83 protein-coding genes, 1 tRNA gene and 1 pseudogene are annotated in these 87717 nt (G+C 44.0%); 40 read left to right on the plus strand and 45 right to left on the minus strand.

Going from position 1 to position 87717, the window contains the following annotated elements:
* The first annotated feature begins 194 nt into the window (after positions 1-194).
* From IQP38_RS12320 to IQP38_RS12330, 3 genes are all read left to right on the plus strand, one after another.
* Positions 195-1982: a terminase large subunit domain-containing protein gene (locus tag IQP38_RS12320; RefSeq protein WP_017821169.1), complete on the plus strand. Its 1788-nt coding sequence runs from the start codon at positions 195-197 to the stop codon at positions 1980-1982.
* Positions 1979-3010: a phage portal protein gene (locus IQP38_RS12325; RefSeq protein ID WP_017821168.1), complete on the plus strand. Its 1032-nt coding sequence runs from the start codon at positions 1979-1981 to the stop codon at positions 3008-3010. The genes IQP38_RS12320 and IQP38_RS12325 overlap by 4 nt, the downstream gene beginning before the upstream one ends.
* Positions 3011-3075: 65 nt before the next feature.
* Positions 3076-3327 (plus strand): ogr/Delta-like zinc finger family protein, encoded by a 252-nt coding sequence (locus IQP38_RS12330; RefSeq protein WP_017821167.1) that lies wholly within the window; start codon positions 3076-3078, stop codon positions 3325-3327.
* On the opposite strand, the gene IQP38_RS12335 is transcribed toward IQP38_RS12330, so the two are convergent.
* Positions 3322-3600: a hypothetical protein gene (locus tag IQP38_RS12335; protein ID WP_017821166.1), complete on the minus strand. Its 279-nt coding sequence runs from the start codon at positions 3598-3600 to the stop codon at positions 3322-3324. The genes IQP38_RS12330 and IQP38_RS12335 overlap by 6 nt on opposite strands.
* 323 nt (positions 3601-3923) lie before the next feature.
* On the opposite strand from IQP38_RS12335, the gene IQP38_RS12340 reads away from it, so the two are divergent.
* Together IQP38_RS12340 and IQP38_RS12345 are read left to right on the plus strand one after the other, a co-directional pair.
* Positions 3924-4388 (plus strand): hypothetical protein, encoded by a 465-nt coding sequence (locus IQP38_RS12340; protein ID WP_193837618.1) that lies wholly within the window; start codon positions 3924-3926, stop codon positions 4386-4388.
* Between the two features lie 74 nt (positions 4389-4462).
* Entirely contained in the window at positions 4463-4900 is a 438-nt protein-coding gene (locus tag IQP38_RS12345; protein ID WP_017821164.1) for a hypothetical protein, read from the plus strand.
* 110 nt (positions 4901-5010) lie between these two features.
* On the opposite strand, the gene IQP38_RS12350 is transcribed toward IQP38_RS12345, so the two are convergent.
* The 9 genes from IQP38_RS12350 to IQP38_RS12390 form a co-directional block, all read right to left on the minus strand.
* Positions 5011-5586 carry a hypothetical protein gene (locus IQP38_RS12350; RefSeq protein ID WP_017821163.1) on the minus strand — a complete coding sequence of 192 codons (576 nt, stop codon included), beginning with the start codon at positions 5584-5586 and terminating at the stop codon, positions 5011-5013.
* Positions 5586-6317: an AHH domain-containing protein gene (locus tag IQP38_RS12355; protein WP_017635458.1), complete on the minus strand. Its 732-nt coding sequence runs from the start codon at positions 6315-6317 to the stop codon at positions 5586-5588. Before IQP38_RS12355 ends, IQP38_RS12350 begins: the two co-directional genes overlap by 1 nt.
* A gap of 184 nt (positions 6318-6501) precedes the next feature.
* Positions 6502-8589: a hypothetical protein gene (locus IQP38_RS12360; RefSeq protein ID WP_193837619.1), complete on the minus strand. Its 2088-nt coding sequence runs from the start codon at positions 8587-8589 to the stop codon at positions 6502-6504.
* The gene (locus tag IQP38_RS12365; protein ID WP_054576242.1) at positions 8576-8815 is read right to left on the minus strand and encodes a hypothetical protein; all 240 of its coding nucleotides are present in this window, start codon (positions 8813-8815) and stop codon (positions 8576-8578) included. The genes IQP38_RS12360 and IQP38_RS12365 overlap by 14 nt, the downstream gene beginning before the upstream one ends.
* Positions 8812-9039, minus strand: coding sequence for a hypothetical protein (locus IQP38_RS12370; protein WP_042522490.1), 228 nt, complete (start codon positions 9037-9039; stop codon positions 8812-8814). The genes IQP38_RS12365 and IQP38_RS12370 overlap by 4 nt, the downstream gene beginning before the upstream one ends.
* A complete protein-coding gene (locus IQP38_RS12375; protein WP_065645124.1) occupies positions 9021-9323 on the minus strand; it encodes a hypothetical protein in 303 nt (100 codons plus the stop codon). The genes IQP38_RS12370 and IQP38_RS12375 overlap by 19 nt, the downstream gene beginning before the upstream one ends.
* A 63-nt stretch (positions 9324-9386) precedes the next feature.
* Positions 9387-9722, minus strand: coding sequence for a hypothetical protein (locus tag IQP38_RS12380; RefSeq protein WP_042522492.1), 336 nt, complete (start codon positions 9720-9722; stop codon positions 9387-9389).
* Positions 9723-9731: 9 nt separating this feature from the next.
* Positions 9732-10271 carry a phage regulatory CII family protein gene (locus IQP38_RS12385; RefSeq protein WP_193837620.1) on the minus strand — a complete coding sequence of 180 codons (540 nt, stop codon included), beginning with the start codon at positions 10269-10271 and terminating at the stop codon, positions 9732-9734.
* Between the two features lie 110 nt (positions 10272-10381).
* Complete coding sequence (locus IQP38_RS12390) at positions 10382-10594, minus strand: hypothetical protein (protein ID WP_017821157.1); 213 nt, start codon at positions 10592-10594, stop codon at positions 10382-10384.
* Between the two features lie 153 nt (positions 10595-10747).
* Here IQP38_RS12390 and IQP38_RS12395 point away from each other — a divergent pair, with 153 nt between their 5' ends.
* From IQP38_RS12395 to IQP38_RS12410, 4 genes are all read left to right on the plus strand, one after another.
* Entirely contained in the window at positions 10748-11410 is a 663-nt protein-coding gene (locus IQP38_RS12395) for a helix-turn-helix domain-containing protein (RefSeq protein ID WP_193837621.1), read from the plus strand.
* 210 nt (positions 11411-11620) lie between these two features.
* On the plus strand, positions 11621-13027 hold the full coding sequence (locus IQP38_RS12400) for a DUF4041 domain-containing protein (protein WP_228010052.1): 1407 nt from the start codon (positions 11621-11623) through the stop codon (positions 13025-13027).
* 14 nt (positions 13028-13041) lie between these two features.
* Positions 13042-13809, plus strand: a complete 768-nt coding sequence (locus IQP38_RS12405) for a hypothetical protein (RefSeq protein ID WP_193837623.1) — start codon at positions 13042-13044, stop codon at positions 13807-13809.
* A gap of 90 nt (positions 13810-13899) precedes the next feature.
* The gene (locus IQP38_RS12410; RefSeq protein WP_193837624.1) at positions 13900-15318 is read left to right on the plus strand and encodes a KAP family P-loop NTPase fold protein; all 1419 of its coding nucleotides are present in this window, start codon (positions 13900-13902) and stop codon (positions 15316-15318) included.
* Positions 15319-15375: 57 nt separating this feature from the next.
* On the opposite strand, the gene IQP38_RS12415 is transcribed toward IQP38_RS12410, so the two are convergent.
* A complete protein-coding gene (locus IQP38_RS12415; RefSeq protein WP_228010053.1) occupies positions 15376-16218 on the minus strand; it encodes a hypothetical protein in 843 nt (280 codons plus the stop codon).
* A gap of 234 nt (positions 16219-16452) precedes the next feature.
* Between IQP38_RS12415 and IQP38_RS12420 the strand changes: the two genes are divergently transcribed.
* Positions 16453-17475, plus strand: a complete 1023-nt coding sequence (locus IQP38_RS12420) for a tyrosine-type recombinase/integrase (RefSeq protein WP_193837625.1) — start codon at positions 16453-16455, stop codon at positions 17473-17475.
* 252 nt (positions 17476-17727) lie between these two features.
* Here the strand turns inward: IQP38_RS12420 and IQP38_RS12425 are convergent, their stop codons facing one another.
* Positions 17728-18045, minus strand: coding sequence for a Grx4 family monothiol glutaredoxin (locus tag IQP38_RS12425; protein ID WP_193837626.1), 318 nt, complete (start codon positions 18043-18045; stop codon positions 17728-17730).
* A gap of 285 nt (positions 18046-18330) precedes the next feature.
* On the opposite strand from IQP38_RS12425, the gene sodB reads away from it, so the two are divergent.
* The 3 genes from sodB (at position 18331) to IQP38_RS12440 (ending at position 20451) form a co-directional block, all read left to right on the plus strand.
* Positions 18331-18915, plus strand: coding sequence for a superoxide dismutase [Fe] (gene sodB, locus IQP38_RS12430; protein ID WP_005396533.1), 585 nt, complete (start codon positions 18331-18333; stop codon positions 18913-18915).
* A 154-nt stretch (positions 18916-19069) separates the two neighbouring features.
* Positions 19070-19573: a VC2046/SO_2500 family protein gene (locus IQP38_RS12435; RefSeq protein ID WP_033907342.1), complete on the plus strand. Its 504-nt coding sequence runs from the start codon at positions 19070-19072 to the stop codon at positions 19571-19573.
* 134 nt (positions 19574-19707) lie between these two features.
* On the plus strand, positions 19708-20451 hold the full coding sequence (locus tag IQP38_RS12440) for an SDR family oxidoreductase (protein WP_005380732.1): 744 nt from the start codon (positions 19708-19710) through the stop codon (positions 20449-20451).
* 143 nt (positions 20452-20594) lie between these two features.
* Here the strand turns inward: IQP38_RS12440 and adhE are convergent, their stop codons facing one another.
* A complete protein-coding gene (adhE, locus tag IQP38_RS12445) occupies positions 20595-23297 on the minus strand; it encodes a bifunctional acetaldehyde-CoA/alcohol dehydrogenase (protein ID WP_005380731.1) in 2703 nt (900 codons plus the stop codon).
* Positions 23298-23947: 650 nt separating this feature from the next.
* On the opposite strand from adhE, the gene IQP38_RS12450 reads away from it, so the two are divergent.
* Both IQP38_RS12450 and IQP38_RS12455 read left to right on the plus strand, forming a co-directional pair.
* Complete coding sequence (locus tag IQP38_RS12450) at positions 23948-24586, plus strand: YchE family NAAT transporter (RefSeq protein WP_005380729.1); 639 nt, start codon at positions 23948-23950, stop codon at positions 24584-24586.
* Between the two features lie 35 nt (positions 24587-24621).
* Complete coding sequence (locus tag IQP38_RS12455) at positions 24622-25485, plus strand: ion transporter (RefSeq protein ID WP_005380728.1); 864 nt, start codon at positions 24622-24624, stop codon at positions 25483-25485.
* A 57-nt stretch (positions 25486-25542) separates the two neighbouring features.
* On the opposite strand, the gene asd is transcribed toward IQP38_RS12455, so the two are convergent.
* Positions 25543-26658: an aspartate-semialdehyde dehydrogenase gene (gene asd, locus IQP38_RS12460; RefSeq protein ID WP_005380727.1), complete on the minus strand. Its 1116-nt coding sequence runs from the start codon at positions 26656-26658 to the stop codon at positions 25543-25545.
* Positions 26659-27089: 431 nt separating this feature from the next.
* On the opposite strand from asd, the gene nhaC reads away from it, so the two are divergent.
* On the plus strand, positions 27090-28523 hold the full coding sequence (gene nhaC / locus IQP38_RS12465; protein ID WP_193837627.1) for a Na+/H+ antiporter NhaC: 1434 nt from the start codon (positions 27090-27092) through the stop codon (positions 28521-28523).
* Between the two features lie 90 nt (positions 28524-28613).
* Here nhaC and IQP38_RS12470 read toward each other — a convergent pair whose 3' ends face one another.
* The 3 genes from IQP38_RS12470 to yejK form a co-directional block, all read right to left on the minus strand.
* Complete coding sequence (locus IQP38_RS12470) at positions 28614-29777, minus strand: chemotaxis protein (protein ID WP_193837628.1); 1164 nt, start codon at positions 29775-29777, stop codon at positions 28614-28616.
* Between the two features lie 104 nt (positions 29778-29881).
* Entirely contained in the window at positions 29882-31210 is a 1329-nt protein-coding gene (locus IQP38_RS12475; protein WP_053349606.1) for an Hpt domain-containing protein, read from the minus strand.
* Between the two features lie 82 nt (positions 31211-31292).
* A complete protein-coding gene (gene yejK, locus IQP38_RS12480) occupies positions 31293-32291 on the minus strand; it encodes a nucleoid-associated protein YejK (protein ID WP_005380723.1) in 999 nt (332 codons plus the stop codon).
* Between the two features lie 85 nt (positions 32292-32376).
* Here yejK and IQP38_RS12485 point away from each other — a divergent pair, with 85 nt between their 5' ends.
* The 3 genes from IQP38_RS12485 to IQP38_RS12495 all read left to right on the plus strand — a co-directional run bounded on the left by IQP38_RS12485 (position 32377) and on the right by IQP38_RS12495 (position 34680).
* Positions 32377-32604 (plus strand): YejL family protein, encoded by a 228-nt coding sequence (locus tag IQP38_RS12485; protein WP_005380722.1) that lies wholly within the window; start codon positions 32377-32379, stop codon positions 32602-32604.
* Between the two features lie 22 nt (positions 32605-32626).
* Positions 32627-34435 carry a DUF3413 domain-containing protein gene (locus IQP38_RS12490; RefSeq protein WP_005380721.1) on the plus strand — a complete coding sequence of 603 codons (1809 nt, stop codon included), beginning with the start codon at positions 32627-32629 and terminating at the stop codon, positions 34433-34435.
* Positions 34436-34589: 154 nt separating this feature from the next.
* Positions 34590-34680 (plus strand) — tRNA-Ser (locus tag IQP38_RS12495).
* A 194-nt stretch (positions 34681-34874) separates the two neighbouring features.
* Here the strand turns inward: IQP38_RS12495 and IQP38_RS12500 are convergent.
* Entirely contained in the window at positions 34875-35798 is a 924-nt protein-coding gene (locus tag IQP38_RS12500; protein ID WP_025767197.1) for a histone deacetylase, read from the minus strand.
* 271 nt (positions 35799-36069) lie between these two features.
* Here IQP38_RS12500 and IQP38_RS12505 point away from each other — a divergent pair, with 271 nt between their 5' ends.
* A complete protein-coding gene (locus IQP38_RS12505; protein ID WP_025767196.1) occupies positions 36070-36759 on the plus strand; it encodes an SDR family oxidoreductase in 690 nt (229 codons plus the stop codon).
* A 183-nt stretch (positions 36760-36942) separates the two neighbouring features.
* Positions 36943-37149, plus strand: a complete 207-nt coding sequence (locus IQP38_RS12510; protein WP_005380717.1) for a hypothetical protein — start codon at positions 36943-36945, stop codon at positions 37147-37149.
* Positions 37150-37193: 44 nt separating this feature from the next.
* Here IQP38_RS12510 and IQP38_RS12515 read toward each other — a convergent pair whose 3' ends face one another.
* Positions 37194-39161 (minus strand): DNA topoisomerase III, encoded by a 1968-nt coding sequence (locus tag IQP38_RS12515; RefSeq protein ID WP_017821143.1) that lies wholly within the window; start codon positions 39159-39161, stop codon positions 37194-37196.
* Between the two features lie 103 nt (positions 39162-39264).
* Positions 39265-39813 carry an NAD(P)H nitroreductase gene (locus IQP38_RS12520; protein WP_005380711.1) on the minus strand — a complete coding sequence of 183 codons (549 nt, stop codon included), beginning with the start codon at positions 39811-39813 and terminating at the stop codon, positions 39265-39267.
* Between the two features lie 173 nt (positions 39814-39986).
* Between IQP38_RS12520 and IQP38_RS12525 the strand changes: the two genes are divergently transcribed.
* On the plus strand, positions 39987-41303 hold the full coding sequence (locus IQP38_RS12525; protein ID WP_053306673.1) for an MFS transporter: 1317 nt from the start codon (positions 39987-39989) through the stop codon (positions 41301-41303).
* Positions 41304-41362: 59 nt separating this feature from the next.
* Here IQP38_RS12525 and IQP38_RS12530 read toward each other — a convergent pair whose 3' ends face one another.
* A complete protein-coding gene (locus IQP38_RS12530) occupies positions 41363-43375 on the minus strand; it encodes an NADPH-dependent 2,4-dienoyl-CoA reductase (RefSeq protein ID WP_053306674.1) in 2013 nt (670 codons plus the stop codon).
* A gap of 224 nt (positions 43376-43599) precedes the next feature.
* Between IQP38_RS12530 and sppA the strand changes: the two genes are divergently transcribed.
* On the plus strand, positions 43600-45450 hold the full coding sequence (gene sppA / locus IQP38_RS12535) for a signal peptide peptidase SppA (protein ID WP_005380705.1): 1851 nt from the start codon (positions 43600-43602) through the stop codon (positions 45448-45450).
* A gap of 164 nt (positions 45451-45614) precedes the next feature.
* Positions 45615-46628, plus strand: coding sequence for an asparaginase (ansA, locus tag IQP38_RS12540; RefSeq protein ID WP_017635822.1), 1014 nt, complete (start codon positions 45615-45617; stop codon positions 46626-46628).
* Between the two features lie 95 nt (positions 46629-46723).
* Here the strand turns inward: ansA and IQP38_RS12545 are convergent, their stop codons facing one another.
* The gene (locus IQP38_RS12545) at positions 46724-47008 is read right to left on the minus strand and encodes a YeaC family protein (RefSeq protein WP_005380700.1); all 285 of its coding nucleotides are present in this window, start codon (positions 47006-47008) and stop codon (positions 46724-46726) included.
* Positions 47009-47109: 101 nt separating this feature from the next.
* On the opposite strand from IQP38_RS12545, the gene IQP38_RS12550 reads away from it, so the two are divergent.
* A complete protein-coding gene (locus tag IQP38_RS12550) occupies positions 47110-47931 on the plus strand; it encodes a DUF2989 domain-containing protein (RefSeq protein WP_017821139.1) in 822 nt (273 codons plus the stop codon).
* A 117-nt stretch (positions 47932-48048) separates the two neighbouring features.
* On the opposite strand, the gene msrB is transcribed toward IQP38_RS12550, so the two are convergent.
* A complete protein-coding gene (gene msrB, locus IQP38_RS12555) occupies positions 48049-48456 on the minus strand; it encodes a peptide-methionine (R)-S-oxide reductase MsrB (protein ID WP_005380698.1) in 408 nt (135 codons plus the stop codon).
* A 337-nt stretch (positions 48457-48793) separates the two neighbouring features.
* Here msrB and gap point away from each other — a divergent pair, with 337 nt between their 5' ends.
* The 10 genes from gap (at position 48794) to IQP38_RS12605 (ending at position 58893) form a co-directional block, all read left to right on the plus strand.
* Positions 48794-49789 (plus strand): type I glyceraldehyde-3-phosphate dehydrogenase, encoded by a 996-nt coding sequence (gap, locus tag IQP38_RS12560; protein ID WP_005380697.1) that lies wholly within the window; start codon positions 48794-48796, stop codon positions 49787-49789.
* A gap of 155 nt (positions 49790-49944) precedes the next feature.
* Positions 49945-50829: a D-hexose-6-phosphate mutarotase gene (locus IQP38_RS12565; RefSeq protein ID WP_005384929.1), complete on the plus strand. Its 885-nt coding sequence runs from the start codon at positions 49945-49947 to the stop codon at positions 50827-50829.
* A gap of 197 nt (positions 50830-51026) precedes the next feature.
* Positions 51027-53063 (plus strand): methyl-accepting chemotaxis protein, encoded by a 2037-nt coding sequence (locus IQP38_RS12570; protein WP_193837629.1) that lies wholly within the window; start codon positions 51027-51029, stop codon positions 53061-53063.
* Positions 53064-53159: 96 nt separating this feature from the next.
* Positions 53160-53987 carry a 23S rRNA (guanine(745)-N(1))-methyltransferase gene (gene rlmA, locus IQP38_RS12575; RefSeq protein ID WP_005380691.1) on the plus strand — a complete coding sequence of 276 codons (828 nt, stop codon included), beginning with the start codon at positions 53160-53162 and terminating at the stop codon, positions 53985-53987.
* A 97-nt stretch (positions 53988-54084) separates the two neighbouring features.
* Positions 54085-55032: a ChaN family lipoprotein gene (locus IQP38_RS12580; protein WP_193837630.1), complete on the plus strand. Its 948-nt coding sequence runs from the start codon at positions 54085-54087 to the stop codon at positions 55030-55032.
* 251 nt (positions 55033-55283) lie between these two features.
* A complete protein-coding gene (locus tag IQP38_RS12585) occupies positions 55284-55643 on the plus strand; it encodes a hypothetical protein (RefSeq protein ID WP_053349598.1) in 360 nt (119 codons plus the stop codon).
* 398 nt (positions 55644-56041) lie between these two features.
* A complete protein-coding gene (locus IQP38_RS12590) occupies positions 56042-57619 on the plus strand; it encodes an alkaline phosphatase (protein ID WP_025767190.1) in 1578 nt (525 codons plus the stop codon).
* 136 nt (positions 57620-57755) lie between these two features.
* Positions 57756-58055, plus strand: coding sequence for a ribbon-helix-helix domain-containing protein (locus IQP38_RS12595; protein WP_005384938.1), 300 nt, complete (start codon positions 57756-57758; stop codon positions 58053-58055).
* Positions 58056-58195: 140 nt separating this feature from the next.
* Positions 58196-58591: a VOC family protein gene (locus IQP38_RS12600; RefSeq protein WP_193837631.1), complete on the plus strand. Its 396-nt coding sequence runs from the start codon at positions 58196-58198 to the stop codon at positions 58589-58591.
* A 17-nt stretch (positions 58592-58608) separates the two neighbouring features.
* Positions 58609-58893 carry a putative quinol monooxygenase gene (locus IQP38_RS12605; protein ID WP_005384942.1) on the plus strand — a complete coding sequence of 95 codons (285 nt, stop codon included), beginning with the start codon at positions 58609-58611 and terminating at the stop codon, positions 58891-58893.
* Positions 58894-58962: 69 nt separating this feature from the next.
* On the opposite strand, the gene IQP38_RS12610 is transcribed toward IQP38_RS12605, so the two are convergent.
* Positions 58963-60642: a mechanosensitive ion channel family protein gene (locus IQP38_RS12610; RefSeq protein WP_005380681.1), complete on the minus strand. Its 1680-nt coding sequence runs from the start codon at positions 60640-60642 to the stop codon at positions 58963-58965.
* A gap of 191 nt (positions 60643-60833) precedes the next feature.
* Positions 60834-61274: a YcgN family cysteine cluster protein gene (locus tag IQP38_RS12615; protein WP_005384948.1), complete on the minus strand. Its 441-nt coding sequence runs from the start codon at positions 61272-61274 to the stop codon at positions 60834-60836.
* 188 nt (positions 61275-61462) lie between these two features.
* Between IQP38_RS12615 and IQP38_RS12620 the strand changes: the two genes are divergently transcribed.
* The 3 genes and pseudogenes from IQP38_RS12620 to aqpZ all read left to right on the plus strand — a co-directional run bounded on the left by IQP38_RS12620 (position 61463) and on the right by aqpZ (position 63026).
* Complete coding sequence (locus IQP38_RS12620; protein ID WP_005380625.1) at positions 61463-61711, plus strand: GlsB/YeaQ/YmgE family stress response membrane protein; 249 nt, start codon at positions 61463-61465, stop codon at positions 61709-61711.
* A 137-nt stretch (positions 61712-61848) separates the two neighbouring features.
* Positions 61849-62097, plus strand: coding sequence for a YkgJ family cysteine cluster protein (locus IQP38_RS12625; protein ID WP_065767476.1), 249 nt, complete (start codon positions 61849-61851; stop codon positions 62095-62097).
* 231 nt (positions 62098-62328) lie between these two features.
* Positions 62329-63026: pseudogene (aqpZ, locus tag IQP38_RS12630) on the plus strand (aquaporin Z).
* 51 nt (positions 63027-63077) lie between these two features.
* On the opposite strand, the gene recR reads toward aqpZ, so the two are convergent.
* From recR to IQP38_RS12660, 7 genes are all read right to left on the minus strand, one after another.
* Positions 63078-63677, minus strand: coding sequence for a recombination mediator RecR (gene recR / locus IQP38_RS12635; protein ID WP_005380619.1), 600 nt, complete (start codon positions 63675-63677; stop codon positions 63078-63080).
* A 30-nt stretch (positions 63678-63707) separates the two neighbouring features.
* Entirely contained in the window at positions 63708-64037 is a 330-nt protein-coding gene (locus tag IQP38_RS12640; RefSeq protein ID WP_005380618.1) for a YbaB/EbfC family nucleoid-associated protein, read from the minus strand.
* Between the two features lie 82 nt (positions 64038-64119).
* Positions 64120-66225 carry a DNA polymerase III subunit gamma/tau gene (gene dnaX / locus IQP38_RS12645; RefSeq protein WP_193837632.1) on the minus strand — a complete coding sequence of 702 codons (2106 nt, stop codon included), beginning with the start codon at positions 66223-66225 and terminating at the stop codon, positions 64120-64122.
* Positions 66226-66233: 8 nt separating this feature from the next.
* Positions 66234-66779 carry an adenine phosphoribosyltransferase gene (apt, locus tag IQP38_RS12650; RefSeq protein ID WP_005380615.1) on the minus strand — a complete coding sequence of 182 codons (546 nt, stop codon included), beginning with the start codon at positions 66777-66779 and terminating at the stop codon, positions 66234-66236.
* Positions 66780-66941: 162 nt separating this feature from the next.
* Positions 66942-67328 (minus strand): YbaN family protein, encoded by a 387-nt coding sequence (locus IQP38_RS12655; protein ID WP_373920817.1) that lies wholly within the window; start codon positions 67326-67328, stop codon positions 66942-66944.
* Positions 67329-67361: 33 nt separating this feature from the next.
* On the minus strand, positions 67362-67493 hold the full coding sequence (locus IQP38_RS26910; protein ID WP_005380608.1) for a hypothetical protein: 132 nt from the start codon (positions 67491-67493) through the stop codon (positions 67362-67364).
* Between the two features lie 223 nt (positions 67494-67716).
* Positions 67717-68823: a response regulator gene (locus tag IQP38_RS12660; RefSeq protein ID WP_005380606.1), complete on the minus strand. Its 1107-nt coding sequence runs from the start codon at positions 68821-68823 to the stop codon at positions 67717-67719.
* A 289-nt stretch (positions 68824-69112) separates the two neighbouring features.
* On the opposite strand from IQP38_RS12660, the gene IQP38_RS12665 reads away from it, so the two are divergent.
* Positions 69113-69988, plus strand: a complete 876-nt coding sequence (locus IQP38_RS12665) for a LysR family transcriptional regulator (RefSeq protein WP_005384959.1) — start codon at positions 69113-69115, stop codon at positions 69986-69988.
* A gap of 66 nt (positions 69989-70054) precedes the next feature.
* On the opposite strand, the gene purF is transcribed toward IQP38_RS12665, so the two are convergent.
* From purF to fabB, 10 genes are all read right to left on the minus strand, one after another.
* Entirely contained in the window at positions 70055-71569 is a 1515-nt protein-coding gene (purF, locus tag IQP38_RS12670) for an amidophosphoribosyltransferase (protein ID WP_005380592.1), read from the minus strand.
* A 36-nt stretch (positions 71570-71605) separates the two neighbouring features.
* Positions 71606-72097, minus strand: a complete 492-nt coding sequence (locus IQP38_RS12675) for a CvpA family protein (protein WP_005380590.1) — start codon at positions 72095-72097, stop codon at positions 71606-71608.
* 61 nt (positions 72098-72158) lie between these two features.
* Positions 72159-72752 carry an SPOR domain-containing protein gene (locus IQP38_RS12680; RefSeq protein ID WP_005380588.1) on the minus strand — a complete coding sequence of 198 codons (594 nt, stop codon included), beginning with the start codon at positions 72750-72752 and terminating at the stop codon, positions 72159-72161.
* Between the two features lie 14 nt (positions 72753-72766).
* A complete protein-coding gene (folC, locus tag IQP38_RS12685; RefSeq protein ID WP_017820798.1) occupies positions 72767-74029 on the minus strand; it encodes a bifunctional tetrahydrofolate synthase/dihydrofolate synthase in 1263 nt (420 codons plus the stop codon).
* A gap of 46 nt (positions 74030-74075) precedes the next feature.
* Positions 74076-75002 carry an acetyl-CoA carboxylase, carboxyltransferase subunit beta gene (gene accD / locus IQP38_RS12690; RefSeq protein ID WP_005380583.1) on the minus strand — a complete coding sequence of 309 codons (927 nt, stop codon included), beginning with the start codon at positions 75000-75002 and terminating at the stop codon, positions 74076-74078.
* A 197-nt stretch (positions 75003-75199) separates the two neighbouring features.
* Positions 75200-75994, minus strand: coding sequence for a tRNA pseudouridine(38-40) synthase TruA (gene truA, locus IQP38_RS12695; RefSeq protein ID WP_054730670.1), 795 nt, complete (start codon positions 75992-75994; stop codon positions 75200-75202).
* Between the two features lie 142 nt (positions 75995-76136).
* On the minus strand, positions 76137-80285 hold the full coding sequence (locus IQP38_RS12700) for a FimV/HubP family polar landmark protein (RefSeq protein ID WP_193837633.1): 4149 nt from the start codon (positions 80283-80285) through the stop codon (positions 76137-76139).
* A gap of 197 nt (positions 80286-80482) precedes the next feature.
* Positions 80483-81496, minus strand: coding sequence for an aspartate-semialdehyde dehydrogenase (locus IQP38_RS12705; RefSeq protein WP_005380562.1), 1014 nt, complete (start codon positions 81494-81496; stop codon positions 80483-80485).
* Positions 81493-82626 (minus strand): 4-phosphoerythronate dehydrogenase, encoded by a 1134-nt coding sequence (locus tag IQP38_RS12710; RefSeq protein ID WP_005380560.1) that lies wholly within the window; start codon positions 82624-82626, stop codon positions 81493-81495. The genes IQP38_RS12705 and IQP38_RS12710 overlap by 4 nt, the downstream gene beginning before the upstream one ends.
* 340 nt (positions 82627-82966) lie before the next feature.
* Positions 82967-84178 carry a beta-ketoacyl-ACP synthase I gene (gene fabB / locus IQP38_RS12715; RefSeq protein WP_193837634.1) on the minus strand — a complete coding sequence of 404 codons (1212 nt, stop codon included), beginning with the start codon at positions 84176-84178 and terminating at the stop codon, positions 82967-82969.
* Positions 84179-84306: 128 nt separating this feature from the next.
* On the opposite strand from fabB, the gene mnmC reads away from it, so the two are divergent.
* Complete coding sequence (gene mnmC / locus IQP38_RS12720; protein WP_193837635.1) at positions 84307-86325, plus strand: bifunctional tRNA (5-methylaminomethyl-2-thiouridine)(34)-methyltransferase MnmD/FAD-dependent 5-carboxymethylaminomethyl-2-thiouridine(34) oxidoreductase MnmC; 2019 nt, start codon at positions 84307-84309, stop codon at positions 86323-86325.
* 76 nt (positions 86326-86401) lie between these two features.
* On the opposite strand, the gene IQP38_RS12725 is transcribed toward mnmC, so the two are convergent.
* The 3 genes from IQP38_RS12725 to IQP38_RS26400 all read right to left on the minus strand — a co-directional run.
* Positions 86402-86926 carry an NADPH-dependent FMN reductase gene (locus IQP38_RS12725; RefSeq protein WP_138939541.1) on the minus strand — a complete coding sequence of 175 codons (525 nt, stop codon included), beginning with the start codon at positions 86924-86926 and terminating at the stop codon, positions 86402-86404.
* Positions 86927-87072: 146 nt separating this feature from the next.
* Positions 87073-87336, minus strand: coding sequence for a YfcL family protein (locus tag IQP38_RS12730; RefSeq protein ID WP_005380548.1), 264 nt, complete (start codon positions 87334-87336; stop codon positions 87073-87075).
* 25 nt (positions 87337-87361) lie between these two features.
* On the minus strand, positions 87362-87717 hold a 356-nt coding region (locus IQP38_RS26400), incomplete at its 5' end, for an elongation factor P hydroxylase (RefSeq protein ID WP_228010054.1).

The raw sequence follows: 87717 nt of genomic DNA on the forward strand, positions 1-87717 counted from the left end.
ATGATTTTCCACTCACTAATCTTTGGCATTTTTGTACTCAAACTTGTCAATCACATACGGTTCGAGCAAACAATACGCCTTTGAATGTGTCGTTTCAGCTACTTCAATTCCTTGTAATTCGGATACATTTACTATCCGAATTCATCCGAACTTTGCTTAGTCATCTGCAAGTTTTCGGCGCGTATGATGCGCTTATGGCATATTCTCCCGAAATACGACAAGCCGCCCGAGCACTCTATTTGAAAGCTTGGACGCCACGTGAAATCGCTACCGAACTGAACCTGAATAATGAGCGCATCATTTATTACTGGGCAGATAAATTCGGTTGGCGCGATATGTTGCGTGAACAAACCATTGATGAAGCGATAGCAAATCGAATTCAAACACTGCTTGAACTTGTTGACCCCAGTAAAAACCAACTAGACATGCTCGATCGGCTTATCAAGCATCACGCTGCATTAAAGAAACAAAGGGCACAAGAAAAGCAGCAAGGTGAGCAACCTTTAAATACAGGGAATAAAAAGCACGACGGTACGAATAGCCGTAACAGCCAGAAATCTAGCAGTAATTCAAAATCTACCAAGAAACGTAAAAGTAAAAAGAATGACATCAGCGAACTGAGTGAAGATGACTTTGTCACATGGCATGACTCCCTGTTTGCCTATCAGCATGTAATGCGCAACAACATAAAACAGCGTATTCGAAACATTCTTAAGTCCCGCCAGATTGGCGCAACTTACTACTTCAGTGGTGAAGCGTTAGAAGATGCGATTCTGACCGGCGATAACCAGATCTTTTTGTCAGCATCACGAGCTCAAGCGGAAGTTTTCCGCAGCTACATCATTGCTATTGCAAAAGAGTTCTTAGACATAGAGCTAACTGGAAACCCGATCATTCTCTCCAATGGTGCTGAACTTCGTTTTTTATCTACCAATAGCAAAACCGCGCAAAGTTACCACGGCCATGTTTATGTAGATGAGTATTTCTGGATACCGAAGTTTGACGAACTAAACAAACTCGCTTCGGCAATGGCTACCCATAAAAAATGGCGTAAAACCTACTTTTCGACACCATCATCGAAAATGCACCAGGCATATCCGTTTTGGACGGGCGACCAATGGCGAAAAGGCAGAGACTCACGCGCCAAAATTGAGTTTCCAACGTTCGATGAATATCGCGATGGGGGTGTACTTTGCCCTGATAAGCAGTGGCGATACGTCGTCACGATTGAAGACGCTGCTGCAGGCGGCTGTGAACTATTTGATATTGAAGAACTGAAGGACGAATACAGTAAAGACGATTTCGATAACCTGTTTATGTGTATCTTCGTCGACGGCTCTTTGTCTGTATTCAAATTCTCTGACCTCGAAAAAGGCATGGTTGACTCTGCCCACTGGCAGGACTTCAAGCCGAAAACAAAATCACCGTTTGCCGGGCGTGAAGTATGGTTGGGTTATGACCCTAGCCGAACGCGAGACAATGCTTGTTTGGTAGTAATAGCTCCACCGGCAGTTGCAGGTGAAAAGTTTCGTGTCTTAGAGAAGCACTACTGGAAAGGGCTTAACTTCCAGTACCACGTGAGTGAAATTGAAAAGGTATTTCAACGCTACAAAGTCACTTACATAGGCGTTGATACTACAGGCATTGGTGGCGGTGTTTGGGACTTAATTAAGAAAAAGCACCCTCGTGAGGCCCACGCCATACATTACAGCAACGAAAACAAGAATCGCTTAGTAATGAAGATGATCGATATCGTAGAAGCAAAACGACTGCAGTTTGATGCCGAACACAAAGACATTGCTATGGCATTTATGGCGATTAAACGAGTGCCGACCAATAGCGGTAACGCTATGACCTTTAAAGCAGAGCGAAGTGAAACAACAGGCCACGCTGATGCGTTTTGGGCCATTTCACACGCCATTATCAATGAGCCGCTAGACCACAACACACCAACGAAATCAACCTGGGCGACTGCAGCATGAACAATCAAAAAGACAAACTAGTACAACAGGAGCAACATGTGGAATCGGTTTATCACCTTGACTCCACACCTGAGGCAATTGACTCAACGAGTTGGATGACTTCATATTCTGAGCTTTTCTATAACGACACTGATGGTTACTGGGAACCTCCAATCTCACGCCAGGGCTTAGCAGAAACTTCACGTGCAAACGCCTATCACGGGTCTTTACTTAAAGCTCGAGCAAATTATGTTGCTGCCCGTTTTATTTCAGGTGGCGGTTCAAGACGTCGGCAGATTCAATCTTTTTGTAATAACTACTTCACGTTTGGTGATGCCGCATTTTTAAAAATCCGCGACCACTTCAAGCGTGTTGTGCGCTTGTTTCCTCTACCGACCATGTATCTACGTAGACGTAAAAATGGGGACTTCGTTTTGCTAGAGCGAGACAACAAGCAACGAGTATACAAAGAGAATGACATCATTTTTTTGCCTCAAGAAGATCTGCAGCAACAAGTTTATGGATTACCTGACTATCTAGGTAGTTTACAAAGTAGCTTACTAAACCGTGATGCAACGCTATTTCGTCGTCGCTATTACAAGAACGGTGCACACATGGGATTCATTTTTTACGCCACGGATCCAAACCTTAGTGATGACGACGAACAAATGCTGAAGGAAAAAATCGCGAGCTCCAAAGGGGTGGGTAACTTTAGAAGTATGTTTGTTAATATTCCAGGCGGTGCAGAAAAAGGGATTCAGCTAATCCCGGTGGGCGATATCGCGACAAAAGATGAATTTGAGCGAATCAAAAACATCACTGCGCAAGATATTCTCGTAGGCCATCGCTTCCCTATAGGAAAAGCAGGAATAATTCCCCAGGGAACGACTAATCTGGGTGACCCCGTCAAAATTGGCAGTGAGTATGCCAAAGACGAAATCATACCTGTATGCGAATTAATTATGGATGAAGTTAACAACGATCCAGAGATAAGAAATATCAAAAATCTACATTTAAAATTTGATACTACGTTTGGAGAATGCTCATAAACCTGTACAAAAACACAGCCCTTTGACGTATCATTATTTGGTCAGTCAATAAGTTAGGTGCTTGTATGAGAGTATTGTGTCCGGAGTGTGGTTGTAAAAGCCGAATTCAAAAATCCAATCGACTATCCAATAGTCATGCCGATTTATATTGCAGTTGTAGTGACCCAGAATGCGGGCATAGTTTTGTGATGAACTTGTCTTATAGTCACACTTTAAGCCCATCGGCAAAAACAACTAGTCAAATAGCTTTTGATTTATGTAAGGCGTTGCCGCCAGAGGCACGACAACAGCTCAAACATCAACTCTCGATACTATAGTGAATCTTGTATAAACGCCGTGCTATCTACTTCAGAAGCCATCTCGACAATGCTCAAGATGGCTTTTTGTTTTTCGGAGTCCAACTGCCCTTTTGTATCAGCCAGTATTAAGCCAGCAATATATGCACCTGCCGCTCTAGTCCTCTCTGTTGCCTCACTATTAGCCACACCATCAATGACGATTTCTAAAGCAGACAACAAGATATCGTTTTGATTTTTATTCGACATATCAACACCCTTACCAATCATTAGTGAAATATACTGTATATCCATACAGTTTTCCACAGTGGTTTTTAGATACCAGTCACTAGTTTGTTATGACGACACATAAAGTAGCTAAAACGTATCTCTGCTGGAGAATGTTAGTTGATTAGCAGTGAGGAGATTTCATTTTGTAATTACTCATTTGAAGCATTTCAATTTTAAAGCAGTATTGCTGCATGACCTTCAGTTTGAAGGTTACTTTTCAATCAAACAAGAAAGCTGAACACTGATTAATATCACTAATTAAACATCTGCTAATTGAAGAGAATTATTAAAGGTTGCAATATCAGTATTGAAAATTATGTTTTAATACAAGCAACAATCTGACTTTTATGAGAACTATAACAACAGAAATTCTATTATCATTATTACTTGGAGCTGTGCCGATAATATTGCTCAGCAATCAACCTGATTTTTCAGCGGCAAAAAGCTTATCGTCTTTGAACCCTGGTGACATTGTACTCAACTACTTCTTATACTTATTATGTATTCATTTAGTTATTTGGTTTTTAAATAGTCAAGTTTTAAAAACAAACCAGTCTATTTCAGCAACGCTACAAAGGGCACACGAGTTCACTCACAAGCTCGGGTTTGCCATTCATGGTGTTTATCGTGTTATAGCAGGTGCTGTTCCAGCGGCAATTTGGTTTGAAATTGATAAGCATGGATTTGTTCAAGGTTGGCAAGCGATAACTATTTTCAGTGTGGTTTTATCAATATCTAGCTTTATCGCTAGTGTAGCTTTAGCCAAAGCTACTAACTATACAGCACCAAGAGCACTTCTTTTCGGTAAATAACATCAAAATTATAGTAGGCATAAATATCAAGTTGCTTACATTGCAAACAAATGTAACTTTTAGAGAGACTATTAATGAACAAATCAATCATTCTGGCCAGTGTTTTCATTGCATTAACTGGCTGTGCTTCACAACCTAATAATGAAAAATTCAATGTACATACAGCAGACTTTACAAAATCTAGTGACTTAAACCTATGTGCTGTCTATGGGGCCAGAGCGAATCGCTCTATTGAAGCTAAGAACGAACTAGTTAAGAGAGGTGTTTTCTCTGATGCTGAGTGGGAAAGCATTGCAGATAACAAAGTATCTGTCGGAATGACAGAGTGTGCTGTTAAAGCGGCCTACTCTGTTAATTTTATAAAACAGAAAACCACAAAATTCAAAAATGGTGATAAGGGTATGACTTTCTTTTATGATTGTAAGTCAAGCAATGCTACGTATTGTCCATTCACAAAAGTAGACTTTGTAAATGGAAAAGTCTCTGCAGTGTCTAAAGTTCAAAAAATATAACACCAAAAGCTAAAAAATCTTGATCTAATTTAAGTGTACCAAACCAGTAGGATGAGAATCACTAGCTTGGTACATTTATTACCAGAATCTGAGTAATGACTACAATCTCATCAATCAAATGGATCTGTCAGATTAGAAGAAAATACGAGTCCATTAAGCTGATTTTGTTCACACATAGCCTTGAACCTCTCTGTACAGTATAAGTTGCTGGCCCCTTCTAATCTTGATTTAAAGATCACTTTATCTTTCACATCATCATCAATGAATGCAAGAACCTCTAACCCATCAGGGCTTCCATATGAGATCTTCTCTACACACTTTTGTCTATCTTCTTTTCCAAAAGTCAGCGATGTATATAAATACCATTGTTCACTTTGATAATTGACAGGTAAAAAATCCCCGCTTTCAGATAAGAAACTATTTAAAGCTTCATATGCTCTCGGCGATAAAACAAGATATGTTCGTAACCATAAGCTAATATCAGGCAATACGGAGTTATCGGTTAATACATCTTCAAACTCGACCTCCGCAGACTTCCAAATATCTTTCAGAGATTTATTTTCAACAGCCTGCAATAAGATTCTCTCAAAATAGTCGAAATCCCCCAACTGGGTAGCGATTTCATCTGGGCCAGAACATACCGACTGAAACTTAGTTAAATCATCTGTAATTTTATAAACCGTCATCATCCTTTCCAAACTTCATTCTTAGCTTCCAAGACCTCTTTAGGGTAGGTGCCACTCTTTAACTCCATTTTGACCCGAAGTAAGTTAGCCTCAAAGTGCTGTTTACTCGGAATACCCTTCGAAAATTTGGAACTAATCCAAGTTTCATAATTAAATGTATGGATCGAACGGTGAGCCGGAGACTTAGGTGCTTCCCAGTTAAAGTCCGTATGCTTCGCATAATTTGTTAACCAAACACCATTTACGGGCGCATTTATGCCAATTTTATGCATGTGCAAATTTAACCTTGCGGCTCTCATTTCTGCTTTTCTAAACCTTCCCGAGCCAGGAATGATATGGTGAGGCTCATGGTTTTTAGTCGGTTTAGGCTCTCCTGCAGCGGTTAGATTATTAGCTAGTTTCGTCGTCGGATGATGCTTTTCAACGAACAACTCTTTCGCATTTTTTTTTAAGTTTTCTGCAGAGTACGATTGTAACTTAGCTTGCATATCTTCAACTCGAGCATGAGCAATGAGTTCAATCCTCATTTTTTTCAAAAACCTCAAGTCTTGTGCTTCAAACTGCAGTCGTTTTGCTCTTTGCTGTTCAGTTTCACCCGCAGGTGGAGCCACACGATACTTGCTATAGAAATCGTCGACTAACGCATCAAAACGATCTAAGGCCAACTCAGCTGCAGTTGGATTACTAGGACGATTCGTTTTTCGTCCAACTATACTCAAATTATGCTTCATACTCGTATCCCTCGAACAAACAAAGCCGTTGGATAACATTCACATAACTGACGAGCAAATAATCAATAGCCTTTATGTGGCCTACAGCTCAGATTTTTATGCAAGCAATAGCATTTTAAATCAACTTTAAGAAATAGCGGTTCACTACTCTAACCTTTAAGTTCTTATGACGACACAAACCGGACTAACTCAATATTGGAAAAAGCCGCCCCTCAAGATAATCTGCCGTAATGCTATACCAATAAGAAAGCTCACTTTCATCAACTTCCATGTGTGGTATAGATTCATGTAATAGTGATTGCCAATAGGACTGATTCTCCTTAAATCGCTGATATTCAGATTGATAGAAGTGGCTCGCGTCTTGTTTTATATCGCTCAGGTCCAAATCTCTGCAATTCAATGACCACCCTCTTGCACCAGCAGCCCAAACCATAAACTTGTCTACTTTATCTTTAGCCAGTTCTCCTTCAAACGTAATGCAGAAGCGATTGTTCGTATTCACGTGCACTCCCCTGCTATGCAAGTTCTGCCTCAGCTTTTCGGCCTGCTTTTCCAAACGGATGATTCTCTGATAAAGCTTGTTCTGATATTCCTCAGGTTTCTGCTGCTTTTTGGCGATCGCTTTGGCCTTAATGGTTTGCTCTTTGGCATTTCGTAGCTTGCGAATTTGCCGCTTAATTGGCTTTTTCCATTGCTCAAGTTTGTAGCCCAACTCCTTAATTATTGCGGTCATATTGCCAGCTTCAAACGAAGCAAGAGTTTCCCAGGCAGGAGCTCTTGAGCACTTCGCGATATTGTATCGATTTCCCTTGATTAGCCCTTGGTCAGCATTTTCACCTTTAGCGGCATAACCGACTGCTTTGATAATGTAAGAACCGGCGGCTTTTGGCTTTTTGATTCGCTCTAATTTCGCAAACCCGTGCCCCCATATCTTTTCAAGTCGCTTAGCCCAAGGACTAAAGAGATGCTCTGGTACTGTCCAACGTAGCAAAATATGAACGTGTGGATTAGGCTCTCCATCTTCATTAGCTGGACACTCGGCTACCCATATGTAATGGAAATCAGCAGGCAAGTTAGTTGGGCCAACATCGCTGGGGTGAACATGTTTAGCAACTTTCTCCTGGGATAAATCACAGTACTTTCGTCCACTATCTTTATCAACTTGGATGGTATGATCCGCAACCCAGCCACGTTGATACATTTTCTTTGCGCCATCAAGAAAACGAGAGACTTCTTTACCTATCGTTGTCTCTAAGGTTTTTTCCATCGAGAACTCTTGCTTGGGCTTTTGTTTAAGATCGCAATACGGCCCGGCTATGACACTGCCCTGGTTCATAGCTTTAACACGCTTACTATCTGAGGTTGGAAACAGCCAGTATTCTCCACCAATATCCGTGATTGGTTGGTCAACTTTCTTTTCGCCGCGCTTGGGATGTATTGTCACCATGTTGCGCTTATAGATTATTGGGTGATGCGATCCCATACTGACACACTCACTTCCATCCAACATTCCGCCGAATATGGCCATCCGTTGTGCCTTGGTGAAAGTCAGCGTCAGAAAAGTAGAGAAACCACCATGGCAAGCTGCAGTGTAAGCCCCTGCCTCAAAGATTTTAGAAACAGAACGGGACGTCAGCTTTTCCGAAAACCTCTCACCACTGTTTTCCGCAGGCGCAGCACTAGATGGCGTTTCGGTTACCGCCTGAAACTTATAAGTTTCATTCCAAGACCGGTGCATTAGCTGCATTGAAATAGGAATCTTTTTAGGTTCGCCTTGTCCTCGTTTTCCATTCTGATTGAGAATGGCAGGTTTGGAGCGCTCGTTCGTTTCATACAAAGCATCATGGCTGAAGTTGGCGTCGGCATTACTGATGATACTTTTAGGGCGTAGAGACTTGCTCAGACTCATCAATTGCTTAATTTGCTTGTCTTTTCTGTGGCGAAATTTCTCTGTCGGACTTTTGCGCCCTTTGACTAGCCTATACTCTTCGGCGATTCTCGCCGCCGCTTCGCGGTCATGTTCCGAGAGGTAATTTACAGATTTATAGAAGTCAGTTCGCTCTTGAAGATCTCGCTCACGCTTAGACTTTCGATTGGGAACGCGGTCATATATCGCTATTTTTTTGACCATTCCGCTATCCAGAAGCGCTTGTTCTTGGTCTGAGTAAATTTTGGAACCTAAAAAACCAGCATTATAGCTGGCGTCATTATTTTTGATTCGGTCCAGGGGCATCACTGCCCCGCCGATATAGAGAAGGTCAGACTGGTTCATACTCTATCCCTAATTTTTCTTTCGAAAACTTAACGAATAGTCTCTGTGTATCAGGAGACTTCAGAAAACCTTCGACCTCTTCGAGTCGAATAGTCATGGTTATGCCCCATCCTTCCGGCCCAGCAAAATATGCAATAGCACACTTTTCATATGTCTTTGTTCGTCCTTCCAAAATTTGAATGACATCATCACCGACACTAACTGAAGTGATCCTTTTATTTTTCATACCGCCTCCAGTTCTTGGGTCGTTACCAACATAAAGCCGCCTTTACCATTGCCTTTGCTCAAAACGCCTTTGGTTAAATGAGTGCAACTGAGGGATACACACGCTTGTTCGATCGCTTGGTCTAGCGAGTCGAAGTCGCCAACCATTAAATTGGCAACTTCTTGAGTGTCTTCATGGCGGATAACACCGCCAGCTGGACAAAGCATTATTGCGGCATATTGCATAAATCAGGCTCCAGTTCTTTCTCATCGCGACGAACGGCAATGCGTTCGATCAAGTAATCTTCAATGTTCAGTAGTTCTTCAAGCGCACGCTCTTTATCAATTAACACAACGTTGTGAGCATGATTCGTTGTGTTTTCATCAAACACAATCACGTTGAGAAGGCTCATTTTTGATGAGTACTCGATACGAATACTGATGACATCTGAGCTATCCAACGCCAAAGCGAACAGACTATTAATAGTTGTTTGGATCGCGAGTTTGTTTGCGACTTCATTTAGATTCATCTTTTATGCTCCTACGCTAAGACGAAAAAAAGCCCCCTGTTACAGGGACAAAGGCTTGGAGAATTAATGCGTACCACTGAATTGGTAATGCTTGAGGCGTCGAACGTCACCAAGATTGCGATCGAACAACGTTGCGATTTCTTTAATCTGTTGCATGCCGTTACGGATTTTTTGAAGCTCCAAATCATTAAAGCTTTCAAACTCTCGCACATGCTCCGAGGCTTTCAGATCACTGGCGACTAAAACCATACCGCGAAAGCGTGGTGGCATCGCGTTCCACAACTGCTTCAACTTGCCGCGTGTAGCGGAACCATTGAACAAAGCTTTACAAGCGGCAATGCTCTCGTTGGCGTTGGGTATTTGCTTTTGTTGTTCCTGTTGAATAGCGAACTGACTCATTGGCTCTCCTTAGGCTAAGCCCGGAAGTGGCGCACCGTTGGCGAGGAAATCTGTGCCCATTTGCATGAGTGGCTGAAAGCCGGTGGTGCGATTTTCTAAATCGTTGACGAACAAAACTAAGTTGCCGATGGCCGCTTGAACCTTGGCAATGGTTTTGCGTTTTTGACTGCGAGGTAAACGGTCTGCACTGCACATGTGCATTGCATCGCTAGACAGCTCACCTGAATATTGGTTGTTAAGTAGCGTGCGCTCTAAAAGGTTCTTCTCTTTCCCGTCTTGAGGTAACTGAACCGTAACCACACCTAGGTCAGCAAAGAGTGTATTCACAATGGTGTAATCGCCGGATTCTTTGCTCAGCAATGCCAAATCCACGGGGTCCAGCTTGTGCGGCTGTTCTGGGTTGAGCTTGTTACGCAACATTCTCCCAGTCAGGCCAATGCGTGGTGCCAGCTTTTCCATATTATGATTGATCGCGAAGTCGCAGCATGCAGCGTTAAAAGATTGCTGTTTGCGTTCGCGGAATCCGCACATAGCGATATTTGCGTCCATGATCCACACTCTTACATGAAAGGCGGTACGAGAATGACAGCCAACGCGAACACATTTAGCCACATCGAGCAGTGCGTTCTAGTTGGAATAAGAGAGGAAAAGCCCATTATTTACCCAAGTGCAGCAATGGCTTCACGTGCCGCCATTTCGTGCATAGCAACCATGTTAATCAATGGCTTATCGCGGCGTTTATCTTTAGGCTTGATGATGACGCGACCTTCTGTTACGTATTGTTTGATGGTGCCCATCGGCAAACCAGTAAGGCGAGAGTATTCTTCGTAAGTCACATACGGACTTAGTGGAGGTATCTTGTACGTTAACATGGTGATATCCTTGTATTTATATCTATCTTCTTCGGTTGTCTCTTGCTTTGGTCGGCGTGACATCCGAAAACAAGTTTAGTATTGATCCGATTTTTCGTACGGTCAACGCATTTTCGTACAAAATTGAAATCAATCACATAATGGTGAACGATTATGAGTGCAGAATTAGCTATTTTTGATTACATCAAAGGCGAGGCATTCACTGATAAACTAAAAGAAATCAATGGCGTAAATTCTCTTGGAGAACTGGCGCAGATATATGGTGTACCTAAAACCACTTTTAGTACTTGGAACTCACACAACAGAAACTCACACGAACTGGTTGTAAGAACTCATTTACGTACGGGCATCCCGGTTAAAGAGCTGATTCTTCCCAACGACTATCCTGAGACCGAACTACACCACTCTTTTTGGGGCAATCAAAAAGCACCTGAAGCTGAGGTGACTTCATCTAGTCCAGAGTTACAGAACCTTCAGTTAGCCATCGTCGCGATTAATAGTTTCTGCCTCACGAACGGTCAACTTGTGCCAACTGGAGAAATCCCATATGCACAACGTATGTTTAACTCTTGGGATTTAGAAGCCAGCAACATCATTGAAATCGAGACGAACGACGGCCGCTTTCTGGTAGATAAAAAGCAGAACGATGCAGTGAGTGGCGAGTATTTGATTGATATGAATGGGCGCCTGTCCATCAACCATATTCAACGATTGCCAAACAAACTAGCAGTCGTGTTTGGCAACGCGACGGTTGAAGTATCTGAGGAAGATATCAAAGTAATTGGCCGCGTGGCGGTGACATTAAGAAAAGAATAATTATTAACTGGTTGTCTAGGAGTAAAACTTATGGATGAAGGAATCTTAATAATCCTCTCTCTTGTCATTCTACCTCTACTTTTACTCATCTTTAACATGAGACGGAGTAGGAAGGCTAGGTTAGCTTTCGAAGAGAAGCTTGCCGATACAAATAGGCAACTCGAATATGCATATGGCAAAGTTGCCCGCCTCGAAGAAGAGCGAAGAGACTTGAAAACTAAGTATGGGCCGATCATAGATATAGAAGGTCATGCAGCCAAATTACTCGATGAAGCAGAAGAAGATGCAGCATCTAAACGAGATCAATCTTTAAAGTTGCTAGCTGAAGCCGAAGCAAACGCGGACGAAATTCGCCAGGAAGCGAAGTCTATCAGGTCAGAAGCGACTCAACGATTGAAAGATTCGAAAGAAAAAGCCGAAGTAATTAAGAGTGAGGCTAGAGTTGAAGCTGAGAAAGTTATTAGCTTTGCTGAGGCTCAAGCGAAGGAAATTGCAGGCGATGCATACGAAGCTAAAGCGAAAGCAGACTCGTATGATAAAGCTATTCGTGCGATGCGAAACACCATTGAAGGCTACAAGGATGACTACATTATCCCTAACCACTCTGTGTTAGACGATTTAGCTGATGAGTTTGGTCATAAAGAAGCAGGTGAAGAACTCAAAGCGGCAAGGAAGAGAGTTCGAGATATGGTTAAGGATGGTTATGCTGGCGCCTGTGATTATGCAGAAATTCACCGCAAAACCTATGCCATTCATTTTGCTGTCGATGCATTTAACGGAAAAGTAGACAGCGCACTAGCGAAAGTTAAACATGATAATTACGGGAAAATTAAACAAGAAATCATCGACGCTTTTGCTCTCGTTAATCACAATGGCGCCCCTTTCAGAAATGCACGCATCAATCCTGAGTACCTAGATGCAAGACTCAATGAACTTAAATGGGCAGTAGCCACTTTTGAACTCAAGAAAATCGAAAGAGAAGAACAAGCCGAAATCAAAGCGCAAATTCGAGAAGAAGAACGAGCTATTAGAGAAATGGAAAAAGCGCGTAAAGAAGCAGAGAGAGAAGAACGTATGCTTCAAAAAGCGCTTGAGAAAGCTCGAGCTGAACTTGCCGCCGCGAATGATGAGCAAAGAGCTCAATACGAATCACAGCTTGCTGAACTCGAGGACAAACTTAAAGAAGCAGAAGAGAAAGGCCAACGCGCCCTTTCTATGGCTCAACAAACTCGCAGAGGCCATGTTTACGTTATTAGTAACATCGGCAGCTTTGGTGAAGAAGTCTTTAAAATTGGTATGACTCGAAGATTAGAGCCAATGGATCGAGTCAAAGAGCTAGGAGATGCCTCAGTTCCTTTCTCATTCGATGTCCACGCTATGATTTACAGTGAAGACGCCCCAGCTCTAGAAAAAGAACTTCACAGAAGATTTGATTTGGACTCTGTGAACAAAGTGAACCCACGCAAAGAGTTCTTTAGAACATCGGTTGCGGAAATCAAACAAGCGGTAGAACAAAATGGTGTTACAGACGTTCATTGGACTCTAAAAGCAGAAGCGGCAGAGTACCGAGAAAGCCTTGCTATCGCTAAAGAGCAGCTAGCGGAAGCCATCGCATAAACTAAGAGGTGACCATGAACCCAATAGATAAGGTTACAGATCCATCATTTACCGAGTCAGCAAAAGGTCTGATGGTGATATTTTGTATTGGAGCAATACACTTGGTAATAGGCGTAGAACTAACTAACGCAAAAATAGCTATACCTTGGTTTCCTACCGTAAACTTTAAACATCCTGAGTATTTGGTTTATCTATATTGGGCTTTGAGTTTTTATGCGATGTATCGCTACTCTTTACACAATGCAATTCTTATTAGAAAAGAGTTTTTTCAAGCTTTGTACGAAAGTTTACGAGGACCAACAGGTAAGAAATTTATATCCGAGGCAATACTCCTTCAAGGCGCTCCTTATTTAGTGGAAAGAAAGAACTCTAAGAATAACGAGATTAGTATTTTAGGCTATATACCGGAGCAAGATCCTAAAACAGGTGAAGAAGTTCAAAATAATGTATTTTACTTCACTTTTAAGTTCAATAAAGACTATCAATTTGAGGAAATATTAGCTTCTTCCGATCCCGGCTGGGATGTAAGTGAAGCTTGCTTTAATCATGAAGAAATACGACAGAAGTGGGGGTTGGATCTATTTATAGATGAAGATCGTCACGAAGAATACCGTTCCACTTTTATCAGAAGTAAAACTTACAACTTGAAACTTGTGTGTATACGAATCAAACCATTCCTCGGAACATTACTAAGCCAAAAAGAAATATTTGACCTTTGTATACCATTGATATTAAACACTTCTCTGTTTTTCGCTTGGGTAATCAAAGCAAGCTTTACTTAGCGACGAGCCTTTTTAAAAATGCGTTGTGATTTTCTGACCGATCCTTATTTACCGTAGAGTTTATAAGAATCAAATTAATCGGGAGACTCTATGAGCACAGTTGTACCTAAAAAAGAAACATTCGAAAATTATGAGCTGATTGATAGAAAGCCGTTTGCAAACCACCTTACTGCTTTCCTGAACACCAAAGCTGAAGAAGGTTATGTGATTAACCTTAATGCTGAATGGGGAGCTGGTAAAACAACTTTCTTACAATGCTGGTACAACGAACTTTCCAAAGGTCACCCAACCATTTACTTTGATGCCTGGCGTTCGGACTTTTCCAAAGATGCTATGTTGGCTTTTATCGACTGCTTTCACGCTCAGTTAACCAGCCCGATTAGCGAAAATAAAGAACTTATTGAATCTCTACTCGCCAAAGGCAGTTACTTTATTCGAAAATCTCTTCCTTCATTATTAGTAGGATATTTGAAGCACAAAACTGGCGCACCTGAAGACGAATCAATATTTGAAACAGCGGAATCGGAGTTTGGAATAGAGATAGATGAAGGCGAAGCCGGTAATGCACTCAAAGACGTATTAAAAGAGATCGTAGAGCAACGCCAAAAAGTTAAAGGAATCAGTGATTTTCAAAATGTACTTGTTGATCTTGCGGATGCGGTCATAATTGCTAATCAACAAGCGGACAATCCCAAGCAATACCCTGTGTACGTTTTGATAGACGAACTCGACCGCTGTAGGCCAAGCTATGCCATCGAGATAATCGAGACTGTTAAGCATTTCTTTAATACTAAACATTTCGTATTTGTCATCGCGACAGATACCGAACAGCTCCAGCATTCTGTCAAGGCAGTTTACGGTGAAGGCTTCGATGCGTACTCATATCTAAGCCGATTTTTTCATCAGACCGTAACGTTACCGGCTCCAAGCATGACAGAATACTTGGTCTCTCGACTATCACCAATAGTCGAGTCTGACTTTGAATTTGATGCACCTTTCTTACTCGATTTCCTCGTGGGGATATTCGAGTGGCACAATATGACTTCACTTCGTGAAATCGACAAAGTGATACAAGATATAGAGGTAGCAAAATCAACCGGAAACAAAAGCTTTAAAATCATCCCATTGGTTTTACTCTCTGTTCTAAAGAGACTGCATCCGCAAAGCTTCAACAAGTTTATAAAAAGTGCCGTTTTACCTTATCGACATGAAAATCAAAATAATGCTGAGGATAAAGACTATCTGTTACCAAAAAATAATAATGTTAAACCTTTGAAAATCAATACAACGTTAATAATACAATTTGAAAATGCGTTACGATACATGTTGCTATCTCTAAACCAGAACGCAGATACGTTAAGTATAGACAACCTTTCTACTTTACCGTCTCACAACCAAAACAACGGTATTTACATCGTTTGTGATGCATACCGCCTCAACCCAATGGGAACTCCCGCAAATAAAGAAGGTTACAGTAAAATACTAAATTTGGCTGGGCATTTTGAGTAAAAACAAAAAACCCATTAACGAGGGGCTCATTTATTCAGAATGGAGAGATACTTCGATCTAAGAAGCGCCTGAATTGCTATGCTCTTCTTTTGCGGCCTCATCTTCAGCTACCACATTCATTTTACGGAAGGATAGATACTTGGTAAAACCTGTAGAGATGATGGCTTTGTTATTGGGAGATATGCCAACATGACCAACGACGATCACGTCTGAGCCATCAAGATCACTGACCTCTTTAATTTTAAAATTCCTAAGGATCTGCTCTTTTAACTCTGGTCGCAACTTTATGCTAGGCTCAGTCCTATAGTCGCCATAATTCAGCCAAAGAACTCCATTACTATCTACGTTCAAGTTGTTTATTGGGCCCCAGAATATGTATTCTTTTCCTGTGTGCTTGTCACTTGCTTCTGATATGGGAACTAAGAAGTCTGCAAGTTGACCTTTAATAATTTCTCTTCCGCCGTCAGTCACAATGTTAATCGTCTGTCCCTTATCCGCATAATTGGGGTTGCGACATAAGTTTGTTAACAGCGCTCTCAAAGATTTATTTAGTGGGAAACCTGAGCCAGACCCAACACCAGATGCGGGCCTTGCCGTTACTCGTGTTGATTCCTCTTCACCGTGCTTGCCATTGTCTTGAGACACGTACAATGAGTTATTGTTGACTTTATCTAGATCTACACGAATATCAGCAGATAAATCTCCTTCTCCCGCTGATTCATCTTCCCCATCAGGTTTCATCAATACCGTCGAAGCATCGCAATCAGGTTTATGACGAGCACCAAAACATGCCATACGGTCGATTTTTGCTGTCTTATACCCCTTAACAAACCAAGCTTTTTCTCCACAAACTTTGCAGTCAATTAATCCTCGAAATTTACCCGGATCGTCCTCATACATTTCCGTTGTACAATCCGACCCATCTTCCCTGTAGGTACAAACAAGCATACTCACCTCAACACATAAACTACCGTACTAATCCCGATTTATCAGCAATTTGTGTATCGGTCAAACCGTAGTCTTCTCTTTGCGATATAGAGCATACTCATTCTTGTTCGTTCATTCTCAACTTAAACATTGCAAAAACTACCACATAGAAATACTGTATATAAAAACAGTTAAATTTATCTCATTATGACAATCCGAAACCTCAAAGACAGCAGCAAAAAACCTTGGCTTTGTGAATGCTATCCACAAGGTCGAGCTGGTAAACGCGTTCGTAAACGCTTTGCAACTAAAGGTGAAGCTGCTGCTTTTGAAATCCACTTAATGAAAGAGGTAGATGACAAGCCGTGGCTGGGAAGTAAGCCCGATCATCGCAGGCTATCTGATTTAGTGGAGTTGTGGTTTAAGCTGCATGGTAAGAATCTCAAGTCCGGTGATCATACTCGCCTGCGCTTAGAAAGTATGGTTTTAGACTTGGGCAACCCTATTGCTTCACACCTTAACGCGAAACAGCTCGCCACTTATCGCTCTAGCCGTTCAAACAAAGGTAGAGGGCAAGAACACAAAGAACTTTCCATCGCTTCGAATAACGTGGATTTTGGGTTGCTAAAAGCGATGTTCAATAAGTTGATAAAACTTGGAGAATGGAAACTACCTAACCCAGTTGATGGTATTGAGGCAATCAAAAAGCCGGAATCCGAACTGACGTTCTTGACCGAACAGGAAATTCGTCACCTGTTCGACGTGGCACAGCACAGCCCGGTTGGTGATGAGTTAACAAAGATATATAAAGTTTGCTTAACGACTGGTGCACGTATCAGGGAAGCGATTTATCTGAAGGGTTCTAACCTGACGAAATACCGCATTACCTACAACAATACCAAAGGAAAACGAAACAGAACGGTACCTATTTCTGAAGAGTTGTATAACCAAATCTATAAGCCAACCAATGACCGGCTTTTCACTTGCGGTTACGGCGTGGCGTACAAATGGCTGACTAAAGCCCTTCCCCATTTACCCAAAGGCCAAGCCACTCACGTTTTACGTCATACCTTCGCGAGTCACTTTATGACTAATGGCGGCAACATTCTCGTGTTGAAGGAAATCCTCGGCCATCAGCATATCGATCACACGATGATTTACGCTCATTTTTCGCCAAATCACCTGAGTGATGCCGTACGTTTCAACCCACTAACAAATCTTAGTATCTAGTCGCCAATTATGGCGACAAAATGGCGACAAAGGTCAGCTTTTGTCGTTATTTATAGGTCACAGTCAGATTGATGAATTACTTATACTCTATGTATAGCAAGGGATAGCAACGATTAAGAAGGTTAGGCAAGGTGGCGACACATAATAAAGCTTTATGTTCATTCCACTAACCTAAAAAGAAAAAGGAGCCAGTACGGCTCCTTCGTATTCTATCGCTAAATGTGAGTATTTACGAATTACTCAGCTTGATCTTCAGCGCGCTGCTGCTTCTTTGATTAGAGGCTGCAGTTCACCTTTTTGGAACATTTCTAGAATAATGTCACAACCGCCGATAAGCTCACCTTCAACCCATAGTTGAGGGAAAGTTGGCCATTGCGCGTACTTTGGTAACTCAGCACGGATATCTGGGTTTTGCAGAATGTCTACGTAAGCGAACTTCTCACCACATGCCATTAGTGCCTGTGACGCTTGAGAAGAGAAACCACAGCTAGGTAGTTTCGGTGATCCTTTCATGTACAGCAGGATTGAGTTTTCAGAGATCTGCTGTTTGATTTTGTCGATAGTTTCCATCGCTTCCTCATTCATGGGTTTGAACTTTATTTATTTGCCACATTCTACTCAATAACGACAGAATAAAAACCATATAATTAATAAGGCTTAATTTTAGGTTGCTCATTGGCGAGCAATGCAGCACTTCACCACTGCTAACCTCTTAAAATATTTTCATATCGGGGTTTTAATAAAGTAAAAACTTGCTAAAATACTTAGCAAGTCAGCCTTAAAGGCGACATAGCTATAAAAAAACACTGGAAGCAATCGAAAGGTCATCCTTTCAAATCAATGGAGAATCGAGTAATGGCATTTGAACTACCAGCTCTTCCTTACGCGAAAGACGCACTAGAACCACACATCTCAGCAGAGACTCTAGACTACCACCACGGTAAGCACCACAACACTTACGTTGTTAAGCTTAACGGTCTTATCCCTGGTACTGAGTTCGAAGGCAAAACTCTAGAAGAGATCATCAAGACTTCTACTGGTGGCGTATTCAACAACGCAGCGCAAATCTGGAACCACACGTTCTACTGGCACTGTCTTGCTCCAAATGCGGGCGGCGAGCCAACTGGCGCAGTTGCAGACGCAATCAACGCAGCATTCGGTTCTTTTGAAGAATTCAAAGCGAAGTTTACTGATTCAGCAATCAACAACTTCGGTTCTTCATGGACTTGGCTGGTTAAGAAAGCTGACGGCTCTCTAGAGATCGTTAACACTTCTAACGCTGCTACTCCTCTAACAGAAGAAGGTACAACACCACTTCTAACTGTTGACCTATGGGAACACGCGTACTACATCGATTACCGCAACGTACGTCCTGATTACATGAACGGCTTCTGGGCTCTAGTAAACTGGGACTTCGTAGCTGAGAACCTAGCGAAGTAATATACTTCCCCCTAAGTTCAATTTAGTCTTATTCAAAAGCCCGCTATTTAGCGGGCTTTTTTGTTTCGCCTTCCCTAGCACCTTTAAATAATTCCCTCTTTTACTAAAGTTTTTCTTATCCACGCCGTTAAAAGAGCATCGAGCGAGGAACATCATGCAAATTCATACGTTAGACAAAGCTGCAATTATCAACGAACTTCAGTTCGGTAATGGTATTAACCATGCCGTACACGAAGGTCGTCGTGCGGATTTCTCGCTGATTCTGTCTATGTTCTCTAATGATGTTCGCGATGTGGTCCCAGTTGAAGAGGTCCAGGAAGTCATCACCAGTGACAGTATTCTTCGCCAACAATTGGGTTTATCGCAACCTCAAGCTCTTCGTTCTGATAGCAGCAGCTATGAACTCGCAGCTGAACAAGCGAAACAGTTTCACGATGCAGGATTGCCTTCCGCAAAGCTGAGCCATTACCTAAAACCAGATGCGCTGACTTACCTGCCTGAAGACACATTCAACCTACCAGAGGAGGTTTATCACAACCTATCTGGTCATGAGCGACGCAGATTGGGCGAACGCAACAAACAACTGATCCCAGATGCTGGGCTATATAATCAGCTAGTGACGGCTCAACGTCAGCATCAAATTCAAGCTAAAGCATAGAGATCCGCTTTTTATCCAATAGCTTGCAATACCTACACGTCAGAAATGTGACATCTTACAAATTACCGCACAATAGTCCTCACTCGAAAGCGTTAGTTTGAAGCCTTTCACACTGAACCCAACGAATTTCAACCATGCTATTAGCACAAACCACTGGTGTATTGTTTTTCACATATGGATACAGTGAAGGTGCTATGGATATCAAAGAATCAATTATTCTCGTCACGTCTGCAGGTTCGGTTATAGGAAGAACCTGTGCAAATCACTTTGCTCACCTTGGAGCAACGTTGATTCTTTGTGACCAAAATTCTAGCGCTTTGAGAGCGAGCTATGAGCAAATCAGCGCTTTCACTGACAAAGTGTATGCGATGAATGTGTGTAGTGATAACACAACGTCCATTAACTTATTGTTTGACCAGATAGAATCACAGCTACGTGCGACACCAGATGTGATTGTTAATTGCTGGACCAGCTCCCCTATGCCTGGCTTAATGGCGCCAGAACCAATGAGTACTTACATTGATCACTTGTCGTCTGCGGCACGCTTCCTTTATACCTACGGCCAAGTAGGAGCAGAGCGCTTTCGAGCCAGAAACAAGAAAGGCGTCATTGTTAATGTCATTTCTCATGACAACCATGAAGACTTTACGGGAGTTGAAAGCATGGCGGCGTTGGTGTCAGGTTTTACTCACAGCTGGGCAAAAGAACTCACACCATTCAACATTCGAGTGGGCGGCGTTATTCCCTCGGTAAATCATACAAAAGAAGAGCTCAACGAGAGGCACTGGGCTGAGATCCAAGACGAACTAGTCCGCAACACAGCATACATCGTCGCGAATGAATACTTCAGTGGCCGAGTAGTTGCGACCGAAGTGTAAGCATACACAGCAACTCTGTTTTCCCAAGCCAGATGTAACTCCTGCACCAAAATAAAAAAAGCCCCAGTCATTTGACTGGGGCTTTAACCTTTTCCCGATTAAGGTTCCGTGCTAGCGAAAACCTTGCTCACTCGATTTTTTAATTACGCGTCAGCTTTTTCTTTCTTTGCTTTAGGTGCTGCTTTTGCTGCTTCTTGGTCTGCTTTCTTCTTGATAACAGTTGTACCTTCGAAAGTTTCGCCTTCAACAAATGCTTTACCGTAGTAAGAAGCCATCAACACATCTTTAAGTTCGCTGATTAGAGGGTAACGTGGGTTCGCACCAGTACATTGGTCATCGAACGCTTCTACCGCTAGCTCATCCAGTTTCGCTACGAAATCTGATTCAGCAACACCTGCCGCTTGGATAGACATTGGGATGTCTAGGTTAACTTTTAGTTCATCCAACCATGCAAGTAGACGTTCAATCTTCTGAGCAGTACGGTCTCCTTCTTGGCTTAGGCCTAGGTGGTCAGCAACTTCAGCGTAACGACGACGTGCTTGTGGACGGTCGTATTGAGAGAACGCAGTTTGTTTAGTTGGATTGTCGTTCGCGTTGTAACGTACCACGTTAGAGATAAGTAGTGCGTTAGCTAGGCCGTGTGGCAAGTGGAACTCAGCACCCAGTTTGTGAGCCATTGAGTGACAAACACCTAGGAATGCGTTCGCAAATGCAACACCAGCGATAGTAGCTGCGTTGTGTACTTTCTCACGAGCGATTGGGTCATTTGCACCGTTCGCATAGCTTGATGGTAGGTACTCTTTTAGCATCTTAAGTGCTTGAAGAGCTTGGCCATCTGAGTATTCGTTAGCAAGAACAGAAACGTAAGCTTCTAGAGCGTGAGTTACTGCATCATAACCACCAAATGCTGTTAGAGACTTAGGCATGTTCATTACTAGGTTCGCATCAACGATTGCCATGTTTGGCGTGATTTCGTAGTCAGCTAGTGGGTATTTAGCACCAGTCTTGTCGTCAGTAACAACCGCGAATGGAGTAACTTCTGAGCCAGTACCTGAAGTTGTAGTGATACATACAAGCTCAGCTTTTTTACCCATTTTAGGGAACTTGTAGATACGTTTACGGATGTCCATAAAGCGCATTGCTAGTTCTTCAAAGTGAGTTTCTGGGTGTTCGTACATTACCCACATGATTTTCGCTGCATCCATTGGTGAACCACCGCCTAGCGCTAGGATAACGTCAGGTTGGTAGCTAGCCATTTGAGCCGCACCTTTTTCTACTACAGACAGTGTTGGGTCAGCTTCAACATCGAAGAATGTTTGAACTTCCATGCCTTGAGCTTTTAGTAGGCTTACTACGTCATCTGCATAACCGTTGTTGAATAGGAAACGGTCAGTTACTAGGAATGCACGTTTCTTACCTTCTAGGTCGCCCAGTGCGATTGGAAGGCTACCACGACGGAAGTAGATTGACTTAGGTAGTTTATGCCACAACATGTTTTCAGCTCGCTTCGCTACAGTTTTCTTGTTGATTAGGTGTTTAGGACCTACGTTCTCAGAGATAGAGTTACCACCCCAAGAACCACAACCTAGCGTTAGAGATGGCGCAACGTTGAAGTTGTACAAGTCACCGATACCGCCGTGAGTAGTCGGGATGTTGATTAGGATACGAGCTGTCTTCATCTTGTCACCGAAGTAACGGATACGGTCAGCGTTAGTATCTTGGTTAGTGTAAAGACCAGATGTGTGGCCGATACCACCAATCTCAACCATAGTTACCGCTTGAGCAACCGCGTCTTCGAAGTTGTCAGCACGGAATAGACCTAGAGTTGGAGATAGTTTCTCGTGAGCGAATGCGTCATCGTGAGATACTTTGCCCAGACCTTCACCAACAAGAACTTTAGTGTCTGCTGGAACTTTAACGCCTGCCATTTCAGCGATTGCTGCTGCTGGCTGACCTACGATTTTCGCGTTTAGCGCACCATCGATAAGAAGCACTTTACGAACTTTATCAGCTTCTGCTTTGCTTAGGACATACGCTTTGTGAGAAGCAAAGCGCTCTTTCACTTCGTCGTATACTTCGTCTACTACGATTGCAGCTTGCTCAGAAGCACATACTACACCGTTGTCGAAAGTCTTAGACATAAGGATAGAAGCAACAGCACGTTTGATGTCTGCTGTTTCATCGATAACAACAGGAACGTTACCTGCACCTACACCGATTGCTGGCTTACCAGAAGAGTAAGCGGCTTTAACCATGCCTGGACCACCAGTTGCAAGGATAAGCGCGATGTCATCGTGTTTCATTAGAGCGTTTGAAAGCTCAACAGAAGGCTGGTCGATCCAACCGATGATGTCTTTTGGTGCGCCTGCTGCTACTGCTGCATCTAGAACGAGTTTAGCTGCATCGTTAGTTGAGTTTTTCGCACGTGGATGTGGTGAGAAGATGATACCGTTACGAGTCTTCAAAGAGATTAGAGATTTGAAGATCGCTGTAGAAGTTGGGTTAGTCGTTGGTACGATACCGCAGATGATGCCTACAGGCTCAGCGATAGTCATAGTACCTAGGTTGTCATCCTCTTCTAAGATGCCACACGTTTGTTCGTCTTTGTATTTGTTGTAGATAAACTCAGAAGCAAAGTGGTTCTTGATTACTTTATCTTCAACAATACCCATACCAGATTCTTCTACCGCTTGTTGAGCTAGCGGGATACGGGCCTGGTTAGCTGCAAGCGATGCTGCACGAAAGATTTTATCTACTTGCTCTTGAGAGTAAGTAGCGAACTCTTCTTGCGCTTTCTTAACGCGAGCAACCATTGCATCTAGTTCAGCCATATTAGTTACAGGCATAGGGAATCTCCTAAAATTAACAAATATTAAAAACTTTTTACTAAGGCTATTACTTATCGTTTTTACTGTTTATCAGTCACTTAGAAAACAAACGTCTTAGTAAATTGCTTTCAGGACTGAGTATAATATTTCAGAGTGTGAAAAAAATTGACTTGGATCAGTTCTCACCACCTAAATACTACCAAAGTGGTGCCTCATCACACCAAAATGACATAAATCACTGATAAACAAATAAATTAACTTTCATTTTTTATTGAGTAAAAAAGAAGCAAATGGACAAATAAATAAAAGAAACTACAACAACCTGTAAAAAAGTTTCATTTTTGACCAACAAAATTACATGTAGGCCCAATTCTTTGTGCTACTGAGAGTATATCGAACCGAATACATCTCTCTACAAACCACCTTGGTTTTTATCAAAAATGTGCGAATGTTAACGTTTATGTAAAACAGTGCAATTTATCAGCAACTTTATACGTAACATTTCCTTTCCAGATTAGATACAGTTTATTAAAGAATTAGTTTTTCTCACTTAAATGGCAGGGAATGCGTTAGTTTTTTTCATTTCTTACAACCTAACTTTTGCCTTACATTACGCCCAAATTACCCCTTCTCCTTTTCACTAATGTGAACTTTGATGAGTACGCAACATGCAAACTTTTGAACTTGCTATCTTCTTGCAGTTTTTTCTCGGTTTGGTCGCCGCAGTAAACCCTGTTGGTATCATGCCTGTGTTTGTGTCACTAACCGGGCATATGACACCAGACGAAAAGCGCAATACGGCAACAACAGCAAATGTGGCTGTTGCGATCATCCTGATCATTTCGCTTTTTGCTGGTCAGTTACTGTTAGACATGTTCAGTATTTCTCTGGATTCGTTTCGTGTCGCTGGCGGGTTGCTATTACTTAGCATCGCATTCTCGATGATGAGCGGTAAACTGGGGGAAGATAAGCAGAACAAACAAGAGAAAACGGAATACGTCAGTCGTGAACAGATTGGTGTGGTCCCTCTTGCAATGCCTTTAATGGCAGGTCCTGGTGCAATCAGTTCGACTATTGTTTATGGTGCACGCTACCCAAGCATGTTCGATACCGTGGGCATTAGTATTACGATTGGTTTGTTCTGCCTTTGTTCATGGCTATTATTCCGTTCTGCCCCATTGATCGTACGATTTTTAGGTCAAACTGGAATCAACGTCATTACTCGTATCATGGGTTTGATATTGGGCGCGCTTGGCATAGAGTTCATTGCGAATGGCTTACGCAACTTATTTCCAGGATTAGCCTGAGTTTCTATAAAATTGTATGATAGAGCGATTCAACAATGGATCGCTTTGTCATGACGACTGACTCTCTTAAACATACTCTATATGTCACCATTTTTGGTACTCATACCAAAGCTGGTAAAACGTTCGATATTGCTCTCATTATCGCGATCATCAGTTCGTTAATCGTACTGGTGTTAGATTCGATACCCTCCGTTCGGGCCGAGTGGGAAAAAGAGCTGAAGTTTATTGAATACACATTTACTGGCCTATTCACGATTGAATACCTTCTAAGGCTTTATTGCTCCCCCAAACCTGCCGCCTACGCAAAGAGTTTTTATGGTGTCGTCGATTTACTTGCGATTTTGCCCACTTATTTAGCACTCTTCTTCCCATCCGCTTCGTTTATGGGTGTGATCAGGGCGCTGCGAGTGATGCGAATATTCCGCATACTCAAGTTAGTCCGATACCTCCAAGAGTCCAATATCCTCTTACGTTCACTGCTTATGGCGCGCAGAAAGATTTTTATCTTCTTTAGTTCCGTCGCCATTATGGTAACGATTTTCGGCTCGTTGATTTTTATCATTGAAGGACCTGAAAACGGATTTACTAGCATTCCTAAAAGTATTTATTGGGCGATCGTGACCATCACAACGGTTGGGTATGGTGACTTGGTCCCCCAAACAGACCTAGGTAAAGGGCTTGCATCACTCACCATGTTACTGGGTTATTCCATTTTGGCGGTACCTACAGGTATTTTCACTGCCGAACTGCACCAAGAGATGCAATCGCACAAAGTATTGGTGAAATGCCCAAACTGCTCCCACGCAGGGCACGACTCTGACGCAATTTACTGTAAACATTGTGGTAGTGAACTGGCCGATCCAGACAAAAGAGTCGTTCGAACAGAAGACGACGCATGAAAAAAGAGCTCCCTAAGGAGCTCTTTTATTTTGTCATCAAATAAAGGATTGATGTGATTATGCTTTCTCAGACAGAATAATTCGCAGAGTACGACGCAACGGCTCCGCAGCACCCCAAAGCAGTTGGTCACCAACAGTGAAAGCATTTAGGAAATCATCACCCATTGCCATCTTACGTAGACGACCCACTGGTACAGACATTGTGCCCGTAACTTTTGCCGGTGTTAGCTCTTGAGCAGTGATGTCACGGTCGTTAGGAATCACTTTCACCCAATCGTTATGAGTGGCGATGATTTCTTCGATTTCGTCCATTGGTACATTTTGTTTAAGCTTGATAGTAAGTGCTTGAGAGTGACAACGCATCGCGCCAATACGCACACAAGTACCGTCAATTGGGACAGGTGAACTTTGAGAACCCAAAATTTTATTCGCCTCGGCGCCCGCTTTCCACTCTTCTTTACTCTGACCATTATCGCGCTTCACATCGATCCATGGGATCAACGAACCAGCTAGTGGCACACCGAATTTATCGGTAGGGAAAGAGCCGCTGCGCATTGTATCCGCGACTTTCTTATCGATATCTAGGATAGAGCTTGATGGGTTTGCAAGTTCAGAGCTAACAGAGTCATTGATAACGCCCATTTGCGAGATCAATTCACGCATATTTTGCGCACCAGCACCAGATGCGGCTTGGTAAGTCATTGCGCTTGTCCACTCAACAAGGCCTTTCTCAAATAGACCACCTAGCCCCATTAGCATTAAACTAACCGTACAGTTACCACCGACAAATGTGTTCGTGCCACCGTGGATGCCTTGTTGGATTTGCTTTAAGTTCACTGGATCAAGTGTGATGATCGAATCTTCAGCCATACGTAGCGTAGAGGCCGCATCAATCCAGTAGCCTTTCCAACCAGCCTGACGAAGTGCAGGGAAAACTTTTTCTGTGTAGCTACCACCTTGACAGGTGATTACCGCATCAAGCTGTTTTAAGCTTTCAATATCATACGCGTCTTGCAGTAAGCCTGCGTCTTTTCCTAAGTTAGGAGCAGGAATACCAACTTGAGAAGTACTGTAGAATACTGGTTCGATTAGGTCGAAGTCTTTCTCTTCAACCATACGCTGCATAAGGACTGAACCAACCATACCGCGCCAACCAACTAAACCAACTCTCATCGTATTAACTCTCCATGTATTAAAAAACCTACCCCATAGTTAATTTTTCACAGCAAAATCTCAACCCCTATTTTGTAAATAAGCGCGTTTTTTAACCTTTTCCTCTGAAAAACCGGGTTACACGAGATTTTTTAGTGTTTGGTTTGCGGTTTTAACCATTTTTCAAGTAGGGAAAGCACTTTAGCCCCCTAATTGGTCTTACCACTCAATGAGAAAATAACACATGAAGCACAATAATTTCACATTACACAACATTTAAAACCAAAAAAGTTAAAACAAACTAACAGTTAATTTCACAAGCAAACGTTTTTACCGACGAACATCAAGATAAAACACCAAATGTTCGAAATATAATTTTTGTTAATGTATGTTATGCGCGATTACAACAAGGAGCGCCTTCCTCTATTGCTCCAAGATTGACAGAGGCACATATGAAGCAAGTTACACCACGCCTACCAAGCTTGATACAGGTATTTATCTCGCTCGGTTTATTTCTCCTGCTGGCATTTTCGTTCACAGCCAAGCTAGACCTACCGATTCAGCTAGCGCTATACATCGGTTGGTTCATTGTCATGATATTGGGCTTAAAGCTTGGCCATCAGTATAAAGATCTGGAAAAAGCAGCACTAAATGGCATTTCCAATGGACTTGGAGCCGTTTTAATCCTTTTGGCCGTTGGCGCGCTTGTAGGTACTTGGATCTCTGGTGGTATTGTTCCAACCATTATTTACTACGGCCTTAAAGCAATCCACCCTTCCATCTTTTTGCTGGCGACCATGATCATCTGTTCATTGACTGCGCTAGCGACTGGCACATCTTGGGGTGCGGCTGGCACGGCAGGTATTGCAATGATGGGTATCGGTCAAGGTCTTGGTGTTCCTGCGCCAATCACTGCAGGTGCCGTACTTTCAGGCTGTTACTTTGGTGACAAAATGTCGCCTCTATCGGATTCAGTAATCCTTGCTTCATCTATGTCTAACGTTGAAGTGATGGAACATATTAAAGGTATGTTGCCGATAGCACTCATTAGCTACATTATTACAGGCATTATGTTTACTGCATTTGGCTTCCACTACGCAGGTCAAGTTGACATGAGCCAGGTAGACTCTGTCATTAAAGCGATGGAACAGCAGTTCTACATCACCCCTTACTCATTTGTTCCTGTGATCATCGTATTGTCACTTCTAGCGATGCGTATGCCTTCATTCCCAGTGATCAGTTTTGGTTCTCTGCTAGGTATTATTTGGGCAGTGATGATCCAAGATGTCGATTTCCTAACCGCGTTCAACACGGCTTGGGCTCCGTTTGCAATCTCATCTGGCGTAGATTTCATTGACTCAATCCTTAACCGTGGCGGCATGTCTTCAATGCTTGGGTCGGTAGCGGTTATCGTATTCGGCCTTGGTTTTGGCGGTCTACTAGATAAAGTAGGCGTGCTAGAGACTATCGCGAAGCTGTTTGAAAAACGCGTTCAAAGTGCAGGTTCATTGGCAACAAGCACAATTGGTACGGCCTTTATGGGCAACGTATTTGGTTCAGCGATGTACGTTTCACTTATTCTGACCCCAAAAATCTGTGCGAAGAACTATGACCGTCTAGGCTACAAACGTAAGAATTTGTCTCGTAACGCAGAATTTGGCGGCACGCTAACCTCAGGTATGGTCCCTTGGAGTGACAACGGTATCTACATGGCCAGTATTTTGGGTGTTGCTACACTGTCTTATGCCCCGTTCATGTGGCTGAGTTTTGTATGTATCATCGTAACGATCTTCACTTCTTACATGGGTTGGTTTGTTGATAAGTGCGAACCAACAGCAGAAGCAGTTGAAGAAGCTGAAGGCGAATTAAAGCAGCAAACCGCTTAACTTCGCAGAGATAGGAAGAACCTCCCTTTCGAATTCAATACTAAAAAAGAGCGCTTTAAAGCGCTCTTTTTTTATTTCCAAAACAAATCGTTAGCTTTGTTTGACTAGCGTTTTCACGGCTGCACGCTTCCCAAACCAATAGCCCAAGCCAAGCGGTGCAAAGAATATAACGGCAATGAACAGAATAAAGTAGATGATGGTACTTTTGACAAGTTCAATCAGCTTAGTCATTGCGAGATTCACAACCTCTTGCGACACTCGATCCATATCTTGAGCAAACTTCTCGCGCTCATGGGTAATGATCTGTGCGATTTCTTGGCGCTCTCTGGCAACCATCAGCTCTATAGCTTGGCGTTCTTCACCCAACTGAGATAAACGCGCCTCCGTCCTTTGATCGATATCGTCAACCAAAGGTTGTAACTCCAGCGCCATTTGTTCTGCCAAATAACGCATGTACTCTGGGTTGTTATCGATAAAATCCCTCATCGAATCAGCGGTAACTTGCAAACTATTGAACGCCGCATTGACTTTTTCGATACTGGCAGAGCTATTCAAGGCCAACAACTGCGCTTTCCACGTCATAATTTTTGGTGTCTGCTCTGATACCAGACTTAGACGATCAGAGACATCCCCAAGTGCTTCTGGCATCGTGCCTAGCGTTGTAACGGCTTCCTCTTCGCTAATTTGGTTTGCATCTAACCACCTACGGTAAGCCGGAGTCCTAATCATGCTTAAATCAGCGAATGGATGCTGCTTGGCGAACTCTGCAACAAACGTTTGTGTCTTGATGTATGCTTCTTTCTTCAATAAAGATTGAGCCAGTTTATCTACCTCTTTCGCTAAATAAACGGAAACTAACTTGGCCTCATCAGACGCAAAGAGCTCATTACCAGAAGCGGTAGTAAAGAACTGTTCCATTTGTAGCGTGAAAGTCCATGTATCAATCAGTGCAGCCATTGGGGACACTTGATACGCAGAAGCTTGGATGCCCTCTTCAGCATTTATCTTCCAAAGTAAAATATAAGATTGATGAACTTTATCATGAGGCTCATATTGTTCGTGTAGTGCGTCTGCTGCTTGCTCAACCTGAGCAAAAAACTGCTGCGCATACTCACGAGTCAAAAGACGCATATTGAGCTCTTGTTTGGTAAGAGGGACGGTTTGACTCTCGATCTTGACTTCGAGCAGGGAGCACCCTGAAAGCATCATAACCAGCCCTATCAACATCATTGAAGACATTCGGCGAACGGACATGAAAACACCTTTAACAAATTGTATAGAACAGGAATAAAGCGAACTAAGTCATATAGTTCGAGCCTTTATTACCTCAACTCTTATGACATTAAGTCAGAGCAATATCAATCTGTTAGCGCTTCTGTTATCTTTTCACTATTGAGAACATTATTAGCAAAAAGTATGGTTTGTTTTAGGACATCATCTAAACATGCCAACTTCTCTTCCGGCACTTTTTGCCCTTGTTTAATCAACAGTTCAATATCACCCGAAATACAGTGCAATGGCATTGCACCTAAACTCCCTGAGACCCCTTTAAGACTGTGTGCGGCTCTTTGCGCTTGCTCTTTATCCTCTTCTAACAGCTGATACATTTTAGTGCCATCGCCAGAGTGGTCCTGAATAAAGACCTCCAGTAACATCCGCACAGCGCCCTCGTCACCAGACAGAGAATCTAACATTTTATTGATATCTATGTACGGCTCACGTTCCACTACTTCCACTTGTGATGAATTCACCTCATTACAACTTTTTTCGTTCATTTGGACGTTTTGAAAATTTTCTGACTGAGCTGAGGGAACAGTGTTAGCTCCATTTTCATCATCGCCAACTTGCTCTGACTTTTTATCATCGGTTCTGGGTAGTGGTATCGGTTGAATCGTTTTTGGGGAGAAGGCTCCCAATGAAATGAGGAAAAGGAGCAAACCACTGATTACAGACAGCCAAACAATAAAAGTCATTAGCTTCTGTTCCAACTTATCATTTATCGAAGTTAACTGGTTCGGGAAATCTGGATTAAGCAGTTGATTAGATAAATAACTGCCCTGTGCCTGAGCAGATAGTGCGCTTGAGGTTTGAGCAAGCTGGCGCTGAAGAGCACTTCGCTCTTCGGGAGAGAGTGCCTCTGATTCAATAAAAAGTCGGTCTAAGTCACGGTAAGTATCGCTATTCGTTGCAGAGTCACTAAAGACAGACTCAAAAACAAGCGCACCTAAGCGATAGTACATTGCCTGAATTTGCTCAGAGTTTTCTGTTCGAGCACGGCTGCTTCGTAACTGTTCAGCTAACGAAACCAATTCACTGTCACTTCTTACAAAAGCTCGAGCACTTTCTAAAAATCGGTCGGTCGTATAAAGCAATTGAGTGATGTCTGGTGTGATTTTCCCTTCAGAAAACTCACTTTCAAGCTGTAAGCGAACTGCATAAGCCAACTGAAGTTTCAGTGAAATTTGGTCGACGTGTTTAACACGGTAAGGCAGATCGAAGTTAAAAAAGTGCCTGACTTCTTCAACTTTACTTCCTAACTCATTTACAGTCGAAATCGTTTGAATCGTTTGTTTGGCTTGCAGCCAAATGCCAAGTGCTAAAACACACCACAAAACGAACCAGAACCAAACAAACCGCCGTATTCCTTCTTTTAGCTTCAGCAACACTTGCCCCTCGCATATCTCCATTAATTACAAGCATATACTATGGATGTTTCTTATTCACATAAAAAAAGAGAGCCGTTTGCTCTCTTTATTTAACGATATGATTTTAGTTGCGACTTAACTGATCTTTTAGATTTGGAGGCGTCCCTTTAATCGTTAAGGTATCCGTCTCTGGATCATAAAAAATACGCTCGCCAAGTAAGAGACTATCGAAGCTAATATTCAAACCACCACCAGCTCCAACAAATTTAGTCAGTTTGCGAACCGTCGCACGATCACCTGGGAAAGACTCTTCAAGTTCGTACCCTTGCTCTTTGGTGAAATCCATAAAGCTCGTGCCATCTTGGCTTTGAGGAAGCTCTCCGGAAAGCTCTGAGATTTGAACTTCATCACCGGATTTAATTTGCTCATTGCAGTAGTCGTAAACTTGTTTCTTGTACTCGTTCACTTCTTGCTTTTCTAGCTTCGAGTCAGCACAAAAATCATCCACCGCCTGCATCAACACTAAGTTTTGTTGTTTAGTATCTAAGCCAATATCCGCTTGCAGAAAATCTAGGAAGAAGTCCGCCACTTTACGGCCAACGCGTCCTTTAATGTATTGCAGATAACGATTGGATTCCTTGTCGGTCTCGTAGCTCGACAGGTCGATGCGTGCGGCAATATCCATTTTGGTGATATCTAAGTAATCTGTCGCACTGATGTCCAAACCTTCGGTCACTTTTAAACTCTGATTCATTGGTAAGATACCGATGAACAAGTAGTCCGTTGCTAAACTCTGATACTCTGCGAAAACCAAGATACCTTCATCCGCAAATGGGTACTTAATCAACTCTTCTTTCAAGCGATTTGCACTAATTTGTGAGAAGTCGTAAAAATCTCGCTCTCCTTTGCGCATTTCTTGAAGCCAAAATTGAAATTCGCTGTCTGACTGGAAAGCGCCAAAACCTTTACCAGCTTTAGAATGGAATACTCGGTGAAGCTCAGCGACTAAGTTTTCTGTAGATGCATCGTTCTCTAATGATGCTGGACGAAAGTTTACAACCAGCTCGTCCTGATCGTTTTTGCACAGTTGATGCAGAATAACGTTTGAAAGATGAAGACTCATAGTGATTTTATCTTGCTACAAGGTTTTAGTTGATGGGCATTGTAGGTTATCATAAGCCGCTTTTACTATCATTATTAGAGTCTTTATGCCGATTACATCTAAATATACTGACGAGCAAGTAGAAAAAATTCTTGCTGAAGTAGCAACAGTTCTTGAAAAACATGCTGCTTCTCCTGAGTTGACGCTAATGATTGCCGGAAATATCGCAACCAATGTCTTAAATCAACGTGTTGCTGCTTCACAACGCAAAGCGATTGCTGAAAAATTTGCTCAGGCGCTGATGTCTTCTTTAGAAACACCAAAAACACACTAATCACGGACAATAGAACACATACATGGTAGACAGCGGAAACTCATACGGCGAACGTGTATCTCGACTAGTTGGTTGGGGTCACTGGTTTGCATTCTTCAATATCGTTGCGTCGATGTTGATAGGCACACGCTACATTGTTCAGTCTCCTTGGCCCGAGACGTTACTTGGTCAGTTTTATCTGGCGGTTTCTTGGGTTGGTCACTTTGGCTTTCTAGTTTTCGCACTTTACTTGCTTGTTCTATTCCCGTTGACGTTTATCCTGCCATCGCGGAAATTGTTCCGTTTGGTGGCAGTGATTTTCGCAACCGTTGGGCAAACCATATTATTAATTGATACCCAAGCGTATCAGTCGATCAATTTGCACTTAACTCCCGTTGTCTGGGAGTTACTATTCAGCGAAGACAAAAGTGCGCTCAGCACTGACCTACAACATTTATTTGTTGTGATGCCGCTGATCTTCCTTATTCAACTCGCACTATCCGAATGGGTATGGCGAAAACAGCGCAAACTATCTCATAAGCACGTAGGACGCCCTCTCGCGGCCGTCTTTTTCCTCAGCTTTATGACCAGCCATTTGGTTTACATTTGGGCAGATGCGTATTTTTACAACCCAATTACTAGCCAGCGTTCAAACTTCCCTTTGTCTTACCCGATGACGGCGAAGAGTTTTATGGAAAAACATGGTCTACTTGACCGTGAGGAATACCTAAAACGTTTGGCAGAAAACGAAGGCAACGTAGAGTTAGTCAACTACCCTCTTGAAAAGCTTGAGTTTAACCGCCGAGTTAATAAGCTCAATGTGTTGATGATCAGCATAAACAATTTACGAGCGGATGCGCTGAACCAAGAAGAGATGCCTAACCTCTATGAGTTTGCTGAAAACAATCAGAACTTCCGTAATCATTACAGCTCAAGTAATGATACATACGGGGCCTTTGGTTTGTTCTATGGCTTACCGACCAGTTATGCATCAAGCATCAAGGCGCAAGGTGCTTCCCCAGTATTGCTCGATGTACTGAAAGATCAGGGCTACAACTTTGGTTTATTCAGTGGCAGTGGGTTTGAAGATGATCTCTACTCAGAAATTATTTTCCGCGACTTGAACTTAGCGGAAGACCTAGATGGCACGCAAGCTCATACCGATAAACAATCTATCGCAAACTGGAATACATGGTTAGCAGAGAAAGCAAGTCAGCCATGGTTTAGTTACATCGAAGTCACCACCGTTGATAATTTTGAATCGATTCCTTCAAATAATGACGAAGAAATGCCCGCAAGTGAGCGATTCAAAAAAGCTTATGAATATGCAGTGAAGTCGGCGGATAGAACTATCGCCGGTATTATTGATGAACTAGAAACGACGGGACAACTGACAAACACCATCGTAATCATCACTTCTAATCACGGTAGTGAATTTAACGAAACCAATACGAACAGCTGGGGAGCAAACAGCAACTACAGCCGTTATCAATTACAAGTTCCGATGGTGATCCATTGGCCTGGAATGCTGGCTGGCGAATTTAATCACAGCACAAGTCACTTGGACCTCTCAGTTACACTGTTGCAAGATATGCTCGGCGTATCTTCCAACCCATATGATTACAGTAGTGGTCGCAACCTATTCGATGAAAGTCGTCGTCGCTGGATCTTGGCGGGCGATACTCGCGAGCTTGCCTTAATTACTAGCTCGCAAACCACAGTGATCGATAAGTTTGGCAACTACAAGCTGTATGACAAAAACTACAAACGACTTAGAGATGATGCACCGAAGTTGCCAGTTTTGATGCAAGGTTTAACTGAGTTACAGCGTTTTTATTCTAAAAACGATTAATACCTAGCAATCCATATACTATTCAAACTCCCCTTTTTGGGGAGTTTTTGTTTATTTAAACAACACAAACCACAAATTTGCGCAGTAAACATCCAATCAGTTCAACTAGGGGTTTACAACATTTTCAAAGCCTTATATTATGCGCCTCAACAACGGAGAGATGGCTGAGTGGTTGAAAGCACCGGTCTTGAAAACCGGCATACGTTAATAGCGTATCTAGGGTTCAAATCCCTATCTCTCCGCCACTTTTAGAAAAAGCCCGCTAAGAAATTAGCGGGCTTTTTCGCATCTCCAGACTTAAAAAGATTTGTACAAATCGCTTATCACTTCTTGAACGCAACTAAGCACTCCGCCACTCTCAGAAAGAACCCACAAAAAATTAATGCCCTTTTCGTTCGTTTCAGTGTTGAATCAATTTGATATTTACGTCTAGTTGTATCTACTCATCAATAAAGACTTCTTTAGCGGCATTGATAAGCTGCAAATGAATTGGGACGAGGTCAGCATGATTCGTTCGATATCCACCTCCAACGACAGCTGCGACAGGGATACCTCGAGATTTCACTGTTTGCATTAAAAATCTATCACGTTCTAAAATCCCTTGCGTCGACACATCAAAATATCCAAGCTCATCGTCTTGATGTATATCGACACCAGCATCGTAGATAACCAAATCAGGGCGATGAAGATTAAGTGCCATATCGACCACTTCTTTAAACGCCATTAAAAAATCCTCATCACCTGTTCCTCGCACCATAGGCACATCGAGGTCAGACTGAGGCTTCCTCGCTGGGAAGTTTTTATCACAGTGGAAAGAAAGCGTGATGATATCTGGCTCATCGTCACATAAAGTTGCTGTTCCATCCCCATGATGAACATCACTGTCAATGATCAATACTTTATCGACATGCTCAACTTCGAGTGCTTGTCTAGCCGCGATCACTAAGTCATTAAATAAACAAAAACCACTGCCAAACTCTTTGTGTGCGTGATGATACCCACCACTCAAATGAATGGCCACACCGTACTCAAGTGCCTTTTTTGCGGTCAGAGCCGTGCCCGCTGCTGAAGTTAGCGTTCTGGTAATGAGAGACTCACTCCAAGGAAAACCTATTCGGCGCATCTTCGCAGCTGGCATGTTTCCACTAACAAGTAACTCGACGTATTCCTCGTCATGAACACGTTTTACTTCCCCAACAGTTAATGCTTCGGGCTGGAAAAACTGCGTGTGCTCTTTCCAGTTATCTTTCTCCATATGCACCAATACCGATTCATAGAGGTACTGGTATTTCATAATTGGGTAACGATGCCCCTCTGGCAACTCAAGTTGAGAATAAATCGGGTGGTAGATAAATGGCAGCATGAGAAATTCTTAATAACAATGGTAACGAAATAGTATCAACTTAAAGGGTTGAATAAAACGCAATTTAATTGATAATAATTTTCAATATCAATTAAATTTAATATACATATGAATTCTACTTTCTTTGCTATTCTCGGCGCACTGTTTGGCTCTCTTTGTGCCCTGTCCCTATTTTCATCTCTTGTTGTTGGTGCGTGGTGGTTGGTTGATTTTATTGTGCTTAACTAACACAATGACTTTCAACTGAAATCAAAAAAGCATAGGTGTTTGTATGAGTCAAACCGTCTTTATTACCGGAGCAAATCGCGGCATTGGCCTTAGCTTAACTGAGCTGTACCTGAAGCAAGGCCACCAAGTACATGCTACTAGCCGTTCCTTAGAGAACAGTTCAGAACTACAAACTCTAGCCTCACAATTCAGCAATCTGGTTTTGCACGAACTGGATGTCACGCACTACGAACAAGTCGCTAAGCTTGCCGATAAACTCCCTGCCATCGACTTACTCATCAATAATGCAGGATATTACGGCCCCAAGGGATATGGCTTTGGAAACACTGACGTAGAAGAATGGCGTAAAGCCTTCGAAGTAAACACCATTGCACCGTTAAAACTGGTTGAGCACTGTTACCCTCGTTTACAACAAGGCAAGATGAAAAAGATTGCTTGTATCTCATCAAAAGTCGGCAGTATGACCGAAAATACGTCCGGCGGCGGCTATATTTATCGCTCATCGAAAGCGGCGCTTAACTCGGTTGTGAAAAGCTTAAGTAATGATTTAACACCTGAAGGATTTACCGTTTTAGCGCTTCACCCTGGTTGGGTAAAAACGGCAATGGGCGGACCAAATGCATTGATAGATACGCAAACCTCCGCACAGGGCCTCGCGAACGTGATAGAACTGAGCACACCGCAGCTTTCAGGTCGATTTATTAACTACGATGGTACTGAGTTACCTTGGTAGCAGCATTAAGACACAACCATCACTAAACCAAATACCATCAAAGCCAGGCTTCATAATCGTGACTTGGTTGGCAAACATAATGTTCATCAGTGATCCACCAGCATAATTCGCGCAATCTAACTTGAATTTATCTACATCCAATCCAGACTTAGGAAAAAGTAGAACAAATAAGGAGAAAGCACGATGGCAGCAGATAGGGATTTGGTTAATTTTAGCGAAGAGCACGAACTAAATTACTGCTTGAGAAGTGCTGGTAAACGCCAAACTCAAGCGAATCGAGATACATTAGTTGACTTGGGCAACCAGGTGAAAGAGGTACTGGACAAACGCGTGTTAACTCAAGGTGAAGTAAGAGGTGCGATCCAAAACCACGGTGATCTGTTCGAGTAATCTATTTTCAAGCATGCGCGGAGTTTAATTACGCCGCGCTTGTCCTATGCCTGCTTACCTTTGGTTGCACGAGATTTAGTCGCGCCACCATTCTTTGAATAACTGCGCTTTTTACGTTTAAACGCAGGACGTTCCACCTTGGGTAGATGACGTAATGAATCAGGGATAGGGCCTGCTTTTACTTGTGCCATCAAGCTATCAATGCGTTGTTCCAGTGCTTGCATGAACGGCTGATATGCTTGATTTCTCTCTGCCATACCTTGTAACTGGTGCTCCCAATGAGCCGTCATATCAGGGTATGTTGAATCTTCTGGCAAGGCATGAATGAGACCTCTTCCCGCAGGAGAACTGAGAATTGACTTACCTTGACGCGTAAGCAGTTGGCGTTTGAACAGCGTGTCCAAAATACCAGCGCGAGTCGCTTCCGTGCCTAGCCCATCAGTGTCACGAAGGATTTTTTTCAGTTCTTTATCCGCAACGTAACGGGCGATCCCGGTCATCGCTTGCAACAACGATGCCTCGGTAAAATGCTTTGGTGGCTCGGTTTTTCGGTCTTTTATTTCCCCTTCACGACAAGTTAACACGGTGCCTTCGGGTAGCGGTGGCACGGCATCAATACCTTCATCTTCCTTGTCAGTTTTGCCCATTAGCGCTTTCCAACCCGGCGAAACTAACTGACGACCTTTCGCGACAAACGTACCACCAGCGATATCGAAAACCAATTTCGCTTCTGCGTAAACCGCCGCCGGATAGAACTGCATGAGGTACTGGCGCGCAATCAATTGATACACCTTCATCTCATTGCCGGAAAGCGCATTCACATTAGCTTGCTTCGGTGTAGGGATAATCGCATGGTGCGCATCCACTTTTTTATCGTTCCAGGCTTTGGACTTTAATGTTAAGTCTGCTCCCTGAACGGCAACTTGCAACTCTTTTGCGTTATTCGCAATAGCAGTTGTCACCGTCCCTGCTTGTGAGTAGTGTTCCATCGGTAAATAGCGACAATCTGAACGCGGGTAAGTGATCAGCTTGTGCTTTTCATACAATGCCTGACAAGTATCTAGTACTTGTTGCGCACTCATACCATAGCGCTTCGCGGCATCGATCTGTAAGGCAGATAACGAATAAGGTAATGGTGCTGATTGCTTGGTTTGCTTTTGTTCCGACTCCGTCACTTTTGCAGGTTGATTTGCGATGCGGTTTGCAACATTTTCCACCAACTTACGGTTTAACACTCGACCTTCTTCGTCCTGCCAAGGCTTGCATGCCTCACTTGGCTTCCAACGAGCACGAATATCAAAAGTACCATTGGCATCTTGATATGGGATCAGAGCATGTAGGGTAAAATAGTCCTTCGGGACAAAGTTTTCGATTTCTTCATCACGACGCACCACTAAGCCAAGAACTGGCGTTTGCACTCGCCCTACCGAGAGAACACCTTGATACCCTGCTTTTTGACCAAGCAAGGTATAAGCACGAGACATGTTCATACCATACAGCCAATCAGCCCGAGAGCGGGCCAATGCAGAAACTGAAAGTGGGATAAACTCGCGATTACTGCGCATAGAACTGAGTGCGCGTTTAACCGCAGGTAAGTTCAAGTCGGAAATCAGCAAACGCTGTGTGGATTCCTTCTTGGTTTTAGATAACTTGCAATAGTCCAGAACTTCATCAACTAACAGCTGACCCTCTCGATCTGGGTCTCCTGCATGAATGACTTCGTTAGCTTCTTTGAGCAATTTACGAATCACTGTTAATTGCTTACTTGCGCTTTTCCTCGGTCTGAGCTGCCATTGCTGCGGAACAATTGGTAAATCTGCCATATTCCACTTTTTATAACGCTCATCGTAAGCGTCAGGTTCGACTTGTTCGAGCAAATGGCCGATACACCAAGTAACGATATCCCCGTTCCCACAGCGGATGAATCCTTGATCTTTCTTTTGAGGGTTTGGCAGTGCAGCGGCAATCGCACGGCCTAAGCTTGGTTTTTCAGCAATAAACAGACGAGACATAACGTTTTGGAAATAAATATAATTAGGGCCACATTAACGAATGTAGCCCTAATAAATCAAGAAAAACTGTATAAATAAACAGTCAGTTTATTTAAGTTTTCAGTTATAGAAATTCAACAAACTGAGAAAGGTCACGCTCAGGAACTTTCATCGGTGTACAACCAGGCGTGCCTAAGTACAAGAAACCAACAATCTCATCGTCACCTTCTAAACCAAATGCTTGATGAACTTCTGGATGGAACATCCACTTACCTGAGCGCCAAAACCCTTGAAAGCCTTGCGCTACGGCTGCCATTTGCATCGCTTGTACAGCGCATCCCGCAGATAAGTGTTGCTCTAGTGCTGGTACTTTCTCATGTTCTGTTACTTTAGCAATCACCGTGATCACCATTGGTGCGCGAAATGGGGCATTCTTTACCTTTTCGACCACCGCTTCATCACTATTTTCAGCTTCTGCCGCTTTTACCAAGATATCTGACAGTTTTTTCAAACCATCGCCCTGTGCGATAACGAAACGCCAAGGGGTTAATCCCGCATGGTCAGGCGCACGAAGGCCAGCACGAATGATGTTCTCAAGAGCTTTACCTTCTGGTGCAGGCGCGGATAACTTCGCGATAGATCGGCGATTGAGCAAAAGATCGAGAGCGTCCATGAAAGAATCCTTATTGAATATCGTTGTTATTTTGTTTACGCCACTTTAGCACAATCTGCTCCTGCGAATAACAACCGGTTTTCTGTGGGCTTGATAACGTGCTTCACTTAACATCAATCTGGGTTTAATGTTAATTTATTCGCGAAATGAATAAGTTGAACATAGGCAGGTTGATGAACAAGGACAAACAAAACAGCATTTACGAAAAGATCGTTAATGACGAAGATGCCCGTGCCTGTAAGGCGATTCCTGAATCAGCTTGTCATCAAGTTCCCGGCAACTTTCTTAAAATCATTCTCGCTCAGTTTTTAACGAAAGTCGGCGATGCGTTAATCAATCCTAAAGTCACGTTGCCGTGGATACTACAAAGTCTCGGGGCTCCGGTTTACTTAATTGGTTGGCTGGTTCCTATTCGTGAGTCAGGATCCCTTATCCCACAACTTAGCATCGCGCACTACATCCGACGCATTCCAGTAAGAAAATGGGTCTGGGTAATTGGCAGTATCTTGCAGGCTCTTTCCATATTTGCAATCGGATTGGTCGCATTAACTCTAACAGGAGCAGCTGCGGGTTATGGTGTGATTGCATGCCTTGTGATCTTCAGCCTCTCACGCGGTTTAAATTCCGTCGCATCAAAAGATGTATTGGGCAAAACCATCCCTAAAAACCAACGAGGTCAAGTCAACGGCTGGTCTTCAAGCGCTGCTGGCCTGGTTACGCTGCTTTTCGCGAGCCTTCTGGCACTAGCCTGGTTATGGGACGTAGAGCCGACAGAGCGCTTTTACGGTCTGAGTTTAGGCTTAGCGGGCGTCATATGGCTCATCGCGGCATTCGTCTATGCGCGAATTAATGAGTATGCCGGTGAGGTAGACGGTGGTCGAAATGGCGTCCTCGAAGCATTTAAACAACTCGCGTTACTTAAGACAGACGTGACCTTTCGTCGATTCGTTATCACGCGGACACTATTTTTATGTTCTGCGCTGAGTGCACCGTACTACGTTGTGCTGGCACAGCAATCTCTGGGTGGACAGCTCTGGGTGCTAGCTCTCTTTATGTTTGCGAGTGGCTTAGCCTCCTTTGTGTCAGGTCCTTTCTGGGGAAGAATGTCCGATCGCTCCAGCCGCAGTGTGATGGTCATAGGCGCAATGATGAGCGCGCTACTTGGTGTTGTGTTATTTATTTACGATACATGGGTCACCGCTAGCCAAAGCTTCCTATTCGTGATTCCTCTGCTTTACTTTTGTGTTTGTATTGCCCACGACGGAATACGAGTCGGACGAAAAACCTATTTAGTTGATATCGCAGAAGGTGACAAACGGACGAGCTATGTAGCCGTGAGTAACACAGTGGTTGGGATAATGCTGCTTCTAATGAGCTCTCTTGGTGTTATGTCGAACTTCTTGAGCCTTTCAGCTGTGGTGTTAGTGTTCTCTTTTATTACTTTTGCTGGCGTGGTAATGGCCAAACAACTGCCAGATATCAGTGACTAGTTCTATACAAAAAAGCTGCGCTCAAAGCGCAGCTTTTATGGTAAACACACATTAAAAGGCTAGAGTTTTACCGCCAATTTAACACCTTGACGAATCGCACGCACAGCATCAAGTTCACCCGCATGGTCAGCTCCGCCAATGATATGAATCTTCTCTCCGAGTTCAGACCATTTATCTTCAAATGGACGAACAGACTCTTGCCCCGCACAAATGACGACTTTGTCCGCGTTCAATAATTGTTCTTTTCCATCTACATGAATGTGCAAACCTTGATCATCAATTTTATCGTAAGACACACCACCGACTAAATGTACGCCCCGTTTTTCAAGGGTACGTTTATGGATCCAACCTGTCGTTTTACCCGGACCTTTACCTACACGACCTTTACGACGCTGAAGTACCCAGACTTCTTTATCGCTAACCGCATCAGGGTAAGGGTATAAACCACCCGGCTGAGACATCTCCTTGTCGATTCCCCATTCATGCAACCAGTCATCCAACGTTTGTCCAACTGGCTCTGTGAGCATGGTCGCGACATCTACGCCAATGCCACCAGCACCAACGATAGCCACTTTCTCACCGACTGGCGTTTTGTCTCGAATGAGAGTTTGATAGTCGACGACTTTCTCTGGGTTATCAATTCCATCAATATTGACTTTACGTGGCTCAACACCCGATGCCATCACTATCTCATCGTACTCTGTGAGTAAGTCATAGTTCGCTTCCGTCGATAAGTGCAGATTCACGCCTGTTTCATCAATACGGTTAGCGAAATATCGTATCGTCTCTCGAAACTCTTCCTTACCAGGGATCTGCATCGCAAGACGGAACTGACCACCGATGCGGTCGTTCTTTTCGAACAAATCAACCTTATGGCCACGTTCAGCCAGTGTGGTCGCACAAGCCAAGCCCGCAGGTCCAGCACCAACAACTGCAATGTTTTTCTTTTTAAAGGCTGGTTCAACAACAATTTCGGTTTCATAGCACGCTAGAGGGTTCACTAAGCAACTGGCGCGCTTACCTTTAAACACGTTATCTAGACACGCCTGATTACAACCAATACACGTATTAATAAGCTGCGCTTTTTCCTGTTCGGCTTTAGCAACAAAGTAAGGATCGGCCAAGAATGGGCGCGCCATCGAAACCATGTCGGCATGACCTGAAGATAAAATACGTTCTGCTTCATCTGGCGTATTTATACGGTTGCAAGTGATAATAGGAACCGAAACGTGAGGTTTAACTTTTTCCGTAACCCATGTAAACGCACCGCGTGGTACTTGAGTCGCAATTGTCGGAATTCGAGCCTCATGCCAACCGATACCCGTATTAATAATCGTGACGCCAGCCTCTTCAAGTGCTTTCGCCAATTCGATAACGTCTTCAAAAGTGCTGCCCTGCTCGACAAGATCCAGCATAGAAAGACGGAAGATGATGATGAACTTGTCACCTACCGTCTTGCGTACCGCTTTAACAATTTCTAGCGGAAAACGCATACGTTTTTTATAGCTGCCACCCCATTCGTCGTAACGCATATTAGTACGTTTACATAAGAATTGGTTTATCAAGTAACCTTCCGAGCCCATTAACTCGACGCCATCATAACCAGCAAGCTGTGCTAACTCCGCACTATTAGCAAACGCGTCGATGGTTTTCTTTATCTGGCGGTCGCTCATTTCACTCGGAGCAAACTTTGCAATTGGCGCTTTAATGCCAGATGCACTTTGCGAGAATGGATGCATTGCATAACGCCCAGCATGGAGAATTTGCAACGCAATTTTACCACCGTGCTTGTGCACCGCTTCTGTCACAACTTTATGGGCTTTAGCATGTTTTGGCTTGCTGAATTCAGCACTCAACGGGTGTAAACGACCGCGTAAGTTAGGAGAAAAACCTCCGGTTACAATCAGTCCGACACCGCCTTTCGCGCGTTCTTCATAAAAAGCCGCGAGCTTCTGTAATCCTTCTTTGTGCTCTTCTAAGCCAGTGTGCATTGATCCCATCAGAACTCGGTTTCGTAATTGTGTGAAACCGAGGTCCAGTGGCTTTAATAGGTTTGGGTACATGGCAGACATCACTTAACATCCATTGTTATTATCATGGTCTGACCAGATTAAGCCTGCTCAACCAAAAAATCAAACAAGCGTTTACATTTTTGTAACACCGATCAATCTCGTGTGAAAATATGCCAATTGTTGAGTGGTCGTGATAAGCTAAAAAAATGTTATCTTTTGAGATCTTAGAGATAAGAACCCATACTTTGTTAGACTCGGCGTAACTATCTCGTTATGGAGACAAGATGAAAAAACTCTTCAAATTTATTGGTTTGATATTTAAAGGGATATGGAAAAGTATCACTTTCATCAGACTCGCACTGGCAAACCTAATTTTCTTGCTGATGATTGCCGTTTTCTACTTTGCCTTTACTTATACCGGAGACGGTCAACCTGTCGTCGAAAAAGAATCGGCATTGGTGATGAACCTTTCAGGCCCAATTGTCGAACAAAGACGTTATGTAAACCCAATGGACTCTTTTGCTGGTTCCCTTTTGGGTAATGAGCTACCGAAAGAAAACGTCCTTTTCGATATCGTTGATACTATTCGCTACGCGAAAGACGATCCTAAAGTGTCTGGATTAGTGCTAGCACTGCGAGACATGCCAGAAACAAATCTCACGAAACTACGTTACATCGCGAAAGCGTTGAACGAATTTAAAGCATCAGGCAAACCCGTTTACGCCGTAGGTGATTTCTACAACCAAAGCCAATATTACTTGGCAAGTTACGCCGATAAAGTTTATCTGGCACCTGATGGTGGTGTATTGATTAAAGGTTACAGCGCTTACTCAATGTACTACAAAACGTTACTTGAAAAGCTTGACGTTTCTACTCATGTTTTTCGCGTAGGTACTTATAAATCCGCTATCGAACCTTTTATTCGTGATGACATGTCCGATGCGGCGAAAGAGTCAGCAACACGTTGGGTTACTCAATTATGGAGTGCTTTTGTTGATGACGTAACAACAAACCGAAACATTGATGCGAAAGTGCTTAATCCAACCATGGATGAGCTGATTAACGAGATGAAGTCTGTAAATGGCGATATTGCTCAGCTCGCAGTCAAATTGGGGCTAGTGGATGAACTCGCGACACGCCAAGACATTCGCACTCTATTTGCAAAACAGTTTGGTAGCGACGGCAAAGACAGCTACAACGCGATTGGTTACTACGACTACCTTGCAACGATTCGTCCTGATTACACACTACCTCAACACGACATCGCCGTTGTTCTAGCCAGTGGCGCGATTATGGACGGTCAACAACCTCGCGGAACTGTTGGTGGTGACACGGTCGCAAGCTTGCTGCGTCAAGCACGCAATGATGAAAAAGTGAAAGCGGTCGTGTTACGAGTAGATAGTCCAGGAGGCAGTGCCTTTGCTTCTGAAGTGATTCGTAACGAAGTAGAAGCTCTGAAGCAAGCAGGTAAGCCGGTTGTTGTATCCATGTCGAGTTTGGCCGCTTCTGGTGGTTATTGGATTTCAATGAGCGCAGACAAAATCGTTGCTCAGCCAACAACCCTGACGGGCTCCATTGGTATATTTAGTGTCATCACCACGTTTGAAAAAGGCTTTAGCAAGTTAGGTATTAATACTGATGGCGTTGGCACATCGCCGTTCTCAGGTGACGGTATTACCACTGGCCTTTCTGAGGGCGCGTCTCAAGTGTTCCAGTTAGGTATCGAGCACGGTTACAAGCGCTTTATTTCTCTAGTTGGCGAGAATCGCGATATGTCTCTAGAGGAAGTTGACAAAGTTGCTCAAGGTCGAGTTTGGACTGGCCAAGATGCACTATCCTTTGGTCTTGTCGATCAAATGGGTGACTTTGATGATGCTGTAGAGCTAGCGGCGAAACTAGCGAACGTGACCGATTATGGCATTTACTGGGTAGAAGAGCCTCTTTCACCTACTGAACTATTTCTACAAGAGTTTATGAAACAGGTGAAAGTCTCTCTAGGTATTGATGCAACAAGCTTGCTACCAAAAAGTCTTCAACCCGTAGCTCAACAATTCGAACAAGACGCAAGCTTGCTCCAAAGCTTCAACGATCCTAAAGGTCAATACGCATTTTGTTTGAACTGCCAAGTGCAGTAGTTTTTCCATCAATATTACAAAGGGCACTTCTACTTGAAGTGCCCTTTTTATTAGGCTTTGCATCTCCTCAGATGACTTTCTGATGCTGTGCGTATAGCCTCGCATCTCAAGGTTATTTAGGTATATAATCCCCGCCTCTGTTCCCCTACACGAAAGAAAAAACGATGACTAGAAAACACATCTACATCGCTTACACCGGTGGTACCATCGGAATGCAAAAATCCGACCACGGCTATGTGCCTGTTGCTGGCTTTATGGAAAAGCAATTAGCAAGCATGCCCGAATTCCATCGTCCTGAAATGCCGGATTACACCATCCACGAATACGACCCTCTGATTGACTCATCAGATATGACACCTGCTGACTGGCAGCAGATTGCGAATGATATTCGTGACAACTATGACAAATACGATGGTTTCGTTATCCTACATGGTACTGACACCATGGCGTACACAGCGTCCGCATTGTCTTTCATGCTTGAAAACCTTGGTAAGCCAGTGATTGTAACGGGTTCACAAATCCCTCTCGCAGAGCTGCGTTCTGACGGCCAAGCAAACCTATTAAACGCGCTACATATTGCGGCAAACTACCCGATCAACGAAGTAACTTTGTTCTTCAATAATCAATTGATGCGTGGTAACCGCAGTACAAAATCTCATGCAGACGGTTTTAATGCCTTTACTTCACCAAACCTTCCTCCACTATTGGAAGCTGGGATCAATATTCAAGTTAGCAACAGCGTAACCGTTGGTGCACAACCAGAAGGTGAGTTTAAGGTTCACAACATCACGCCACAACCAATCGGTGTGATCACCATGTACCCTGGTATTTCACACGAAGTTATCCGCAACACGCTTCGTCAGCCCGTGAATGCGATGATTCTTCTGACTTTTGGTGTCGGTAATGCTCCTCAGAACCCTGAGCTGCTTGGTCACCTGAAAGAAGCCTCTGAGCGCGGCGTTATTGTCGTAAACCTAACTCAGTGTTTGGCAGGTAAAGTGAATATGGGCGGATATGCCACAGGTTGTGCTCTCGCAGACTCTGGTGTTATCAGTGGCTTTGACATGACGCCCGAAGCGGCGCTGGCAAAACTACACTACCTTCTAAGCCAAAACCTTTCTTACGAAGAAGTAAAAGAGAGAATGCAACAAGTACTGCGTGGTGAAATGAGCCTGTAAGTTCAAGCTTTCTACGATCTAAAAAGCCCAATACAATTTGGGCTTTTTTCTTTCAAAATCAAAATAATAAAATTTTGAGAAATAAGGCGTAAGGATTAATCAATGTTCGGATTGACACGAACAATATCGCTCTCTTCTCCGCTGAATTGTTTTTTAAGCTCTTGTTTTGATTTAAAACTGATTTCACCACCGGCTGCAACCGTCATATGCTGCGCATCAGTATTATGTTTTGATTGATACAACATCACAGCTTGCATACACGAATCTCGCTGCTCTTTAGAAAGTGTTGTACCCTCAGGCCATCTTCCCGTTTCTACTGCATAGACTAAGCGATCATAAACTTCTGGAGTCATCGCTTGTAATAGTTGTTCTGCGTCCATAGTGTACCTTCTTATTACATTCTATTTACAGAACATAACGGGTTAAGAAACTGAGTCAAGAATACGAAAATGAATTGGTGTAACGGATCACAAGCAAAGCCATGAAAAGAACAAACTGGTTACTTCTCAGCCTCGCATGTTTTGCGCTATCGGGCTGTTTTGAAGGTAACGTGACAACCGAAGAGTTGTGCCAAAAAACACCAGAGCTGCGTTGCGAGCAGCTCAATATGGATGACGGCCAATGTCGAATTCCAAGAACAAATTTGGTTTGGCATCGGTTTGAGCAATTGAAAAACCCATCAGAGGCCAACCAAATCATCGAATACGGTCTGGTCGCTGAGTATAGGAAATGCTTAGAACTCGCCTCCCAGATCACCCCTATTGATCAAAGTGCTCTCAAAAGACAACGCTTTAATGCATTGGTACACAGTATTGATGAGCTAGAGCGCATCGTAAACGAGTTAAAAGGCTCAGAAGACCCGGCTACTTTGTATTTCTTATGGTCTCAAACGGGAGATACTCAAGCTCGGCGCGCATTTTTACAAATGGAAGGGTCTCCCCAATTAAATAATGCTGAGATGCAATATGCATTAGCCACTTTTTATACCAACCGAGATACCAAGAAAACCCTGGAGCTTCTTAATAACGCGTTGTCTTTATCTGATGAAGACAACATCAATCCGGTCATTCTCAAGTCAATGGCAAGTATTCATCAGGGGCTTGGAGACAAAGAGCAAGCGTATCTATGGGCAATGGTCGCGAAGAGATTCGACGTACCGCTTGCTGATGAAAAGCAGCTCCAACGTATGTTCAATTTCAGTCATCCAGAGCGATATAAGCAGTTGGATGAATTAGCCGAATCGGTGGCGAAAGCCATAGAGAAAGGTATCTATTCCCCAGCAATGATACCCAGTGAGATATAAACGAAAAACTCCCGCAATGAGCGGGAGTTTTTATTTAAGTCGAGCGACACTCAGATCACTGTTGAGCATGAATCATCCTGAAAGGATAAAACAATCTCGAGCACAATTTTGTCGTTATTATTCTGATTTGTTGAAAATTAACGACACAGAATTAACACAAAAACGCTCTCCTGTGGTCTGTGGGCCATCTTCAAAAACGTGCCCTAGATGGCTATCACACGTTGCACAACGAATCTCTGTACGTACCATTCCGTGACTTAGATCTTCTAAATAACGCACCGCTTGATCGTTGATAGGCGCATCAAAACTTGGCCATCCGCAGCCAGAGTCATACTTGTTATCAGAGACAAAGAGAGGGGCATTACAACAAGTACAAGCATAAACACCAGTTTCCTTATTATGCAGTAGCTTACCGCTGAAAGGAGGCTCTGTACCTTGCTCTCGGCAAACACGGAACTCTTCATCAGACAGTTGCTCACGCCACTGTTCATCTGACTTCGTCACTTTTTTCCCGCTTTGTTCCACGACTTTCGGCTCCTTATTTACTGTTCTTGGTATTGACTTTTTTAGCAAAAAACTTGCTTCTCTTAACAGTTGTAGCACATACTTTCTCACCAGGACACCATGCGTAATTAATTTGATAAGAGCACTTATCTCACCAGTTATATTACGCCAACTGGGCTACAGAAGAATCAGTTAAAAGTTTAAAAAACGTACATTTGCAAAGAATTGTTAAAAAAAGCGTCGCTTTTTTTTGACTTTAAACAAGTTAAGTCCGATTATCACTTGCAGATGTTTACTGGATTCTGTAATTTTACTACCAGTTATCTTTAATCAGAAATTAAGTTGTGGAGCAACTATAATGACTATCAAAGTAGGTATTAACGGTTTTGGCCGTATCGGTCGTTTCGTATTCCGTGCAGCGCAAGAGCGCAACGACATCGAAGTAGTAGGTATTAACGACCTTATCGATGTAGATTACATGGCATACATGCTTAAGTATGACTCAACTCACGGCCGTTTCAACGGTACTGTTGAAGTTGAAGGCGGTAACCTAATCGTTAACGGTAAAACTGTACGTGTTACTGCAGAGCGCAACCCTGAAGACCTAAAATGGGACGAAATCGGTGTTGACGTTGTAGCTGAAGCAACTGGTCTTTTCCTAACTGACGAGACTGCACGTAAGCACATCACTGCTGGCGCGAAAAAAGTTGTACTAACTGGTCCTTCTAAAGACGCTACTCCAATGTTCGTTAACGGCGTAAACTTCGACACTTACGCTGGTCAAGACATCGTTTCTAACGCTTCTTGTACTACTAACTGTCTAGCGCCTATCGCTAAAGTTCTTAACGACAAGTTCGGTATCGAATCTGGTCTTATGACTACAGTTCACGCAACTACAGCAACTCAAAAAACTGTAGATGGTCCTTCTGCTAAAGACTGGCGCGGTGGTCGTGGTGCTTCTCAAAACATCATCCCATCTTCAACTGGTGCTGCTAAAGCTGTAGGCGTTGTACTTCCAGAAGTAAACGGCAAACTAACTGGTATGGCTTTCCGCGTACCAACTGCTAACGTTTCTGTAGTTGACCTAACTGTTAACCTAGTTAACGGTGCTTCTTACGAAGACATCTGTAAAGCGATGAAAGAAGCTTCTGAAGGCGAACTAAAAGGCGTTCTAGGCTACACTGAAGATGCAGTTGTATCTCAAGACTTCATCGGCGAAGTTTGCACTTCAGTATTCGATGCTAAAGCTGGTATCGCGCTAACTGACAAATTCGTTAAGGTTGTATCTTGGTACGACAACGAAATCGGTTACTCAAACAAAGTTCTAGACCTAATCGCTCACATCTCTAAGTAATTAGAAAGTTAGCAATTAGCGAATAACTTCGTTAAAGAAAAGGCGGCTCTAGGGTCGCCTTTTTTGTATCTGGAATTTGAGAGAATGCAGGCTCGATGTTGCATTTAATGTGAGAAGCGCGTCTAAAAGCTCTCCCCAGCGATAGGAAACTATACATGGATTTAAAAACTCTCCCAGCCCTAACGGTGCTATCTGATAACGTCACTATCGTTGAAGTTGATCAGATAAAAATCATCCGAGTGATTCATGACAAAGCAACGGCAGGCATCTCGCTACACGGTGGTCATGTCGTGTCGTTCACGCCTGAAGGTCAAGAAGATCTGATCTGGATGAGCGAAAAAGCTGTCTTCGATGGTAAAGCTGCTCTTCGCGGTGGTATTCCGATTTGTTGGCCTTGGTTTGGGCGTATTGCTGCTCCAGCTCACGGCTTTGCCCGCACCGCAGAATGGGAGTTGGTTGAACATCGTGAGAACCATAACGGTGTGATTGTTGAACTTGCTCTGTTCCCGACAGAAGAAATCCACGATATTTGGCCCCATATGTTTGACGCTCGTTTGGTGATTGAAGTGGGCGATGAGCTAAAAGTGACGCTCAAAGTCATGAACATCGATGACGAGGCTTGGACCTTCTCTGGCGCATTACATACTTACCTAAACGTTGGAGACATTAAGCAAGCACAAACGACAGGCATGGGTGCCGAGTACATTGATAGCTTGAAAGCTGATGCGGTATGCCAAGGTGGTAATGTTCTACAACTAACTGACACCATTGATCGCGTTTACACGCAACCAGAAGCGAAAATTTTGGTAAAAGACCCGGTATTGGATCGTACGCTAAGCGTACACAACCAAGGCCACAACTCAGCAGTATTATGGAACCCTTGGGCAGAAGGTGCGCAAAGCATGGGTGACATGGCTGACGATGGTTATCAAACCATGTTGTGTGTGGAGTCTGCTGTTCATGCACCAAGTATTGAGCAAGGTCAAACGCTCCAACCAGGTGAGACACATGAACTTGTCACTGTCATTTCAGCGCAGTAAGAATCACCATATAAAGGCCGGGGATACCCGGCTTTTTTGTAATAAAAGCTCTGCTTAGATGGTCCTATCTTTACTAACTTATTGGTTACTGGTCACTTTTGACGGTTTCATTAATAAATATCAAAAAAATTGATCATATAAACCGATAGCATACCGATACAAAACTCATAAATAATAAAAATATCAGGAATTAGTCTATGTTAGAGAGATACCGAAATCAAAGTGTCGGATTCCAGTTGAAACTGGTGATCACTTTGTGTCTATTCATTGCTTTCAGCAGTATTGCAGCGCTTGTTTACCGCAACGCTTCCGATGTTCTATTGGAAAGCACACTGAAAGAACACCAATCTAAAGTAGAATCAATGGCAAAAACCATTGCTGGCCAATTCGATGCTTACCTGCACACCGCTAAAGTCCTCGAATCTACTTTTCGCAATGGCTACCTTGCCGGTGTCTATGTCGAAAATTACACGGTTGACTTCATGGGACATGAAGTACCAAACATCACTCAATACAGTGAAAGCTTAATTAATGACACCAAGTTGGTCGACAGTTTCACACGTGATACCGGCGCTATAGCAACGCTATTCGCACCATTGGGTGACGACTTTATTCGGGTGTCCACCTCCCTAAAAGATCCACAAGGTCAGCGAGCGGTCGGAACCACGCTAGGCATCAACCATCCTGGTTATCAGCAACTTAAAGCAGGACAACCGTATTACGCTCAAATTAAATTGTATGGCGAGCGCTACATTACCTACTATGCCCCAATCAAAGATGCGACAGGAAAGGTAGCAGGCCTATCGTTTATTGGCTTACCAGTAGACCAAGCGACACAAACCTTATTCGATGCACTCGAAGAGATAAAATGGGGCGACACTGGTTACACCATTATCGTTGATAACGACGAAAACAATCTTGGTAAATACCTACTTCATCCAGCAAAAAGCGGCTCAGATTCGTCAATACTAGAAGTCGCCGACTACAATGGTCACAAGCCTTTTGGCCAGATTTTCGAACAATCTAGTGGATTAATTCGCTACCCTTTCGAGTACCAAGGTAACGTAGGCGAAAAGTATCTTGTCTACACAGAGGTTCCAGGTTGGAACTGGAAACTGCTAGGCGGTACATTTATCAAAGAAGTTACAAAAGGTAGCGACACGCTTCTCACACTCATTGCCATCATTTCTTCGGTAGCGGCAATCATTACTTTTGTTGTACTGACACTTTTCTTGAATCACAGCTTACAACCTCTCACGACTCTAAACTCATACATGACTCGCTTAGCCGGCGGCGAAGTCAGCTTGAGCGTCCCAGCGTCTCGTAAAGCATCAAAGAATGAAATTACGAACCTGAGCTCGGGTGTCGCCAGTATGGCAAGTCAGCTCAATGAACTTGTCGGTAAGATCCGTTCAACAAGCGACTTAGTGGAGAGCAACTCCACCAGCGTTGCCAACGATGCACATAGCAATTTGACCCAAGCCGACCGACAACAACAAGAAGTCGAGCAAGTTGTGACAGCGATTGAAGAAATGGCCTCTTCCGCTCAATCTGTCGCACAACAAGTCGAAAGCATTGCGGAAAACGTACGCTCAGCAAATACCGATAGCCAGTCTGGTCTCGCGATTGTTGAAGGCGTATGTATCGACGTTGCTCAACTTAACGATCAATTGGATCAATCAGCAACGGCTATCGAGCAAGTAAATCGCGATAGCGAGAGTATTCAAACCGTCACTAAAATGATTGATGAAATTGCTGAGCAAACCAATTTACTTGCCTTGAATGCCGCCATTGAAGCAGCACGAGCAGGTGAACAAGGTCGTGGCTTCGCAGTTGTAGCAGATGAAGTGCGCACACTTGCGCACCGAACCCAAAGCTCAGTTCAGGATGTCGTGGAAATTATCGAGAAACTAAAAGGGTCGACTCATAATGCAGTTAATATGATGACAGACAGCCAACGCAGTGCAAACCAGGTCTTGGACAAAGCACAAGACGCGGGCACAGCATTAGAAGCCATCGCAGTACAAGTGCAGTCGATAGCCTCTCAAGCCGACGCCATTGCAGCGACTTCAGAAGAACAAGCTCAAGTTTCACAAGAAATTGCAGCAAATGCCCATTCTATCAGTGAACTTAACCGAGAAAGCCGCAACACGAGCGCAAAAACCTCGCAAAGTGCCATTGAACTTCAACAACAAGCACGAAACTTGAAAGAGCAAGTCGACTTCTTCCACTAATACTTAATAAGAGCCGACCCAGTCGGCTCTTTTTGTTTCACTTGATACCACGCTTTTTGATAGAATTTGCCGCCCTACTTTCTGTTCGAGATCGTCATGAACTATCAATGCCCTCTATGCCACCAAGCCCTAGCGTTAAATGAAAAAACGTTTAAGTGCGAAAACAATCATCAGTTTGACTTAGCAAAAGAAGGCTACGTTAACTTGATGCCAGCGCACCACAAACGTTCTAAAGATCCTGGTGACAACAAAGAGATGATGCAAGCTCGTCGTCGATTCCTCGAAGGAGATTACTACAACCCAATGCGCCAAGAAGTGGCGCAGCTGTGTGCAACATACACTGAGGGGAGCACCCATCAATTATTAGATATTGGTTGTGGTGAAGGTTACTACACAGATCAAGTACAAAAGACGATAGAAACACAAGCGAACCATGCCACGATTTATGGCTTAGACATTTCCAAAGTTGCCATTCGTTACGCGGCGAAGCGTTACACGCACTGCAACTTTAGTGTGGCTTCTAGTCACCGACTTCCCTTCGCAAATGAATCCTTAGATGCCATTTTGCGCATTTATGCCCCGTGTAAAGCTGAGGAGCTGCAGCGCGTTGTAAAAAACGACGGCGTTGTTGTCACGGTTACTCCTGCTAGCCGCCACTTATACCAACTGCGTGAGCGCATTTATCAAGAAGTTCGTCTTCACAATGAAGAACCAGAACATATTGAAGGGTTTGAATTAGAGCACCAGCAGCATCTTAACTATGTTATGGACTTGAAAAACGGAGCCGCAATCGATTTATTGCAAATGACGCCATTCGCATGGAAAGCAACCGATGCTCTTCGTGAAGAGTTGAAATCCGCTACACTTTTCCAATGTGAGGCTGATTTTATGTTGCGTGTATATCGCAAAAAAACACTCAATTAATAAGTCAAAAAAACAACAAACGCAAATAGTTATCATTTATATTGATTCATTGCTCAGCCTCCATTAATATCATCCGGACATTTTTGGAGGCTTTTCAATGCGCTTTTCTACTTTGAGCTTGCTCTTTGCAGGCTTACTTACTGGTTGCTCTTCATATACGCACACCAACTCTCACGCAACCTCAGCGGAAGTCACTAGTTTGTACGACTACCAACTATACACCCCTTCTGGCGAGCACATCGCTCTAAGCAAACTGCCAATTGAGCTGCAACAAGCAGATGTCATTCTTATTGGTGAATGGCACACACACGCCGGCGTTCATCGCTTTCAAACCGATATGCTCAAACAACTTACGTCCTACGACCGCTCACTCGCGTTATCTATGGAACAATTTACCCGCGACAAACAACCTGTTGTTGACGCTTACCTACGTGGGGAGATCGGCGAACAGTACTTAATGAAACAAGCCAACGCTTGGCCCAATTATGAAAGCGACTATCGCCCTCTCGTGGAGTTTGCTAAGCAGAAAAATCTCCCGATCATTGCAGCAAATGCACCAAAGAGCATTGTCCGATGCATTGGTCGACAAGGGCTAGATTACATTAACAAGCTCGATGATGATCAGCGGATGTTCATTGCACAAGCCATCAACACTGGTAGTAGTCCGTACAAAGAAAAGTTCATGGCATCCATGCATCACGGTAAGCCAGAGCAGACGGAAAAACAGTTTGCAGCTCAAGTTACTTGGGATGAAACTATGGCGGAATCTATCGTTAGCTATCTAGACGACAACCCAGGCGCTCAGATTGTCCATGTTGCGGGCAAGTTTCACACCGAGCAAGGGTTGGGTACGGCAGCATCAATCTTAAGCCGCAACCCGAGCTTAAAAGTGGTTGTAATTAGCCCAACAGATAACGTGCTTTCTGATAATACAGACTATCAGTTAGAGGTTCTCGCACCACCAGTACGGTATGTACAAGATGCTCACCGCATGGCGGCATATCAACATCTAACTAAACGCAATAACGATCTTCAATGTAAGTAGCTGGTCTTCAATTTAAGTTACTACCTTGCCGTTGCGTTGCATCATCACACCGCTCCGAGTTCATCGAGTGACAAGGGTCTGCTTCCTGCTGGTCTATTTTTTGCTAATGATCACCAATAGAAACTAGAAGCGGCAAAAGCAGACCTGTTTTTATCCAAATAGCTTCAGAAATAAACTTTGCCGCCGATAAAAATATAACTGCTTTTTACCCGCACTCAGTGACCGAGTGTCGATGTTCCAAGGAGTATTCGATGAATCCAGTAGGAAGCACTTCTGTTAATAGCTATGCCAAACAACCTGTCGCCTCTAAACAAGCAAGTATTGCACAAGAAGAAACTAGTGCTTCGCCGCTGAAAGTCGAACACAATAAGGTGACGCTTTCGACCGAAGGCAAAGCGCTACTTGCCGCTCTGCAACAAATCGAGCACGACAGCAAAAAAATAGAAGCAGAAGATAAATCTGTTGGTGAAAAGGTCGAATCTTTCACACATGGTGCGCTTGGCATGGATCACCCCGATAAAATCGAGAAAGAAGAGGATGGCTCATATTCTGCGGGTCAATACCTTTCTGCGGCACTTACCGTTGGTGGCATCATACTGGCATTAGTCTGATAACCAGTCTGATAATCGTCACGACAACAAATCCTATTTGAACCAAACACTTACTGCAGCCCATAATTTAATAAGCCAAAGAACGATATGATGCAAACGTAAGTGAATTCGACCGCTCTTGTGGCCCGATAATACATGCTCGTTTATTGCTCCCTAAACTAGGTGTCTTGTGAAGGCACTGAATGGATAACTTTAGTCCATGCTTTCAACTCCTAAGCGTAATCCAAGCCCACGTTTGTGGGCTTTCTTCTTTCCAAACTAACGAACGTTAGAGAGCGACTCATTTTTTCTGCAAAACCAAACAAAAACGACAATTTGGTTAAACTTTTATTACCGACACAAAACCTTCATAAATCATTGCTTTAATGCCTGCGCTTTCAATAAACAAGGAAAATATAATGAAGCGCTTAGTATCTCCAATCGTTACGGCAGTGGCTGCATCTACCCTCTCTTTCAACGCACTCTCAGCTGAAATCAAAAACGTCATTTTGATGATCGGCGACGGCATGGGTCCTCAACAAGTTGGTTTACTCGAGACCTACGCAAAACACGCACCTAACTCGGTTTACAAAGGCGAAAGCACAGCGTTATACAAACTCGCTCAAGAAGGTGTGATTGGATCATCACTGACCAATCCAGAAGACGCAATTGTCGTCGACTCTGCGTGCTCAGCTACGATGCTAGCGACAGGAATCCCTACCGCTTCTGAAGTCATTGGCATTGATAGCCAAGGCAACCATGTCGAAACTATTTTGGAAAAAGCCAAAAGTAAAGGTAAAGCAACTGGGCTCGTCTCTGATACGCGTATGACCCACGCAACGCCAGCAGCATTTGCCGCTCATCAACCACATCGCTCCCTAGAAAACAGTATTGCGGCGGATATGCTCGAAACAGGCGTAGACGTGATGATGTCTGGTGGACTTCGTCATTGGATTCCAAAGTCGACAAACGACAAGGGAGAGACATACGAGCAGCTTGAAAAGCTCACTGAAGGAAATGTCTACCTAAAATCGAAACGCAAAGACGAACGCAACTTGCTTACTGAGGCGCAAGACCAAGGTTACAACCTGGCTTTCAGCCGCGATATGCTCACACAAGCTAAAGGTGACAAATTACTTGGACTTTTTGCTTACTCGGGCATGAACGATGGTATTGCCTACAGTCAAAGCAAAAACGATCCAAAACGCACGCAGCCATCGCTGAAAGAAATGACCACCAAAGCAATCGACATTCTTTCAAAAGACAAAGACGGTTTTTTCTTGATGGTTGAAGGCGGCCAAATTGACTGGGCTGGCCACAGTAACGATGCAGGTACGATGCTGCATGAAATGCTTAAATTCGATGAAGCGGTAAACTCAGTTTATGAGTGGGCAAAAGGCCGTGATGACACCCTGATCATTGTTACTGCAGACCACGAAACCGGCTCTTTTGGCTTTAGCTACTCATCAGCAAACTTGCCTAAACCACAAAAACGCGACGGCGAAGCATTCAAAAATCAGGATTACGCGCCAAACTTCAACTTTGGTCAGTTCGAGATCCTCGATGGCTTATACAACCAAAAGAAAAGTTACTACGGCATGATCAGTGAATTCCAAGCGCTTGATAAGAAAGAGCAAACTCCAGAGAAGTTTGCGGAAGTCGTGAACGCAAATAGCGATTTTTCGATTACGCCTGAGCAAGCAGAACGCGTATTAGCAAGTAAACCAAATCCATACCGACTCGCTGGACACAAATACTTAAGCGAAGAGAACGTTCCGACAATCAATGACTTTGATGCTTTCTTTCCTTACAACGACCGTGGCAACTTGCTAGCGCGTGAGCATGCAACAAAGCAAAACACAGTATGGGGGACGGGTACTCATACGCATACTCCTGTCAACGTATTTGCTTGGGGACCTGCAGAAACTATCCTTCCGGTATCAAAAATCATGCACCACTCGCAACTAGGCGAGTACTTGAAGCAACAAATTAAATAATCAACTTGCACTTACTTCACAACTCGTGATGTTTCAACGCTCTCGCAAGGGAGCGTTTTTTTATGCATGAAAACAGTTGACGTTTTAAATCGTACACCACAATAATTATGGGTCTTTAACTATATGAATAAAGAAAATGTGCGAAATCTTTGCTAAGCAACCCCAAGACAACTATCAGTTCATCACCCGCTCTATCCGTATTGATGGTCACGCGACCAGTGTAAAACTTGAAGCGAGCTTTTGGACAATTCTTGAGGAAATCGCTAGTGCTCAAAACATGACGGTCCCTAAATTCATAAGCACTGTTTATCAAGAAGCACTCGAATACAATGGTGAAGTGAACAACTTTGCCTCCTTACTTCGATGCGCTTGCCTCACGTACGCTCGCCAACCTCAAGAGACCACTCGTCAAGCACTTGCGCAACTTAACAGTTAATAGCAACCAACCGAGCAATAACCATCCTAGGCTATGCATCCGTATTATAAACCCTTGAGCATCTTCTAATTTGTCGTACTAGAGTACTACCCAGACTCCTTTTGAAATCGCTAACCTGTGCGGACTATCAAGGAGTACCTATGACAAAAATGATTCACACCATGATCCGAGTAAGTGATCTGGACCGCTCTCTACAATTTTACTGTGACGTACTTGAACTAGAAGTCGCTGATCAATACATCTTTGATGGCTTTTCTCTAACCTATCTAGCCAACCAAGAAACTGGCTTTGAATTGGAACTGACGCACAATCACGACCAAAATGAGCCCTACACTCACGGCTCAGGTTACGGCCACCTTGCCGTCAGCGTGGAGGACATTGAACAAGCCCACAAACGCATTAAATCTCTCGGCATTGAAACTGGTGACATCAAAGCCTTTGACCATCAACAAAAGCATTTAGCAACGTTCTTTTTTGTAACCGACCCTGATGGTTACAAAATTGAGTTCCTGCAACGCCAAGGGCGTTACCTATAACAAAAAGAGTAAACATTATGATTCACTTGACGGCTACCTTTCATGCACAACCGGGAAAAGAACAAGAGTTGAAAGAGGTACTTACCCGAGCGCTTGAACCTACTCGCAATGAAGAAGGTTGCGTTCGTTATCAATTGTTCCAAGATAAAGACAATACATGCCACTTCGTTTTTCAGGAGCAATTTAAAAACCAACAAGCATTTGAGCTTCATGGTAAAACAGAACACTTTGCTCTTTTGATTAGCCAGATCGACAACTTGTTAGAATGCGAGCCTAAACTGGTGTTCTTTAACGAACTGTAACTATAGCGCTAACCGAAGATCAAAAAAGGCACTCTATCTAGAGTGCCTTTCACTAGTTGGGACCTGTGATTAAGCGTCTTGCTTCTCCACCATATGCAAATGCACATCTTGTTGTGGGAAAGGAATCGAAATACCTTCTCGGTCGAAGCGTAGTTTCACCTCTTTTGTCACATCCCAGTATACATCCCAGTAATCATCCGTTTTTACCCAAGGACGCACAATAAAATCTACAGAAGACGTATTTAATGTATGAACTTTGATCATTGGCTCTGGAGTGCGAAGTACCGAAGGGTGAGAGGTAATGATATCAGACAATACTGACTCCGCTTTTAAGAGGTCATCCGCATAGCCAATGCCAAACACCATATCCACGCGGCGAATGCGTTCATGCGTGACGTTCTTAATAACATCTCCCCAGATTTTGCTGTTAGGCACAATAATAATTTGGTTATCAAACGTACGGATTGTGGTGTTCACCAAACTCATATGGCTTACCTTGCCATCCACACCGCCAGCATACACAAAATCACCAACATCAAATGGGCGATAAATAAGCAGCATCATACCCGCCGCGAAGTTGGATAACGTGTCTTGCAACGCGAAACCAATAATCACACCAGCAATACCGAAACCGGTTAGGATTGGCGCTAGGTTCAAACCAAGCTGAGATAAGCCCACCATGATACCGATCACCCACACGAATTTGCCGGACATCGAGATAAAGAAGTCCTGCATCAAGTGGGAAAGTTTTAAGTTTTTCGATGCAACTGCTTTACGGACGACTTTGCGAGTTAACTTAGCCAGTCCGCGAGCGATCAATAAAATCAGCGCAAAAACAAACAACTGGAAGATATGCTGCGGTGCATTCTCGGCAAACCAATCCAGTGCCGAGTTGGACCAGTGACTCAGTATTGACCACACAACTTTGGTATTCAGTAAATCATGGGTGATATTACCCGTCACTTCAAAAATTTGGCGTTTGTATTCAGACGTTTCTAAACCGACTTTATCACCAATTGAAATCAGGTTGCGTAAGCTTTCTGTCGCAATATTTAGCCTTTGTTTAGTAATGAGCTGGCTAAGTTGCAACGACGCTTTTTCCGACTCTGGGCTAGACGAAAGTTGGGAGCCAATGATCTCACTTTGCTGACTCAAGTACTCAATTGAAGCAGACAGTAAGCGCATACGTTTATCAATTTTATCTTTTAGTTCCGCTTCTGCGCGCTCGTTTTGGGCCCCTAGCTCCTTCAACCAAGCGAGATTTTGCCAGCTCGAATCGAAGCTAACATCAAGATAACGCTGTAGCTCTCGATAATCATTAACAAGAGCAAGCTTCTCTTCATCCTTAGCCTTATTTAAATCCTCGACGACTTTCTTTATTTTTTCCGATAGATAGTTCGTCGCATCCTCAGAGTATTGTTCTTGTTTTTTAACTAGCAAGATCAGCTTGTCGCGAGAGATAGTTTCACGTTCAATCGCTGACGCTAACTGGCTTCTTAATTCTTCATTCTTTTGGAATAGTTGCAGTTGAAGGGCATCACGCTCGTCGCCACTCGCTTGCGAGAGGCTTTGGGATAAATCCACAATCTCTCGGTTCAAGTTGTCAATCGAGATTTCGGCAGCAGAAGGCTCTTGGATATCGTCAGTGGCAGTCGCATGAACAGCCATTGGGGAGAACATAATGACGGCAAGTGCGAATAATGTCACCCAAGATGTCAGGCGCAGTTTCTGGGGGAAATGAAACGTCATGTTTACCTCATAGGAAACAATCCTGATCAAAACAATCAGGAATAGAAGTGTAAAGCGTTGAAATCATACTCCTAAGTTTACAACACTAAATAATAAACTGAGCAGCATTTCGTTAGCGAGACGTCAAAGTTGGGAGCCCCAATAGCAAACAAGCCTTTCATTTAATCAATGAAAGGCTTGTTTGTATTCGACTAAGGACGGTTGGGATGATTTAAAATATGGTCTTCCCAATCCACCACATCAATCTCGTAAACGACTTTGTTACGGACACTTTCCCCTGCCGCATGCATTGCGGACTTAGAGCCTGTAATCAGCGGATGCCATTCTGGTAAAGGCTGCTTTTCAGCCAACAGACGGTAAGCGCACGTGTGTGGCAGCCAAGTAAAATCGTCGATGTCTTCTCGGGTCAGCTTGGTGCACTCTTCACCCGAAGTGAAACGGTTTGGGTAATCCTTACATGAACACGTTTTACTGTTCAGCCAGCTACAAGCCACATTGGTATAGTAGATTTCATCGGTATCTTCATCCATAAGCTTATGCAAACAACATTTGCCACAACCATCACAGAGAGATTCCCATTCCTCTTCTGTCATCTGCTCTAACGATTTACTTTGCCAAAATGGAGTGCTCATACTTCAGGTCTCACCAAGGGAATTTAGGGGGCGATTTATACTCTTCTCAACGCAAAAGTTCAAGTTTTGAGAAGATCTTGCATCCTTCCCACATAACGGTGGAGATATTCAACTACTTTCGTTTTACTGTTCTATCCTTAAACAAGTTTCCATTACTCAATTGATCAAGAAGGCATTAAGGAGTTTTCATGGGTATTATTTCTTGGATTATTTTGGGCTTAATCGCCGGCGCACTTGCTAAATGGCTCATGCCAGGAAAAGATGGGGGCGGTTGGATTGCAACAATGTTACTTGGTATTGCAGGGGCATTTGTAGGTGGCTTCCTTGGCGGCATTCTCGGTTTCGGCGGAGCAACTGGCGTCAACATTGGTAGTATCATTACCGCAACACTAGGCGCATTTATTCTGTTGTTTGTTTATAACCGTTTCTTAAAATAATCACGATGATTTAAAAGCAAAAAACCAAAAAGGGAGCGTAATGTTAAGCGCGCCCTTTTATTTTTTTCTTTCTTCACTCTTCCAATCCACGTCAAAATGACCATAATTGCCCCCTTAATTTTTAAGAGGTTTACATTATGGATTGTCGATTAGGATGTGGAGCGTGCTGTATTGCGCCAAGTATCTCTTCACCAATACCTGGAATGCCCAAGGGCAAACCTGCAGGTGTTCGTTGTGTGCAACTCAACGACGACAATTTGTGCAAGCTATTTGGTAAGCCTGAACGCCCTAAAGTCTGTCACGATTTTAAACCGTGTCCGATTGTATGCGGCAAGACCAATCAAGAAGCACTCGACAACATCACTGAATTAGAACAATTGACGTAATGCGACTCTAGACCACACGTTTAAAGTTAGTACCTCGGTTGTTTCTCTCCGAGGCAGTAATCAAAGCAAACTCAAGATTTAGCACTCCCCCCCCCTCAGCCTTTTATCTCACCCTTGAGAACTCTTGCCACATAGCGTTCCATTTGCGGTTTTTGCGCGATCTCCCTCACAATTTATTGACAATTCTCGACTATGTTCAGCGGGTCATTTAATTAAAGATCAGGAAAGAACATGAATAAGTATTTGGCTGAGGCTTTTGGCACGTTCTGGCTAGTGTTAGGCGGCTGTGGTAGCGCGGTGTTGACTGCGAGTTTCCCTGAAGTGGGTATTGGTCTGTTGGGCGTTTCTTTGGCATTCGGTTTAACCGTTCTGACGATGGCATTTGCTATCGGTCATATTTCAGGTTGTCACTTGAACCCTGCAGTGACAGTTGGCCTTGGACTGGCGGTCGTTTTGAGACAAAAGACGTTGCTCCCTACATCATCTCACAGGTGATCGGCGGGCTTATCGCAGGTGGCGTGCTTTACGTTATTGCATCTGGACAAGCAGGATTCGATGTTGTGGGTTCTGGCTTTGCCGCCAATGGTTATGGTGAACACTCTCCAGGCCAATACTCGATGATCGCTGCACTTGTGACTGAAGTTGTCATGACGATGATGTTCCTGATTGTCATTATGGGTGCAACAGACAAACGTGCGCCACAAGGCTTTGCACCTATCGCAATTGGCCTGTGTTTGACTCTCATTCACCTGATCAGCATTCCTGTCACCAATACGTCAGTAAACCCTGCTCGTAGCACGGCAGTCGCAGTATATGTGGATGAATGGGCGGTTTCTCAGCTATGGCTGTTCTGGATTGCTCCTATTGTGGGTGGCGTGCTTGGTGCGGTTATCTACAAAAATCTTCTTGGTAAAGAATCGAACGATTAATCGTTCCTAACTCCCAAAATCAAAAAAGCCGCTGAATTCAGCGGCTTTTTATTAAATTCTGTGTCGACCTAATAGCGAATGTGACAACGTCGTGCCATCAACAAGCTCTAGCTCCCCACCGACAGGCACACCATGCGCGATGCGGCTGGCATCAACTTGGTGCTCTTTACATAGCTCTGCGATGTAGTGGGCAGTGGCTTCACCTTCAACTGTTGGGTTTGTCGCCAAAATCACTTCGGTAATATCACCGCGACGTAAGCGGTAATCAAGGACATCCAATCCAATATCACTTGGACCAATACCATCTAATGGCGACAAATGCCCCATAAGAACAAAATACCGACCAGAATATTGGCCTGTTGCTTCAACGGCTGCGATGTCTGCCGGGCTTTCTACCACACAAATTTGACCATTTTCTTGGCGTTTTGGGTTGGTACAAATGTGACAGACTTCTTCTTCGGTGAAGGTTCGACACTCAGTACAATGACCTATTTCTGTCATTGCCTGACTAAGCGCATCTGCAAGCTGCAAACCGCCTTTTCTATCGCGCTGTAACAAATGAAAGGCCATACGCTGCGCTGACTTGGGGCCAACCCCAGGTAGACAACGTAAGGCCTCCATCAATTGCTCCAGCATATGACTGGTACGCATTAAAAGTCCGCTTAATTAAATATCAGCAGATTAGAATGGCATTTTCATACCTGGTGGTAGTTGCATACCGCCAGTTACAGAAGCCATTTTCTCTTTTTGAGTTTCTTCAACACGACGGGCTGCATCGTTGAACGCCGCAGCGATCAGATCTTCAAGCATTTCTTTGTCGTCTTCCATCAAACTTTCATCAATGTCAACACGACGTACGCTGTGACTACCAGTGATAGTAACTTTAACTAGGCCAGCACCAGACTCGCCAGTTACTTCCATATTCGCGATTTCTTCTTGAAGCTTTTGCATGCGATCTTGCATTTGCTGGGCTTGCTTCATTAGGTTGCCCATACCGCCTTTACCAAACATGTTTATCTCTCTGGTTTAATGAGGTGTTGCATCAATTAATGGGGTTATACCTTTGGGTTTTCAACCCCATTCCATTCGATTATTAGATAGGGCGCACACTATCTTTATCAAGCTCTGCAGCAAAACGACGTTCAATAAATTGAACATTTGGATCGTTTTCTAAACTGTTCAGCGCTTGCTGTAATTTCTCTTGGTAGAGCCTATCTCTCAGTTCAAGTGGTGTTTCTCCACTCTCCCCTATTTCGATGCTCATGTGGCACTCTTCACCCAACACGGTATTAAGTGCTTTAAGCAATTCGGCTTGAGCTCTATCAGTATTCAAATGAGCTTGGCTGCTTCTCAATAGTAACGAAACGGTTGTTCCTTCCTTACTATAATGAGAGTTTAGCGCAAGTTGCTCTACCAGCTTAGGGATCTCCATTAAGCTGATTAGCTTCGCCCATTCATTATGTTCTAATGACTCATCGATGAGCTTTTGTGCCATTTCAGGCGTTTTCTCATGCTCAAGTGCCTGCTTGAGCTGCGTAGGTGTCAGTTTTGTATTTACTTTTGTCTCAACAGGCTTGCTTGGACGCCAGCGATACGCTTCCTCAACTTGTGGCTCCGTCGACTTCGGAGCTGAGTTTGGCGACACCTGCGCGGAATTGCCATGCAATTGCGCTACTCGGTCGATAACCGATTCTGGTTGTGCAGATGCCGCTTTAGGCTTTTTTGAGCCACCATTTTGAGGAGTGTTCTGTTGTAGGCCTTGACGCTGAGAACGTAATTGGTGACGCAAACCGCTTAGACCGCCGCGCGCTGGTGTTGAAACGCTCTCTTGCACTTGTTGAGGTGGCGTTTCATGTTGCGGCGCTGGGTTTTCGCTCATCGGCGGCGCCATATCATACTGTGGTGGAACCGTCTCATATCCACTCGCTTGATACTCAGGTTGCGAACTGGATGAAGGTTGAGGCGCCACTTGTGGTGTGCTTTGTGCTGGACTCGGCTGCTGCTCTCGAGGAGCCGCGGCTGTCTGAGCTGGCGCAGCCTTTGGTTGACTGGTACTTTGAGCCGGAGATGACGCTGGCTCGCAGTTACTAGAAACAACATTTGCCCCACTGTTATTTGATGGGCGGAACGCCATCATACGCAGCACAATCATTTCCAGACCGACTCGCCCATTTGGCGAGAGAGTCAAATCTTCACGACCTTTCAATGCAATTTGGTAGTAAAGCTGAACGTCTTGCGGACTTAGTGCTTTACTCAACAACTCGATTTTTTCTGCATCTGGCTGCGCTCGGTCTAGCGACGCTGGCAGCGCTTGATACATCGCAATTCGATGAAGCTGTGTTGCGACTTGCTGCAACAAACCATCCCACTCAACACCATTTGCTGCTAATTGCTGGATTTTATCCATGGCTTGTTGAGGTTGCTTGCTACTGATTGACTCTAGTAAGTGAATCGCTTGGTCGGTATCAATCGTCCCCAACATGTGGCTGACAATATCGGTTTGCACCGCACCGTTACCTAAAGCAATTGCTTGATCGGTCAAGCTAAGAGCATCACGCATACTGCCATCTGCAGCATGTGAAATCATACCCAGTGCTTTTGGTTCTGCCGATACTTGCTCTTGACCCAAAATGTAGTCAAGTTGCTGATGAATATCATCAACGCTGATCGGTTTGAGATGGAACTGTAGACAACGCGACAATATAGTAACAGGCAGCTTTTGTGGATCGGTTGTCGCGAGTAAGAACTTCACATACTCTGGCGGCTCTTCCAGGGTTTTCAACAACGCATTGAAAGAGTGACGCGATAGCATGTGCACCTCATCGATGAGGTACACTTTAAAACGTCCACGAGCAGGTTTGTATTGAACGTTGTCTAACAGTTCGCGAGTGTCTTCAACTTTAGTACGTGATGCCGCGTCGATTTCAAGAAGATCGACAAAGCGACCTTCATCAATTTCACGACAAGTATCACACTTACCACAAGGTGTCGCGGTAATGCCGGTTTCGCAGTTCAAGCCTTTGGCAAACAGCCTACCGATACTCGTTTTACCCACACCACGAGTCCCGCTGAACAGATAAGCATGGTGTAAACGGTTTTGCGCCAGTGCGTTTTCCAACGCCGTCAGGACATGTTTTTGTCCGACAACTTGGTCAAACTGATTAGGACGCCATTTTCGCGCTAAAGCTAAATAACTCATTGAATGTATTAATGTCCTTCAAAATCGCAGATGCTGTACACGTTTAGACCTAGTGCTTCTAAACGTTTATCGCCACCGATTTCTGGTAGGTTGATAACGAACGCAGCGTGCTCAACTTCACCACCCAGTTGGCGAATCAGCTTAGTCGTCGCTTCAATAGTACCGCCCGTTGCCAATAAATCGTCGACAACCAGTACTTTGTCGCCTTCAACGATGGCATCTGTATGGATTTCTAGTGTATCAACGCCGTATTCAAGCTCATAAGATTGAGCAACAGTAGGGCGTGGTAGCTTGCCTGGTTTACGCACTGGTACAAAACCAACACCTAGCTCAAGCGCTAAAGGCGCGCCAAATAGAAAGCCACGAGCTTCCGTACCCACAACCTTGGTAAAGCCCATATCTTTGTAACGTTCAACAAGTAAGTTGATCGTCGCTTGGTATGCTTTCGCGTCTTCAAGAAGGCTCGTCACATCACGAAATAGAATGCCTGGCTTTGGGTAGTCTTGGATGCTTTTGATGCTAGATTTGATCAGTGAAATTGTTTCTGTAGTCATAATACCGATTTACTTAGATTGGCTCATCGCCCTCTCTAATCGCAGTATCACGAGGGCAACGAACAATAGGTTTTCACCACTATGTGCTTATTTTCGTAAAAGTCACAGGCGCTGAAAATACAAACGCCCACTCGAAGAGCGGGCACACTATTCTCTACAATCTTAGTGATTTTCTTCTCGGTCAGCAACCAACTCAATCACAGGCAGACGCATAAACCAGCTGAGTAAAACGATTAGCATCACTAAAAGACCAATTTTTACCCAAACGAGGGGGACAACAACGATTGAAACCATGAAACTAAGCGCAATAAAAATCGCACCACGCTTTTTTACTTTTGAAGTAACAGCCCGATGCTTATGCCAATTGCCGAGAATGGGTCCAAACGTTTTGTGGTTATGTAACCATTGATGAAATGCGGGGCTACCACGCATAAAACATGCGCTAGCAAGCAAAATAAAAGGTGTGGTGGGTAAAAGTGGAAGGGCTATGCCGGCTATGCCGAGCACAATACAGAGTCCACCAACAGTATTGAAAAAGTAACGCTTAATACGAATGGTGAACTCCGGTACAAAATAGCTAGATTAAAAGCCTGCGTAACCATTCATTACACGAAGCCAGGTTAGCGTTGCAGGAAGTGTTGGGATCAAAAGAACTGCAATAAAACCTAAAAAGTAAAAAATATTATAAGGCTCTTTAAAATCTTTGTCTGCCATGATGTGTCTTCTCACTAGTTGACTTTGCTTCTCCCAAGGCACAGCGTTAAATTATCGTTGCACAAATGGGTCATTATTGTTTTAAGCGCTGACTATACATTAAACAGCCAAATCTAAACACCAGTAAAAAGTAAGGTTATTAAACTAAACGTATGTTGTTTTGGTGGTTCTAAAAAGATAATAAGCAGCGAAAGGACGCTGCTTATTGGTTTGCAAGTCATAATTATACTAGTCGGGATTTCCGGGTAATACTTAAACTAAAACTTGAAGAACCTAAACACCCGATAGATAACTGTCCTGCAACACTAAGCGGTAAATCGCGGGTGATGAAGTTTTTCATACTTCCTCCCCCTAAACGGTTACCTGCTGCGATGTGTTGATTCGTATTTCCGTCAGACCAATGGCTATCTAAACCCGCAGGCAATATAGAGACCGAGGATGAAGCGAGGTCGGCGACACCAAACACAGCATTGACTGCACCCGCACACTCCGAACACTCAATTCCTTTTTCAATGATCCCTACCATGTCCTTGAGATCAGCACTGAAACTTTTCAAGTTACGGAGATAGTCGTCAAACAATGCCCTAACGAGCAATGTCGTCGCAACTCCATCATTAGCTTGGGAAGCAGAATCAACTAGATAAAACGCAAATTGACCATTCATTAACCAACGATAATCGAAAACCAAGGGCATCACATCCGTCGATTGCAATAAACGGTACGAGCAGCGCCAATCTCCCTGAGCAGCATCCTTTTCTGGCAATAGAGCTTGCAGTAAATCTCTTGCCGCACTCGGATTCTGTTGTAAATATTCCAGATGCCAATACAGCTCTTGTTCATCTGGGATTTCACCACCATCATCAACCCTGAACCACTGACTTGAAAAGTCACGTTGTTCTGAGAAGTGGCTATCGGTATCTTCTAGCGTATTCTCTATCGCCTGAGATAGGTGCTCATAATTACCTATCGGTTTAGGAAGAAAATCTTTAATACCAAATCGCAACGCTTTCGCGACATCGGACATTTCATCCGTGCCTGATACCACGATAAGCGGCATATATGGGTATTCGAGACTAACTTCTTCGACGAACTCGATACCATCTAAGACCGGCATCGATAAATCACATAAGATAAGATCGGGTTGGCATTCCCTGAGTTGTTGAAGCGCTTCTAGGCCGTTTTCTGCTTCTACTACTTTAAAACCCTGACTTTCTAAATAGGCATTGGTTACTTTACGAAATATTGGATCATCGTCCACCAACATTATTAGTTTTTGATTAATCACTTCCTGTGCCGAGACCATTGCCGTTTGACTGTGAGTCTTAAACATACCTTTATCCCTCACAAAGCTCAGTCAAAAAAACAGATTTATTATTAAGTCATTATTTTTGTTGTGTTTACTTCCAGCAAAACGTGTCACAGCAAGACCTGAGGCCGCTTTGCCTTGTTATAAAACTTAGCTCGGAAACTGCATTAATACAAATATTACGGCGTATAACAGTATTTACTCAAACAGGGTTGCTGTGTTCAAATGATGCAACATGTTGACTTAAAGCAAGCTTTGATCACAAAGTTAATTATAAATTAACCGTAATCGGTAATTTAATGTGTCTGGAAATATGAAATTAGATGACTTAAACCTGTTTCGACTGGTTGTCGAAAATGGGAGCTACACCGCAACTTCGCGAAAAACCATGATCCCGGTTGCGACCATCACCCGACGCATTCAAGCGCTAGAAGACTCTGTCAATCTTCGACTATTGAACCGTCATGCTCGCAAACTTTCGCTCACTGAAGCAGGGGAACGTTTTTACCATGAGTGCTCTCCTTTACTACAAAGGCTAACAACCGCAGCAGAGGAAATCACTGACGACTGCCGAGGAGCATCCGGCAAGATTAAGATATCCGCGCCTTACAACTTAACTAAACGAATGATGATGCCGATGTTCAACAGCTTTATGAAGCAGTACCCGGACATCAACATTGAGCTAACGACAGAGAATAATGCGGACAAGCTTGACCCTACTGAATGGGATGTAATTTTTCGAGTGGGACCGCAACGCGACTCTAGCCTCATCGCGCGTAAGATTGGCGAAGTGAAGGATATTCTCGTTGCAAGCCCTGACTATCTAACCTCAAATCCTGCGCCACACCATGCAGAAGAGCTCTCTAACCATTCATTGCTAAAAGGGTACCCACTTATTAAGTGGACCTTGATTAATAGCAAAGGCGAGTCTGTGGTGAATGTTGATCGTGGTCGTTTTCAAGCAAACGCGCTCAATGTGGTGCGCAGTGCTTGTTCCGAAGGTTTAGGCATCACACTAATGCCAGATGTCATGATCAAAGAGTACATCGAGAGCGGCGATTTGGTACGCGTACTGCCAGATTGGAGTGCAAACCCGCGCGACATTTATATGCTTTACAACCACAAAGACCACCTGCCAGAGAAAGTTCGCCTCTTTATTGACTTTGTGATCGCTTATAACATTCACTAATTAAGTAGCGAAAACAAAAAACCAGAGCCGAAGCTCTGGTTTTTTTACGACTTAAGAAAACGCACCCTATGCGCCTTCGTTATGAAGCTCTAGGTTTGCTAAATCCTGTTGGATTTCAAGTTGTGTTTTCGCATCATCGTTACGAAGACCATCTAAAAAATCTAGGTATTGTTGGTCAATATCACCCGTTACGTATTCCCCGTTAAACACGGATGTATCGAACTGAGTAATGTCTTGGTTTCCAAGACCGACTGCCTCTACCAAATCTTCTAGACGTTGATAAATAAGCGCATCGGCACCAATCTGCTTACAAATTGTATCGTTGTCACGGCCATGGGCAATAAGCTCTGTAGCACTTGGCATATCAATGCCATATACGTTCGGGAAACGAACTTCAGGGGCCGCTGAGACCATGTACACTTTCTTGGCACCAGAATCACGAGCCATCTCAATAATCTGCTCTGACGTTGTACCACGAACAATAGAGTCATCCACCAGCAACACGTTCTTACCTTTGAATTCCGAACGAATAGCATTCAACTTGCGACGTACTGATTTCTTACGTTGTTGCTGGCCAGGCATGATAAACGTACGTCCAACATAACGGTTTTTCACGAAACCTTGGCGATAAGGGATATCGATCGCTTGAGCGATTTGCAGTGCAATGTCGCAAGACGTTTCAGGGATAGGAATGACAACATCGATATCAAGGTTTGCGTAATCTTCACGAATACGTTCGCCCAGCTTTTTACCCATTTCAACGCGAGCGCTGTATACCGAAATTTTATCGATGAACGAATCCGGACGAGCAAAGTATACGAACTCGAAAATACAAGGGTTAAGCTTAGGATTATCTGCACACTGCTTCGTATAAAGCTCACCGTCAAACGTTGCGTAAATCGCTTCACCAGGTGCAACATCACGGACGAAATCAAAACCGACCGCATCCAATGCCACCGATTCAGACGCAACCATGTACTCTGCTCTGCCGTTAACTTCACGCTTACCTAAACACAGCGGGCGAATACCGTGTGGGTCACGAAATGCAATCATACCATGACCAATGATCATGGCGGTCACAGCATAAGCACCGCGAATTGTGCGATGAACATTGGTGACTGCGCGGAATACGTCTTCGGTCGTGACATTTCCTTTTACTGAGTCAATTTCGTGCGCCAGTACATTTAGTAATACTTCAGAGTCTGAAGTGGTATTGATATGACGGCGATCTTTTTCAAACAGCTTCTGACGAACTTCGTTAGCGTTAGTCAAGTTACCGTTGTGGGCAAGTGTAATACCGAAAGGAGAGTTTACGTAGAAAGGTTGAGCTTCTGAAGCACTTGAACTGCCTGCTGTAGGGTAACGAACATGACCAATTCCGACCTCGCCTTGCAGGCGCTGCATGTGTCTTGCTTCAAATACATCCTTGACTAAACCGTTCGCCTTACGCAGACGAAAACGATTGCTTTCTATGGTACAAATACCAGCGGCATCTTGGCCACGATGCTGTAACACCGTTAACGCGTCATAAATAGACTGGTTTACAGGCGTTGTGCCCACGATTCCAACAATACCACACATGTCCTAATCCTCGATTTGCGACAGTAGCTGGCACTACTAGATAGTGCCAGACAGAAAACTTGATGTTGCTTGTAAATGCTCGAAGAATGGGGCGATGATACGGCTGAACTCAGGGATCAACTGTGAATCTTTCCACCAATCCGAGCTTGGGAATGCAGTAAACGCATCCATAAAAAACAGCACCGCAGAAACAATTAAGACTCCGCGTAGACCACCAAATACAATCCCGAGAATTCGGTCCGTACCTGATAGCCCTGTTTTTTGTACCAGTTGACCAATGACGTAATTCACCACTGCACCAACTACCAAGGTTGCGACAAATAACGCCGCAATCGCCGCTCCGTTACGAAACATATCATCTTCGATGTTGGTGAAGTACACCGCCAATTTGGCATAGTAATTACTGGAGATAAAAAACGCTCCGAACCAAATCACCAAAGACAAAGCTTCTTTAGCAAAACCGCGAACTAAACTGATCAGAGCTGAAAATCCGATCACACCTAAAATGATAAAATCTATCCAATTCATCTTTTCTTCATCTTAAGTTGGCGCGCATTTTAACAGAAAAAATGCTGACGCAAACGTTTTCTTATGGATTTAATGGCTTAAATTTAAGCAATTGACCTTTTGAACCTGTAATTTTTTGTAATTCTTGAACTTGTCGTTCAAGTTTACTTTTTGACACATCAGGGCCAACAATCACTCTCGTAAACTCGTTTTCTTTCTTTGTGTGAGCTTGATAACCACGCTTTTGCAAATCCGCGACAAGCGCGACAGCATTTTCGTGATTCTTAAGTGCCATCAACTGAATGATCCAAGCTGAATCTTCATATTGATTTTTCTCTTGAACAGGACGAGTGACGACCTCAACTTGCTCTGGTTGTTTGATGACCTCAGGTTTAGATGTTGGCACTGGCTCGGGCTCAGAAACGGCTACTTGAGCATCCTCACGTTCTTGCACTACAGCTTCAACCGGAGAATCCGGTAACGTAATGTCGTCTTCCACTGGCTCTAATATTTCGAAGTTTTCCACATCACTATCAAGTTCTGGTTTGATAGGAATACTGGCAAATTCTTCTTTGTAGTGCAGTTTCTTACCATCTAGCACATCGGGAAGAACAATGACTCCGACTGCGACTAGAATGATGGTGCCGACTAAACGACTTTGGAATTTACTTGCCATCAAAATACCTTTACTTATTTATTATTTGATTGCCAATGTTCCAATACCTCTCCGACGGTATGGAATGATCCAACCACCAGAATAACGTCTCCTGTCTTTGCGTGGCTTCTCGCACTCTCGAAGGCGTCAACAGGGTTTTCAAAATGAACTTGCCCATCAGGTAAGTATTGGCACAATTCATCAGCGGTCGCCGCTCTCGGTCCAGTAAGCGACGCTGGATACCATTGTGTTGCAACTGGAGTTAGCGCTTCAATGGTTGCTTTAATGTCCTTGTCATGCAGCATTGCAACCACAATATGGATATTCTTACCCAGATATTGTTGCTTCACTCTCTCTACCAAATACTCAGCAGAGTGCGGGTTATGAGCGACATCAAGGACTATTTCAGGTTCGTGATGCAGTACTTGCATACGCCCCGCCAAACGCGCATTATTCAAGCCATTGACAATATTTATGTCAGTGATTTGCAATTCCGAAGCCCCTAGTGCCATCAGTGCAGTGGCTGCATTTTGTAATGGTAGCGATGGGATTGGTAAATCCTCTAACTCAAATGCCCCACTGCTCCATTTCCAACCATTATCAGTTAGTTGGTAATCGTACTGAATACCTACTTGGAAGAACTCAGAACCAATATCGTCAGCATGAGCCGCCACGGTCGCTGGTGGCGTCGGTTGACCACAAATTGCTGGCTTCCCTGAACGGTAAATGCCCGCTTTTTCAAAACCAATAACATTGATGTCATCACCAAGCCAATCCACATGATCGATCGCTAAGCTCGTAATAACAGAAACATCATGGTCAACAACGTTAGTGGCGTCTAGACGGCCGCCAAGTCCTACTTCAAGTAAGACAACGTCAACTTTCTCTACTTGGAAAATACGTAGCGCAGCAAGCGTACCGAATTCAAAGAGGCTAAGGCTAACATCACCACGCTGCTTTTCTACATAATCGAATGCTTCACAGTGCTTGGCATCTACAACGTCAACGCCATTAATGCGTACACGCTCGTTGTAACGAATCAGGTGCGGAGAACTATAAACACCGACTGAATAGCCAGCATCAAGTAAAATGGCTTCCATTAACGCACACGTTGAGCCTTTGCCATTGGTTCCGGCAACGGTGATTACGGTTGGAGCTGGTTTGGTAAGATTGGCTTTGTTTGCTACCGCTTGGACACGGTCTAAGCCTAGATCAATTGCTGAGGAATGAATATTTGCTAAATAATCAAGCCACATCTCTAATGAAGATGTGGCTTGAGGAATTGGGTTTTGGGTCATCTAACTTTAACCATTAAATTCTTTGGTTTTTATGTTAGTTGATACTTTACCCTTTTTCGTCCGCTTCTGGTACAGAATATGGCTCTTCATTTGGAGATTCGTTAACCGAAACCACCAAAGGAGACTTGTGGTTAGTCATCTTAGCGATAAGACCACCCACACGCTGACGCATTTCACGACGGTCAACGATCATATCAATAGCACCGTGATCAAGTAGGAACTCACTACGCTGGAAACCTTCAGGAAGATCTTCACGCACTGTTTGCTCGATTACACGACGACCAGCAAAGCCAATCAGGGCCTTAGGTTCACCGATGTTGATATCACCCAACATAGCCAAACTTGCTGATACACCACCCATTGTAGGGTCAGTTAGAACCGAAATAAACGGCAGACCTTTTTCTGATAAACGCTCAAGCGCAGCACTGGTTTTTGCCATTTGCATAAGAGACATTAATGCCTCTTGCATACGAGCACCACCACTTGCTGAGAAACAAACAAGCGCACAGTTATTTTCAATGGCTGCATCCACGGCTTTCACAAAGCGAGCACCAACGACTGAACCCATTGAACCACCCATAAAGGAGAATTCAAACGCACACGCCACAAGCGGCAGACCAAGCAATTCACCCTGCATAACAACTAGCGCATCTTTCTCGCCGCTGTTTTTTTGTGCAGCAGAGATACGCTCTTTGTATCGCTTAGAATCTTTAAATTTCAGTTTATCCTGTGGCTCAAGTTCAGAACCTAATTCAACTCGATTACCTTCATCTAAAAATGTTTCCAAACGACGACGCGCTTTCATACGCATGTGATGGTTACACTTTGGACAAACTTCTAAGTTACGCTCTAGTTCAGCATGGTATAAAACCTGTTCACAAGAGGTACATTTAGTCCACACACCTTCTGGGATAGAAGCTTTGCGTGAACTTACTAGATTACTTTTCTCTAAAATCTTTTCAAGCCAACTCATGGAAGACCTTTTCTCTCAACTCTTCCGCTTCATTGCGAAAGATATAAATTCGACATAATACCGACGGATTAAACCATATCTTGCAGCTACTGTAGATAAAAAACTGGTTGTACCTATTTTTGATATCGTAAATAGCGTATGTTTTCCGTTCACATTCAATGTAAACACTACCGATATTTTGAAATAAGTTTGTAAAATTAGTTCAAATTATCTGGTAAAAACAGTGGACCGATCGGCACTTCAGGTAACCCAAACTCTTCTGGGTAGTCTACATCTACCAGGTACAGACCTTCCGCTTTCGCTGTCGCACCCGCTAGTTTGCGATCTTTGGCTTCTAATAACCACTTGATCCATTCAGGACTCTCTTCGCCACGTCCAACTTTTATCAAGCTACCCGTGATATTACGAACCATATGATGCACGAACGCATTAGCTTTAATATCAATAACCACATAGTTCCCATGGCGCGTAACATTCAGATGCATCAAGTTTCGAAATGGGCTGCGAGACTGACAATGCGCCGCGCGAAACGACGTAAAATCATTTTCGCCAAGTAGGAACTGCCCTGCTGCATGCATTTTTTTCTCGTCGAGCTCACCATGATAGTGACTAACCCCCGAGTTTAGGATGCCTGGACGTAAAGCATGATTGAAAATAATGTAACGATAACGGCGAGCTGTCGCTGAGAATCTTGCATGGAAATCATCTGAAACTTCCTTAGCCCAACGAACCGCTATATCGCTTGGCATGTTCGCGTTTGCGCCCATGGTCCAAGCTACCATTTTTCGAGTAACGTTGGTATCAAAGTGCACAACTTGTCCCGTGCCATGCACGCCTGCGTCTGTCCGACCAGCACACTGAACTTCAACTGGATGATTAGCGACGACGGACAATGCTTTCTCTAGCTCTTCTTGGACACTTTTCACTTCTCTTTGGCGCTGCCAACCAAAGTAGTTTGTACCGTTGTACTCGATACCTAATGCGATTCTCATCTTAACCTTCGAACTCTAAAATGGGGCGGGAAGTATATACTCAAGTCACCTCAAGTTGCCAGTTTCACCAAGGGTGACATAAAGGTAGCATCCTACTAACGGGACACAAAAAGGGTAGCAAACGCTACCCTTTTGTTTCGGTTTATCGGCCATTAATGGCGTCAATCAGGCTTTTTGCTTCGCGGCGAATATCATCCTCACCGTAAACAATCGCCTCTTCTAGTAGTTTAATCGCCCCTTGAGAATCGTTCATCTCGAGATAGATTTTAGCCAAATCCAGTTTCCCAGCCGCTTCAGCATTGTTATCTACGTCAATATCGCCGATCTCGCCGATAACATCTGGAAACTCGTTCAATCCGACATCGAGCTTAAGGTCTTCTTCTTCGAACTCACCACCTTCTCTGTCGACCTGAGCCATCAATTCATCAATCGTCATAAATTGATTTTTCTTCGGGTCGAAGTCATCCAAGTCGCTTTGCTCTGCCCAGTTTTCTTGCGCGATCTCTGGCTGACTTAGTGCATCACTCGAATTCCAAACATCACGCTGGTCCTCAGGCACTTCTTCAGTAGAACTTACGTTATCAGCAGCGGGTTTAAAGCCATCCCAATCATCTCCAACATCCAGCATGGTTTCAAAATCCATACCTGCACTTGCGATGGTGTCACTGTCTAGTTTACCTTCAAATACTTCTGAGTTTGCGTCTTCCGCAAGAAGGCTAGCCATTGATGATTCATCATCCAAATTACTGAGCGGCTCACCCTCTGTCGCTGTTGGCTGCACTTCTGGGTCAGTATCAAAGCCGTTTTGCTGCGCAAATACTTCAAACAAAGCATCATGATCGTTATCGGCTTGAATAGCTGGTCTCGATGTCTCTGCTTCAACCTTAGGGCTCTCTGACGCACCCTCGTTCATTGACGCGAGAACATCTTCCTCATTGAACTCTGGAAGATCTTGGTCGTCAAAACTTAACTCTTCATCCTCACCGGAGATTGGTTCTATATCTGCAGTCTCAGAGCTCGGTAATTCTGGCTCTTCTTCCATCGACGCCAAGGCATCTTCTTCGCTGAACTCTGGCAAATCGAGCTCATCAAAATTGAACTCTTCTTCGGACTCAGCTGGCAAGTCGGCTTCAACTTGTTCTAGTTCAATGGACTCGGACGTTTCTAACTCCGGCTCATCCACCATAGACGCCAATGCGTCTTCTTCACTAAACTCAGGAAGATCCAGCTCATCAAAATTGAATTCATCTTCTGATTCAGCTGGCAAGTCGGCTTCAACCTGTTCTGGCTCAACGGACTCGGACGTTTCTAACTCCGGCTCATCCGCCATAGACGCCAATGCGTCTTCTTCACTAAACTCAGGAAGATCTAGCTCATCAAAATTGAATTCATCTTCTGATTCAGTTGGCAAGTCGGCTTCAACTTGTTCTGGTTCAACGGACTCGGACGTTTCTAACTCCGGCTCATCCGTCATAGACGCCAATGCGTCTTCTTCACTAAACTCAGGAAGATCCAGCTCATCAAAATTGAACTCTTCTTCGGACTCGGTTGGTAAGTCGGCTTCAATTTGTTCTGGTTCAACGGACTCGGACGTTTCTAACGCAGGTTCGCCAGCCATAGATGCTAGAGCATCTTCTTCGCTGAATTCTGGAAGATCTAGCTCATCAAAATTGAATTCATCTTCTGAATCGTTGGTCGACTCAGTTTCCGGCTCCAATTCAGGTTCATCCAGTAGCCAATCTTCTTCTTGTGGAACACCGAATTCATTTTCTATTGTATTTGGTGTCGGCGTGAAGGCTGGAATGTCTTCCTCTTGCTCAACGTGAGGCTGTACCTCAGCATCGGACTCCACGGATGGTTCTTGTGTTGAATCAGTATCGGTAGCCTCTTGTTGTAGTGATGAAGCTTCCTCTATCTCCGTTTGTGTTTTTTCAACTTGCTGCGGTAAATCGTCTTCACTATCAAATAGAGCGTCAAGTTCAGCAGAAAAATCCGCTTTTTCTTGTTCTGTTGGCAGAAGTTCTTCACTGTCTGACTCAAATAGGTCGTCTAGCTCGCTCATTAAAGGATCATTCTCTGGTGAGAGGTCCTCTAAATCACCAAGAAATTCATCGCTGCTAAATGGCTCTGAGGCAGCCTCTGGCTCGGTTAATGGTTGATCTTCTACAGCTTGTTGCGTGTCTGGCTGGCTTTCACTTAATAAAGCGTCGATGTCCAACCCAGACTCAATGTCCTGATCTTCATGAGTTTGTTCTGACCCAACTACGGGAGATGGCTTTTCGTCGGCGTCTGGCTCACCAAAACCAAGTGATTTCAGTAACTCTTCCTCTTCCGATTTATTCTGCTCTGGGCTCTCGTCCTCTCGAATCAGATCATCAAACGGATCTAAATCAGCTTCAGTCTCTTCATCAAGTTCAGAGGTAACATCATCAATGAGTTCGTCCAGTAAGTCTGTGCTATCTGCGTCTAACTCTTCGATCGAGTCATCACCTTCAAAACCAGAGATTGCTTCTAGCTCGTTTAGTGGATCAAACTCGTCTGTGTCATCTTCATCAAAATCAATGAGTTCATCGAGTAGCTCTGTACTGTTTTCATCTAGAACAGGACCTTCATTGGCGTCAGCTTCTCGAACTTCCGATTCACTAGCCGGTTGTTCATACTGGGCCAATAGCTTATCGATATCGTCGTCAGATGCCTCTCCTACACTAAAGTCATCATCCGAAACGGGCTGTTTTAACTCAGGCTCATCAGTATCTAAATCGAAGTCATCGTTGCCAAGTTCAGCAAACAAGTCATCAAGCATATCCTGGTCGACAGTGTCACTTGGTAACTCTTCTGACGGCTCATCGGCTGCAAGTAACTCGGCAAATGCGTCGTCTGAAAGCGAGTCTGATTTCTCATTCGCATCATCCGAAAGATCGAAGCCAGACTCATCGTCATCGAGCACTTCTAGTTCTGGAGCAACCTCATCTAAGGCTCGCTCCATTTCTTCTAAACCAAGCGCCTTTTCTTCGCCGTTGACTTGGATACCATTGTTCGATGACTCAAACTCATCCAGACCAACATCTAGGTCACCGTCATCGCCAATATCTGCAAATGGGTCATCGTCCCCTTCCAGATTGAAATCAAGTTCTTCATCGTCGAGGTTAGCAAAGACGTCTTCTTCTAAATCTGACTTCTCTTCTTGTAAAGACTGTGTGTTGATATCTTCATCTGCAAACAATTCATCATCAAGCGTGAGCTCTTCATCCAGCTCATCCGCCGCCGCTAAACCGATTGGCGCCGCAAGAGGATCAACGTTTTGCTGTTCCTGCTCAACCGCTTCTTCTCTCGCTTTAGAGCGTCGACCAAGCAGCATAACGACTAGCAAGGCGAGCAAAGCACCAGGAATTAATGCCGCAAGACCAACAAGCCAACCATTCGACAAAATTTTGTCCATGGTGCTTGGTTGCATGCGTTGTTGTTCAGCAAGGCGCTGGCGCTCTTCAGCAAGCAGTTTCTCGACTTCTGAGCGAATGCGTTCTTCGTCATTCAGCTCGCTTTTCAAAGTTTCGACTTCGCTTTGCACTTCTGACAGCATCAATCGAAGACGATGGTTCTTCTCTTCTAATGAGTCTAATTCACTTTGTGAGCCTTGAAGTTTGTCCTTTAGCGCACTGACCTGCTTTTCACCCTGCGGAGAGGTGGTTACTGGTGGCGCAGGGATGACGGGTATTGTTTTCGGAGTTGGTTTTGGCTCCGTTGCTGCCACTGTCTCTGGCTTAGCCGCAGGCTTGGGTTCTACTTTAATTTGTGGCTTTGGTTGCTCGGTGACTCGTTGTGCTGGCGTCGCTCTATTTGTCGGCTTCGGCTGTTTTAACTTAGCTTCATGCGCCTTCATAATCGCAACAGCTTGCGCTGTGGTCGCGCTTTGCACTTGCTCTAGAGAAGGTACTCGTAGCCGACTACCTGGGATCAATTCATGAATGTTTTGGTTCTCAAACGCTTGAGGGTTAATTCGGTAAATGGCAAGAAGCGTTTGTTGAACGGTAACACCGCGTGAAGGTCGTAATTCTGAAGCGATCGACCATAGTGTTTGATTTTCACCAGTCGGACCAAAGAAACGTGACGGTTGAGTATTCGCAGGAGGAGCAGGTAATGCTCGCTCAATATCTTCAGCATAGCTCGGAGATGATTGCACTTCACCAGACGGTCCAACAAGACGAATTCCTTCGGCTTGAACCACTGATGATGTCTGAGTCGCGCTCATCAACACAAGGGCTGCTAACAAACGCTTATAATTTTGACGCATAGAAGGCTCAGTTTTGTGCTAAATACAATTTGAAATGGTGATCGGTTAAATATATCGGATATCGCATGCAAAACTATAGCGTTGAGAATAAAAAATGTGTGGCTCTCGCCATATTCGTACTAATCTCACACTATTTTGTTTCGTTCGTACAAAAAAGCCTCGCACTGTGCGAGGCTTTGAAATGAATTGTAAACGACTTAGTAGTAATCGCGGATCAGAACTTCTGCGATTTGCACCGCGTTAGTTGCCGCGCCTTTACGCACGTTATCAGCAACAACCCACAGGTTTACTCCGCTATGATGGCTGATATCGTTACGGATACGGCCAACCATTACATGGTCTTTACCGCCCGCATCGCGAACTTGTGTAGGGAAGTCTTCACCGTGGAACACTTCGATACCGTCAGTTTGTTCAAGCAAGTTAACGACTTCTTGTGCATCGATAGGTGAACGAGTCTCAATGTGAAGTGCTTCTGCGTGACCGTAGAATACAGGAACACGTACACACGTTGGATTGACTGTGATTGATGGATCGTTAAAGATCTTCTGTGTTTCCCACACCATTTTCATTTCTTCTTTGGTGTAGCCGTTTTCCATCATTTGATCGATTTGTGGAATACAGTTAAACGCGATCTGTTGAGAGAATTGCTTCTTGTCTGCAGGCAGACCGTTTAGCAGCTTCGCCGTTTGACCTGCTAGCTCATCGATACCCGCTTTGCCTGCACCAGACACCGATTGGTAAGTTGATACGTTAATACGCTCAATACCCACCGCATCGTGAATTGGTTTTAGTGCCACCAGCATTTGGATGGTTGAACAGTTCGGGTTCGCAATGATGTTACGGTTACGAAACTCTGCAATCGCTTCTGGGTTTACTTCAGGCACAACAAGAGGAATGTCGTACTCGTAACGGAAGTGTGATGTATTGTCGATAACAATCACGCCTTCATCAGCGGCAATTGGAGCCCACTTGGCTGATAGCTCACCACCAGCAGAAAACAGTGCGATATGCGCTTGAGACCAATCAAACTCTTCTACGTTTTGAACGCGTACCGTTTTACCATTGAAGCGGTAAGTCTTGCCTTCGCTGCGCTCACTCGCGAGTAGGAAGATTTCGCCTACTGGGAATTTGCGCTCTTGAAGCACATCCAAAATTGTTTCACCGACCGCACCGGTCGCACCTAAAATGGCAACATTATATTGCTGGCTCATTGACTTACCTCAATCTGAAAACCTAGTTCTGCTAATGGAGCAAGGTTACATGTTTTGTTACCCACTAGCGTGACAGCGCTGTATTCACGGCGATCCCAGTAGTTTTTACGCATCAGGTCAAAAGCGCCTGGCTTACTGATTTCACGGCGGAAAAGAGCGTCATCTCTACGCACATCATAGATTAACTGCGTGATGTTATGCAGTGTTGCTTCGTCCCAAGCTCTGTCCAATACCATAGTAGGAACAGGCGCGGTTGGCAGTAAATCGCTGGCATGCGCACGTAATTCGTTATTTAAGAACTCACAATAGCTGTTGAAAATCATCGTTGTACCGCGAGCTTTCCCTTCCAAGCCGTAGCCTGCAACGTGAGGGGTTGCGAATGCTAGCAGAGGCAGAAGCTCCATATCAACCTCTGGTTCAAATTCAAATACGTCGAGTGCCGCTGTAAAGCCATCATTTTTCAAAAGACGTTGCTTCAAAGCAGCGTTGTCAACGATGGGACCTCGAGCCGCGTTAATCAAAATTTGATCGCTGCGGAGACCATTTAATACCTTCTCATCAATCAAATGATGCGTTGGGTATGGGCCATCTTTGGTGATTGGCGTATGTAGTGTAATGATGTCTGAGCTTTCAATCAGTTCTGTCAACGGAGTAAAGCTACGAGGATCACCAGCCTCTTGTTTGAATGGGTCATTGATGAGAACTTTAATACCCATGCCTTTCAAACATTTCTCTAGGTAGCTACCTACTTGGCCTGCACCAATAATACCTACCGTCTTGTCAAATACCGAGAAACCTTGTTGCTGAGCGAGCACCATCATCACGCTGAACGCGTATTCCGCCACACCCACTTTGTTACACCCTGGCGCCGCAGTGAAGAAAATGCCTTTCTCTTTTAAGAGTGCTTGGTCAACATGATCCATGCCTGCCGTGGCCGTACCAACAAACTTCAGCTTGTTTGCTTTGCTGATCAGGTCAGCATTCACTTTGGTGACTGAGCGAATCATTAGGGCATCAACATCCACTAAATCATCGGCGGTCAGTGTACGACCTGGTTTTAGAATTACGTTACCGAGTTGGCTGAATAGCTCTTCAGCATACGGCATATTTTCATCAACAATAATTTTCATAGCGCCAGCGTTCTAACATCCATTTGTAAGAGTTCGTTTATTCGCAAGATGCGAAACTAAAGCGATTGTGCCCTTTTCCCGAAAAATCTCAAGATATAACACCAATAAACCTCAAGGAGGTAACTCCTATAGAATCGATTGCCGGGAAGCCTAGAGAAAAGCAGAAACAGAGAAAAGAAAAAGCCCGGCTAAATAGCCGGGCAAAGTTCCAGAACAAAAGGATCCTATCCCGCTCTCCATGGGATAGAGTCTGCGTCTGTTCGATCAGTGTGACTGATCAAGCTCTGGAAACTGGATTGTTGGCGTTTACAGTACTCTCGCAAGGCGCCAACAAATTCAGTTAACCTTGGTACTTTTTAATAACCAAAGTTGCGTTTGTGCCGCCAAAGCCAAAGCTGTTTGACATTACGGTCGTTAACTCTGCATCACGTGCTTCTGTCACTATGTCCAGACCTTGTGCTGCTTCGTCCAAGTTTGAAATATTGATGCTTGGAGCAATGAAGTTTTTGTCTAGCATAAGTGTTGAGTAAATTGCTTCGTGCACGCCCGCTGCGCCGAGTGCGTGGCCAGTCATTGCTTTTGTTGCAGAGATTGCAGGGCTGTTCTCACCAAACAATTGTTGGATAGCACCAAGCTCTTTCACGTCACCAACTGGTGTCGATGTACCGTGCGTGTTGATGTAATCCACACCATCAACGTTTTGCATCGCCATCTTCATACAACGAATTGCGCCTTCACCTGATGGCGCTACCATGTCGTAGCCATCTGATGTCGCACCGTAACCTACGATTTCACCGTAGATTTTCGCGCCACGTGCCAGTGCGTGCTCTAGTTCTTCAATAACCAGCATGCCGCCGCCGCCCGAGATAACAAAACCGTCACGGTCTGAATCGTATGTGCGAGATGCTTTGTCTGGCGTGTCATTGTATTTGGTTGACAGTGCGCCCATCGCATCAAACATCATAGTTTGAGACCAATCTAGCTCTTCGCCGCCACCAGCAAAAACAATATCTTGTTTGCCTAGTTGAATAAGCTCCATAGCATGGCCGATACAGTGTGCAGATGTTGCACATGCAGAGCTCATTGAGTAGTTCACGCCACGAATCTTAAATGGCGTAGCAAGACAAGCAGAAACAGTAGAAGACATAGTACGAGGAACCATGTAAGGACCAACTCGCTTTACGCCTTTTGCACGCATCGTGTCTGTCGCTACCGTTTGATTGTATGCAGAAGCACCGCCAGAACCTGCAACGATACCGGTACGATCGTTTGAAACCTGCTCTTCTGTAAGACCAGCGTCTGCGATTGCCTGCTCCATTGATAGGTATGCATAAGCAGCCGCATCACCCATAAAGCGCATCTGCTTACGGTCGATGTGTTCCGCCGGGTTGATTTTTAGGTCACCCCATACTTGCGAACGAAGACCGTGTTCTTTGAACTGCTCAGATGCAGTGATGCCAGATTTGCCCGCTTTAAGAGACGCTAGAACTTCTTCGACGTTGTTACCGATACTTGAAACAATACCCATACCGGTGATTACGACTCGTTTCATTATGACATTCCTATAATTCAAAAATCCGCTAGATGATAACTAAGATAGTCAACAAAAGTGGTCAGCTTTCCCATAAATTCGTACAATCGCCCCATTCTTACCGCGCCAAATCACAAATTTGCACCATTATGACTTCAATAAAAAACGCAGAACTTGGTTGGAACGAAGCTGGTACTCCGGTTTCAGACCAATTTGATGATGTTTACTTCTCTAACGTAAACGGTCTTGAAGAGACACGCTACGTTTTCTTAAAACAAAATCATCTCCCAGAAAGATGGCAGGAATTTGACCAAAGACGTTTTGTCATTGGTGAAACAGGATTTGGCACGGGATTAAACTTCTTAGCAGTATGCCAGTGGTTTAGTGAGTTTCGTCGTCAGCATCCGGACGCAACATTGAAAGAGCTGCATTTTATTAGCTTTGAAAAATACCCATTAAGCAAAGCCGATTTAAAGAAGGCGCATGAAGCTTGGCCTGAGCTAGCTGAGTACGCGGAAAAGTTACAAAAGCACTACCCTGCCGCTGTGCCGGAGTGTCATCGCATTGTTTTAGAAGACGGCGCAATCACACTCGACCTTTGGTTTGGTGACATTAAAGACTGCATGCCGCAAGTTCCATACAACGAACAAGGTTTGATTGATGCTTGGTTCTTAGATGGATTCGCGCCAAGCAAAAACCCAGAAATGTGGAACCAAGGCCTGTTCAACAACATGGCAAAGCTAGCCAAGCAAGATTGTACAGTTGCCACGTTTACCGCAGCAGGCTTTGTACGTCGTGGTTTGAACGAAGCTGGCTTTACAATGAAAAAGGTGAAAGGTTTCGGCACTAAGCGAGAAATGATCGCCGGCTCTATGGAGCAACGTGAAAAGCAGTCGAACCATCTCCCTTGGTTCAATCGCTCAGCATCTAGCAATCTTGATTCGATTGCCATCATTGGTGGTGGTATAGCTAGCGCGGCGTTAGCGAAAACGTTAGTTCGTCGTGGCCAAAACGTCACCCTTTACTGTAAAGACAAACAACCAGCCAAAGGAGCTTCAGGCAATCGACAAGGAGCCGTTTATCCACTGCTTAATGGCCCGCACACGGGTGTTTCACGAGTGTTTGCTCCTGCATTTTTGTTCGCACGTCAGTTTGTTGAACAAGCAGCACAAGAGATCGATTTTGATCATGACTGGTGTGGCGTGACTCAGTTGATGTGGGATGACAAATCCACAGACAAACTGGAGAAAATACTTACGGGTAACTTCACACCAGAGCTCATTCAAAAGCTGTCCGCCGAGGAGACTGCGAACACTATCGGGTTACCTATTGATATGGCATCTGTGCACTACCCAATGGGAGGGTGGCTGTGCCCTGCCGAGTTAACTCGTGGGTTAATTAAACAATTGGAGCAGACGTCGTTACTCTCAACGAAGTTTGAACACCATGTTGAGGCATTAGATTGGGATGAAAAGCGTCAGCTCTGGCTACTAACGGCGAGTGGTCAAACATTTGAGCACTCAACGGTTGTGATTGCGAACGGCCATGAGTTCCAGACATTGAGTCAAACCGCTTCCCTACCTATGGGACAAGTGAAAGGACAAGTCAGTCACGCGCCAGCAACCGAAACGCTGAGTCAGCTGAAAACGGTGTTGTGTTACGACGGTTACATGACACCTGTTAACCCAAGTAATCAACACTTGTGTATCGGTGCAAGCTACGACCGCAGTCACCTTGACTACGAATTTGATGAAAACGCCCAAAAAGATAATGCGGAAAAGCTAGTGAAATGTGTACCGAATCAAACATGGGCAAAAGAGGTAGATATCACTGATAATCAATCTCGCCAAGGTATTCGTTGTGTTAGCCGAGATCACTTACCATTTGTCGGGAATGTGGGTGACTTTGAGACGATCAAAACGCAATACGCCAACTTACAAAATCAAAAAGAAGAAGAGGTAGAAACCATTCATCAGTACCCTAACCTATTCTGCTTCTTAGGTTTAGGATCTCGTGGACTGAGCTCTGCACCATTATTAGCTGAAGTGTTGGCCTCCCAGATCTGTGGGGACCCGCTGCCATTACCTGTTGATATATTGACCGAACTTCACCCAAGTCGAATGTGGGTTCGTAAACTAAGAAAAGGCAAAGCCATTACCGAGCTGTAAGAGTATTCTCTCGTTTTAATTCCCGACACAGATACGTGTCGGGAATCGCTAACTCATTAAGTCGCTCGTACTGAGATTACTTCAGCAGTGCAACTGCCTGTTTCACTTGCTCTGCCACTTCTGGGTTTACAACCTTACCCGATTCCACGTCAAAATTTTCGTAGAAGCTCGGCACAGATAACGATGCCTTTACATCCGCGCCAAAAAATTGAGCAGAACCTGTCGCCGCCGCAAGAACACTTTGTGCACCACCGGGACCTGGGGAAGTTGCTAAATAAACGACAGGTTTGTTTTGAAATACATTACGCTCAATGCGCGTCGCCCAATCGAACAAGTTTTTATAGGCCGCTGGGTACGAACCGTTATGCTCTGCGAAGGAAACAACGATAGCGTCAGCCTTCGCCAAGTCACGTAAAAACGCGACAGCCCCTTCAGCTTGACCTATTTCTTTCTCTTTGTCCTCGCTAAACATTGGCGCTTGATAATCGTTTAAGTCTAGAACATTCACTTGAGCGCCTTCGACTTGATTTGCTGCGTATGTAGCAAGTAGTTTGTTGATTGAGGTAGAGCTGGTAGATGCACCAAATGCGACAATTTTCATGGTTGTAATCCTTTGTTCACGTTTTATGCTGATCAGAATAAAAGTTGAACAGTTTCGCTACAACCACAAAAATTTTATGGAAAGGTTCGAATTTTTCGAAGTAGTAAATTGCTAGGATTAAATAAAGGGAGAACGCTGCTTAGGGATTAAGCCTGAGCCTGGAGCTCTTGCCACAAATCACTGACAATCACGCGATCGGCCGGGCTTAACTCGGTACGCGCATCTTCTAAGCTGCTCTCAATGCGTGACTTCAGCTCAGTAATATCGCTAATCCCTTCTTCTTCACAAGACGCCGCGGATAAAGAGATGTGACCACGTAAATAACCACCAGCAAACAATTCATCGTCAGATGCTGTTTCAATTCGAGCATCAATCAGTTCCAGTAGTTTTTCTTCAAATTCAATAATCATGGTGTATCTCTGAGGTTATTAGTGGTTATTTAACGCAAAAGTCCGACGCTTCCAATGGCTTAGTTTGATAAAATGCGCGCAGGGCATCAGAAAGCATTTTCACTCGCAAAGGCAAGCCAACGTCCAAAATACCTAGCACTTCTTTATGCACTTTTTTCATAAAGCCGAGCCTATCTGGTTCAAAATCGCCGTGTAGATTGTCACAACTCACCGTAAAAGGGAAGCCAGCGCTTTGTGCCAGAATCCATTCATAAGCTTGAGGTCGCACTTCAACTTTCTCAAACTCCGCTTGAACTTCTGCTGTTCGCCCATCAGGTTCATACCAATAACCAAAATCTTCCAGCAAACGACGCTCTGGACCAGCCACACACCAATGCGAGA

This window comes from Vibrio sp. OPT41, assembly GCF_015163595.1.
In the GTDB taxonomy this organism is placed as follows: Bacteria; Pseudomonadota; Gammaproteobacteria; order Enterobacterales; family Vibrionaceae; genus Vibrio; species Vibrio alginolyticus.

Excerpts from the sequence above, each read along its gene's own strand:
- truA (WP_054730670.1), bottom strand. The coding sequence starts at position 75,994 with ATGAGAATCGCATTAGGTATCGAGTACAACGGTACAAACTACTTTGGT.
- IQP38_RS12375 (WP_065645124.1), bottom strand. The coding sequence starts at position 9,323 with ATGAATCTAAATGAAGTCGCAAACAAACTCGCGATCCAAACAACTATT.
- IQP38_RS12580 (WP_193837630.1), top strand. The coding sequence starts at position 54,085 with ATGCGCTTTTCTACTTTGAGCTTGCTCTTTGCAGGCTTACTTACTGGT.
- IQP38_RS12370 (WP_042522490.1), bottom strand. The coding sequence starts at position 9,039 with ATGCAATATGCCGCAATAATGCTTTGTCCAGCTGGCGGTGTTATCCGC.
- IQP38_RS12320 (WP_017821169.1), top strand. The coding sequence starts at position 195 with ATGGCATATTCTCCCGAAATACGACAAGCCGCCCGAGCACTCTATTTG.
- IQP38_RS12355 (WP_017635458.1), bottom strand. The coding sequence starts at position 6,317 with ATGAAGCATAATTTGAGTATAGTTGGACGAAAAACGAATCGTCCTAGT.
- adhE (WP_005380731.1), bottom strand. The coding sequence starts at position 23,297 with ATGCCTGTAACTAATATGGCTGAACTAGATGCAATGGTTGCTCGCGTT.
- IQP38_RS12345 (WP_017821164.1), top strand. The coding sequence starts at position 4,463 with ATGAACAAATCAATCATTCTGGCCAGTGTTTTCATTGCATTAACTGGC.
- dnaX (WP_193837632.1), bottom strand. The coding sequence starts at position 66,225 with ATGAGTTATTTAGCTTTAGCGCGAAAATGGCGTCCTAATCAGTTTGAC.
- IQP38_RS12360 (WP_193837619.1), bottom strand. The coding sequence starts at position 8,589 with ATGAACCAGTCTGACCTTCTCTATATCGGCGGGGCAGTGATGCCCCTG.
- IQP38_RS12435 (WP_033907342.1), top strand. The coding sequence starts at position 19,070 with ATGCAAATTCATACGTTAGACAAAGCTGCAATTATCAACGAACTTCAG.
- sodB (WP_005396533.1), top strand. The coding sequence starts at position 18,331 with ATGGCATTTGAACTACCAGCTCTTCCTTACGCGAAAGACGCACTAGAA.
- IQP38_RS12335 (WP_017821166.1), bottom strand. The coding sequence starts at position 3,600 with ATGGATATACAGTATATTTCACTAATGATTGGTAAGGGTGTTGATATG.
- IQP38_RS12510 (WP_005380717.1), top strand. The coding sequence starts at position 36,943 with ATGGCAGCAGATAGGGATTTGGTTAATTTTAGCGAAGAGCACGAACTA.
- IQP38_RS12420 (WP_193837625.1), top strand. The coding sequence starts at position 16,453 with ATGACAATCCGAAACCTCAAAGACAGCAGCAAAAAACCTTGGCTTTGT.
- yejK (WP_005380723.1), bottom strand. The coding sequence starts at position 32,291 with ATGAGTCTTCATCTTTCAAACGTTATTCTGCATCAACTGTGCAAAAAC.
- IQP38_RS12475 (WP_053349606.1), bottom strand. The coding sequence starts at position 31,210 with ATGGAGATATGCGAGGGGCAAGTGTTGCTGAAGCTAAAAGAAGGAATA.
- mnmC (WP_193837635.1), top strand. The coding sequence starts at position 84,307 with ATGACTTCAATAAAAAACGCAGAACTTGGTTGGAACGAAGCTGGTACT.
- IQP38_RS12515 (WP_017821143.1), bottom strand. The coding sequence starts at position 39,161 with ATGTCTCGTCTGTTTATTGCTGAAAAACCAAGCTTAGGCCGTGCGATT.
- IQP38_RS12390 (WP_017821157.1), bottom strand. The coding sequence starts at position 10,594 with ATGTTAACGTACAAGATACCTCCACTAAGTCCGTATGTGACTTACGAA.
- rlmA (WP_005380691.1), top strand. The coding sequence starts at position 53,160 with ATGAACTATCAATGCCCTCTATGCCACCAAGCCCTAGCGTTAAATGAA.
- IQP38_RS12520 (WP_005380711.1), bottom strand. The coding sequence starts at position 39,813 with ATGGACGCTCTCGATCTTTTGCTCAATCGCCGATCTATCGCGAAGTTA.
- IQP38_RS12350 (WP_017821163.1), bottom strand. The coding sequence starts at position 5,586 with ATGACGGTTTATAAAATTACAGATGATTTAACTAAGTTTCAGTCGGTA.
- purF (WP_005380592.1), bottom strand. The coding sequence starts at position 71,569 with ATGTGTGGTATTGTTGGAATCGTGGGCACAACGCCTGTAAACCAGTCT.
- IQP38_RS12340 (WP_193837618.1), top strand. The coding sequence starts at position 3,924 with ATGAGAACTATAACAACAGAAATTCTATTATCATTATTACTTGGAGCT.
- sppA (WP_005380705.1), top strand. The coding sequence starts at position 43,600 with ATGAAAAAACTCTTCAAATTTATTGGTTTGATATTTAAAGGGATATGG.
- IQP38_RS12610 (WP_005380681.1), bottom strand. The coding sequence starts at position 60,642 with ATGACGTTTCATTTCCCCCAGAAACTGCGCCTGACATCTTGGGTGACA.
- IQP38_RS12680 (WP_005380588.1), bottom strand. The coding sequence starts at position 72,752 with ATGGCAAGTAAATTCCAAAGTCGTTTAGTCGGCACCATCATTCTAGTC.
- IQP38_RS12415 (WP_228010053.1), bottom strand. The coding sequence starts at position 16,218 with ATGTATGAGGACGATCCGGGTAAATTTCGAGGATTAATTGACTGCAAA.
- folC (WP_017820798.1), bottom strand. The coding sequence starts at position 74,029 with ATGACCCAAAACCCAATTCCTCAAGCCACATCTTCATTAGAGATGTGG.
- accD (WP_005380583.1), bottom strand. The coding sequence starts at position 75,002 with ATGAGTTGGCTTGAAAAGATTTTAGAGAAAAGTAATCTAGTAAGTTCA.
- IQP38_RS12450 (WP_005380729.1), top strand. The coding sequence starts at position 23,948 with ATGCAAACTTTTGAACTTGCTATCTTCTTGCAGTTTTTTCTCGGTTTG.
- IQP38_RS12405 (WP_193837623.1), top strand. The coding sequence starts at position 13,042 with ATGAACCCAATAGATAAGGTTACAGATCCATCATTTACCGAGTCAGCA.
- IQP38_RS12440 (WP_005380732.1), top strand. The coding sequence starts at position 19,708 with ATGCTATTAGCACAAACCACTGGTGTATTGTTTTTCACATATGGATAC.
- IQP38_RS12395 (WP_193837621.1), top strand. The coding sequence starts at position 10,748 with ATGAGTGCAGAATTAGCTATTTTTGATTACATCAAAGGCGAGGCATTC.
- IQP38_RS12595 (WP_005384938.1), top strand. The coding sequence starts at position 57,756 with ATGTGCGAAATCTTTGCTAAGCAACCCCAAGACAACTATCAGTTCATC.
- IQP38_RS12330 (WP_017821167.1), top strand. The coding sequence starts at position 3,076 with ATGAGAGTATTGTGTCCGGAGTGTGGTTGTAAAAGCCGAATTCAAAAA.
- fabB (WP_193837634.1), bottom strand. The coding sequence starts at position 84,178 with ATGAAACGAGTCGTAATCACCGGTATGGGTATTGTTTCAAGTATCGGT.
- IQP38_RS12730 (WP_005380548.1), bottom strand. The coding sequence starts at position 87,336 with ATGATTATTGAATTTGAAGAAAAACTACTGGAACTGATTGATGCTCGA.
- IQP38_RS12485 (WP_005380722.1), top strand. The coding sequence starts at position 32,377 with ATGCCGATTACATCTAAATATACTGACGAGCAAGTAGAAAAAATTCTT.
- IQP38_RS12665 (WP_005384959.1), top strand. The coding sequence starts at position 69,113 with ATGAAATTAGATGACTTAAACCTGTTTCGACTGGTTGTCGAAAATGGG.
- IQP38_RS12325 (WP_017821168.1), top strand. The coding sequence starts at position 1,979 with ATGAACAATCAAAAAGACAAACTAGTACAACAGGAGCAACATGTGGAA.
- IQP38_RS12470 (WP_193837628.1), bottom strand. The coding sequence starts at position 29,777 with ATGTCCGTTCGCCGAATGTCTTCAATGATGTTGATAGGGCTGGTTATG.
- IQP38_RS12675 (WP_005380590.1), bottom strand. The coding sequence starts at position 72,097 with ATGAATTGGATAGATTTTATCATTTTAGGTGTGATCGGATTTTCAGCT.
- IQP38_RS12365 (WP_054576242.1), bottom strand. The coding sequence starts at position 8,815 with ATGAAAAATAAAAGGATCACTTCAGTTAGTGTCGGTGATGATGTCATT.
- IQP38_RS12490 (WP_005380721.1), top strand. The coding sequence starts at position 32,627 with ATGGTAGACAGCGGAAACTCATACGGCGAACGTGTATCTCGACTAGTT.
- IQP38_RS12500 (WP_025767197.1), bottom strand. The coding sequence starts at position 35,798 with ATGCTGCCATTTATCTACCACCCGATTTATTCTCAACTTGAGTTGCCA.
- IQP38_RS12620 (WP_005380625.1), top strand. The coding sequence starts at position 61,463 with ATGGGTATTATTTCTTGGATTATTTTGGGCTTAATCGCCGGCGCACTT.
- IQP38_RS12590 (WP_025767190.1), top strand. The coding sequence starts at position 56,042 with ATGAAGCGCTTAGTATCTCCAATCGTTACGGCAGTGGCTGCATCTACC.
- IQP38_RS12640 (WP_005380618.1), bottom strand. The coding sequence starts at position 64,037 with ATGTTTGGTAAAGGCGGTATGGGCAACCTAATGAAGCAAGCCCAGCAA.
- IQP38_RS12380 (WP_042522492.1), bottom strand. The coding sequence starts at position 9,722 with ATGAGTCAGTTCGCTATTCAACAGGAACAACAAAAGCAAATACCCAAC.
- asd (WP_005380727.1), bottom strand. The coding sequence starts at position 26,658 with ATGAGAGTTGGTTTAGTTGGTTGGCGCGGTATGGTTGGTTCAGTCCTT.
- IQP38_RS12545 (WP_005380700.1), bottom strand. The coding sequence starts at position 47,008 with ATGGACGCAGAACAACTATTACAAGCGATGACTCCAGAAGTTTATGAT.
- IQP38_RS12385 (WP_193837620.1), bottom strand. The coding sequence starts at position 10,271 with ATGGACGCAAATATCGCTATGTGCGGATTCCGCGAACGCAAACAGCAA.
- apt (WP_005380615.1), bottom strand. The coding sequence starts at position 66,779 with ATGACTACAGAAACAATTTCACTGATCAAATCTAGCATCAAAAGCATC.
- IQP38_RS12725 (WP_138939541.1), bottom strand. The coding sequence starts at position 86,926 with ATGAAAATTGTCGCATTTGGTGCATCTACCAGCTCTACCTCAATCAAC.
- IQP38_RS12700 (WP_193837633.1), bottom strand. The coding sequence starts at position 80,285 with ATGCGTCAAAATTATAAGCGTTTGTTAGCAGCCCTTGTGTTGATGAGC.
- IQP38_RS12425 (WP_193837626.1), bottom strand. The coding sequence starts at position 18,045 with ATGGAAACTATCGACAAAATCAAACAGCAGATCTCTGAAAACTCAATC.
- IQP38_RS12615 (WP_005384948.1), bottom strand. The coding sequence starts at position 61,274 with ATGAGCACTCCATTTTGGCAAAGTAAATCGTTAGAGCAGATGACAGAA.
- IQP38_RS12525 (WP_053306673.1), top strand. The coding sequence starts at position 39,987 with ATGAACAAGGACAAACAAAACAGCATTTACGAAAAGATCGTTAATGAC.
- nhaC (WP_193837627.1), top strand. The coding sequence starts at position 27,090 with ATGAAGCAAGTTACACCACGCCTACCAAGCTTGATACAGGTATTTATC.
- IQP38_RS26910 (WP_005380608.1), bottom strand. The coding sequence starts at position 67,493 with ATGGCAGACAAAGATTTTAAAGAGCCTTATAATATTTTTTACTTTTTA.
- IQP38_RS12550 (WP_017821139.1), top strand. The coding sequence starts at position 47,110 with ATGAAAAGAACAAACTGGTTACTTCTCAGCCTCGCATGTTTTGCGCTA.
- IQP38_RS12570 (WP_193837629.1), top strand. The coding sequence starts at position 51,027 with ATGTTAGAGAGATACCGAAATCAAAGTGTCGGATTCCAGTTGAAACTG.
- IQP38_RS12455 (WP_005380728.1), top strand. The coding sequence starts at position 24,622 with ATGGATCGCTTTGTCATGACGACTGACTCTCTTAAACATACTCTATAT.
- IQP38_RS12705 (WP_005380562.1), bottom strand. The coding sequence starts at position 81,496 with ATGAGCCAGCAATATAATGTTGCCATTTTAGGTGCGACCGGTGCGGTC.
- IQP38_RS12530 (WP_053306674.1), bottom strand. The coding sequence starts at position 43,375 with ATGTCTGCCATGTACCCAAACCTATTAAAGCCACTGGACCTCGGTTTC.
- IQP38_RS12605 (WP_005384942.1), top strand. The coding sequence starts at position 58,609 with ATGATTCACTTGACGGCTACCTTTCATGCACAACCGGGAAAAGAACAA.
- IQP38_RS12710 (WP_005380560.1), bottom strand. The coding sequence starts at position 82,626 with ATGAAAATTATTGTTGATGAAAATATGCCGTATGCTGAAGAGCTATTC.
- IQP38_RS12505 (WP_025767196.1), top strand. The coding sequence starts at position 36,070 with ATGAGTCAAACCGTCTTTATTACCGGAGCAAATCGCGGCATTGGCCTT.
- IQP38_RS12410 (WP_193837624.1), top strand. The coding sequence starts at position 13,900 with ATGAGCACAGTTGTACCTAAAAAAGAAACATTCGAAAATTATGAGCTG.
- recR (WP_005380619.1), bottom strand. The coding sequence starts at position 63,677 with ATGCGTACCAGTCATATGCTGGAGCAATTGATGGAGGCCTTACGTTGT.
- gap (WP_005380697.1), top strand. The coding sequence starts at position 48,794 with ATGACTATCAAAGTAGGTATTAACGGTTTTGGCCGTATCGGTCGTTTC.
- IQP38_RS12660 (WP_005380606.1), bottom strand. The coding sequence starts at position 68,823 with ATGTTTAAGACTCACAGTCAAACGGCAATGGTCTCGGCACAGGAAGTG.
- IQP38_RS12585 (WP_053349598.1), top strand. The coding sequence starts at position 55,284 with ATGAATCCAGTAGGAAGCACTTCTGTTAATAGCTATGCCAAACAACCT.
- ansA (WP_017635822.1), top strand. The coding sequence starts at position 45,615 with ATGACTAGAAAACACATCTACATCGCTTACACCGGTGGTACCATCGGA.
- IQP38_RS12625 (WP_065767476.1), top strand. The coding sequence starts at position 61,849 with ATGGATTGTCGATTAGGATGTGGAGCGTGCTGTATTGCGCCAAGTATC.
- IQP38_RS12565 (WP_005384929.1), top strand. The coding sequence starts at position 49,945 with ATGGATTTAAAAACTCTCCCAGCCCTAACGGTGCTATCTGATAACGTC.
- IQP38_RS12600 (WP_193837631.1), top strand. The coding sequence starts at position 58,196 with ATGACAAAAATGATTCACACCATGATCCGAGTAAGTGATCTGGACCGC.